The sequence below is a fragment of the Pseudalkalibacillus decolorationis genome (assembly GCF_024609785.1).
Classification (GTDB): domain Bacteria; phylum Bacillota; class Bacilli; order Bacillales; family Fictibacillaceae; genus Pseudalkalibacillus; species Pseudalkalibacillus decolorationis.
The window spans coordinates 115343-212290 of sequence record NZ_JANHJQ010000007.1 but is presented as its reverse complement, the minus strand read 5'-3'; the positions used below and the strand labels follow the sequence as shown (position 1 = coordinate 212290).

Below are 96948 nucleotides of genomic sequence, written 5' to 3'. Positions count from 1 at the left end.
TCCCGTATATAAGTTTTCGGGGCTCCATCCCTTCAGCCATTTGGTTTTCGGCCCACTGTCTTGCTGTCTACGCTTAAAGATAGGAGTTACCTCCAACCCTCCAAGACTCGCTACAGGTGAATGGCTAGTTCTTACCTGATGGGGTTCCCACCCATTATGGAATATCACCTATGCTCGGACGCTCTATACTTTCTTAACGTGTAAAAAAGTTACCTTCAATTGTTAGTCTTGGGAATACTACGAGTCTAAATTTGTTATTATTTTCAAGAAAGGAGATGGAGCATTTTATGAAAGTCGAGGTAAAAGAACATAATGAGAAATGGGAGCGAATGTTCAGAGAAGAAGCTCAACGTATCAAAGATATTTTTGGGAATGAATTAATTGATATTTACCATATTGGCAGCACTTCTGTCAGAGGTTTAAAAGCAAAACCCATTATTGATATTATGCCGGTCGTAAAACATATTGAAAAGATCGATTCGTTAAATAAGCAAATGACGGAAATTGGCTACGAGCCTTTGGGTGAGTTCGGCATAAAAGGAAGAAGGTATTTCAGAAAGGGTGGAGATAATAGAACCCATCAAGTACATATATTCCAGGTGGATAACAAGGAAGATATTAACCGTCATTTAGCAGTAAGAGACTATCTCAGAACCCATTCTAACGACGCTAAACGATATGGAGATTTAAAAGAGAACCTAGCTAAACAGTTCCCAAATAACATCGAATCTTATGTGAACGGTAAAGATGCATTTGTTAAGGAACTAGAGAAAAAGGCAATCCATTGGTATAAAGATTGATAAAATGATTAGGTATTACCTTTACTGGAATCCCACCTTCCCTGAAAACCAATTTAAGCATTTACTTTCCAATAGTAAAACTCCTTCAAGTTGTTATTCTTGACCTGAAGATAACCATGTCGTTACAATCGAATGATGCATGATATAAAGACAGGGGATGCTTAAGGATGCCAGATAACAACGATAAAATACAGTCCTCCTCAATTCGGACTCCGAACATATTATTAATAGTCGGTATTGTTATAATAGCGGCAAATCTACGTCCGGCTATCACATCTGTGGGACCTTTAATTGGAGAGATCCGCACAGATCTGAATCTATCGAATGGGCAAGCCGGTATCATTACAACACTCCCGCTCATCGGATTTGCTGTGCTGTCCATTCTTGCTCCTAGACTTGGCAGACGGTTTGGGAATACTTTCGTAATGTTTTCTGGACTAATTGTATTGACGATTGGAATCTTGATTCGTTCGATCCCATCGATAGCGATGTTATATATCGGGACAGCTGTTCTTGGACTGGCGATTGCCGTATGTAATGTGTTATTGCCAGGACTGATCAAGCAAAAGTTCCCAACAAGAGTCGGAATGATGACCGGAATATATTCGACGGCTATGGGGGTATTTGCAGCGATTGCCTCTGGAATTAGTGTCCCCCTTGCAAAAGGTTTTAACATGAGTTGGTCGGGTTCACTCGCAGTTTGGGCGGCATTGGCGGTAATTGCTGCCATCCTCTGGCTGCCGCAAATCCGTCAATATCGGAATAAAAATGGGGGGACAAAAATTGAGTTAGGTGGATTGTGGCGCTCTCCGCTTGCCTGGCAAGTAACCTTGTTTTTGGGGTTCACATCGCTCGCTTTCTATATTACTGTGGCTTGGCTTCCCGAAATTCTCATTGACCGAGGCTTGTCGGTTACAGCCGCTGGATGGATGCTATCGCTTGCACAGCTTGCGGGTCTCCCGGCATCTTTTACAATTCCGATGCTTGCAGATCGTTATTCGGACCAAAGGATGTTCATTGTGATCATCACGATTCTTTATATTTTCGGTTTAGCAGGTTTATTTCTGGAATCAACGACTTGGGTTGCATTGTCAGTAATATGTATCGGTCTCAGTCAAGGAGCCAGCTTCAGTTTAGCGCTAACCTTAATTGGCTTAAGGGCTAGAAATCCAGAACAAGTGTCAGAACTGTCGGGTATGGCTCAATCGTTTGGATATTCACTAGCAGCTGTTGGACCGATGTTATTCGGATACCTCCGCGACTTTACTCATTCTTGGACTCTTCCGCTCATCCTGCTGATCGGATCTGTCCTCTGTCTGTTCCTGGCCGGGCTCGGGGCTGGAAGAAATTTATACGTCACATCGGATGCAGAAAGAACAAGATCGACCACAAAATGAAGACTTCGTTTTATACATCAGTATTGTTGTGATGAATTCATAATGGGAGGTAAATAATTATGGAACAAATCCGTATTGGTTTAATTGGAATCGGGCGTCTAGGGACAGCATTGATGAAGCATTGGTGCGATCAACGCGTACCGGTTGGGATTTACCACCCAGACGCTTCAAAGGCTAAAAACTTCATTATCAGCTATCCGAACGGCTATCTCATAAAGAAAGAGGAAATACATGAAATGCATGCATTTGTCTTGGCGCTTCCAGCTAATCAGATTGTTCCTTTTCTTTCTGAGTGCATGGCGCAAAAGGTTCCGATTCAAAATACCTGCTTCATTAACATGGCAACGGCGCTAAATACACAAGACGTCTGTGCTCAATTTACGGACTTGAACATTGTTGGTCTGAAGTTCCTGGGCCATTCCACTGACTTGCTTGAACATGGAAATGGACTTTTCATAACTGAGCAGCCGATACGTGAGGAGATACGTAACTACATCCAAGTACTTGGTGAGGTTAAACAGGATCGTGAAGAGGTTGTGGGAAAAGTCAACGAGCTAGCAACTTATTTAGCTATCAATGCTGCGATCGATTTGGAAGATGAATTTGAAAACAATAACTTTCCTCTAGAATATAAAAAAAGAGCGATGACATCTCTGTTCCCAGAGGTCATACGGTCTTATAGCAAAGGCAATCTCGGTCATTTTGGGAAAGAAATCGAAAAAGAGTTGAAGAACAAGGGGACTACAAATCAAAATTAATACATGCTGTCCCCAGTAATTTCCTAATGATCTTCACAAAACGAATACATAAACTACCCTGGCATTTCTCAGATCTTACCTTTCGTTTTGTCGTATACCTGGTCATTTAGGACTCCTACAAACATACTTTTTTATAATCCTGTTGTTTCATCACATCAGCCATTACTCTTTTCTAATAAAAGAGATTGTATCACTCAGTCTAAAAGCTGTTCGATTGCTTTCGTCACTTCAAATGGTCCATTGTCTTTATTGGAAGGCACGACTAGCTTTACGTCCAGTTCTGGATAAACAGATGAATGAAAGCTTACACCTGGGTCATAGCCCATCACATGGTACTTGAAAATGTGACCGTCCTTTTTGTTGATCCATATCCCATAACCATAGTACACTTGACCTTTGACATTAATATGAGGTTCCAACAGGAGATTCGTATATGTTTCATTTAACAGCTTATGTTCAAGCAATCCTTCCCACAACTTCATCATTTCTGGTGCTGTAATGAATGCACCACCATCAGCCCCGCCCTTTATTGGGATTGAAAATGCGTTCGTTCTCCACGTTCCATCTTCTTTATTTTCTATATATCCTTGAGCCGTATTTTTCGGAAGTTGATCCAAAGAAAAGTACCCTGAATCACGCATACCGCATCGGTCAAATACTTCCGATTCAATATAATCTGTAAAACTCTTTCCCGTTTGTTGTTCAATAATTAATCCTAATACGATGAACCCCGCATTGTTGTAATGAAATCTTTCACCTGGTTTAAACTTCATGTGATTATTTTGGAACATCGGTAAGAAATCTTCTAAATTGTTTAATAGATACGTAGGTTGTTCCTTCCAAAGCTCCTCAAAATCATCCATTTCCTCCTCATCAAAATAATCGGGTATACCGGAGCTGTGTGTCAAAAGGTGATGGATGGTGATCGTTTCGTCAAAGTACGGAAACTCTATATCTAAACAGTCTTTTATACGAGTATGAAAAGAGAGAACCCCTTTTTCAACCAGCTGACAAATACCAATGGCGGTAAACAATTTACAACCAGATGCAATTCCAAACCTTGTATTTACGGTGTTTGGCAGCTCTTCAGCCCTGTTGGAATAACCATAAGCCGATTCAAAGAACACTTCATTCCCTTTTTTTATGTACACAACTCCTGATAACCCTACCTTGTCATCGATCTCGGATACAATCTTATTAATCTCACTATTATTTTCTAGCATGCAGCCACCCCTCTAGCTTCTCAATTAGATTATTTACTATCAATACTAGGTGATTACAAGTTCTTTATAAATAGAAAAAATGGTTGATAATCAAAATCACCATAAAGAAAACTTGGCTAGCGCCAAGCCTTAGCGCAGGCGATCGCCTTAGTTGCGCTTATACTATAGAAAGTATTTTTATACTTTCTTAACGTATAGGAAAACACTGATCACCTTAAGATGACCAGTGCTCTATGGTCTATATTTTAGAATAGACGATTTTTTTGATGGTTTCTGTTGAAAGAAAATAGACATCAGCTAATTGATCAATAGTTTTACCGTTGTTAAAGTTGTTCTTAATATGAGTATTCCTATCAACAATTTTCTGTCTTCCACCCGATCGTGTACCCCATTTTTGATAATTACTTTTGCTTTTAGGAACATATATCGTTTCACCTTGAACGTACTTTTGAAGTTCTATAAGCAGTTCTTCAGGCAATATAGTACTTGCTTTAACATAACTCATTTATGCCAGCCCCTTATTAAAATTTCCTAATAAAAATAAGGTGCAAAGCCAACATATCAGAAATGATTACTTAGGCGATATTATTTACCACCTCATACAAAGTATCGCCTCCAATACTAGGCTTTGCATGAGGTATTACAGATTTGGCAAATGTCATCTTTTCCAACCCCCATCTTTTTGAAAAGTCTAACTAATTATATTATAATTTAAGTAATAAAACCTTCTTTTCATATTCATTCAAGCACCATTTGTACTTTGAAAGTATTATTTCATCAATAATATCATTTTGTCGGTTAGTTTCTTTAAAACCACACTTTTTATAAAAATTTAGAAGTTCAGCAAAAGGGATACAATAAACATTAGGTTCCTTAAATTGCTTAGTTTCTTCGACTAAAAAATTTACTACATCATAAGCTAAATTTTTTCCTCGAAAAGCTGGTAAGACGTAAATACCACCTATTTCAATATTATTCTCATCAATCTTAACTATTCGTCCTACCCCAGCATATTCGCCCTCATATGTTACAATCGCTACTTTATCCCGCTCCAAATTACTTAGAACAAACCCTATTGTAGCATATTGTTCATTTACCCATTTGAGTTCATTTTTAGTTACTAATTTTATTCCCATTTCTTTTCCCTCCTACGCAGCGCAACAGCAAGCTTTTCTTTATCTAATTTAGGTCTACTATGGATCAGTTTAGTGATCTTGATTTGATTCTTGTTTATGATTCTATATACCAAGGGGTCGCAGGTCTTGTTGCTGGGTATCCATGTTGTTCCCTATACCTTTTTCTCTCGGATGTAAAGTCAAACCAGCTTTTATCACTATCCGGATGGTTAGCGTAATAAACAATACACCGGAATGAATCTTCTACACATGGATCTGTCCAGAATCCTTTTTGCTGTTCAAAGCGGTTAACTAAGTCAGCTTCTTCGTTTTTTATTTCATCAAGTGAATAAAAGCCTAAACCGACGACATGTTCAGCGATTTTTGGGCCGATTGAAGGCACCGACTGGAATTGAGCTAGACCGCGCAAGTATTTTGCCCGTTCATAAGTGGTTTTTAGAATTTCGGACAATTGTACTAGATCCATTTGAGCAATTTCCCTTAATTTTACTTTATTTTTTCGTAGATTCGTTCGTTCCTCTGTTGTTAAAGGAAGTTTTGGAGATATGTTTTTCATTCAACTCAACCTCGCAATCCTACATGTTCGAAATGACTTTCACAAATGTTCCCTTATTTGATTTTTGATAAGCAGCTTCACCCATCCTTTTTACCTTTTCTGATACCATCGATGTTTTGACCAACTCACTTTTATAAAGAATGGATGGATCGATTAAGCGTATTTTGTTTTTACGGTGTATATCAAATTGATCGTTGTCTTCTTTCACTTTCACGTTTGGATGGATTTTGTTTAACAGGTCTACAATCTCATTATCGCCAGAACCTTTAAGAATGGAAATTACTTGTTCATCATCGCCAAGTAAGTCAGTGAGATTAATGATTTGTTTATCTATCGCAAGCTTTAATGTTTTCGCCAGCATATCGTATCCATAAATGTTCAGTGGGGCTATGAAGAAATCGATGACCTCTTTATAGTACGTTTCGACGAACCACTCTGCTGTTTCAATACTTCCCATATACATCTTTCCATTAATAACGGTTAAATCCTCTAGGAAGTTTCCGACTTCCTCTTTTGTGATCTGGTCGTATGTATGCATGTCAGCGCAACGTATAATCAACTCGGTCTGCACATAACTCCGGTGCTGGTTGCTCCAGAAGTGTCCATTTTGATTCATTAAAAAGGATATCCTTATAGTCGTAGCCATGTTTTTTTAGAATACAGGGTATCTCTGAATCTATTATGACTTTTTGATAGATTTTCTCGTGATAGTCTTCCTCTTTATTTTCCAAAACAAAATCAATGACATGGGAGAACGCAGTGTGCGAAACGTCGTGAAGTAATCCTGCAATCTGTTCCTCAATTGACCCGCCAAGTTTCTTAATCAGCAGCATGACACCAACCGAATGTTCATACCTTGTCACGTTCCATTCCTCATTGACTAAATAGCTCGCTCCACCTTGGTGTATTCCTTTCAGCTTCTGTACAGGCTTACTCATGATCAGCTCTGCCAGAACGTGATCCACATTATAATCTCCATAAATAATATCTGAAACGATCAAGTCAGATCCTCCTTTTTAATGTCTATTATTTTGACATACGATTGATTGCATTTTACTTTTTTCTCGAGAGTTTTCATTAGTCCGAATCCCACTGCCCCCATTAATCCATAAATCAACCAAGGGAGATAGGATCCGCCATATTGACCCATTAGCCAGGTCCCAAGATAGTTCCCTAGCGTGCCGCCGATTGCAAACGAGATTCCAAAAACACCATAAAATGCTCCGACATCTTCGTAGGAACTGTATTCCGCAATGGCAAGGTCCGCCCCTGGCAAGCCTAGCGTTTCCCCTATTGTAAATACCAGTACACAGAAAATCACCCAAAAAACAGATGAATTGAAGGCGATCAAAATCAGCCCGCTCCCCATTATGAGCATTCCATATTTAACAAGCTGATTCGATTTCCCTTTGTTAAATAAGCGTCTCAGAAAGAACATGAGGACAAAGGCGAAAAGTCCGTTTGAAATGATGACGCCGCTGACGAGCTCAGAGCTTTCGCTAACCCGATACATCTCTAATGGCAAGGAAACTGTGAGCTGTGCGTACATTATCCAAAAGAAAATCATTGCAATGGAGAATAATCGGAATTCTTTATGTTTCAATACATTTCGATAGCTATCTCGGAAGCTTGATGAATGTTTTCCTTTCGGGAACTTTCTTATAAGAAACAGTAACACAATCGATACGACGGTAAAAAGTATGGTGCCGAACAGCATCGGCAATGAGGCGGAATATTGAACCGAAAGCCCACCTGCCAATGCACCAAGAACAGCTCCTGCATTCAGCGCTTGGTTAAAATATGTAAAGGCTTTTTTCCGAGATTCATCCTGGAGATTTCCAAATATCGATTTGATAGATGGCTCATAAAGTGCCGCTCCTCCCCCGATCAAAATGGCTGCACCAATCATTTCTTGGAACGAAGCAAAAGAATAAACACAGAAAAATCCTACTGAGCTAGATATACAGCCTAATACAAGCATTGTGCTATATCCAATCCGGTCTCCAACGACGCCTGAAATAAGCGGGAGGATTTGGTTTACGAGCAAAGCGATAGTCAGGATCGTACCTGTTTGCCAAGGCTCAAAATCCAAAGTATGTGTCAAATACACCGTTAAAAACGTAAACACCAAAAATCGGCCAAAATTAATGAAAAATGTAGCCGCAACAAGTAGCTTTGCAAAGAACGGAAATGGTATTGGATCGCGAACCAAAAGAATCACCCTTTCTGTGTAACCATCTATTTATTTTAATGGTTACTAATGTTGTGATATAATCTTAGCAGGATACATACCGATTAGCAAGCTACAAGGAGTGGTAGTTATGAGTACTGAAACGAATCCCCCAGCACCAGGGAATCTTGAGATTGTACGAGGCTTTCTGAACACCTGGCAAATTCCGAACTCCACACGAAAAGAAACCGATCATCTAACAGCAAAGTCTGATCTAATCGCCTTTACTCAAAAGTTTATGGCCGGATATAAAATTACAGAAATTGAAGACTTGGAACAGGTTACTCGTTTACGTTCTGATCTAAGGGAATCGATAACAACAAAGGATATGCATAAAATCAACAAGTGGCTCGATACGTATCCCTTTCGAATTGAACTCTCTACATCGGGAGAAAAAGGCACACCAAAAGTCAGCTATAAATCCAACAACTCATTCTGCAGCCTGATCTTGGTTATGGCTTTGGATTCTGTAGTGGAAGGAAGCTGGGAGAGGCTGAAGGCTTGCCCAGATTGTCAGTGGGTATTTTATGACCACTCCAGAAACAAGAGTAAAGTCTGGTGCGGTATGTACGCAAAGAGTAAGGATGGAAGAGCATGCGGGACGATCGCGAAGGTGAATCGTTGGCGGGAAAAGCAGAAAGGTAAAACGACTTGAAATATTCAAAAGAGACGGGCTCTTGCTTATATCATGTCTCTTTTAAAAGTTCTACTTCGAGTGACTATTTTTAATTTAACATCAAAGGTTGTATTTAAAAGTTGTGTATAGGGAATAATGCCATGTGGAACTACGGAGTTTAGGAGGAATATAATGACTGAACCACACATATTAGGAAAACCACTTGCGGAATGGACAACAAAATTTCCTCTCTTGAATCAATTAATGAATTTTGAACCTGTTTTCTGGGTTAATCCAGAACAAAAGCGATTTAATGATCTTCCGCCTTTATCAATTTCTTGGAAGGATATCCTGAATGCTGCTGACCGTTGGGAGCGATTTTCCCCATTTTTGGCAATCACCTTTCCGGAAACACAAGGAACGGACGGCATCATTGAGTCTCCCCTGAGAAAAATTCCGGATATGGCTTCTGCGATCGAAGGACATTACAGTAAAAACTTTAGCGGCGATCTTTATTTAAAATGCGATAATGATCTGCCCATAACCGGTTCTATCAAAGCGCGGGGCGGCATTTATGAAGTATTAAAATATGCGGAAACTTTGGCTATGAAGAAGGGTTTATTGACTGAAGACGATGATTACAAAAAATTTGCAGAACCTGGATTCAGAGAATTTTTCAGTCAATATTCCATCGGTGTTGGATCAACAGGAAACCTGGCATTAAGTATTGGTACGATCAGCGCCAAGCTCGGCTTTTCTGTAAGTGTGCACATGTCGGCTGACGCCAAGCAATGGAAAAAAGACCTGCTTAGAAGCAAAGGTGTCAATGTGTTTGAATATAAAGGTGATTTCAGCGAAGCCATTTCAGAGGGCCGTCAATTAACAATTGAAGATCCTAAAGGGTATTTTGTTGATGATGAAAGTTCTAAAGACTTGTTTTTAGGGTACAGCGTCGCGGCATTGAGATTGAAAAACCAATTGGACGAAGATGGGGTTGTCGTTGATAAGGATCATCCGTTGTTTGTATACCTGCCATGCGGTGTTGGTGGCTCACCTGGCGGCATTACATTTGGGCTCAAGCATATCTTCAATGATAACGTCCACTGCTTTTTTGTAGAACCAACCCACTCGCCATCCGTTTTAATTGGTTTGCTGACAGGCGAGCACGACAAGGTAGCTGTTCAGGACTTTGGAATTGACAACAAAACGGAAGCTGATGGTTTAGCCGTCGGGCGTCCCTCCAATTTTGCAACAAATATTTCCCAGCATTTGATTAGTGGGATCTACACCATTGAGGATGATGAATTATTTAAACTCCTCACTTTACTGACAAATTCAGAAAACATTCAAGTTGAACCCTCGGCCACTTCTGGATTATTAGGCCCTGTGAAGCTAAACCAATCAGATTATCTGAAGGAACAGAATTTAGTCGACAATATGGATCAATCCACCCATATTGTCTGGTCAACGGGAGGGTCACTGGTACCGCAAAGTGATATGAACCAATTTTACCAAAAAGGGCAGAACCTTTTAGATCAATAACCACGGCGGCCGAACAGGTTACTCATTGCATTTTAAAGGATGATGCTTCACAAATTCATCCATATTAACAAAACCTCCTTATTTGTAGGAGGTTTTTTAATGCCAGCCGCTATTCTCCCCACTTGTTGTTATATCTTAATTTCTTTAATGATTGCCTTTTTTCCCATTTTGCAGTTTCTAAAATTGGGGCTTTAGGATAAGTATCTGTGTATCCAATTGAAATTAGCGCAACTGGATCGATATGAAGAGGTATTTCTAAAATGTCCTGAACATCAGACTTTTTATAAAAACTAACCCACCCCATAGCTAATCCTTCAGCACATGATGCCAACCACATGTTCTGAATTGCACAAGCTGTTGACATGATATCTGTTTCTGGAATCGAGTTACGTCCCAGTACATGTGATCCCCCTCTTGATGGATCACATGTTACACAGATTGTTAAAGGAGCTTCTTTTATTCCTTCAACTTTAAGGTTCAAAAACTTTGTTGATCGATCGTCATCTTCATAATGTATAGCGAGTGCTCTTCGTTCCTTTTCAGCTGCCCAAGCTAATTGTTCCTTTATTTCATCAGATTCAACTAAAATAAAATTCCATGGTTGCATGAACCCGACTGATGGCGCATTATGAGCAGCTTCTAATACGCGATCTACTGCATCTTTTGGTACTGGGTCAGGTAAAAAGCTTCTTATGTCCCTTCTAGTTGAAATAACTTTATAAATTGCTTCTCTTTCTTCATTAGAAAACATAGGGAAACAACACCGCCGATCTATTTTTACTTATAGTTGTACATAAAGAAGAAATGTGTTGATTAAGATTTTTCTTTATTAAACTTACCTATCTAATTCATGATGTGCTATCCATTAAAATATTCACTTTACTCCATCATAGACTAGAACGAACATTATCTCTAGAAACAAGGTTAAAGTATTTCAGAATTATTATATAAAGAAAACTTGGCTAGCGCCAAGCCTTAGCGCTGGCGATCGCCTTAGTTGCACTTATACTATAGAAAGTATTTTTATACTTTCTTAACGTATTATAAAAAATATCAATTTAGACGTTTAGTAGACTGTAGCCCGGGTAATTCAAATAATATAGAAAAGATATGGTGGCCACGAACTAGCTTTTCTAAATATTCTTGGAGGTGAAGTAGGAATGGCAAACAAAACGTACAAAACAGGCGAGAAGGCACAAGAAAGTGGAACCTACAAGGTAGATAGTCTGGTTAACGAAAACTCTTCCAAACAAGAGAATACTGAAGTGAAAATGGAAGAAGGCGAACAATTTCCCCCTTCTCCATCAAGTAATGAAGCAGCTAATTGGGTAAAAGTATCTTAAAACTGTAGTATAGCCCTCTTGAAGTCTTTATCTTCAAGGGGGCTTTTTAACGTATTGGAAGCGAGTTCGTATAGCAAGTTTTTAAATCACTTATCGATATCACCTTTCTTTCATCTCAACCTCAGCCTTGAAAAACATAAGTCAATTAAAGTTTATCTTCTGCTAAATACAAAACGCTTCTCTAAGGAATCCAATTAGGATTTAATAGGTAACTCAAGAATATGTTGTTCTCCTATTTTCCCCATTTTAGTTTTGCCTTCATCCTTAAAACCCGCTTTTTTGTATAGCTGGTAGGCCGCTTGGTTCTTTTTATTTACCGCAAGAACGACCTTAGTTACGTTTGGAAAATTCCCCTTAACAAACATCGACAACAGCATTAAGCCTTTCTTATAGTTTCTTCATTATTAATTAACGTTCCGGTGTGCTCACCCATACAAATTTTCTTCATTACTCCTTGCTTGTCAAAATTAAATATATGGACGGGTAATTTATAATCACGAGCCAGCAGTAAAGCTGATTGATCCATCACTTTAATATTGTTCGTTACGACATCGTTGTAATTCAAGTTACTATACATTTTTGCTTCTTTATCAAGTTTGGGATCACTTGTGAAAACTCCATCTACGCCCTGTTTAGCAACTAGGATAGCATCACTGTTCGTTTCAATTGCACGTTGGACACTTGGATAATCAGTCGTTACAAATGGCTGCCCATTTCCGCCCCCGAAAATAACAATGTAGCCTTTTTCCAGATGATGCACAGCACGTAATTGAATATAAGGTTCTGCTACAGCTGACACTGGAATAGCTGACATAACGCGTACTTCTTTATCTGTTTTACTTTTCAAAACACCCCTTAACATGAGGCTATTGATAATTGTCCCCAACGTACCAATGTTGTCGGCTTCCACTCTGTCAATACCCCACGTAGCCGCAAGGTTCCCTCTAAAAATATTTCCACCACCTACTACCAGAGAGACCTCTATTCCCGAATCAACAATCGTTAAAATTTCATTCGCAATGTGCTCTAGATTATCGGTACCAAAATTACTTCCATCTATACCGCCTAGAGCACCTCCGCTAAGTTTAATCAAAACCCGTTTGTAATGAGTCATAATTATCTCCCCCTGTATAAAGTCATAAAAAAAGAACTAAAGATAAAATATCCTTAGTCCTTGTAAAAGAAATTGGGAAGAAATATGAGTGGTTCATGAAATGTTTTGACGTACGATTAACTAACCTCATATTTTTCCCCTCTCTTTCCTATTCAATATTAATAATCCTCAGAATAGTTTATATAAAAAATACAATCCGGTCAACAATTAAAATCCATTGTATTTTTTTACATAGAAAGTAGATGATAAACAAGATGACTATTTACAATAATAATGGGAGGTTATCGTTATGAAATTGGCTGCACATGAACTCCATGATTTAAATGAATTAGCGATGAGTTGCGTAAATTCGGTGACCAACATGGCGTATATGTTGGAGCACGTTCAGGATCCAGAATTTAAAAGTACACTCGAGCGACATTTTCCCTTTCATGTCCGTGATTATAATATGAAAGTTGAATTCCTTAACCAAGTAGAAGGAGCAAAGACCGAACTTCCTTTGTTCAAGGAAGATGGAAAGCTTAGTGATTTCACAAAATCCCCAGTCGCCCAATATCCTTCTACTCAACCTCGTACTATGGTTGACAATTTCAATGATCAAGAAATGGCAACATCTTATTTACTCACTTTAAAACGGGCTGGACGGGAATATGCATGGGCAGCTATGGAAATGGCAAATCCCGAAATTCGTTCCTTTTTGCAGACAGCTTTCATGATGAGCTGTTCGCATGCCTATGATATGTGGCAATATATGGTTCAGAAAGGCTATTACCCATTGGAACCAGCTGACTCCGCAATGGTCAGTAAAATTGGGGCAACCTATCAAGTAATACCAGAAAATCAAGATCAGATTCAGCAATACGTAACTAAGTATGACAATCCGATCAATGGGGAAAGTGACCAATTATATCAATAATGCGTTAAAGAGGTAGTTCAAAAAGCCCGGAGGCTAACAGGAGGTTAGTCAGTTCGACGTTACCACAGGACGTGGTGGGTTTAGTCGAATTTCCTATAATAGCTGTCGTATTTTTTCGTTCCTTGGAAAAGAAATATACTTTTCCTGCGTGCGAGGCGACACCAGGTGATTACTCTGGTACTCGGTCTCTCCGGACTTGCACAGGACGGGCTGACTTCGACGTTTTTCACAGGACGTGAAGTAATTAATCGAAGTTCCATATGTACCTGCGTCTACAAGTGTATTCTACGATGAAAGCTTCCTCGGTACAACTCGTAGTAAACATGCAAGTACCACTAGTCGTTCCGGTCCTCGAGACTGTCGTGCCTCGGGCTCACACGATGTGAGTCAGTTCAACGTTGTAACAGGACGTTACGAATTTAGTTGAACTTCATATAAGACGGCTCTTTTTATCCTCCTTTTTGTACACGCATTTTAAAGAATGTTTATGAGGGCATCTGAATAGACGCCCTCTTGTATTTATTATAGACCTCAATTTGAATCGGTTATTGATATTGAGTATGCTGTGGCTGCACGTTTTGCTGCATTTGTTGACCTTGACCACCCATTCCAGCTACAAGCGGAACAAATTGTTGAATCGTTTTTCCCGTACCTTGCCCTTTTGTCATGCTATAGTAAGCAGCAACACCAATTCCTGCAGACGCGACTAATGGTAACCACATTTGTTGTTTTTGTTGCATCACTCTCACCACCTTATTGAATTGAAGTCTTGTTTAATTTTTGATATTAAAGATGAATTCATGTTAGTGAATCGTTTCCACTTTTTAAAAGGGTATTCCCAGAAAAAAAAGCTCGAGAAATGGGAGTGATCGGTATGTTTTACCCCATTATTTTTTACCTTTATTAATTGATTTATTAAGAAATTGATTAAAAACTTTTAAAAGATATTGATTTTCTTCTTCCCATTTCTTTTTTTCTGTTCTTATCGTGATTCTGCTTGGAATCTTAATGTACAAGGCTTTGATCCAAAAGAAACTACCCCTTTCGATCATATAACTGGACAAACGGATGTTGAATTCCATGAGGAACAAGAGGTACGGGAGGGAGAGGACGATCAAGGTGATGATAAAGAAAAAAATCGCAAGAACAAAACAAACCCCTCATCCTAAAGACTGGTAGGGGTTCATTTTATTTTTATTGCTCTTTATTTTTAAACCAGTTTCGTGGATTGAGCTGTTTTCGATAACGGCGTACGACCTCTTTTCCAAGTAAAATGCCACCGATCCAGAACGCTATCTCTGCTATGACCGCAAGTCCTGATGAGATAATGATTTTGGTTTTCACCTCAACTGGCAGAAATGGTACAGCCAAGATCAATCCCCATGCTACCAAAGAAAAAATAAGAAGACCGATTCCTAGTTTCCTACTCTTTGGCTTCTCTGTTACTACCGTCTCTTCTGTTGTATTCTGTTCATCCATTAGCACCCGAACCTTTTTCTTCCTATTATAACAGGTGTGTCTTTATCCGGATATATAGTTTTAAATATGCCCTCCCCCACCATTCTAAAGAAAGCTGTCCAATCATAAAATGTACAAACTGTTCTATAGGAGGGGTAGGATGCTCTCGAAAGCTGCGGATCATGTGTCTAATGGTGTTCGTCGTTATCTCCCGGATGCGTTTGTAATTGCAGTCTTGATGACTATTTTTGTGTTAGTTGTAGCAATTCTAATGAACCTAGATGAGCCAGGTAAAATCGTGAAAGCCTATGGAGATGGGTTTTGGACGTACCTTGCTTTTACAATGCAAATGGTGCTTTTACTGATGACTGGTATGGTACTTGCGGCTGTTCCATTTATAAAAAATTTCTTGTTGAAAGTTGCATCATTTGGCAATTCCCCTACGAAAGCGTATGTATTAACTTTCTTCGTTTCATCCATTGCTTACTATATCAACTGGGGGCTTGCAGTGATTGTCGGTGCGATTGTTGCTCGGGAAATTGGTCGACGAAACAAAAATGTCCACTTTCCATTGCTCGTTGCTGCTGCCTATTCTCCAACTGTGTTATATACGGCAGGATTATCGAGCTCTATCGGTTTAACCATCGCGACAAAAGATCATTTTCTTGCTGACGTCATGGGTGTTATACCAACCTCTGATACGATTTTTCATCCTGCAACCATCACGATCTTTTTCGCACTATTACTGACGATACCTATCTTCTTGCTTTTAATGGCACCGAATAAGAACATTGTCAGTTATCAACATAACAGTGACGAACAGACTGACGAGGATTTTAAAAGGCCTTTACTAGATACTCCTGCGTTAAAATTAGAGTATTCTCATATAGTTGGAGTTCTAATTGGGACCATCGGACTTATTTATGTAGTCTATGAATTTGCACATGGACGCGATCTCGACCTGAATATTATCAACCTGCTATTTCTCTCTGCCGGTCTTTTCTTTCACCGTTCACTTGGACAGTTTGCTTCAGCTTTTAAAAAATCAGCAACATCCATTTCGCCGATTATCCTGCAATTCCCTTTTTATGCGGGAATCATTGCAGTCTTAGGAGCCTCTGGGATGGGGGCGTCGATTATCAACTGGATGTCCTCAGTTGCCACGACTGAAACATTCAATGTCTTTACTTATTGGTCAGCCGGCCTCGTCAACATTTTGGCACCATCTGGCGGAGGACAATGGGCTTTACAAGGACCGCTTCAAGTTCCTGCAGGTATGGAGTTAGGTGTCAACCCTGGTGAAATTGCAATGGCAGTTGGTTGGGGAGATGCTTGGACGAACCTGATTCAACCATTCTGGGCATTACCGATTCTTAGCGTGGTCGGTCTTCACATTCGGGACATTATGGGTTACTGCATTATCTTAAGCCTTTGGGTCGGTGCAATCACTAGCGTACTTATTTACTTCTTATATTAATGGTCTTTTCTTCACTAGTGTTGCATAAATAATATCGGAAGATTCAATCTATTTACTTTCATGGTTCAGAGCCAAAAAGGTAAACGCTCTAATAAAGGTGGCCCATCCATTTGGTTTTTATTTACAATTAGACATTTTGGGACAGAGACAGATTTTTTGTTAAGGTACGACTTTCCCTTTGATTTTTCGAATCCAGATGTGTGCCGGTTTCCAAAGTGCTGCTTTTAATAACCGGCTAATTTGTAGGGTTTTGCGTTTGCTTTTTGTTTCAAGTTGCGCGAGCACATGCAAACAATACACGATAAGTGCGATGAATACTTGATTATGAACGGCCCATTCGCTTTGACCATAGAACTTTTTGATATTCAAATGTTGCTTGATCCATTTGAAAAATAGTTCAATCGCCCAGCGTGATTTGTACATCTCTGAGATTTCTTCGGCACTCAAATCGAAACGGTTGGTGATGAGTTGGAGTTCATTCCCTTTTGAATCGATGACTTTTAGTAAGCGAAAGCTATTTTCAGCACGATTTTGCGTCGTGCCAATCAACACCATTTGGTCCGATAGTACATCGGAATCCTCTGGTAGTTTGAACGCTTCTATTTCGCGAATGACTGCGTTTTTACGCAGTCTTGATAGGAAAAAGTAGCCCTCATCTGTCATGCGATCGAAACGTTCATAATCCAGGTAGCCACGGTCAAAGACGTACATGCATTCTTTATCGTCTACCATGACTTCAAGCTGACTGCGATCATGTTCTTTCGCATTGGTAAGGACAGCTTTTTCAGGATACGATACGCCTTTTTCCATGAACACAAGGCGTAAATGTAACTTCACGCCAGCCTTGGTTTTACGGAATTTAGCCCATTTGTGATTCGTTAAATTAAGTGGTAATGTACTCGAATCAATGATCTTTAAAGGCATGGTGATTTTTGCATGGTTCGTTTTCCTCTGAATTTGAACGACTAAATCTAGAAATAACCGTTGAAAGATCTCTGGATTGATCGTATTGAGTCGTCGTGACAGCTGTGAAACACTAATTGAATCTAGGTTCGTACCGATTTGTAGCTGGTCATCGAAAAGACAATCGCTCAACGCGTGTAGACTTTCCGTTTCGTGCAGCTGTGCAAAAAGCAGTAACTTTAAAAATGAATCCGTCGTAAGTTTTTTCGTATAATGATCTAATTTCATCGTTTTCACGTTCTCTTCAAATAATTGAAGATTTATCGGTGAAAACCATTGTCCAAATGAAGTTTTTGGTGTAATCTTGTCCATGAGATTGGTCCTTTTTAGTGGATTTGGACGGGTTAGCACCTGACTTTTCCATTATAAAGGACTTTTTCTTTGCACAAAATTAAATAATTGAAGATTTTGAGTATTTTTATAATTAAGTTTTGTTTAATGCAACACTAGTGTCTTTTCTTATATAAAATCAGGTTAATTTAGTTGTTTGATTTTAATTATTTGGAAAAGGGGGCCACAAAAGGACTATTCAGATCCTATTTATCAGCCCCCTGAATATCGAATTGTTCTTCCTATGTTATAGGGTTAGATCTATTACGCCTATTCTTCGTCTTTATCAGCGCACTAACTTCCGTATCGTATACATAGCCTAGTTCTCTATGATTTATGACGTCTTCAGGTGTCGTCTCCCATGGAAACATGGAATCATCCAAATTATGGCCAATTGGTCCCCCACTAATAGGACGATATGTTTCTTCCGGATATATAAGTTGCCATATAGCCCAAAGACGATCTACATTCGCATGGTGTAAAAAGAATACAGGGTCGTTTGGTGCAGTAGGTATAAACTGCATATCTCCCCCAACCCATACATGGACCCGGTTGTGTAACTGCGGTCCGTCGATAAATCCTTCCAAGTAATTTCTAAAGCTGTCGGTGCTAGTCATATTCCATGGGGGACTATCATACGGAATAACTTCAATTGCATTGCGAACATCAGCTCTAGTTGGTAAAGTTGATGCCCGTTCGCTTGCTCCAAAGTTCCGTCTCAGTCCCCCGCCCGAATTTCCTTCTTCATCAACAACCGCCCATCTGCCTACTGAAAATGGACCGTCTTCAACAAGAAAGTTGTTTTCTGGGTTACCATTCCCTCCCATGAAGTCCGAGCCCCATACCGGTGATCGCGACGGATCGGATAATTCTGCATCTTCAGCCCAATCCCAATATGGAAGAACTACTCCTTCAACCTCTGACTGAAGGTCCCGTTCAAATCGATAAATAAACTCACGGTGCCATGGTAAAAATGAAGGCCCCATATGGGCGGCATTTCGGTCAGCTCCTTCTGGAGTACGAAAACTACCTGCTTCCGCGTGCCACCTCACATATCGATCATAGAGACCATTTTCTTTTATAGCCAAAACTGCATTAACAAAATCACGTTTTTCCTTATCAGTAAGATCACGTACATTTTTTCTAATGTTGTACGTTGTCGCCATTCTCTGCACACCCCATTTTTCAAAAAACACATCTCTGTATATTGAATGTAAAACACCTAGTAGATGATATAGGCTGATGTGGATTTTGAGAAAATGAGATAAGAAATAAGCGTTTTTAGGTAAAACAGTTATTTTACAAGTTATGCATGTTTTCCAAATCAGAACAAACAATAACAAGGAATTTCAACATGTATGGAGGGAATCATTATGCATAATCAAATGGCTCAAAATGGTGTGCAGCAACCAACAAACGTGCCTAGGATGAACCAATTTGGCACACAGCCAACGGGAACGATGAATCAGCAGCCTGGAAACCAGCAGCAACCAACGACTGTCCCACCCAATCTTAATCATGGCGGTCATGAAATGTTCGATAGTCATGAGGTTCTATCCTCGTTAATGAGTGTGTTGGATCAATATCTCATTTATGATCAGTTCATTAAGGATCAGGAATTACGTACGATTTTATACCGGCAACATACGTTTATCACAGATTTATACAACATTGCGGTAGAGACCTTTTCAACAGGCGAAAAGCCTTCCCACTCTTCATATACTTATAAAATGCAGCAAACGAACAATACCGTGTATGGCCTGTCACCTAGCCAACCAAGTAAACCAATCAGCTCTGCCAATCAGGTGAACGACAAAGGAGTATCGGGATATATGCTCGGGCTAGCTAAATCCACTGCTTCATTATTAGCAATGACCTCAATGGAAATGACCAACCCTGTATTGAGACGAGTCATTGCCGATAGCGTCCCGAACTTTATTGAAATGGCCTATGAACTGTTTCTTTACCAAAATAAACATCAATATTATCAAGTACCGCAGCTTTCGCAACAGGACATGACCCAAATGCTTCAAAGCTACGCGCCAGCACCAAATACTCAGCAAAATCAATTCCGACAGTAATGGAAACTAAACAGGGTAGATACAGTCAGTTCGAAGGCTGTTTCTACCCATTTTGATTTCAGTTATTAAATTAATAATGTAAAAGGTAGAGAAAGAATTGCTAAATCAGTTTTTGGCAGGGGTTTGCGGAGATCAAAATATGTGTGGTTCTGGGAGAAAATCATGAAAATCTCGACAAAGTCGACAGAAGTGATGTATATAAAAGTGAGTAAAATTCACTTGATTCCCATTAAATTCTTCATTCTGTATATATCTTTTTCGTTGTTCCATGTTTTAGAAGCAAGTAGTTCGATATTACTTTCAATTGTATCTAATTTCTCATTGGTCTCTTTTCTAAAATCATTAAATTCTTTTCTAAATCCTACGAACTCCCCCTTCATTTCCACCATAACATTTAGAAGTTTGTCCAATTTTTCCTCTGACATGTTTGACACCACCTTTCGAAATTTTAATGACATTATAATTATATCAAACCGTAACCGTTATACCAAAGAAATTTTAGTTTATTCGCAACTAGATGGTTCATATAAACAAGGTTAGGTGCTAGTCCAAACACCTAACCTCACTTACTATTCGTAATCAACCAGCAGATTGATCTTCCGCTACATCAACTGGAACAACCGCATCGACCAAATGTTGTTCAAGTTCCACTGTATAGCTTCGAATTTCCTCTTCTGTCCAATTCATTTGTGTCGCCATCAATTCAATAATTGGCTTTTTCCACTTCCGTACCCATTCGATATTAAAATAGAGTGCACCGGTACGACGAATAAAGAGGTCGGTCGGCTTAGTAGTCATTTCCTTTTCAATACTATAATGCACGGAAGCTAATACATCCATAGGTAAACTGTGCTCACCATCATCATTCTTATCAATGAACTTATAAACATGATCGATGTTAGAGCCATAGCGTTGAACGAGAGCTCGCGCTTCTGATTCATTCAGACCTAACTCTACCCCTGTCTTTACTTTTTCATCCATAAAAGCAGGGAAGTTATCCGATCCACCAACCTCACCACCTGAAATCGGCATATGCTTGGTTTGACAGCTTGGATAAGCACTGTCACCGTCTCCAGTCAATTCTTTCGCCAGGAGATTTACGATACTATCCGCCATTTTACGATAACCTGTCAGCTTTCCACCTGCAATGGTAATCAACCCTGAGTCAGAAATGAAGATCTCATCTTTCCGAGAAATCTCAGACGGATCTTTACCTTCTTCATGTATAAGTGGCCGAAGCCCTGCCCAACTCGACTCAATATCTTCCGCGTTAATCTCAAGATCCGGAAACATAAATTGTATCGCTTGGATCAGATAGTCACGATCATCAACAGTCATTTGAGGATGGGCGATATCTGTATCTACATTATAATTCGTATCTGTAGTGCCTACATACGTTTTTCCTCCTCGTGGGATTGCAAACACCATTCGGCCATCAGGCGTATCAAAATAGATCGCTTGTCGTAGCGGAAAACGCTGACTATCAAAAACAAGATGGACACCCTTCGTTAGATGCAATGTTTTACCCCGTTTTGATTGATCCTTTTCCCGGAGTGTATCAACCCAAGGTCCAGCCGCATTTACGATCTTTTTAGCACGAATTTGGTAGGTTTCGCCTTTCAATTGATCCTCTACAACGACACCCACTGCTTTTTCACCCTCGTATATGAACTGTTCTACTTTTGCGTAATTTACCGCCTTAACTCCATTTTCAACTGCCTTCTTCAACACTTCAATCGTCAGCCGTGCATCGTCCGTACGGTACTCTACGTAATACCCGCCGCCTTTAAGATCATCATTTTTCAGAGTCGGCTCTTTCTTCAATGTTTCATTAACATTCAGCATCTTACGCCGTTCACTTCGTTTTACACCAGCTAAGAAGTCATACACCCTTAACCCTATAGACGTACTGAATTTCCCGAATGTACCTCCTTTATAAATTGGCAACAGCATCCACTCTGGTGTTGTTACATGCGGTCCATTCTCATAAACAATCGCCCGCTCTTTACCGACTTCAGCTACCATTTTTATTTCGAATTGCTTTAAATAACGTAGGCCACCATGGACCAATTTCGTCGAACGACTTGACGTTCCCGCGGCAAAGTCCTGCATATCCACTAATGCGGTCTTCATTCCACGAGTTACAGCATCTAGCGCGATCCCAGCACCTGTAATTCCGCCGCCTATAACTAGTACATCATACTGTTCCTCATTCTGCATGGCGTTTAAATAGTTCGTACGCTCTTTCCCTGAAAATGATGTAGTCATCATGTTGTCTCCCTCCATATATGCGATCACCGTTGTTATTAGTTGTATTATAAATAGTATAGACACTTTTTTAATGTGTAAAAAAAAGAGACCACAACGAACGCTTATAAGCACGGTAACTTATAAGGGTGTTGTGGTCTCTCCGTATCTCCAACCAGATATTAACTTGATTTTATCTTATCATAATCTTATTCTATTTAAAAGCCATTGATGCTTGAACTGCCTTTTTCCAACCTCCATATAGAGAATCACGTTCTTCTTCATCCATGGAATCAGTAAATGTCTTATCAATCTTCCACTGTTTAGCAATTTCTGATTGATCTTTCCAGTAGCCAACGGCAAGTCCAGCTAAATAGGCTGCCCCAAGTGCCGTCGTCTCGTTAATAACCGGTCGCTCGACTGGAACTCCTAACATATCGCTTTGAAATTGCATAAGGAAGTTATTTTTCACAGCTCCCCCATCAACACGTAGCGTTTTCAGCGATATCCCCGAATCCGCTTCCATTGCTGTCAATACATCTTTCGTTTGGTATACCAATGACTCTAAAGTTGCCCGAACGAAGTGTTCCTTTGAAGTTCCTCGAGTTAGACCAAACACTGATCCTCGTACATCACTATCCCAGTATGGTGTTCCGAGTCCGACAAATGCTGGTACTACAAATACTCCATCGGTTGAATCTACACGCTTTGCATATTGCTCACTGTCAGCAGAATCCTTAAACATCCGCAAGCCATCTCTTAACCACTGAATCGCAGACCCAGCTACAAATATACTTCCTTCCAGTGCATATTCAACTTTTCCATTCAAACCCCAAGCGATCGTTGTTAACAATCCATTTTCTGATGAAACAGCCTTTTCTCCTGTATTCATAAGCATGAAGCATCCAGTACCATACGTATTTTTCGCCATACCTTGATCATAGCAAGCCTGACCGAATAACGCTGCCTGCTGGTCACCTGCAGCACCAGCAATCGGAACAGATTGACCAAAGAAATGGTGTTCAACAGTGTTCCCATACACTTCCGAGGAAGGCTTTACCTCTGGTAGCATTGATTTTGGCACATCGAGTATATCAAGTAGTTCATCATCCCATTGTAAATCATGTATATTGAACATCAATGTTCTGGAAGCATTCGAATAGTCTGTGACATGAGCTTTTCCGCCTGTCAATTTCCAAATCAACCATGTATCGATCGTACCAAATAAGAGCTCACCAGATTCCGCTTTCTCTCTGGCCCCGTCTACGTGATCAAGAATCCATTTTACCTTCGTTCCAGAAAAGTAAGCGTCGATCAAGAGACCTGTTTTATCCCGGAATCTATCATTATATCCAGCTGCCTTAAGCTCGTCACATATTTCAGCTGTTTGGCGAGATTGCCAGACAATCGCATTGTAAATTGGCTTCTCTGTTGTTTTGTCCCAAACGACTGTGGTTTCTCGTTGATTTGTAATACCAATACCTGCAACTTGTTCGGGTTTCGTATTTGATTCGGATAATACTTGTGCAATAACGGCTAGAATAGATCCCCAGATTTCGTTGGCATTATGTTCAACCCAACCCGATTTCGGAAAATACTGTGTGAACTCCCTTTGAGCACTATGAATGATTTCTCCTTCTCTATTAAATAAGATTGCCCGTGAACTAGTCGTTCCTTGATCCAGTGATAGAATATATGTCTCCATTTTCACACTCTCCCTAGTATTCTACTATTAGTAAATCGTTTAAGCTGCCGATCTTTCTTCCTTTTCTGTATCTTTTTCACTTGTAACAAACGCTGCTGATAAAATCACTAATATAAGAGCACCTACGATCCAGAACCCTACCGATTCAGCTCCTGTAAAAAACTTTTTATAAAATAGGGCACCGAAAATCCCACCCAGTATTGGACCTGCAATCGGTATCCAAGCATAACCCCAATCAGAAGATCCTTTACCTGCAATTGGCAATATAAAATGAGCAATTCGCGGGCCTAAATCACGTGCCGGATTAATCGCATATCCAGTTGTTCCTCCGAGAGAAAGGCCAATTGCAATAATCAGGAATCCGACGATTAGTGGATTTAAGCCTTCTGTAAATTCATTTGCACCAATCGCTAATAGACCCATCACTAAGACAAATGTTCCAATGATCTCACTTAATAAGTTCGAAAATGAGTGCCTGATTGCAGGATCCGTTGAAAACACTCCAAGTTTTGCAGCCTTATCCTTTGTAACTCTCCAATGGGGTAAATAATGTAAGTAAACAATAACAGCTCCCAAAAATGCACCAATCATTTGACCAGCAATATATTTTGGTACATCTGCCCAAGGAAACTCACCAATTACAGCAAACCCTAATGTAACGGCAGGATTAATATGAGCACCACTTATACCTCCAACTGCATAGACGGCCATTGCTACTGCCAGACCCCAACCCATTGTGATTACGATCCAGCCGGAATCTTGTGCCTTCGTTTTATTTAATACGACACCTCCAACCACGCCTCCTCCTAGAATAACTAAAATCATCGTCCCAATGATCTCTGCCATAAATGCGGACATTTTAATTCCTCCTGTCAATGTTATGAAAACCCTTTCATATAGAGGAATGAAAAAAATCCACACGAATCTCCTCATATAAAATGAGTGATTAGTGTGGATCTCCATTTCTCCGTCACATATATTAACTTGTCTTCTAAATTACATGATAATCAATGCATTGTCAATATGTTAGATTATTACAATTAGGTTACGTAGTAGTCCCATAATTCTGTCCTCGACGTTGTTACTGCCGTGGCTCCTGCTGTTAGTGCATTTTCGACATCCTCTATCGTTCGAATTAATCCTCCCGCAAATATCGGAATCCCTGTATGGTTATGTACCTCCGAGATGATATTTGGCATAACCCCAGGAAGAACTTCAATATAATCAGGCTTTGTCCTCTCCAGTAATACATAACTTTTATTAAGTGCACTAGAATCTAATAGGAACAGTCTTTGGATTGCTAAAATCCCTTTTTTCTTTGCGGTTAAAATCACATTAGCTCGGGTTGAAATTAATCCTGCAACTTTGATTTCTTGACAGAGAAATTCAGCAGCATATTCATCATTTTTTAACCCATGAATCAAATCTGCATGCACGAGCATTTTTTTGTTATGTCGATTTGCGAGTTGTACAATACTTTTCAACTGACTAATGTGACTGTCAAGTAAAACCAAATATTCATATGGACTTTCTAATAATTTTTCAAAATCTTTCATATTCCGGACTGCAGGCAGTATTTTGTGTTGTATCGCCATTAAGTACCATCCCTCTTTAGGTCTAGTTTGAAAATCTCCTTCGTCATCCTGTCTAGATTCTACCTCATTTTTATTTAAGATTCATTTTTCTTGTTAAGTGACAATAAAGTCGTTTAAATTAAAAATGAAAACTCTCCTCAATCTACTAGTAATCATAGAACGAAGAGAGTTATTTACTTTTTTATTAATATTCGTTTATGGATTTACAGTAAAGTTATTAAATTCCACTAATCCTTTTTTTCCCGAAACGACGTTGACTGCACTCATAAATAGACCTACGTCCTGAGCCGGAGCAGCATTGTTTATAGATGCTGTCCCAACCGTGGTCCAATTTGTCCCGTCTGAACTACAAGAACCTGTGAAGGAGGATCCATTTTTAGTTAATTTTAGGTATACAGGAGTTGTAAAGGATGCCTTTTGCGAAAATGTATCTAGCCGTCCATCATCATTTGAATCCCATGAGAGGACACAACCGTTCCCTGGAGTGATGGCTAAATTTAAATATCCTTTAGAACCATTTTGGGTCATGTCATTACGGGCCATTATTCCAGCACGAGCCCAAGACCATGTGTTATCCTGGCTTACTACACGTGTCGTTACCGTTGTTCCATCCTTCATTTCATCTTCACGATAAATAGAACCAAAACCATTTGTACCGCCCCAAAGATCAGTTCCCCCACCATAGATACCAAATGAACTTTCTAATTGTCCAAAAACGGAGTCATTAAAAGAAATGGTTTTGAATTCTGGGCCTACATTGTTTATTGTCATCAACTTAACGCTATTTGTAGACCTCTGGCTTTTGTCCCCAATGTGATAGGAGGTTTCTGTTGCAATTATTTCAACCAAATTAAAAACAGAAACTTCTTCAGATAGTGTAATTTTATATTTCAAAGACACTGACTCCCCTGGTAATAGGTCATTAAATGTTGTGTCACCAAGTGGCTTCACATTAAATCCTGGAGGTGAGTTTAATGTGAGGTTAATATCCTCTGCAGTTGAGAAGCTGTTGTCATTGGTTAATTTGACAGTGACTGTTACAGGCTCTCCAACTGAAATAACTCCACTTGAAACAGAAACTTCACTGGTTAATGGAAATCCAAAGTTTGATAATTCCTCAAGCACTTTTTCTGAAATTTTATGAATATCACCACCTGGCTTGTGTGGATATTTATTTTGACTATGGGCCCACTCATCCCCCATAGCATACCAATCAATTTGCTTAGGCTGTCTCTCTTCTTTTAGAGCACTACTCAGTTCATCAAAATACGTTTTCCATCTATCATAATAGAAGCTACCTACCAGGCCGCCCCACTCGCGATTGGCATAATCGTGAAGTCCCGATTTAGAAGGTTGACTATCTCCCCATACTGTAATAATTGAACGGGCGTCATACTCAAGTCGGGCTGCTTCTTCTTTATCCGATGCCCAAGATTTTGCTTGTTTTAGCCAAGGCCCAAGCATCGTTTGCTTATTCGTAGAAACTACTTCATCCAAAAGTTTCATCCACTCTAACCATTTATTAGTATAGTGTACAAATAGTTTTTCATCTTTTGCATCGTATGCTTCTTTTATTTTTGGTAATAGTACTCGGCTTTGATTCGAAAGCACCTGGCGTGTAACATCCATTAAATCATACTTGTATGCACTGCTTTTTCTGAGCTCTGGAGCAACTTTGAGCAGTTCAGATAAAGATTGGTTAAAGTGCTGAGTATTATAACGCTCACTTGAAGGTGACCAAGAAGCTGCAGATTTGGTGCTTAAACTCGGTTGTGCTCCAAACAAGCCATCCTGCGCCTCGCTCCACCCATCAGCAGGCATATTATAGGCTGTATTTTGTAAAATATTCCACGCAGCTTCAGCATGCTTATCAGCCTTGCCATAACGGCGCTCAGCCCACTTAGAAAACCACTCATCCATATCTACAGGTCCATCTTGCCAAGCCATTTCGGTGAGGAAATCAAAAGCTACCGGGTTATTGTCGCTTGCTTCAGGCATCATGGCTATACCTGAAAGGTTACTCCCCGATTTTTCTTTCCATTCCCAGTACCTTTCATTCCATACTGACATATTAGCCCCCATAGTTGTATGACCCCCAAAGTTCCAAATGGAACCGAAAGCATAAGGGGTGTCTGGCCAGGTGGATTCCCTGTTTAGGTTTGAGTATCGATCTGACAGACCATCAAGGATAAGAACCTTGTCTTTATCAAGAGGGGCAATCAATTCCTTACTGGGATTACTCTGCCAACCAAGAATTGCCCAAATGGCCCCTGGATGTGCTTTTTGAAGAGCAGCCTCAACTGCTCCAGCTGCATCATCTACTGGTACATCTCCTGGTCGTCCACCTTCATGCAAAAGATCCATCTTGTACATTGTTGTTTCTCCAAATCGCTTTTCTTGTTTTTTGTAAAATGTCTCAGCAACTTTTGTGAAAAGCTCATTTCGCGGATCGAGCCAATCTGGTCGCCTAAAGCCTGATATCCAATCACCTTGAGATATAACTCTTCCTTGCGGGTTTTTTTTAACAAAATCCAAAGGAACCGTACCGTAATAACCTGGGAATACCGGTGTCATTCCAAGCTCACGTAATCTGTTGGCAATTTTCTTCCCAAGCTCCGCTCTTTCCTCAATCAATTCTTCAGTTACGGATCCCCCGAAGCAACACATATTCTGCAGTAGCCACCAAGGTTGATGGCTTGGTTGGGGAATCCATTTAAGTAACTCTTCTGAACTGTAACCAAATTCTTTAAACGTATCGTAATAAACTGCTTCTTGACCAACAGTCACCAGAACCTCATTGACTCCCTGAAGGGCAAGCACATCAATGGTCCTCTCCCAATCTTTCCATTTCCGATAAGCTCCTGTATATCCATCATCTGTATCGTTTAATGCAAATCGATGAGGAACATTTGCCGTTTTTATGATTTCAGTTTCTGGTGCAGGCAAGGTTTTAGGTAAGTTTAATTGTTCTCCATTCCAAGTGATATTACCTTTTGCCGTATATTTTAAATACCAGTTGAACCCCGTCAGCAAAACAGCAGGGGAGGTTCCTTGAATCTGAATCTTCCCAGGCTTACCTGTTATTCGAAAATAATCATTTCCTTTTTCATCTTTTTGCACAGCAAGGAATTCAACTTGTTTATAATGACGGGGAAGAACCCTTTTTAGTGATTTTTCTGCCGGCTTAGTGTCGAAAATACCTTTCTCTGGTTTACCCTTCTTTAAAACAGTAGGTTCACTATTCGATTCCATGTTATCCCCATTACTCTTTGCTTTTGCTGATGGAATAAATTCTAATTGTGAAATAGGTTGAATAAAGGAAACTATCATAATGAGAACACATAGGACTGAAAATATTTTTTTCATTATAATCACCTCTTCAATTTTAAAGAAAACTTGGCTAGCGCCAAGCCTTTGGCGCCGGCTGCGCCTTAGTTGCGCTTATACTATAGAAAGTATTTTTATACTTTCTTAACGTGTAAAGAAAACTTGGCTAGCGCCAAGCCTTAGCGCTGGCGATCGCCTTAGTTGCGCTTATACTTAGGACTTAAACTTTTCCTCAACGTCGGTTTACTTCCAGCTGAAAAGTTATACTTTCTTAACGTGTAATCAAAAATTCTTAACCACCCTTCTTGAAAGTCTTCCCTCCTACAGTCGAAAATAAATATAAATCCGAGTTACTTTAATGCGCTACACAGGAACAGATAAAGGTGAATCACCTCCAAAATTCATCATTGCACTCCTCTATAAAATTTTTAATAATAATAAAGAAAACTTGGCTAGCACCAAGTCTTAGCGCTGGTGATCGCCATAGTTGCACTTATACTATAGAAAGTATTTTTATACTTTCTTAACGTGCAAAAAAAGCGCGCACAAACCAAAAACCAATAAATTGGTTTCTCAGCTTATGCCCACTTAAGGTTACATGCTTAATTTAATTAAAATACTATAATACGTCAATTGAATTGTCAATACAATTCTGAATTTTAACACAAAATTATTTCAGAACTAATGAAACTTCGCTAGATATAATATAAGACTAGCCTTAAAGTCTTATGATAGCTTCGTTATATCCTAATTTAATATCAATTTGTTTTCATAAGAATTTTTTTATGAATGAATTATGTTATAATCATTATAACAGTCATAATAAGGATGTGAATGTTATGGAACAAATTGAAAGAAAAGTAACAAAAATAGGGAACAGCGTTGGAATCACTTTACCCCTTGAGTTATTAAGGCAAGTAGGGCTCGCACAAGGTGATGACGTGCAAGTAGAAGTAAAAGACGGAAAAATTATTTTACGTAAGAAAGAGCACCTGCAACTTCCAGATGGAGTAGACGTAGAGTTTATGAATATACTTAATGATGTAATAAAAGAGCATGATAAGGCATTTAGAGGGCTAGTAGATAGATGAGTACAGAAGATACGGTATACTTATCAACCAATCAAATTATTGCCATAAATACAGTTCAGATACGCCTATACTCACCACAAGAACCTGTAGGAGTTAAAAACCCAAATTTATTAGACTCTGCTATTAACCGTCCGAAGCAATCTGTATTTGAGAATGATGCATATCCCTCTATTTATGAAAAAGCAGCCGCACTATTCGAATCAATAGCTAAAAATCATGCCTTTTACAACGCAAACAAACGAACAGCACTTGCATCTCTCATTGTTTTTTTGAAAATAAACCATTATAAATGGACAATGGGAATAGAGGAAGAACAAGATTTCACAGTAGATGTCGTAAATCATAAATATACATTCGAAAAGATCGTCTCAACGATAAAAGAAAATACGAGAAAACTCTGAATCCATTCTTTTTCATTACAATCTAAGAATGGATTATTTTTTCATCCTAAAGAAAACTTGGCTAGCGCCAAGCCTTAGCGCAGGCGATCGCCTTAGTTGCGCTTATACTATAGAAAGTATTTTTATACTTTCTTAACGTGCAAAAAGCACAAACATAAGGAAGAAGACTACCACAAGGGTAGCCCTTTCTTATTTGAATTCCGGTATTATTCAGCACTGAACTCGAATGTCTTTTCGAGGTCTCCTGACTGTAATGTGATGCTGACCGTCCCTTTTTTCAAGAACGTAATCTGTTGAGTTTCGGGATTGAATACTGCAGTCGCATCTATCCCAGTATTTAAGCCCTCTGCTGAAACCACTAGATTGTCTGATCCAACATAACGAATCGTCGCTGGATAGCTTAGTGGGAAATCCCATCCACCAGCCTGATGTCCTGTCCAATGAATACCACTAGTTTTACCGACCGTAAATGCCACGTCCTTAACAGTAATATCTTCTAAAATCGGTCTGATATCAGCACGGATCCACATGTTTTTCCCAATGCCTTGGTAAGATGGATCATGCAGCCTATCATCCGGCTTCCACTCAGGATCGACACCTAGGACAGCGTAATTATAAAATCCACCATCATCTGGTGCTCCGTATGTTCCTTTTCCAATCGGACCAGTGATCATATATGGCACTCCGTCTCTACGATCGAGGTGAACCAGCTGCGCATGTGCCGCCATGACCATTGCCCGTTTTCCAGTTTCCTCTCTGAATTCAGTGAGCCATTTCTCCAGTAGATCAGCTTCTTTACTGTCAGCAAGTGCATGAGCTGCATCAGGAAGAGGATCTTTCAATGGGTGATGCCCCATTACGAATACGTTATTAATCGAAGCATCCGTTTTTGCTTCCTCCAGCGCATTTTTAATCGTAAACCATTGCTCTGGATTACTGCTACGCAAACTTCCTAACGACGTATTCATAAGGATGAACCTGGTCCCTTTATGGTCGAACACTTGGTGATCCGGCCCAAAGTATTCTTTAAAATGATCGAGGTTTCCGGTACCATATGTTTCGTGGTTACCTGGGGTCACATAGTACGGCTTTTCAAGATTTTCCTCGATTAACTGCTTCGCAAATTGAAATTCCTCCTCTGTATCAAAATCGACGACATCCCCATTGAAGAGGACAAAATCAACATCTTGCTCGTTAATCGCCTGCAATACTTTTTTCGAATTGATGATTTCTTTACTGCCTTCGTTTGCACTGATCAACTGCAGGTCCGAAATAACCGCAAATTTCCAGTGATCGTCTGGCAACTCACCATACTCAAGAATCAGTGGGTCCTCCGTTTTTTCCTGTTCTGGAATCTCAAGCTTTTGCGCGACTTTCGTCTGAACATCATCAATCATGATGTAGCCGTTATCCTGTTTGTTCCGATCGGTTTCGACGAGATAAATGCGATCGAGAATAATCGGATACTCAACACCAGTTGGCACATTCGCTTCAACGTATTTCCAACCGTTCCAGTCGACGCTATACGTGAGGTCTAACACGTGGTGTACATTGTTACTGTCTTTAATCCGTGCCCTTAACCAGTGGCCGTTTCCTTCTGTTCCGTATACATTTACGCCGATTTTCTTTACATCGCCTTCTAAAGGCAAGTTGCGATCTGGCGGGAACATGTAGGCAGCTCGTGTTCGTGTAGTTGTTGTGAAATCATACGTTAGTTTCAGTGCATTTCCATCTGTTTCGTCCATTGAAATATATTCGAGACTACCACCGACTTCTGCAGGATATTTGAAAAATGTCCATGGGTCAGAAGTGTCCTCAAACGTTTCTGCCACCTCCGTTTTCAACCCTACGGTTACACCAAGGTTCGTTTCGAGGTCACCGACTTTTGCATTCACTAGACCTTCACCGCTTTCGACTAATGCTTTTACCGTAAAAGAACCATCTTCGTTCGGCTTAATCGAAAGCTGACTCTCATCATATTGGAGTTGTACATCGCGCGGTTCGATGTATGTGCTGTATCCTTCTTCATCTTTCCCAGTAACCATAAACGTTGTTGACTTCCCTTTTTCAAGACCGATTTGAGTTGGTTTAATCGAAAGCTCAACTGGCTCACCGAGTACGTGAATATCTGAATAGGTCATATCGCCACGGAATTTCGCTCGGATCCGGTCCTTACCAGCATGCTTCGCTTGAAACACATTCCCTTCAAAGCTTCCTGCATTTCCACCGTGCCACTTGACATCTGCCTTTTTCACTTCAATAGGGGCATACGCCGTATCATACGCATGTGCTTCGAATTCCCTGCTTAATCCTTTAAAAACCCGAGTCGAATTTGCTTCGATATCGAACCCTTCTAGGTTCCCAGTCTGTGCCGTACTGAAAATCCCGATTCCATTCGGTACAGACCTTTCTGATCCATCGGAAGGATTATTGAAAACGTTGATACTCCCTTTCCCTAGCTCACGTGCAACTAAGGTCGATGAACCGCCACCGTCAAGATTCAACGCATTCCAAGCACCATTTTCTTGCATAAGATGAGCAAGTTCGAGCATCGTCATCCCTCGGCTATCCTTTTGACGACCATCAACAGTTACTAGAATCATCTGTTTTCCGTCCTTGGAAAACCCGACTGCAGTACGAGGGTGGCGGTCGCCATTATCGGTCGTACTGATTTCTCCATCCTTTACGAGCTGAACACTGCCACCAACGGCAAACGTCATGTCTTTAAAAGCTGGAGTGGTTGTATACGAGATATCGATCGTGCTTCCGAGCTTTTGGTCTCGTAAAAACTGTGCCGCTTCTCCCTTTCCGCTTAAAAGAACTTCCCCATCTTGTAATGGTTGATTGTAGACTTCATTTTCTAAAACTTGAACGACGTTGTTGTCTCTTATAAGAACTTCGGTATATAGGGATGCACCGCTCATGAGGTGTGTTCGACTCGCTTCACCCCATGCAGACGTATACATGACAAGCTGATCATTGTCCACGGTCGGATGGTTGATTCCGTCGAGTTGATATGTACCATCCGGAGTGTCAACCTGACCTTCAAGAGCGGCACTGGCAATTTGTCCGATACGATCCTCCGTAACAGAAACACTCATTCGTCCAGCGTATCCGCTTTTGATCAGTTCACCATTTGCAACTTCTAGACCCATCGGAGCATTCGTGTTGCTTATATCAAAAAAGTCACCGTTCACTCCGGCGATGGCACCCGATTCTTTTACCTGTGTGCTGATCGGCGCTTTATCTGTGACGTGTCCTGGGGTTAATAAATTTGTTGAGAGCGTCTCTTCGGCAAGATTCACCTTCATTACGTCTCCTCGCAGCCAACCCTCGGTGTCAAACCGGTCAAACTGCATGAGAGTAACACCTTTCGCTATCGGTGTTTCATCGATTTCTTCATGTATGACTTTGTATAGGGAGCTATCTCCGGTGGACTGTGAGGATGGTGCAGCAACTGAAGTTTCTGGGACTGGTGTGTCAGATGAAGCCGGGTAATGATCTTTCGCAAGTACAGGTGAAACAGGAACAATGATCGAAACTGCCAACATGGCCGACAAGAATCGTTTTACATACTTCATAAAAAGCCTCCCTTTTTTTATTGCATTGATGTAAATCTACCTTATACGACAATGTTTAACATAAGATTAAGTAAATAATAGATTATGGTTAATTTTTCTAGGTACAATGGTCTGTTATAGTCGATCGTGTAATTAAATGACATATCTTTTAAAAATTCTCTATTATAAACGGAAGCACCTTGCGACTGTTTTCATATCTTTTGAAATGATATAAACACCTCTAAAGGACTAGTTTATAAGTGAATCTGCTTATCTGGTTCCTTTGAATCATAGTCCATATATCTTTAGTTTTAGAAGCTATAGGTTGTTAGAAGTACCCTTAATAGGCTGTATTCAGTATTTGTAACGAATCGTAAAGGTAATAAAGATTGTTTGAAGAAAAAGCTTGGTAATGCTTTTAAACCGGGGAGGATTAAAACTAAATGAGAACAAGAAATCTACTCACTGCCGCTTGTACAACCCTACTGGCGGGACAGCTCCTTATGACAACAGGGGCAAATGCCAACCAAGTATCTGGTCCGATAACAGAAACGGGAGTTCATGAACACAAGGAATCCTCACATTTTGATATTCGGGACGTTGCCGATCGGGTTGTTCCAACGGATAATCAGCTTAAGGCTGCTGATACACTAATCCAAAACACTGGTTCAGGTGTCAAAGTTGAATGGAATTCCCTTTTTGGAACGCCTTCAACAATCATTAAAGATCAAGGGTACCTCACAGATACATCGAGCGAAAATGCAGAAACCGTGGCCCGTAGTTGGTTAAAAGAAAATGCAGCCTTATTTGGTCTTACAGCTGCTGAAGTTGATACTTTAGTCGTTGTAAGAGATTACGCAATGCCAGATACAGGTCTCCATCCTGTAACGTTCCAACAAACATTTGATGGGATTGAATCAGTTTACGGGGGAAGAATCATTGTCTCCGTTAATAAAGATGGGCGAATTTTATCGGTAGCAGGAAATCTAAGTCGTTCAACGGAACTGACAGGAAACTTCCAGCTAACTTCTGCTGAAGCATTGAACAAAGCGATTTCCCTAGAAACTCCTAGTCTTAGTTACACTCCTAAATTAGTAGGAACTGAGAAAGGTTGGGACGTTTTTGATGGTGGAGAATTCTTACCGACAAAACAACGGGTGAAGAAAGCTACCTTTATAACGAAAGATGGCGTGCGCCCTGCCTATCGTGTTCTTTTTATCGAAGAACTTAACAAGGGTTATGAAATTGTCATCGATGCTGAAACGGGTGAACAATTATATAAACGCTCTCTAGTAGACTATCTACTTGAACCTGAGGGGCTGATTTTTGAAAACTATCCAGGCGCATCTCAGGGTGGTACACAAGTTGTGAAATCCTTCAAGGGAGATCCAAGTGCTTCACCAAACGGATGGCTGGTTCCGGGAACCAATTTAGGTGTGACCACTTTCGGGAACAACGCCAATACGTATGCGAACTGGAGCAATTTCCTAGTACCTGCAGACCAGGCTGTTCGCCCGGTTGCACCGGATGGAGAGTTCAGTTTTCTATTCAAAAACTCTTGGCAGGAAACTCAAGGACAAACAACTCCTCCTTCCTATGCAGAAGATGTAAATAGTGCCGCAACGAACCTGTTCTATCATCATAACCTTTTCCATGATTATTACTATAATTTAGGTTGGACAGAAGCAGCAGGTAACCTACAGCTTTCGAACTTTGGAAAAGGCGGACTTGGAGGAGATGCGATTCTAGGTCTTGTTCAAGCAGGAGCTGTTTCAGGTGGTGCCCCGACTTATACTGGACGAGACAATGCCTACATGCTGACATTACCAGATGGCATTCCTGCATGGAGTGGAATGTTCTTATGGGAACCGATTCCTGGGGCATTTGAAGGCCAATATGCGGATGGAGATTTTGATGCAGGGATTATTTATCATGAATACTCACATGCTTTAACAACTCGGATGGTAGCTGGGGGCGAAGCGCTTGGAAGCCACCAGTCTGGATCAATGGGTGAAGGTTGGGGCGATTTTTATGGTATGCATTACCTGATTAAAAATGGACTCCAAGAAAAACCAGTAGTCGGTGGTTATGTAACAGGGAACTTCGAAAGTGGTATTCGCAGCTATGCTTTAGACGAAGCCCCTTATAATTACGGTGATATTGGCTATGATGTTGGTGGTCCAGAAGTCCATTCAGACGGTGACATTTGGGCTGCGATTCTATGGCATATGAGAGAAGGATTAATCGAAAGGTATGGAAAGGAAAAAGGCGAATCCATTGCTGAACATCTCGTTATTGATGCAATGCCGATTTCAGTTCCTAATCCTTCTATGGAAGATATGAGAACAGCGATTATTGCAGCTGACTTTGAACGTTATGATGGAAAGCACTATGATGCCTTGTGGACTGCTTTTGCCCAACGCGGCTTAGGAGCTAATGCTCACTCTGACGGTGGTGACGATACAGATCCAATTCCAGCATTCAACCATCCAGATGGACAACGAAATGGGCAGATCGTCGGGCAAGTCATCAATACTGCAACCAACAAACCAATTTCAGATGCAAGAATCATAATCGGTGAATTCGAAGCGAGAACAAGCCCTGTTGTAGTATCAAGTGAGAAAGGGAAATTTGGAACGTATGTTGTGGAAGGCACATATGACATTACAATCCAAGCAAGGGGGTTCGGTTCGAGAACCATTAGAGATGTAACGATTGAACCAGGTGAAAAGAATACACTAGCATTTAAACTATCACCTAACGTTGCTTCTTCCTTCAATGGTGCATGGGTTTCCCATGTATCCGGGGAATCAGACAGTAATCCTGTAAAGTTTGCCATTGATGATACGGAAGCAAGTGTTTATGCATCTGACACTCAGGAAAATGGATTTAAAGGTGCTGACTTCGTTGTCGATTTAGCAGGAGAAAAAGCTGTTGAAATTTCACATATTCAGGTTAGTGCATTGAAAGATGTTTCTAAATCACGCTTTGCAACATTGAAAAATTTCAGTGTACAAACATCAATGGATGGAGAAAATTGGACAACCGTTGTTAGAGATGAATTTACCGCTCAAAAGCCTAGACCTACTATTGCAGACTTACATTATCAAGGATTTGACCTTGCTGAACCTGTTAAAGCAAAATATCTGAAGTTCATTGCGCATGATGCTCAAGACAATTCAAAAGGCTTTGTCCAAGTGGCAGAAGTTCAAGCCTTTTCTTCTGAAAAATCAAAGATTGAGCCGTTACCGATAGAACCTGAAGAGCCATTTGTAGCTGAAGGTGTGGTACAAGTAGGTAATGCCGGCACAGGAATTGGTAGTCTTGCAGGTGTACCCGCGACACTAGCGGTGACAGAAAATGAGTTTGTTACGACTCAAAATCCTGAACCTGCTTCTCAAGGTACGGATGGATATGTTGTCACTTTACCTAAGCAATACGGTGACGGTATTCACAATTTCACCTTAGAAGGATCGAGTAGCAGCTCCTATGATTATGATGTCTACTTTTATAATAAGAACTTTGAATTAATCGGAGGAGTCGCGACTGCAGGAGCAAATGAAACAGGTATTATTCCAGGTGGAACCCATTATGTGTATGTCGGACTTTATTCCGGAGCAAACGTACCATTTACATTTACCGCAACAAGTCCCTATTGATTGATCCAATAGAACATTAGGTAACTGGAGGGAAGGCACAAAACCGTGCCCCCTCCTTTTTTCACGTTTAAGGGGCTGGCTCAAAAGTGCGTAACAGAACTATTTTGAGTTAATCCCTTTTAGGTTAGACGGTTCAAGATTCCTACTAGGTTAGAAAAGGGACTCTTCACCATTCTGGGTGGTAATCTTTCGGGCAAAAACTATCCCCGCGGCATATAGCTGAATTTCGCGGCATAATCCACTTTATCGCGGCAAAACACCTCAGTTCCGCGGCATAATCTACTTTATCGCGGTTTAACACCTCGGTTCCGCGGCAAACTACCTTTTCATGGCTACTTTCTTTGGTGAAGAACAGGAAAAAATGATTTTATACAGTTTTAGGAACGTTTTATACATGTTTTGTAACACGTTAAGAAAGTATAAAAATACTTTCTCTCGTTCTAAAAGTCTTTTGAGCAAATTCAATTATTTTTAGTAAGTAACTCGAATATGCTATCATCACCATTAACTATTCCCTTTTCAATAATCGAGTATTGCTCACTACTTTTATGGGGATTATTGACTTTGAGACGTATAGAAAGGATTGGATTATAGATGAAAGCAATCGTTATTGAGCAATATGGTGGAAAGGATCAACTAAAGGAAAAAGAGGTCGCTGTTCCTACTCCGGAAGATAATCAAGTTCTTATCGAAATGCATGCAACTTCCATAAACCCTATTGATTGGAAGCTTAGGGAAGGCTATTTGAAAGATATGCTACCGTTCGAGTTTCCGATTATATTAGGCTGGGATGCTGCAGGTGTGATAAAAGAAGTCGGTTCAAAAGTTTCCAAATTTAAAGCAGGCGACAAAGTATTTTCACGACCTGCGACAACCAATAGAGGAACGTACGCAGAATATGTCGTTGCGGATGAATCTTTAGTGGCGAAAATGCTTCTGCTCTTCTCATTTTCCACTTAACTTTTCTTTCCGACCTGTACCTTTTTGCGATAAACGGATACTGCAATCATCAATAACGGCAATAGTAAGCCTAATATTACTTCATATGAGGTAATCGTTTCCGAATCGAATTTTTGTTGATAAATGACGTTTGGAAAAGCGAATGTTGAAAGGGAAATGACAATCATACCTAAAGGCAAAGTCAACGTACGATAATCTTCCAATTTTAATAACTGTGCTGTACCTAAGACCGTTGCATAAAAATAAAGAGTTACTTTGAAAAAGAGTGAGATAAACCACATTACCGCCAGAACTGCCTCAATTCGTTGAATAAAATTTCCAACGTTAATTTTTGTTGCGAACTCATAACTGGGAAACATTTGTCCCGCACTTTGATCAGCACCGAGTACCGGAATACTCAAAAAAGTAATGATGGAAATTACAAATCCTCCGATCAAATGTCCGATTAGAAATACCTTGCTAGCTTTTTGGAGACGTTTCACATAAGCAGGGAATACCATCAATAATACGATTGCAGCGAGAGATGATGCACTTATGAAATTTAAAACAGTATGTACTAAAGACTTCGGGTCTGTCTCCAATATCGGCTGTACATTTTCAAGTTTAATTAGAGGAGCAATGAAAACAACTAAAATAATTAACAGAAAAAATAACCATGGCAGCAATAGTTCTCCAGCGCGCGCTATAGGTTCAATCCCAAGTCGTACCCCCATAATCATAACAAGTGCAAAAAGAATATTTATCGCACTTATTGGTGTTTCAGAGATGACTTGTGTAGTAAGAAACTTTCCCATCGTATATAAAAGACTGGTAGAAGCAAGTAACGAGAATAGGATAAAGAACAATGATCCCATTTTACCAAGCCATTTCCCAATAATTTTTCATTTAATTGCACTAAAGTCATGCTTGGGAATTGTTGAAAAAGCTTGATATATAACCATATGTTCAGCAAACCTACACCTACACCGATTATTGCAGCGATCCATCCATCTTGCTTTGCTACGCTTGCTAATCCTGATGGCATCGTTAAGATTGATGTTCCAATCGTAAACAAAATGACTAACACCATAAATTGACGTTCCGATATCTTACCTTACTCAAGCACTTTACTGTCACTTCCCTTTTCACATCAACAGTTGGTCGAATAAGAGATGATTGAGCGGCTCAAAAATCATTATGAGCCAGCCCATAGGACTGTATTTCCAAATTCATACTGCTAACGATCGCTAATCCTATGCCAATGGAAAGGGAAACAGAAAATACTGACAACTCTTTTTTTGAACCTTTTTTACGCAAGGAAGGTAGCTCTATCATGACGATGATACCTGCAATCAAAAGTACTCCGACAAAAGCTAACATGAGCGACCCTCCCCTTTAACTCCGGCTATTAGATTGTAACTTTCGTTTTCTTGAACCTTTTTTCCTTAGGACAGCAAGTCCCAGCAACAATAAGGGCAGCAATAATCCGTAAGTTAATCCATACACTGGCCACGTTTTTGCATCGAATGTTTGTATGTAAACAACATTCGGATGCATCACTATCGTTGCTGTCACCATGATCATTCCGAATGGGAACGTAAGGAAACGATAGTTTTTTAACTTTAATATTTGTGCGAACCCAATAATTGAACCATAAAAATAGACGGTCATTTTAATATAGAGTGAAATAAACCACATTATTGCGATAATAACCTCAATTCGTTGAACGAAATTACCAACATTAATTTTTTTCGCCAAAACATAACTTGGGTATAATTGCCTTGCTGTCTGATCAGGACCCAACACCAAAATACTTAAAAAGACAATTATAAATAATATGATTCCTCCAATTAACGAACCAGTAATAAAAGCTTTACGGGCGTTCTTCAATTGGTTAATATGAGCAGGGAAGAACATGAGAAATGTAATTAACGGAAGAATAGTAAAACTTAAAAAATGAATAGTCGTGAGTATGATCGGTTTGACGCCTGATTCAAATACAGGCTGGACGTTTTTCCAATCAATTTGCGGCGAAATAAAGATTACAAGTACGACAAATAAAAGTAAAAACCAAAAGCATAAAATTTCCGCAGAACGTGCAATTACTTCAAGACCAAGTCGAGTCCCGATAATGACAATAGCTAAAAAAAGAATCATGATCGGTTGAATCGGTGTTTCCGGCATCATTTGCGTCGTCATAAAATCACCTATATAAAGGAGCAATGCCGAGGCATTATAAAAGAAAAAGAAAACGTACGTTAAAGAAACAACTGAACCAATCCATTTACCCAATAAACACTCAATTATCTCCACAAGGGACAAATCAGGAAAAAGAACGGCTAGAGCGTTGTATATTATAATAATGAACATTCCCGTTCCAATCGCGAGTAATACACCAATCCAGGCGTCCTGTTTCGAATCGGTTACCAGAATTGACGGAATTACCAAAATGGCTGAACCTACTGTAAATAAGATGGTTAGCACCCTAAATTGCCGTACCGATATTTTACCGTTGTCCAGCATCTCTTTTTCACCTACTTTATTACTACTTTATTTTATTAAGTGGAGAATTTCCGATTGTACCGATCCTGCGTATTTTCATGTCTACTTTTACTTCAACGGGCATGTCAACAAATTGCTGATTCCAATCTTTTTTGACCTTTTTCCAAAAGTCAGGATTAGAACGATGGATCGCTTCACCAAAGCCAAACATATCGACTTCAAACTCTTCCTGTGCTTTCGATATAGCTGCTTCTATCGTTCCTTTGATATCTTGTTCCACTTTCTTCTCTAACTGATCGATCGTTTTCGTTTTCGTTAAATCAAGTTTCTTGCACTGGACCTCAGCGACGTTTCCTTCTGCTCGTATTTGAACTGTTCCCTTTGGGCTTCCGTTCTGTACAGTTCCATTAAGGTTGGCTTTCGTTCGAATCAGCTCGATTCCTACTTTTTTTTCACTCCCTTCTGTACAGGGTACTTCAACGATCGTACTATTGACTTTCCCTTGCGTATAGTTGAATCCTTTACTTTCCTTTTCACTTAACCAGCCGATTAGTTTATCACCTTTAAAAACACTTATTCCCTTATATTGCAATAAGGAGTCGGGCTCAATTTGTTCAACATTCTTTTTCGACTCACCAGTTTTTTGATCTCCTTTGATTTGAACTCCGGTAATACTAGGCTGTATCCCTTTACTTACTAGGTCTGCAATCAGTTCATCCAAGGTGATCGTTTTCGTCGGTGCCCATGCTTTCTCCGATGTTTCAAGGGAAGCATATAGCTTGTTTGCCGGGATTGTTTCCAAAGTTGTCAAGACTTTCAGTATGTTTTCTGCTTTCGTTCCTTTAGCAACAACAATAAAATAATCCGTTCGAAGTTCTTGATCTCTTGACAGAAGATCCAATACTTTACCGATTCCTTCTTTTGCTAATTCTTCTCCTATTACTAATACACGAAGATGAGCCCCATACAGCTTCCTCGGAGCAATCGTTGTAACCCTTCTAATCGCCTCAAGTAAGGTACTTCCGGTTTCTTGATACGTTGATACGGGTGTTTTCCCTGCTCCTACAGATTTAGCAGCCACTTCACCTGGGTTAACGACTTGAGCGGTGACTACATATTGATCGTCGGATTTGTCGATACCCATTGCTACCATAATCGCCAGTTCATTTAACTCTATTCGGTTCCAACAACCAGATAAAAGGGTGAGTGATAAAACGGGAATAATCAACAATCCTAGTGATCGCCTCATTCGTGAGCCTCCTTTCGCTCTACAGTACTCCTAAACAAAATTGGAAGAACCAAAATTGAATAAGCTATTTCAATATATTCATCATTGCATCACTGAACGGTTTGTAAACCGCTATTATCCAATCAAGAGGGTTCGGAATATTGACAGCTAAACTCTTTGCAATGCTTAATCCGACTCCAAAAATGAGCAAGAGGAAAAACACCCATAGCTCTTTTTTCTGTTTGCTTTTCCAAAGTGACGGAACTTCGAAAATGATGATCAATAATGCGATTAAAAGTATTCCTGCAATGCCCCACATATCGAAGTTACTCCTTTATCACAATTGTGTTCCGATTCATTTTCGTATATCTTTTCAACCTCTATTTTTGTTCCTTAGGTCTTGGTTTTGGACTATCTTCACGCTCTACATTTTTTTGGCTAATTAATCGTGGACGTGATAATAATGCCCATCTCGGAAATCGGAAGAACGCATCCTTTTGATCTTCAGCAATAAAAGGTGCAAATGGAGACATATAAGGTACACCGAATGAACGTAAACTACACAGGTGAAGGACGAGAGCGATCAAGCCGATAATAATCCCAAATAAACCAAACGAAGCAGCCAATGCCATGAATATAAAGCGCAGCATTCTTACTGAAATGGCGATGTTGAAGGAGCTAATTATAAAGCTTGAAATTGCCGTAATCGCTACAACAATAACCATTGCTGCAGATACAATTCCGGCTTCAACCGCGGCTGTTCCGATAACGAGTGTTCCAACAATCGAAATCGCTTGGCCAATCGCCTTTGGCATTCGAACACCAGCTTCTCGCAAAATTTCAAAGGTCACTTCCATCATGAGTGCTTCAATGAATGCTGGGAAAGGAACCCCTTCACGTTGAGCCGCAAGGCTAATGAGCAGCCCAGTCGGTAGCATCTCCTGATGAAACGTAGTAATCGCGATGTATAATGACGGAGCGAGCAGTGCAATAAAGAAACCGAGAAAACGAAGTAGACGAAGAATCGTTGTAATATCTGCCCGTTGATAATAATCATCCGCTGTCTGAAAAAATTGAATAAACAGGGCTGGAACCAAAAGGGCATGTGGGGTTCCGTCAACAAAAATTGCAATGCGCCCCTCTAAAAGGGCTCCAGCTGTTACATCAGGACGCTCCGTATGGAAAATAGTAGGGAAAGGTGTATATGTCTCATCCTGGATCAATTCTTCGATATAGCCAGTTTCTAAGATACTGTCAATTTCGATACGGTCAAGACGCTCCCGGACTTCATCTACCACTTTGTCATTGGCGATTCCGTTCATGTATGCAATCGATATGTCCGTTTTTGTTACTGTCCCTATTTTTTTTGATTCCAACCAAAGGTTCTGATCCTTGATTTTACGTCGTAACAATGCTGTATTCGTACGTAAATTCTCCGTATAAGCTTCTTTAGGACCACGAACTGTATTTTCAATGGTTGCCTCCGGGACGCCGCGGTCTTTCCCGCCCTTCATACCAATCGCGTACCCTTGCGCGAATCCGTCTAATAAAAAAATGACCTTTCCCGATAAAAGAGATGCAAAAAGAACATCATAATCGGTTATATCTTTAATGTCTCCAACTGTAAGGACAGAATCTTTGAAGTATTGCAAAGGGTTTTGTTTATAGGAATCATTTGTATCTAAATCTGCTTTCCTGATATCCACCATAAGAGATTCCAAAATAAAATTTTGATTGGATACGTTATCAATCAATCCTTCTGTAAATAATACGCCCGCTTTCAAATTACCATCTTGTCCTATATGAATCTCTCTGACGATGATGTCATCACTATTTCCTGTTTTATCTTTTACATGTTGGATGTTTTCATTTAGGTTTCTATTTAAACCGTTATTCTCCGTGGAATCCGAATTGTTTTGTTTTTGTTTAGACAACGATTTCGTTCGCCTTCTTAACGATTTTTTTGTAAATCTCATACTTCCCCCTTGGACACTTTTCCTCTCATTATCTCCTATTTTTGTTGTATTAAACTCATCTCTTAGAAAAGCCCTCATATACAGAATAGTGTTTTTAAAACTAGTTTTTTTGCTTAGAGTCTAAAGTTATAACTAAATCAATTTACTAATTGAGAAGATGAGTACAAAAAAGTGAACACTAAAAAACCCTGCTCTACCGTATGGAGCGGGGTTTTATATTTTTTTAATTGGTAATAACTTATAATGGTGTGTCACATAAAGGGGGATCGTATGAACAAGGAAAAAATTAATATAGGCCAATTGTTTACATGGGTTGCAATGTATCAACTTGGTAGCGCTATTATCATTAACTTGGGGATGAACGCGAAGCAAGATGCCTGGCTGGTCATCCTTGTTGCCATGGTTATAGGGACCCTTGCCTTTTTTCTTATTTACGGTTCTCTCTTCCACCTGTATCCACATCTTCCCTTGACAGGTTACACACAGATCATTCTTGGTAAATATATTGGTTGGTCTTTAGGCTTTATGTATCTTCTTTATTTTATTTATGCTAGCTCAAGAAACTTACGCGATTTCGGAGCACTGATTCTTACTTCTGGGTATGATGAAACACCGCTATTTGTCGTCCATGTGATAATGATCATGACACTTGTTTATGGTATCCGTCTAGGTATTGAAGTGTATGCACGAGCAGCTCAGATGTTCTTTATGTTTTTTATTTCCCTTTATATTTTTGGGGTTATACTGTTGATATTTTCTGGCGTAATTGACTTCAAGAACTTAATGCCGGTTCTAGGAAATGGTTGGCAACCAGTTGTAACTACAGCGTTTCCGTTGACGTATACATTTCCTTTTGGCGAGATGATTGCCTTTACCATGCTGCTACCCTATTTAAATAAATCGCAATCAGCAGTTAAAGTCGGTGTTGCTGGAATGATTATCAGTGGAATAATTTTGAGTTTGACCGTTTCTCTCAATATATCGGTTCTAGGATTAGAAGCAGCCGAACGGTCCATATTCCCTTTAATAAAAACGGTTGGTGAAATAAATATAGGCCATCTTTTACAGCGTATGGATGCCATTGCTCTCCTGATTTTCGTGATAACTAGTTTTTTTAAGATCGGTACTTTTTTTTTCGTAGCAGTAATTGCAGCATCTGACTTATTTAAAGTGCAGAAATACGGGAAGCTTGCTCTGCCTATCGGAATAATAATCCTTTTTTCTTCTATGATCATGGCGAGTAACTTTAGCGAGCATTTAAAAGAAGGATTAGAAATCGTTCCGCCTTATATCCATATCCCTTTCCAACTAGGGATACCTTTGCTACTTCTAATGGTTGCCCTTTTTCGTAAACGTTTCAATCGCGGACACTAATGTATTGCTGTTCATAGTGCGTTGTAAGGATGAGTTAACAATTGTTCAATCTAATCCTTTTGCTTCGGCTTCTTAAAGGTAGAGAAAATGGTATTTTTCAATAAAAGTAAAAACAAAACGAGAATGATAAAATACTCTGGTGGCGTCATAAGAAAAAAAGGGTTCTTTATATTAGTTAATACCCCCCGGATGCCGGATCCCATAATCACATCTATAAGAAAATCAAAACCGATGCTTAATACAAATAATAAGAGGAAAATGCCGAGTAGTTTCATTTTTATAAATATAGCTCCTTTTGTATTAAGTTGTTAGGCGCATCATTCCTTGTATTTCTTCAAACGTTCGGATTTTTCTTTTAGCATTTGTAACATCAGCTTTTTTAATCCAGGGGCCTCGGCACATGCCCATAAATTAATTAATTTATAAGGAATACTGCTGTGCTATCGGTTGAGTAAAATCCCTCTTAAATCTATCTTCTTCATAAAGAACTCAAAAATCCTCTGTCCTATCTCCAGGTGATATTAAAGGTAAATAGCACAATAAATGCTGCCCACTAAAGGAACATTAAAAAAGCTCACCCAGTCGTTTGTAGGGTAAGCTAAAGTCTTGTTCGTCAAGTGTTCCAGTTATAATGTTGTTCGCTCTCATTTATGGTGAAAAGGGCATTTCCTTCTAATGGTTCCATGTCAACGCCAATAAAATATTGTTTCCATTCACGATGGTTGGGATCGCCATAGTGGCTGATGTTAAAGTGCTTTGGAAGCCGATCCCATTTCTCGACGGGTTCCCTTACTTTTTCACGAGACATTAACAATTCAAACAGTGACTTATAAACATTATTCGTATGTATCCTTAGATAATAATCCAGTTCTTTTGAGTCAGTTCCCTACAACATTTAACCAGTAAGAACATCTCCAGATGGATAACGAATCTTTTCTTTTTCTTGCTGCGCAACGGATAACATGATCGTTAATGGACCGATAAGGCCAAGATACATCATGAACATGATAACTATTTTTCCGATAAAGGTGAGACTCCCTGTTGCTCCCATTGACAAACCTACTGTCCCAAACGCAGAAACAACTTCGAACAATAGTGGCATTAAAGGAATATTTTCGGTAATCAATAAAGTAAATAACGCTAGAAATATAAACGTCAAACTGGTAATTACAATTGCCAGTGCACGATAAACGATCGAGACATCGATCCTTCTATTAAAGACATTAGGGTTTTGTTTCTTCTGCTTTAAAAAAGTACCTACAGCAAGCAAAATAATAATAAAAGTCGTCAGTTTAATACCACCACCAGTGGATACGCTCCCAGCTCCTATAAACATCAACAAAATTGTAAATATAAGCGATGACTCTTCCATATCCCCCGTTGGGATAGTGTTAAAACCTGCTGTTCTCGGTGAAATCCCTTGAAAATAGGATGCCCACCACTTTCCCGAGGCAGATAAATCCCCCAATGTGTTCGGGTTATCCATTTCAAGTAAAAAGATGATTAGAATTGATACGGAATTTATGATAATGGTTCCGACAATCATAATTTTGGAATGGAGTGTTAGTGACCTGAAGTTTTTGGAGTACCATAAATCGTGTAATACTGTAAAACCAAGCCCCCCTGTAATAATCATGAGTGTGATAATTAAATTCACGACTGGATCTCCAACATATTTCGTTAGGCTGTCAGGCCAAAGAGCAAAACCAGCATTATTAAACGCGGCAATAATATGAAACAAACTATAATATAAACCTTTCCAGAAACCCATTTCTGGGATCCAACGTATCGATAGTAAAATGACACCAATTCCTTCAATTGCTAGTGCGAAAAGAAGAACTCGTTTCACTAATTTAACGATACCGCCAATTGGTGTTTGCAGCTGCTCTTGAATGATTAACCGCTGTCTTAAACCAATTCGTTTACCCAAAACAATGATAATTAAAATAGCAAATGTCATAAAGCCAAGTCCACCGGTATGAATTAATCCTAGGATGACAAATTGTCCAAATAACGTATAAGCGGTGTTTGTATCAACAACCCACAAACCGGTTACAGTCGTAGCAGATGCAGATGTAAAAAACGCATCAATCCAGCTAACCGGCTCTTTTGTCGAGATGGGTAGCTTTAATAGTAGACCTCCTAATAGTATAAGGATCAGGAATCCAATTCCTAAAATTTGTGGTGGGTTAAGTTTTACGGATCTAATACGATGTCTTATAAGTTTTTCTAAGTCCATACATACACCTCTTTACCAATATCGTTTTGAAGACTTGAAGATAAGTAAATTTTATACAACACTCCTATAATCCTTTTTCTTCAAACCGATTTAAATCTTCGTTACTTCCGATGACGATTAAGATATCTCCTTCTTGGATAACCTCATCCGCAGAAGGAGATATCAGAATTTGTTCTTCTCTCTTAATGCCGACAATATTACACCCATATTTGGCACGTACATCTATGTCCATTAAGGTTTGATTATCAACCTTTTTAGTTGCAACCATTTCAAGAATACTGTGATCTTTTGAAAGCTCTATATAATCAAGAATTTTTTCTGAAACGACATGATGGGCTAAGCGCCTTGCGATGTCTCGTTCTGGATGAATCACTCGATCTGCACCAATTTTCTCCAAAACTTTTCGATGATATTTTGATTGCGCTTTTGTCCAAACCGTTTGAACCCCTATTTCTTTCAATACTAATGTCGTTAGGATACTGGATTGAATATCGTCACCAAGAGATACCACGACAAGGTCAAAATTGCGAACACCTAACGCCTTCAGTACTCCTTCATCTGTAGAATCGGCAAGAATGGTATGCGTTGCAATAGAGGAATATTCATCTACTTTATCAGGATTTGTATCTACTGCTAACACTTCTGTACCAAGTTCACTGAATTCCTTACATAAACTTCCTCCAAAGTTCCCAAGACCTATTAATGCAACTTGCTTTTGTTTTCTCTTCATCTACAAATACTCCTCTGTAACATGATTTAATGTATGAAAGATGATTATTCCATCGAAAATGTGTTGTCATGTATAATATGAGACTCCAAGACTGAAAATAAACATTTTGAACAACCTCTTTAAGATCAAATACAATTCAAAAAGAAATCACTGCATTAAAAAAAGCCCAAGAGAACAAGATCCTCTTATGGCTTAGAAAGCTCAAGAAAGAAACCGTGCATTGCACGTGCTTGTGTTCTCTTCAAACGCTTACGAGGTTAGCTGTCGGATTCGGACGTAAAGAGTCGCCCTACCTTATAAAAGGATTCACCCCAAAGCGGCGATTGCCACATAAAGATTGGTTCCCCCGTTCCCAATGGAATTTAGCGATTAAGATAAATTGGAAACTGCTTATTCATTTTAGATGAGATTTATACTACTCCGGTCTCTATCAACTGTAAAGGAGCAAATAACATCAAATTCTGGTAAATACGGTTATTTAGTCAATTAAAACACATATTCCCTCTATTTATTGAGATTTATCGGCTAATTCCTTCGTATTATCGATCCATTCAACAAATTCTTTTTAGATGTTCCCTGTTTTTCGTGAAATAATATCCATTATATCCCCTAATCTAAATTGTTTAAATACGTTACTGCTTCATTCAAGCTGGCAACTGGCACTACCCCGGCATTAGTTTAGACCATTAGTTAAGCTGAATCCAATAACGTCGCACTATATTCCCGTCCTCTTCCGAAAATTCATTTTCGAGAACTCCACCGTTTTTAAGAATAGTCCTTTCGGAGCCTTTGTTATCCTTATTGCAAGTGACAAGTACCTTTTCCAAACCGAGATCAGCAGTTTTTTGCAAAGACTCTTCTAGGATTTTCGTTGCATAACCTCGTCGTCTTTCAGATGGCCGCACCCCATAACCGATATGCCCGCCGATGTTTAATAACTTTTCAGTAAGGCTGTGTCGGATGTTCACCGCGCCAAGTATTCTTTTATTTTCGTCCACAAGCCAATAATTTGAATGTTGAACCCATCCTTCTGGAGTATTCTCTTCTTTCTCAGAATCAATGAGAAATTGGACAAGCTTTTCAAAGTCTGTGGGATCTTCCTTCACAACCCAAGGTACAATGCTTTCTCCGCTAGACATCCACTCTTGATAAAATAGTATGTACTCTTTCTTAAGCTCAACATTGGGTCTGATTAGTTGAATCTTTTCTGCCATCTGTATCCCCTACCCCATCTGTAAATTTCACCTATTTTAGCATACCACTAGCAAATATTTCTGGCACATGCTTCTTTATACTTATGTATTGTATGTTTTAATAGAATTGCGGATAAGCACTGTATTAAAACCATAAAAAAAAGCACTCAACAGCCAAATGGATTGGTGCTGCTAAATGCTTTCGTTATTGTAAATGTTTTTTCTTTCTGTTCGTGTGAACTATGGTAGTTTTATAGATAACTTCGCTTAATGATTTCACGATGATGGAGCTCATGACCAGCAATAACATATCCCAATGCACGTGCAGTAGTTGGTTGACTCATAACTGTTCCAGTGCGCATCAATGCATTGTCCGAAAGACAGGTGATCAAAGAAATGGTGCTTTGCCGGACTACAGACAATTCTGTAATGATATCTGAGAGTTCCAGACGATCATACTCCGCATTGCTAACGTATGAATCTTTATCAAATGATGGGTACGTCGTCGTATCCCCTCGAGCAACTACAAGTAAGTAATAGCTCATCACTCTTTCGATATCAGCAATGTGCCCCACTACTTCTTTCAGGCTCCATTTTCCCTTTTCATATCGATATTCTCCTTTTTCGATTGGTATACTTTTAAGAAAATCATTCATTTCAGTTTGTTGTCTCTTCAAAGTTTTAAGCAAATCATCATCAGGAACAAGTCCTATATACCTTTCAAGATACGGGTTGTATTCACTTGATTTCGGACGATTAAGCATTATAATTGCCTCCAAACATATACCTTCAGCTCAGCCCTTAATATTATTGATAAGAATATGACATTAAGAATGTGTTTCGGTTTTTGAACCGGAGTGTACACTACCATGTTGCAAAAATTGTAATGTTGCCGTCCCGAGCATGTTTGCTGCTACAAGCAGACTGCGTTCATCGATGTTAAACTTTGGATGATGATGTGGGTAGGTTACATCCCAGTTCGGATCTTGGGCTCCTGTGAAGAAGAATGTTCCTTTTACATGTTGCAGATAATACGCGTAATCTTCTCCACCCATTTCTGGTGCACATTCCGTTACATTGGTTACGCCAGGCACTGATTTAGCAACTTCTGCCACAAAAGCTGTTTCATCTGGATGGTTGACTACTGCCGGATAGCCACGGAAAAATTGATACGTATATTCTGCATCAGTCATGACACACGTTCCTTTGACGACCCTTTCAATCTCCTTTTCCAGGAAATTACGGACATCATCATTAAACGTTCGCACCGTTCCAGTGAGTTTAGCCGTATCCGCAATTACGTTAAATGCATTGACCGCTTCAAATGCACCGACTGAGATAACCGCTGACTCGAGTGGATCAACTCTTCGGCTTACGAGTTGCTGGAGATTCGTGACCAGTTGAGATCCGATTACAATGGCGTCTTTTGTCAGGTGAGGCTGTGCTCCATGGCCGCCCTTTCCTTGGATTGTAACTTCGAATCGGTCAGCAGCAGCCATGATCGGACCTGTACGATATCTGATTTCTCCTTGTGGACTCGTTACCCAGAGATGTGTTCCGAAAATGACATCCACACCTTCCAAGCAACCATCTTCGATCATTGCGATTGCACCGCCTGGTTGATATTCTTCGGCATGCTGGTGAATGAATACAACTGTTCCCTCCAACTCATCCTTCATGCTATTTAATACCTTGGCGAGGACAAGGAGAGTTGATGTGTGTCCATCATGTCCACATGCATGCATTTTACCGTCCACTTTTGACTTATAAGGGACATCGTTTTCCTCATGTATGGGGAGTGCATCGAAGTCAGCCCGAAGTGCAACCGTTTTTCCCGGTTTAGCGCCTTTCAGCTTCGCGACAACCCCGCGCCCGCCAACACCTGTACGAACCTCATGTCCTAATTTTTCATGATATGCAGCAATGTATTTCGGTGTTTCGACTTCTTCAAACGATAGCTCCGGATGTTGATGGAGATAGCGGCGGATTTCCACCATCTCTTCATAATGCTCTTGTAACTTTTCATATAGCTTTTCCATGCCATTTCATCCCCTTTTAAAGAAAACTTGGTAAGGCCAAGCCTTTGGCGTCGACTGAGCCTTAGTTGCACTGATACTATAGAAAGTATTATTTATACTTTCTTAATGTGTAAAAAAGAATTCGTATACAGCCGAACTTTTATGGTAATTCTTAATCTTTTAACAATTTCTATATATCAGTTGAAAATTCCTTCGAAAAGCGTAATATTGTTTTTAATAATAAATATCTACTAGGAGTGTGACATAGAATGACCACAGAATTGCATTTGGAAGATAGCTATGCAAAAACGTGTGAAGCGAATGTAATACAAATTGATGGAGACAAGGTGGCACTCGATCGGACGGTCTTCTATCCAACCGGTGGAGGTCAAGAGCATGACACTGGACACCTCATTCAGGACGGAAATGAATTCGAAGTGTATAAGGTGAAAAAAGAGGGCGGTATCCCCGTTCATTATTTAAAAAATCCAGAGGGACTGAGCGTTGGAGCAGTCGAAGCAACGATTGACTGGGAGCGGAGATTCGGGTTAATGAGACACCATTCACTTCTCCACGTTCTTGCGGCAGTATTGAATACAGAACGAGGGTCTCTGTGTACAGGAAATCAAATTTATCCAGATCGTGCACGGATTGATTTGACCGAAATCAGTGAGTTATCCAACGATAAGCTGGAAAGTGCAATTATGAAGGCAAACGAAGAAATCCAATACAATCACCCTATATCCGTGAGGGTCCTACCTCGGGATGAAGCGGAGCAAATATCGGGTGCGATCAAAACCGTAGTCAATCTGATTCCTCCTGCTGTAAAGGACATCCGTTTGGTTCGAATTGGTGATATTGATGAGCAGGCTTGTGGTGGGACACATGTCAAAGATACAGCCGAAATTGGTGTGTTTACGCTAGAGAAAGTGAAAAACAAAGGAAAAGGAATCACTCGATTGGAAGTAAGGGTAGCGAATTAAGCTGAAACATTACGGTTTGGATCAATATTATTAGTACCATTGAAATAAGTCCGTGTTTCAAATCATGCGAATACTAATAAATATAATAGGTCCAGTACTGTACGTAGTCATTTAACTATGAAACAACTAGCTTCATTGCTCATAAGTGGCTGGATTTCCGTACAAACGGAAATCCTTCATTTATTAGGAAGGCTTCTCTGTATAATTCATTCTTACAACCTCAAGAAACGTTTCGACCTCTTTTCTCGACCGCAAAATAATAACGTTCTTGTTAGCTTTATAGCTTGCTATTTTTTCGAGCAGCTGCGGTCTTCGGTTTTTCCGGAAGTTCCACACCCAGCGTATAAATTCCAGGTCCAGCTTTTCCTCACAGCCCTCGCCAATATCAGGACGCTCCTTTTTATGGTACATCCATCTTCTTTTTACAATTCGGTACATACAAGTAAGACGGGACATGTCGAGGAAAATGATTGTATCAGCTGAATTCAGACGTACATCCATGGTTGTTCCATAGTTCCCGTCGAAAATCCAGCTCTCCTTTTTTACTAGTTGTTCTTGAATGACACGGAGCTCTTCTCTTGGTGTTTCCACCCAACCAGGCTTCCAATTAATCTTGTCCAAATGAAAAACTTCAAGCTCGAGGACCTTGCCAAGCTGCCTTGAAAATGTTGATTTTCCTGCTCCCCCACATCCGATTATTGCAATCTTCCTCATAATTACCCCTCCCTACTTTTACTGATATAATAGTTTCCCAGTTTATAGAAGATTAACATTATTTCTCTATTAAGCATGGAATTTAATATTAATGTAGAAATATAAATACATCAAGGATTAGACCGTTTATTTCAAAAAAAGAACCAATGACAGTTTTCTTCTACTGGAAAAAAAGAAACCCTCATTTTGACGAATGAATGAAATCATTGGTTTTAACCCTGCACTTTCTAAAGGAAAAAAACGTACTCTATCGAATTGGAATGTATAAAACACAATGGACGGAGTTGATGCTAAATGAATATAATCATCAGTGTTATTGTTGGCACACTTGCATTGGCAGGTTTTATTGACTGGAGACGCAAGCGGAACAAAAATGAGGGAGAGCGTCCAATCAACCCTCATTCCAAACCAGGAGAAGATTCGAATTATACAATGGGTGATAACCGGCATACGAACGATAATTTTTAACGAAATTAGATACTTAATATTGCTGTTTCTATCCTAATTACGCCTGACTTTTTGCGTTACAAACTTGGTCAAAGGTCTGGACAAATAACCCGTCACCTTCCAACCATTCAGCAAGAAAGACATTTTTAACATTTTTTATCCCTTGTTCCTTTAGCTGGAGGTATAGCCAGTCCTCGCTTCGGCCAATATCTTCTAATTCATCCTTTAATAATTGTCCATCTCTAATCATTGTGATTGGAACATAGACAGATTTGTTCGCTAGTTTGAAATCTTCTTGGGTCGTTTTTTGATATTTTGATTTTTTGATTAAGCTGATTGATCCGTTTGCTTCTAAATAACAATAGGCGACCTCACGTATTGAGAAGGTTTCAGACTGTCGTAATAAACTCTGGAGCTGATTGATATTCATCCGGTTTTTCTTAAGCTGTTCCCGATTAATCACGCCATTTCTTATAAGTACAGAGGGTTTTCCTTCAAATAACAGTCGTAATTTTAAAACTTTCTGACTTGCAATCTCGACTAAGGATAACAGCAAAGCCCATAACGTCATTGAATAAATGATATATCCAACACCAATTTTATCGTCGTATAATGCATTACCCAACAACTCCCCTAGCACAATTGCTGCGATAAACGTAAAAGGTGTAATTTGTTTTATAATCTTTTTGCCAAGGAACTTAATTAGCATAAATAAGAGGAAAAATCCAACGATTAGTTCAACTGTTAAAAAAAATAAGTTCATGTTTAAACAAACTCCTATCGTGAGCAGATAGTACAGTTTTATCCATTTGTACAAATCTTAACCCTTTAGATCTACTCTGAAATCCCTATAATAGAAATCCAATAGGAATGATTTATACTTACTCATCAAAAAAAGTGTGTAACAAAATACCATGTTCGATCGTATATACATTATCCGTTTTTAATAGGAGGAAAACTGATGTTTACAATTCCAGAAGAACTACTATTGCTTGCCCTTGATGATGAAAAAGGAACTGTCGTCTTTTCAGCTCTAAGTTCTTTGAATTACGGTCTAGCAGGAGCAATTTTTGCCGAATTAACGATACTCGAACGCATTACACTTGAGGATAAAAAAATTGTAGTAACCAACGAGGCACCAACTGGCGATACAGTCCTTGACGATGTCTTGAGGAGAATTAAAGAATCACCAAAAGAAAGGACTGTAGACCACTGGATCCAAAACTCAACCAGCTGGATCCCCCAAGTCAAGAAAGACCTTTTGGGTAATTTGGTCAAAAAAGGCGTACTAGAAGAAAAGGAAGAGAAGGTATTGTGGATCTTTACTAGTCACAAATATCCTACTGATGAGGAAGCATCTGAACAGCAAATCCGAAAACATATTTATAAAAGTGTTTTTGAAAACGAAGAAACAGATGCAAGGAGTGGCATCCTGCTTAGCTTAGTTAAAGCCTGCAACCTTGTGGAGGAAGTTTTCACAAAGGATAAAAGAAAAGAAGCGAAGAAACGGATTGATGAGCTCAATCAAAAAAACGATTACGCTAAAGCCGTTCATTCCTCTATTGAAGCAATGCAGATGGCCGTCTTCTTAGCTTGTACCACGGCTATTACCATCTCGGCTTCGAGCTCAGGAAGCGGTGGATCGTAACTATTTTATTTTTTCTGCAAAAAGTAGCAGGATAAAGGTCTTGATACGCTCGATGAAGGACAAAATAGGAATTTAACTAGTGAAATGTCCTTCATACGAGCGATGAAGGACAAAACAAACAGAAAAACCAGTGTGTAGTCCTTCATACTGGAAATGAAGCAGTATGAAGGGTCTAGTCCTCCATACTGCTTTGTTTTTCTTCTATTTTCATGATGGTCTGTTTCACCTGCTCTCGTTTTCGTTTCGAGACCAATATATATAAAGTATCTTTAGGGTAAAGTATGGTATCCCCCATCGGAGTTATCAGTTCATCTTTACGGATGACTGCTGTTATCAGGGTATCATCAGGCAATGGTACGTCCACAATTTTTCGATGTGCAATGGCTGCCCCTTCGTCAATTTGGATTTCCATCATTTCATTTTTTGTTTTTCCGATTGAAACCAATTCAAGACTGTGCGGTACCTCCACCTTATCCCCTTTCGAAAAACCGAAATATTTTGCTAGTGGAGATATCGTGGCCCCTTGAATTAAGGCAGATGTAAAAACGACGAAAAATACGGCGTTGAAAATGAGGTCACTTTTTTCCAGATCAGCAACCATCGGGTACGTTGCTAAGACAATTGGAACAGCCCCTTTAAGACCTGCCCATGAGATGAATAGTTTCTCTTTCATATTGAAATTGCCCACAAGTAAACTCAGCAATACCCCGATTGGTCTAGCGACAAGCATTAATAGGAACGATAATAGTAGTCCTTCCCAAATAATATCAAGTAATTTGTTCGGAAATACGAGCAAACCTAATAGGATAAACATGACGATCTGCATCATCCATGCAAATCCTTCATTGAATTTTATTATTGAGTGACGGTATGTCATATCGTTGTTCCCGAGGAAAACGGCCATAATATAGACAGCGAGTAACCCACTTGCATTAAACAAGCTAGTGAGCCCGAATGTAAAGAGAGCCAAAGCGATCGACAATACCGGGTATAATCCTGAAGAGTCGAGATTAATATTATTAATAAACCACCCTGCCGTTTTTCCAAGAATAATACCAATTAGTAAACCGATTCCCATTTGCCAAAAGAAATCGAAAATAAGTTCACCTGGATTAATGTGTGGCAGCTGAATTAACTGCAAGAAGGATACGGTTAAAAAGATTGCCATCGGATCATTGGTACCCGATTCCGCCTCTAGCGTTGAGGTTAATTTTCGTTTAATATTCTTATTTCCTAGCGCCGCGAATACTGCAGCAGCATCTGTCGAACCAACAATCGCACCGAATAAAAGTCCTTCTAACCAGGTTAGATCAAGTATATATTTTGCCGCGACACCGATCACAAGTGTGGTTACAAGAACACCAATAGTGGCTAATGATAAGGATGGCTTGTAAACCTTCTTGATATTGCTCCATTTTGTTTGCAAACCACCCTCAAATAGGATAACAATTAAAGCAAAAGTCCCGATCAACTGGGTTAACAATGCATTATCGTAAAAAATATAATGACTTAAGACCATTCCGACAACAATAAACAAAACCAAGGAAGGTAATCCTAACTTTGAGGAGAATTTAGCACTAATAACTCCGATGATTAACAGTAACGAAATGAGTAAGACAGTACCATTGACTGTAAATTCCATTGTTCACTCCCCTTCACTTATAATTATATAAAAGTGAGTATCTGTTAACCAACTATTCGACCTATTATCATGAACTTTGTCTTTTAGAAAAATAATCTTGAAGCCCCCGTATCTTTTTCAATGTGTTATCCGTTTTAAAAGTAGAGAGGTGCTAAAGGAGTGAAGGAAAATGCATGCCAGGCCTGGCGTAAATGTTAAAAATGAAAAGATTGAACAAGGGCACTCAGTAGACAAACTTGTGGAGCTGTACCCGAAACTTGCTCGTTATTGTCAGTTTCTTTCCCAAAATAAGTGGGATGGTGAAGACTTAGCACAGGAAACGATGTATAAAGCGATGAAACATTATCAACATAAAACGGAAATAAACTCAGCCTTACTGAATAGGATTGCGCATAATCTATGGGTCGATACGGTTCGTAAGCATGGTAGAGAAACGATTGGCTCTGTACCAGAAGAGGAAACCGATGAAAAGCGTTCAGAAATTTCTCAAGACCTTGTTGATAAACTGATCCAACGTCTGACCCCAAAACAGTCAATTATCTTTATGTTAAAAGAAGGTTTCAAGTACCAGATCTCTGAGATTGCAGAAGCACTTGATATGAGTGAAACTGCGGTAAAGAGTATATTGAATCGAACTCGAAGTCGGCTTGAGAAAATAACGGATGAAGATGTACAGTCTGCACCTGCTCTAGTTTGGCCAATTCACGATCAAGAAACAATCCGCTCCCTTCTTTATGAAGCACTTCGAACGGAGGATCCAACGAGATTACTCCGAATTGCACCTGAAATTCTCACAAAACAAGCGGCTCATCCAAGAATGTTTTTACAAAAACAACCAATACGATCGGCTTCCTCTCCTTCTGGCCACCTCTCAATGGCAGCTTAATTTTAAAAGGATACAGGAGGAAACCGTATGAGTAATACAATTCCATATGTCATTGAACAGTCCAGTCATGGTGAGCGTTCCTATGACATTTACTCTCGATTATTAAAAGACCGAATTATTATGGTAAGTGATGAAATTAATGATCATATGGCAAACAGCATTGTCGCACAGTTGCTGTTTCTAGCCGCTGATGATTCCGATAAAGATATTTCGCTCTATATCAACAGTCCGGGTGGATCAACCTCTGCAGGATTTGCGATCTTGGACACCATGCAATATATTAAACCGAACATTAGCACCATTTGTACGGGAATGGCAGGTTCATTCGGGGCCATGCTTTTGCTCGCCGGTACAAAAGGAAAACGGTACGCGCTTCCAAACAGCGAGATCATGATTCACCAGCCGCTTGGAGGAGCTCGTGGGCAGGCAACCGATCTCGAAATTAGTGCAAAACGGATACTGAAGCTTCGTGAACACCTGAACAAAATTATTTCAGAACGTACTGGGCAACCTGTTGAAAAAGTAGCTATTGATACAGACCGCGATTACTTCCTAAGTGCCGAAGAAGCAAAGGAATACGGGATCATCGACGACATCATCAGCCGTCAAAAGTGATTAGGTTAGGAAAAACACTGAAAAACTGAAAGGGTGACTCAAAAGGAGAAATTACCTTTTGACGTCAGCCCTTTTTTCATTAGTTATAAACCTTTGTCAGCCGAAAGTTTTAAGCAAATTGCTACTTTTCTCCCACCTTTACAAACATGATAGAAGGTTGAAGATTTTTGAAAGAACGACCGTTGTTGATTGTGTTTTTCCTTGCAACCTTGATTCCCTTTCTAACTGTGATGATCACAAATTATTTATTTCCAATTTATGTAGCGAAAACGCTTGAAGCGGGTCCGTCCGTGTATGCGATGTATGAGGTCATTTACGTAATTGGAGCTGTCCTAGCTGGGATAACCATTCAACGATTAACGAGTTTGATCGGATATCTGCCTATGCTTTTAGGTATGATGGCACTATTCTGGCTGTCTATTGTTAGCATCTCATTGATTCAGACAGTGTTAATCTTTTTGGGTATGCAAATGGTTATGGGATGGGGAAATGCAGAAATTCGAATTAACCGCAACACCTTACTAATGGAAATTGTACCGAACCGACTTATTGGCAGAATCAACAGCTTTTATGCGGCTGTTGAGAAAGCATTTCGGGTTACTTTAATCGCACTGTTTTCGACCACAGTTCAACAAACTGGTGCCTCCCTCTCGTTCCAAAGCTTTCTCGCGTTGTTTGCTATCTTTGCGGTTTGGGGAGCCCGATCGATTATCCAGTTATCAAAAGATGCCGCCATACACGAACCTGTCGCAAAAAAGCTCGTAGTAAAATGAGTGATGTTCAAACAGCGTAATACCAAGCATAAAGACAACTTGGCTAGCGAGGCGATCGGCTTAGTTAATCATATACTTAGGACTTAAACTTTTTTTCTCAACGCCCATTTACTTCTAGCTGAAAAGTTAAACTTAACATGTAAATAAAACGAGGCTGCCCTAAGAAAAGGTCAACCTCTAATCAGTTCGTCACCTTGCTTTATTAAGGCATAAATACACGTATCAGTTAATTCATTATTTACTAAAGAAATGTCGTCGTTTCTTAAGACCCCTTCTAATATAAAACCAAGTCTTTCCGGTACTGCACAGCTCCGTTTGTTTTTTGGATCACAACGAATTTCCAATCGTCTAGCATTAAGTTCGGTAAAAGCAAAGTCTGTAATCCCTTGTACCGCTTCTGTCATATAGCCCTTTCCACTATACCGGGTATCCATCCAATATCCGATTTCAAACTTTGGGACCTCCCAATCCATCCGGTGCAAACCAGATGACGCCACAAATTCACCAGTATCCTTCAGGAAAACGAGTAATCGTAGATCTTCCCGTTTCAAAAATTTAATGTGGGAGTTTCTTATGTTTACTTCAACGTCTTCCATCGTTTGTTCTAAATGGGCAAACGGCATCCATGGCTTCAACTCATTTAGTGATGCCTGTATCGCATTGTACACCGCTTCACCATCACCTGAATGAGGCATTCGTATGTGTAATCTATCGGTATAAAACTCATGTGGAAAATCTAATAGTATTGGTTTCATTACCTCTCCCTCCCTAACGTTGATATCTGCATATTTGTTGCACCGATTGTGTTATTTGTTTACGACTTATGTTTTTACTGAAAACTTATAGGGATCGAAGCTGGACCTTTTGTATTCATAAGCTCTTAACACCTATATTATTCTACCTTTGGAGAAAATACTTTATCTTGTTATCGCTGTAGCAGCCTTTAAATCGCTCATTGTCAGTAATGAATGAAGAACTAGACCTGCCTCATCCAGGTTTTCTTTCCCAGACTGTTCACGATCGATTACACACAATACATATTTTATTTTTGCCCCATACTCCTTCAGATCCTTAGCACTTAATTTGATTTGCCCACCAGTTGTCACGACATCCTCTATGATACAAACATTTTTACCTTCTATATCGATACCTTCAGCAAGCTTACACGTTCCATATTCTTTGGCTTTTTTTCGGACGTACACGGCAGGTATTCCTGTTTTTAACGAGAGCGCCGTTGCAATCGGGATTCCTCCCATTTCTAATCCAGCTAAAATCTCCGTACCCTCAGGAATCAGTGTTGAAAGATAATTCGCAACTTCTTCAAGAATTTTCGGGTTTGATTCAAATAAGTATTTATCAAAATATTCATTAGATACCTTGCCTGATCGTAGTTTGAATTCTCCATCCAAGTGTGCAGTATTATAAATTTCCTTCGCTAATGTGTGTTTATCCAATCCGATCGCCTCCATGATCTCATCGATAGTTGCACCGGCATTTAAGCAGCCTTCCATGTGTAGCAAATACATTCATCGCAGCGGCTGACTATTGATTTTGCAAATCCCATAATGGTGTACTTACCCTAACTGGCGTTTAAATACCTTACTGGCAATAAAGTAAGCAATGACCATGATGCCGACGCACCAGGCAAGCGCGGTCCAGATACCGTTGCCAACAGACCCTTCATACAAGAGGGCACGAATCGAATTCACGATTGAAGTCACGGGCTGGTTCTCAGCGAACGCACGAACAATTTTAGGCATGGTTTCTGTGGGGACAAAAGCCGAACTAATAAACGGCAGGAAAATCAGCGGATACGAGTATGCTGTCGCCCCTTCCATAGACCCTGCTGTCAATCCGGGAATGACCGCCAGCCATGTCAGCGCCAGCGTAAACAGCCCGAGTATCCCAACTACCGCGAGCCAATCCAGGATATCAGCGTTGGAACGGAAGCCCATCAAGAGCGCGACGAGGATAACCACCACGACAGTAAGCGCATTGGAAACAAGCGAGGTCAACACGTGAGCCCATAATACCGACGAGCGCTTGATGGGCATGGTAATGAAACGCGCCATCATCCCGCTCTTTACATCCGTAAATAGCCGCAAGGAAGTGTAAGCGACGCCGGATGCGATAGTGATCAGCAAGATTCCCGGCAATAAATAATTGACGTAGTTGTCCGTGCCTGTCTCTATGGCGCCGCCAAATACGTAGACAAACAGCAGCAGCATCATAATCGGCGTAATCGCCACCGTGATAATCGTATCCGGGCTGCGCATGATATTGCGCATTAAACGCCCTAGTAATACCCCTGTTTTGCTTTTCATTTACATCTTCTCCTTTTTGCCGATGATCGCGAGGAAAATTTCCTCCAATGTCGGCTGCTTCTCGATGTATTCCACTTTCGCTGGCGGGAACATCTCCTTGAGTTCGGTAAGGGTACCGGTTGTGATGATTTTTCCGCCATGCAGGATGGCGATACGGTCTGCCAGTTGTTCGGCTTCCTCCAGGTACTGGGTCGTCAGCAAGATGGTCTTGCCACCGCCTGCAAGTTCCTTGATGGTATCCCAGACTTCAATCCGCGCCTCGGGGTCAAGTCCTGTGGTTGGTTCGTCGAGAAAAATGACTGCTGGCGCCCCGATCAGGCTCATGGCGATGTCAAGCCGACGCTTCATCCCGCCGGAATACTTGTCGGCCCGGCGGTTGGCCGCATCGGTCAGGCTGAATCTTGCAAGCAGATTGTCGGCGACTTGAGCGGGATTGGAAACTCCCCGCAACTTGGCGATCATCATCAGGTTTTCCCGCCCGGTTTGCATGCCGTCTAAAGCTGCGAACTGTCCTGTCAGGCTGATGCTCTGGCGAACATTATCCGGTTGGCGCTCAACGTCAAAGCCGCAAATACCTACTTCGCCGCCATCTGGCTTCATCAGCGTCGAGAGGATGTTGACCGTCGTCGTCTTGCCCGCTCCATTTGAGCCCAGCAGTGCGAAAATTTCGCCACGCCGCACCTCAAAATCCACCCCCTTTAATACTTCCTTGTCTTTAAAGGATTTTTTTAACCCTTTTACAGAAATCGCTGCATGGCTCATACTTTTTTCCTCCTTAAAAAAGCACCTTGCGGAGCTAGATTGCCTACACGCCTCTACTTAGTCTGACTGATAATCTGTATAACTTAGTACCGAATAAAAAATATAACTGAATAGTGCAGGTGGCAATTCACATTTGTAACAGCTATTCAGTCGGTATTATCTATTGAATTTACTTTTTTCCCAATCGCTTCATGATACTCTCATTCAAATCTTCACGATTACTTGGCGACAAAGGTTTTAGCGTTTGCCACTAGTAGGATTTCGCCGTTAGCCACGTCCAATCGTATCGTTCAACTTCGTGCGATACTTGTCTTTCCAAGTTTTCGCGTCCTTCACTAGTTCGTCGCAGAAAGCGGCCACGTCCTCACCCGTGAGATCAGTGACTTTCTTGCCTTCCGCTGCACCTTCCTCGAAGAGGTCGAGAATGCCGCCAAAGATACGGCTGATGTCCTTCCAGTCGGAGGGACCACCAGCGGTCCACATATATTTTTTGATAGCGTTGTAAGCATTGCGGTACTCACTTGGAAGTGCCTTCGCACGCGCCTCCATCGCCTTCCATTCCCGCTTGTCATCCAGACTTCCAATAATTTTTTCAATAATACTCATATAACTCCTCCTTTTGATTTTATTTTAGTTTTGAGTTCGTTAATTTTGCTTGCGATGAATTCCCATTTTTTCCAAAATATCTCAAGATGCTCTTGACCTGCTGCGTTGAGTGTGTAAAATTTTCTCGGCGGTCCCTTAGTGGATGGCTTTTTCTTAATGTCCACCAGATTGTTTTTCTCAAGCCGCATGGTAATCGTATAAACTGTGCCTTCGACCACATCAGTGAAGCCAAGTTCTCGCAGCTGTTGCGTGATTTCATAGCCGTAAGTTTCGCCACGGCTGATGATCTCAAGCACACAACCCTCAAGCACCCCTTTCAGCATTTCTGTGATATTTTCCAAATTTATCCTCCGTTTGTATTTCACTATATTTTTTTCAGTACTCTGTATCACAGGTATTTCGTGATACAGTATTAAGTATTACTGATTACCGGTATATAGTAACGCAGAATAGCATCACTTGTCAAGAATAAAATTTTTTCGGTAAAGAGCAAACCTGAGTGGAGAAAAGCGTCTCACTCAGGTCCCTTTTTTGGTCAGAGAACATCCGATAGCTTGTATCCTACACCTTGTATCCCTTTGTAGTACACTGGATACATTTCTCCTTCACATGTTCCTTATGAAACTTTGGTGAAACTGTTGGATCTCCTCCATCCATCCAATATTCACGTAATTTTGTGGCCAAGAGCTGTATTCTTGTGCACAAAAAAAGACGAATCCCACTTATTCGTTACCTTAAGCTGCATATTGTGCATGGAAAGGGAACGAATCGTATTTATTCGTGACCCCGAGCTGCAGCTTGTGCTCAAAAAGGGAACGAATCACACCTATTCGTGACCTTGAGCTGCTTCTTGTACTCAAAAAGGGAACGAACCGCACTTATTCGTGACCTCAAGCTGCATCTTATGTACAAAAAGGAAACGAATCACATCTATTCGTGACCTTGAGCTGCTTCTTGTGCATGAAAAGGGAACGAATCCTGCCTATTCGTTCCCTCAAGCTGCATCTTGTGCTCCTACGTTTATCAGTAATTACCGAACCTAACCTGAAAAAAGAAGCTAGACATTACATCGATGAGTCAATGATTTTATACGCTTATCTTTTAAGAAAAGCGCAAGCGCCCTGCTTAGCTACGAAGGTCACTGGAAGACCGACGGAGGAGGCTGTTGCCGCCGCAGGAGGACTGAAGTGATCCAAGTGGCTGGGCGCTGGAGCTAGACATCACTTCTATGCCTACAAAATTCACATTACTTCCTTTTTCAAAAATTATACTTTCCTAACGTACAAAAAAAGCTGACCCAACATCAACTATTAACGACGTTTTCGGTCAGCCTCTTCATATTCAACGAGCCTTGTTCTTTTTTCCTGTTCACTTAACGGCATTTGTTTAATTTTCTCCCGGTATTTAAATAAATCTTCGAGATAATCTTCATACGTTTCGTCATAGGTTTTTGAGAGGTCATCACGAATTTTCTTCGCAAGAATAGGGCTTGCTCCCCCAGTGGAAACGGCGATTGTCAGTTTCCCTCTTGTAAGTTTTGCGGGAACATGGAAGTTTCCGAGATTGGGTTGATCGACGATATTGACGAGCTGATGCGACCCTGCCTGCTCCGCTACTTCTTGGTTTGTTTCTTTTCTATTTGTAGCGGCAATGACAATAAAGGCATCCTGATAGTCAGTAGCTTCTACTTGTTTCTTATACCAAGAAACCCCATTTTTATCGATAAGGGTTTTAACCTCCACAATTACTGCTGGACTAACTACCGTGACCTCTGCTTTAGCCTCGAGGAGTGATAGTATTTTCCGATAAGCTACCTTTCCTCCCCCAATGACCACCGCTTTTTTTCCTTGTAGATTGATCATAATTGGATAATGACTCATATTCCAACTCCTACTGCTTCAGTCGTTCGTTCGAAAACTACTTCCTGCAAATTCGGGTGATAACCGAGATACTCACATAATATAAATTCCTGATTTGGTGCAGATAGTTTTCGAATGGTCTTTTCCATGCTTTTCATTAAAATACCTGTAAAAAGTAGATACGGTACAACAAACACCTGTTGATGACCATATTGTTTTACCTGGTCAATGCCTTCTTCAAAGCTTGGTTTTGCTGCAGCTAAATAACACGTTTCTACTCTTTTAAAAGGATATTTTGCATGTAGCTGATTAGCAATTTCCTGTAAATCCCGTTTCACATCAGGATCACTGCTGCCTCTCCCTACTAAAAGAACCATTGCATCATCATTAATCACTACATCCTGATCATAGATTCGCTCCATTAGTATATCAACAATTTTTGAATGAACACCAAATGGGCGACCGTAAGACATTGGTATGTTCGGATAACGTTTTTTTAATCGATCGAGTTCATAAGGAATATCCTCTTTCGCATGAACAGCTGTAAGTAACAGAACAGGAACAACGGCAATCCGAGTTGCTCCACGTTCTACACACCGCCTGACTCCTTCTTCAATGGTCGGATGTGACAGCTCCAAAAAGCTGATTTCCTGAATCGGTTCTGTGTTATTCCCCATGCTTTCTTCCATGAAACGTGCTGCCTGGTCCCTTGCTTCCTTTACTCTGCTTCCATGACCAACATATAGGACAGCTTGCATTTTCTTTCCCTCCATTATAACATCTCTTCAAAAGCCCCCTTTTTGGAAAACTAGAATGCGACTGTAGGTTGAAATTCATCTTCCTGATGCTTCATTTGTTCAAACCAACTAATTTTTTCTCGAAGACGGACAACTTCACCTACAATAATCATGCTTGGGTTCTTGATTTCATTTCTTTTAACAATGTCTACAATCGTTTCTAACGTTCCTGTAACCGTTTGCTGTTCGTCAACCGTACCCCAATGAATAAGAGCGACAGGTGTACTGGCATCACGTCCGTTCTTTAGAAGCTGACCACATATATAGGGAAGATTTCCGACTCCCATATATATGGCTAACGTGTCAATTCCTTTCGCTAAACTCTCCCAACGAAGATCATCCTCCTTACCTTCACGACGGTGTCCTGTGACAAAGGCGAAGGTAGAGCTGTACTCACGATGTGTAACTGGAATGCCTGCATATGCAGGAGCTGCAATGCCGGAAGTAATTCCCGGCACAACTTCAAAATCAATCCCATGCTTAGCTAATGCTAATGCTTCTTCACCACCCCTGCCATACACGAAAGGATCCCCGCCTTTTAATCTGGTAACAACCTTTCCTCTTTTCGCATGTTTCAACAGAAAGTGATTGATCGTTTCCTGTTTCATAAGGTGATAGTCTGGAAGCTTCCCACAATAAATAAGTTCTGCATCCTCCTTCGCATGGCTTAACAACTCTTTATTAATGAGTCGGTCATAAAGAATGACATCTGCTTCTTGAATACATTTCAATCCTTTTACCGTGATTAATCCAGGATCTCCTGGCCCAGCCCCTACAAGATATACTTTCCCCATCCCCATCATCTCCCATCATTTAACTACGTGTTCAAAAAGGAGGACAAAAAGAGCCGAGTAACGAAGAAATTTCAACAGCTCTAATATGAAGTTCGACTAAACCCATCACGTCCTGTGATAACGTCGAACTGACTAACATCCTGTTAGCCTCCGGACTTTTTGAACTACCAATTTAGCTGTTCAAAATTGTTTCTTGTTCATGTATAACAAAACCATTTCCGTTTCTAATTTTCTTCTTCTCATATAACGATATATCTTCAACATCAGGCAATTTCAAAAAGTATTTTTCCAATTCGACCTCTACAAGTCGAAAGGCTGATTCATCATTTTTGGCTGCTATAATGACATGGATGACATCCGTCTTGGTCGTTACCTCGAATCGATATAAATCCAATTGCCGTTCCCCCTTGTTCTACACAAACGTTTTATGAAACGTTTGCAGTTACATTTCCTAAAATCCGATCCAATTCGCCTTGAAGCGGTTCGATTCCTACACGTTCTACAAAGTCAAAAAATAATTCACTTGGATGCTTTTCTTCTCTAAAATAAGTGAGGAATTCTCTTAGGACCACTTGAAGGTAATCACCTTCGACTTTCCCTTTCAACTTTTCATTAAATTTCCCACCGTTATTCAGTGTGCCACCTACATAAATCTCAAACGCTTCGATCAGACCCTTCTCTTTCGATTTCATTTTGATTCCTTGAAGTCCGATATCCGCAATTTGCCGTTGGCCGCATGAATTCGGGCAACCGATCATGTGAAGTCTAACCGGTACATCTAATGCAATCTGCTCATCTAAATATTCCGCAACTCTTCGCATACGTTCTTTCGTTTCAACCAGGGCTAGGTTGCAAAATTCGATACCGGTGCAGGAGACAGAATAAGCCATAAATTTCCTTGGCTCTATCGTAATTCTTTCAAAAATCTTCTCTTCCAAAAGAGACTCAACCTTCTCATCAGGTATGTTTGGAATAATAATATTTTGGGAGTTACACGTTCGAATTTCTCCGTTCCCATAATCATTGGAAATAATGGCGATTTCGTGGACCTCATCCGCATGCAATCGCCCAACCGGTACGTTGAAACCGATGTAATTTAACCCTTTTTGCTTTTGCGGGTGCACCCCGTAAAAATAGCCTGCATTCCAATCCTTTTGTTGCTCCTCTCCTTTAGAATGGAGTAGGCCTGTATATTCGATTATTTTCTCTTTAAATTTCTCCGGACCCCAATCCGCTAGTAAAAATTTCAAACGAGCGAGGTGTCTCTTTTCACGGTAACCAAAGTCTCGAAAGATCTTCGTAATCGCAATCGCTACCTCTTTTACTTGATCAGGTCTTAGAAAAATATCCAATGTATCAGCAAGATAAGGTCTAGCAGAAAGACCTCCTCCCACTTTTACATGAAATCCTTTCACGTTCTCCCCATCAATTTCCTTGATTGCAGGTGTATAGGAAACACAATTGATTTCAGCATTAGCGGCATTGTGAACATTCGTACTGATCGACATCTTATACTTCCTGGGCAGATTCGAAAAGTCCTTATTATGTTGGAAATACTCATAAATCTCCCGGACAATTGGTTCTGTATCAAACAACTCATTTGGATCGATGCCAGCAAGTGGGTTCCCTACGATATTACGGGTTATGTCCCCACAAGCCCCTGCAGTAGAAAGTCCTACTCGTTCTAAACGGTTAAAAATGTCCGGAATGTTTTCGATTTGAAGCCAGTGGAATTGAATGGCTTGGCGTGTCGTAACATCAAAAACTCCACGGCCATAATCGTTACAAATGCTTGCTAGCGTTTCAGCTTGCTCAAAGGATAGAACACCAGATGGAACATTGATTCGCATCATAAAATAACCATCTTCTTTTGGCCGTTGTAAGTAGAGTCCTGCCCACTTAAAAGAATCCCACTCCTCTTTCGGTATCGATTCAAAACCATTTTCAGCATAATAGGGAATATCTTTAAATACCTCTAATCCATCTTTTTTTAGTTTTTTAACCTCCGTCTTGTTCAGTTTTTCATTATCAACCCATATTTTTTCATATGCCAACGTTACTTCCTCCCTTTTACAATAGATTCTTTTGTTTTAAGTAAGCAATTACTTGATTTGCACATTTATCGATTGAAAACTGATCGGTTTCAATTATGAGTTCTGGTGCTATCGGTTCCTCATACGGTGAACTGATCCCTGTAAACTCAAGGATCTCTCCACTCTTTGCTTTTACATATAAACCCTTTGGATCACGTATTATGCATTCACTTAACGGACATTTCACATAGACTTCGATGAATTCATCTTTCTCCAATATTTTTCTAACGCTATCTCGGTCCTCTTGATATGGTGAGATAAAGGCAGTTAAAGCGAATTGACCGCTATCGACAAACAGTTTTGCGACTTCACCAATACGTCGGATGTTTTCTTGCCGATCTTCGGCTGTAAAACCGAGTCCTTTATTCAAGCCGTGTCGGATATTATCACCATCTAATACGTAGCTTCTTATACCTTGCTCATATAACTTCCGATCCACTGCGTTGGCAAGCGTAGATTTTCCCGAACCGGAAAGGCCTGTAAACCAAATGACACTGCTGGTGTGCTTGTTAAGTCCGCGACGATTATGCTTAGAAATCACCGTTTCATGCCATGTGATATTTTGATTATTTGCCATTTGTCCACTCCTTCTCTTATTTAAGTTGTTACTGTTACCGATTCTCTTTGTAATCCTTTGATTAGGACCTCAGCTACTTCTGGTCTGCTGAAGGTACTTGGTGGTGTTTCACCATTTCGAAGTAATGCCCTAACCTTTGTTCCAGATAACACGACATGATGTTCCTGGTCATGAGGACAAGTTTTTGTAGATGCCATATTTTCGCATTTCGTACAATAAAAACTATGTTCGAAAAATAACGTTTCAATGCCGAGTTCCTCTTTAGTAAAATTACTGAAAATCTTTTGGGCATCGTATGTTCCGTAATAGCTTCCAACGCCAGCGTGATCTCTTCCGACAATAAAATGCGTGCATCCGAAGTTTTTGCGAACGATCGCATGAAACACAGCCTCTCTAGGACCGGCATAACGCATTGAGGCTGGAAATACAGCGAAATAGACACGATCTTCTGGATAATAATTGTTGAGAAGCACTTTATAGCTTTCCATCCTCACATCGGCTGGAATATCATCCGCCTTTGTTTCACCAACAAGAGGATTTAAGAATAAGCCATCGACTGTTTCCAACGCCGTTTTTTGAATATATTCATGGGCACGGTGGACAGGATTCCTTGTTTGAAAGCCAACAACCGTTTTCCAACCCAATTTTCCAAACTGTTCTCGTGTTTGTTTTGGATCCAAATAAAATTCCGTAAATCGTTCTTTCTTCGGTCGATGTAACAGGTAGATCGGGCCACCAATGTAGACATCTGGTCGCTCATATAACTTTTTCACGCCTGGATGAGCTTCTTCGGTTGTTTTATATACATGAAGAGCTTCCTTCTTTTTATCAGGTACATACTTTTCAGTAACCCCAATGACACCATATACGGTTCCATCTTTAACGAGCTTAACTTGTTCCCCGATTTGTAGTTGATCCGCCTTCTCTTGTGGAACAGGAAGTGTAATTGGAATACTCCATGGAAGCCCACCCGCAAGCCTTAGATTGTTTACAACACTGTCATAATCCTTTTTCCCGAGAAATCCTTCAAGGGGGCTATATGCTCCAACTGCAATTAATTCAAGATCACTAAGTGCTGTTGCATCGAGTTCAATTTCGTTTTTCAATGATTCAAATGTATAACTATGATTAATGCGATCGACTAACTTTCCTCCATGTGGTTGACTAGTGCTCATATTAAATTCCTCCTCCTTGTTCATGTACTGCACGTTTTTCTTTTTTGATTGTTTTGATTAAACTTAGCGAACCAATTGTTGCTAAAAACACACTTCCAATAACGATAAACGAGTAAAAATCACTATCCAAAAATACTTTGATCATGCTATACGAAATGACGAGTGAAAACACTGGGGAGACGAGCCAAACTTTGATCATTTGCACGATAATACCCTTTTGAAGGATGGAAAAACCATTTCGGACGGTCCCAATCCCAATGATGGCGGACGTCGTTACTTGCGTTAGTGGAACAGGGATTCCGAAGATCGATGCACTAATTACTAATGCTGCACCTGTTCCCGATATCGCACTTCCCTCAAGGAGCGTAAACTTTGTGATACGTTTACCATTCGTTTCAAGTACCCTGCCGCCAAATAGGATTGCACCAATTGCTACAAATGCTCCACCAACCAATGTTCCAGTTGACAAAGAAAGGATATCCGCGCCTACCAAGGGACCAATTGCATTGGCGACATTGTTCATTCCAGCTGAAACCGCCTCAAGAAATCCCATTGTAATAAGCAGAACGGTTAACCAGATTTTCCACTTCCCCTCAAGAACAAAAGGGTATCGATTCTGAATGAAATGAATCATCTGCCCCATTAGGAAAGCCAGGAAAAAGGCAGCGATTGGAATCGCAATCCAAAACAACATAACCTCTATTAAATTCGCAACATATAACGATTGATACGCGATCCCTACCCCAACGACCGCTCCAACTGTGATTTCACTTGTCGACAGGGGGATTCCAATCAAATTCGCAAAGGCTAATGAAATTGTGGCCGATGCAAGAATAATGACAGCGATCTTAACGGTGATAATGTTAGAAGGAACAATCCCTGATCCAATTGTTTTTACCACTTCCTCTCCACCAAATACTGCACCGAGAAAAACACCTACTCCACATATAATTTGGGCAATGAATTTCTTTTTGATTGCCCCCGCCCCGTAGGAAACACCCATTGAAGCCGCCGCTCCACTAGCACCTATATTGATGGCAAAAAGGACAGCAACTGTAAAAGCTATATAGGTTCCCAACATACATTCATTTCTCTCCCACTATGATTGATGCAATCCGCATTCTGTTTTAGTTAGATTCGTCCATCTCCCAGCTCGTAGATCCGATGCATCATCGGTCGGTAAGGTGCATTTTTCGCAACCAATACTTGGATAACCTTGATCATGAAGGACATTATAGGAAAGGCTGTGATCCGTGATATACCGCCACACATCTTTCCAAGTCCAATGAATCAACGGACAGATTTTAATTGATTGGAACTTGTCATCTTTATTAATAAATTCTGTATTCCGCCTCGTTGGTGATTGCTCTCTTCTAAGTCCTGAAATCCAAGCTTTTGCTCCTGATAATGCTTGCTCTAGAGGAATTATTTTTCGCATATGGCAGCAACTAGTTGGATTTCTTTCCCAAAGGGCCTCTCCGTATTTTTTTGCTTGTTGTTCGACCGTTAATTTGGGTCTTTTCATTTCAATTTGTAATGTAGGGTATCGGACTTTAATCTTTTCAATTAGCTCATACGTCTCCTTGAAATGAAGCTCCGTATCAAGAAAAACAATTTTCGCTTTGTCGTTCACTTTCGAAAGTAAGTCGATTAATACAATCCCTTCTGCTCCAAAACTACATGCATATACGAGTTCATCTCCGAACTGTTCGTAAGCCCATCGTAATACCTCCAGAGCTCCTTTCGACTCCTGATCCACTGGGATATCCAGTTTGTTTTCAGACCATGTTTGATAAGTTAAAATCTCTCCCAACTCTCTCTCCTCCTATTCGTATAAGAAAAGCGCAAGCGCCCTGTCTAGCCACGAAGGTCACTGGAAGACCGACGAGGAGGCTGTCGCCGCCGCAGGAGGTCTGAAGTGATCCAAGTGGCTGGGCGCTGGAGCTAGACATTACATCTATGCATCAAAAAGTTATACTTTCTTTACTTGTAAGAAAAGCGCAAACTCCCTGTACATCCATGCCAAAGCTTTCTTAACATAAAATAAAAGAGCCGACCTTAACCCGGTAGAAGTACCCAATGGTTAAAATCGCCTCTAGTTTATCTAGTCAGCAATTACTTATTTAATTCTTACTTTCTCATTCTTCTCCAACTGAATTACCTTGCCATCCTGCACAATTAACGTGATCGAGCCATATTTCATAGATGATAACATTTCTTTTATTTTTAACGTTATGCCTTCTAACCTACGATCTTCCTCCACCCCCAAAGCCTCCTTCTAATAACGTACTCAGATAAAGTCTACAAAAAAAGCCTCCCCATTTTGGAAGGCTTTTAGGTAAAATACCGTATTACCTTATCTGCCAAAATGGAATCCATTTTGCTGGAATTAGCACCTTGCATCATCATGCAGGTTGCCGGACATCATAGGGCCAGACCCCTCCGTCTCTCTGGATAAGATTTAATTGATTTTCATTGTACCGAGTTCAAATACGAAAGTCAACCCTAGTTTTTCGATCGGATATAACGGAAAAGAAAATTTGGCTAGCGCAGCCAACTCCATATTAGTATATTCATAATCTATTTAACTGTCTAATTCTAAAAAAAGGGTTGCACTTCCCTCCAATTTGATGTAAGTTTATTAAAATTGAAAATTTAATAATCTGTTACTTATCCAGAGAGGTTGAGGGAATGGCCCGAAGACACCTCAGCAACCATCAGCGTCCATCGTGACGTTGAAAAGGTGCTAATTCCAACAAGTTCAGTGAAACTTGTGAAGATAAGGAGAACGACACGTATATCTAAAAGTCTTCTTCTTATGGAAGGCTTTTTTCTTTTTATTAATGAGATTTTTGAAGCGATTTTGCAGCTCTCATCGATAAAAAGCATCCCTCCCTCCATAATGGCAACCTCACTCTGGATCATTCTAAGGAGGATCATACATGTATAAAATTGAAACGAAGCTTGCGCAAATTGGAAATCGAAGTGAAAACACGACTGGAACAGTAAATCCACCGGTATACTTTTCCACGGCCTATCGCCACGAAGGAATTGGCCAGTCCACTAACTATGACTATATCCGAACAGGAAATCCGACACGCCAATTACTTGAAGAAACCATTGCTGATCTTGAGTGTGGAGATCAAGGGTTTGCTTGCAGTTCAGGTATGGCTGCGATTCTCACCTTGCTTTCTTTGTTTCGTTCAGGCGACGAATTCATCGTATGTAAAGACCTATATGGCGGAACCTATCGACTGTTTGAAGAAGGTTTTCGAAAGTGGGGACTAAACTGCAAGTACGTGGATACCACACAGCCCTCAAATATAGACGATGCGATCTCGGAACAAACAAAAGCGATTTTTATTGAAACACCAACAAACCCTCTTATGGAACAAACAGACATCGAGGCCGTAGCTGCTATCGCCAAACAACATAAGCTATTGCTCATTGTTGATAATACCTTTTACACACCTCTTCTTCAAAGACCGATTGAATTTGGGGCCGATATCGTGATTCATAGTGCAACGAAATATTTAGGTGGTCATAATGATGTCTTGGCAGGGCTTATAGTTGCAAAAGGAAAAGAACTTTGTGAAGCACTTGGAGACCATCAAAATGCGGCAGGTGCTGTCTTAAGTCCTTTTGACTCCTGGCTGTTGATGAGAGGGATGAAAACATTATCGTTACGGATGAAGAAGCATGAAGAAAACGCACAACAAATCTCAGCATATTTGTCGCGTCATGAAGCGATTACCGATGTCCTTTATCCTGGTAAAGGTGGCATGCTTTCATTTCGGATCTTAGATGAATCATGGGTCGACCCCTTTTTACAAGAGCTGTCTTTAATTACATTTGCAGAGAGCTTAGGCGGTATAGAAAGCTTCATCACCTACCCAGCAACTCAAACCCATGCGGATGTCCCTGAGGAAATTCGAATAAAAACGGGTGTATGTAATCGGTTATTACGGTTTTCTGTTGGAATAGAAGATACGAGTGACCTGATTCAAGATTTAGAGCAATCACTTACGAAACTATGTAAGGGGGTTTTACTATGAGCCATTCTGATGAATATACCTTTGAAACTCGCTTACTTCACAACGACCATAAAATCGACCCTGCGACTGGCTCTGTCAGTGTTCCGATACAACACGCCTCAACTTATCACCAATTCGATCTTGATTGTTTTGGAAAGTATGATTACTGTCGTTCATCAAATCCGACACGTGAGGCATTAGAGGAAACAATCGCATCGTTAGAAGAAGGAACGAAAGGGTTCGCCTTTTCATCTGGAATGTCTGCCATTTCCACTGCTTTTCTACTTCTGTCACAGGGTGATCATGTACTCATCTCTGAAGACGTTTATGGTGGTACGTATCGAATGGTCACAGAGGTCCTTTCACGGTACGGAATTGAATACACATTTGTAGATATGACCGATTTAACGAAGCTTGAACAGTTAATTCGTACGAACACGAAGGTTATTTATATCGAAACACCTTCCAATCCTTTGTTAAAAGTCTCTGATATTGAAGCAATTTCGAAGCTAGCTAAACAAGTGGGAGCACTCACTTTTGTAGATAATACCTTTCTAACTCCTGCCCTACAAAAGCCGTTAACGCTTGGTGCAGATGTCGTCTTGCATAGCGCTACGAAATTTTTATCCGGGCATAGTGATGTTCTTGCTGGCCTTGCTGTCGTAAAAGACGAATCGATTGCCAAGAAATTAGCCTTTTTACAAAACGCTTTCGGTGCCGTTCTAGGTGTTCAAGATGCATGGTTGGTATTACGAGGATTAAAAACACTCCATGTCAGACTTGAACAATCGATGAAATCTGCAGAGAAGATCGCCACTTATTTGCAAAAGCATCCACTCGTAAAACGTGTGTATTACCCTGGTCTTCCTAATCACAATGGATACGAACTTCAGCACCGTCAAGCAAAAGGTTCGGGGGCTGTCCTCTCTTTTGAACTAGAAAGTGAAGCGGTTTTACGATCGTTTGTTTCAAATGTTCAGTTACCTGTATTTGCCGTAAGTCTAGGTGCTGTGGAATCCATCCTATCTTACCCTGCAAAAATGTCCCATGCTGCAATGCCTGAAGAGGAACGTGAAAAAAGAGGAATCTCTAATTCACTTTTGCGCTTATCAGTGGGACTCGAAAATTCAGAAGATCTCATTAAGGATTTTGTAGCAGCTTTAGATGAGTCGTTAGTGAGAACTCCAATTTTATCAGGAGATAGGGGGATATAGATGGGCATTTTAGATGATTTACAACAAGATAAAATTCTTATCGGTGATGGGGCGATGGGAACTTTGCTTTATTCGTATGGTTCGGACTGTTGTTTTGAAGAGTTGAACCTTTCAGAATCCGAGCAAATTTTCAATATTCATCGTGCCTATATTGAAGCTGGCTCTGATATTATCCAAACGAATACGTATGCAGCCAATTACCCGAAGTTAGAACGATATGGTCTGCAGGATCAGGTCAAAGAAATCAATAGTTCTGCTGTTCAATTGGCGCGAAAGGCTGCAAACAAGCATGCATATGTGGTCGGGACAATAGGAGGAATTCGCGGCATAACCCCCCACACGGTAACGATTGAAGAAATTAAACGAAGCTTTCGTGAGCAATTATACTGTCTGCTGATGGAAGATGTTGATGGGATTTTACTAGAAACCTTTTACGATGTAGAGGAACTAGAGACCGTCCTTTCGATTGCGAGGAAAGAGACCGCTTTACCGATTATTGCGCAAGTTTCATTACAGGAAACTGGTTTTCTACAAAACCGTACACACATCACAGAAGCTTTAACAAAACTTGAGACTTTTGGAGCAGATATCATTGGACTCAACTGTCGGCTCGGTCCTTATCATATGCTCTCAACTCTTCAAGAGGTTCCAATTCCGAAGCATGCTTATTTATCGGCGTATCCTAATGCTAGCCTTCCTTCTTATGTGGATGGAAATCTTCAATATGAAAGCGATGCAGATTATTTTAAGGAGTGCGCCCATTCTTTTCGCGAACAAGGGATTCGATTATTGGGTGGATGCTGCGGTACGACTCCCGCTCATATTCGTGCATTTTCAAAAGAGTTACAATCTTTAGCACCTGTAACGGAAAAAACCGTAAAGCAGAGACAGAAAACGCTAACGATACAATCTCAGGCGCAACCTAAACAAACACCACTTTATGAGGAAGTAAAAACCAAGCAATCGATTATTGTCGAATTGGATCCACCTAGGAAGTTAAATACTACTCGTTATATGGAGGGTGCCAAAGCGCTGAAAGAGGTAGGAATCGATGCAATCACACTTGCTGATAATTCTCTTGCATCGCCGCGAATTTGCAACTCTGCAGTGGGATCTATTGTGCAGGAACAAATCGGGCTCCGTCCACTCATTCATATTACATGTAGAGACCGAAACTTAATTGGACTACAGTCTCATATTATGGGGCTTCACACCCTTGGAATGCATGAAGTTCTTGCGATAACTGGGGATCCAACAAAGGTCGGGGACTTCCCAGGAGCTTCTTCGGTTTATGATGTAACGTCCTTTGAGCTCATTGAAATCATTAAGCAATTTAATCAAGGGATCTCATTATCAGGTAAAGAGCTCGGACAGAAAACATCATTCTCTGTTGGTGCGGCGTTTAATCCAAATGTTCGTTCCGTCGAAAAAGCGGTTACGCGCTTAGAAAAGAAAATCGAATGTGGGGCTGATTATTTTATTAGTCAACCGGTGTTTTCAGAAGAAAAGCTTGTTGAAATTCATGAGTCTGTCAAACACTTGAATACACCCATTTATGTCGGAATCATGCCGCTTACAAGTAGTCAGAATGCCGATTTCCTTCATCATGAAGTACCCGGCATTAAGTTATCTACCAATGTACGTGAAAGAATGGCGAAATTCAAGGACGATCCGTTACGGGCAAGTCAGGAAGGCGTTCAGATTGCTAAGTCCCTCCTTGATACAGCCCTTGAACTGTTTAACGGAATCTACTTGATCACGCCATTTATGCGTTATGAATTAACGGTCGAATTGGCCAAATATGCACGCAATCATCGTCTTCAACAATCATCTAGGAGGTTTCAAAATGTCTAATCAACTATTCGCAGAACAATTACGCAGCAAGATCTTAGTTATGGACGGTGCTATGGGGACGATGCTTCAGCGAGCCGAGTTAACTGCCGATGACTTTGGCGGTGAGGAATACGATGGGTGTAATGAATACTTGAATTTCACTGCACCTGATGTGATTGAATCCATCCATCTCGAGTATTTAAAAGCTGGTGCTGATATCATTGAAACCAATACATTTGGGGGAACGAGCCTTGTCTTAGATGAATATGACCTTGGATCAAGGGCTTATGAAATGAATAGAACTGGTGCAGAAATTGCGAAAAGGGCTGCTCAACAAGTGTCAACAAGTGGGTGGCCAAGGTTTGTAGCAGGCTCACTAGGACCGACTACGAAGACACTTAGTGTCACCGGTGGTACAACTTTTGACGTTCTAAAAGAATCCTATGCTGAACAAGCGAGGGGCCTTTTGGACGGAGAAGTAGATTTACTCCTGCTTGAAACGAGCCAAGATATGCTTAATGTTAAAGCAGGGTTTTTAGGCATTAAGAGCGCATTTGAATCAACTGGTAAAGAGGTACCATTAATCATTTCAGGTACAATCGAGCCGATGGGTACAACGCTTGCAGGTCAAACAATTGAATCTTTTTATATTTCGCTGAAACATATGAACCCGATCGCAGTTGGCTTGAATTGTGCAACGGGACCTGAATTCATGCAGGACCATGTCCGCTCATTAGCAGATTTATCAACGATAGCGGTTAGCTGCTATCCGAATGCTGGTTTACCAGATGAAGAAGGCCAGTATCATGAAACACCTGAATCACTTGCAATGAAACTAGCTGGATTTGCCGATAAAGGATGGCTCAATATTGTAGGCGGCTGCTGTGGTACGACCCCTGAACATATTCAGGCATTGTCAACAGTAATGAAGGACTACTCCCCTCGTGTTTTACCAGATAAAGCGCTGCATATGGTTTCCGGGATCGAACCATTTATTTACGACGATCCCGATCTTAGACCGATTATGGTTGGAGAAAGAACGAACGTCATTGGTTCTCGTAAATTTAAACGGCTTATTGCTGAGAAAAAATTAGAAGAAGCCGCCGAAGTTGCACGAGCTCAAGTAAAAAGAGGCGCTCATGTCATCGATATATGTTTAGCGGATCCCGACCGCGATGAACAAGAAGATATGGAACTGTTCATCCAGGAGGTTGTCAAAAAAGTGAAAGTCCCGCTTGTTATTGATTCAACGGATGAGGTGGTTCTCGAAACAGCATTAAAATATTCCCAAGGTAAAGCGATCATCAATTCGATAAACTTAGAGGATGGCGAAGAGCGTTTTGAAGCCGTCGTTCCCCTCATTCATAAGTACGGTGGTGCAGTGGTCGTTGGCACGATCGATGAGGAAGGAATGGGTGTTTCTGCAGAACGAAAACTTGAAATTGCTAAACGATCCTACGACCTTTTAGTCAATAAATATAAGCTTTCTCCTACTGATCTGATTTTCGATCCCCTCGTGTTCCCAGTTGGGACTGGGGATGCGCAATACATCGGTTCCGCAAATGAAACCGTTGAGGGAATTCGCATTATCAAGGAGAACTTTCCACAATGCTTGACGATCTTAGGAGTGAGTAATGTCTCATTTGGACTTCCCCCTGTAGGAAGAGAAGTTTTAAATGCTGTGTACCTTTATCACTGTACACAAGCTGGATTGGATTATGCGATCGTGAATACTGAAAAGCTAGAACGGTTTGCTTCGATTCCTGAAGAAGAAATTCAAATGGCCGAAAACTTGCTTTTCCATACAACCGATGAAGCTCTTGCACTCTTTACCGAATTTTATAGAGGGAAAAAGAAAGAAACAAAGTCACTGCTGCCAAAGATGACCCTTGAAGAACGGCTTTCGTATTATGTCGTCGAGGGAACGAAGGAAGGACTCCTTCCCGATTTAGAAACTGCGTTAAATAAGTACCCAGCACCTCTTGAAATTATTAATGGACCCTTAATGGACGGGATGAAGGAAGTTGGCCGTTTGTTTAATGATAACCAGCTCATCGTCGCAGAAGTGCTCCAAAGTGCTGAAGTTATGAAGGCATCGGTTGCCTATCTAGAGCCTTTTATGGAGAAAAAGGATTCGTCCTCTTCAAAAGGAAAGATCTTGCTTGCCACTGTAAAAGGTGATGTACATGATATCGGCAAAAACCTAGTCGATATAATTTTAAGCAACAATGGCTTTGACGTTGTAGATTTAGGGATTAAGGTCTCCCCTCTTGCATTGGTGGAGGCGGTAAAAAAAGAAAAACCTGATATAATTGGGCTTTCTGGACTTCTTGTAAAGTCCGCTCAACAAATGGTAATCACCGCACATGACATGCATCAGGCCGAAATCTCAACCCCGATTTTAGTGGGCGGTGCAGCGTTATCAAGGAAATTTACCGATTCAAAGATTTCGAATGCATACGAAGGGCTAGTCTTGTACGCAAAAGACGCCATGACAGGGCTATCCCTCGCGAATCAATTACGAACTCCAGCTGGTTTTGGTGAACTTGTCGCTGAACATGAGGAAAAGAGAAATAGGATTGCTACAGCTACCTCTATTCAAACTGGAACGGGAGGTGGCACGGGAGTTGCTGTCAAAGTCCGTTCGAAAGTTGCACGGGATGCACCTGTTTATATACCAAGAGACACAAAGAGGCATGTGTTGAAGAACTATTCACTATCCCATATCGAATCCTATATTAACTGGCAAATGCTCTTGGGACATCATCTCGGGGTAAAAGGAAAGATTTCAAGACTGCTCGAGGAAAAGGACGAAAAGACACTTCACGTTAAATCAGTCGTCGACAACCTGTTAGCCGAAGCAAAAGGAAGAAATTTAATCACACCGGTTGCTCTTTATCAATTCTTCCCAGCACAATCGGACGATGAAAAAGTATTAATCTATGATCCTAATGACCAAACCACTGTCATTGAACAATTTGAGTTTCCTAGACAATCAAAGGAACCATACCTATGCTTAGCTGACTTTTTGAAGTCTAAGGATAGCGGGGTCATGGACTATGTTGGATTTTTTTCCGTTACAGCTGGTCGTGGCATTCGGCAGCTGGCTACTCATTTGAAAGAGGAGGGCCGTTATTTAGAAAGCCATGCCCTTCAAGCATTAGCACTTGAAACAGCGGAAGGTTTTGCCGAACTTGTCCACCAGCAAATCCGCGACCGATGGGGGTTCCCAGATCCAGTCGATTTTACGATGAGGGAACGATTTTCAGCACGCTATCAAGGACAACGATTTTCGTTCGGCTACCCAGCTTGTCCCGAGCTTGAGGACCAGAAAAAGCTGTTTAAACTGATTGGACCTGAAGAAATCGGTATTGAATTAACCGATGGATGTATGATGGAGCCAGAAGCCTCTGTTTCAGCAATGGTCTTCGCACATCCTGAAGCCCGATATTTTAATGTGATGAATGGAGATTAAAATTCTTTATTTATAAATATCTCCTCTACTTCCTGCTGCTACAATAAAAATGATAAGGTCATTATCATGAATTTCATAAATTAATCTGAAATCTCCAATTCTCAAACGAAAAGCACTGTCTACACCTTCAAGTGAACTTATATCTAGAGATCCTCTATGATATGGAGCTTCAGCTAAGGTGAGCAGTGCTTTTTCAATTCGTTTTCTAGTTGGCTTATCTTGTTTTTTAATATACTTCATAGAAGAAAGCGGTGATCCTTATTAATAAATCACCGCTTGTTGTAGGGTGATTTTAAAAGCCAGCTGTTTCTGTTGTTGAGGAAGAGTAGAATCTGGACTTTGATGGTTGTAGGTTGAAAGCAAGCAGGATGACGGTGATCCCCATCATGATTAGTGTTCCGAATATAACAACAAACTGAATCGAAATAAGGTGTGCAGCGATGCCAAAGAACGTTGTTACGATAATGACTAAGGCGGCTTCGATCAGCCCATAGACACTCCCAATCCTCCCCATCACTTCAACTGGTATGTTGTTTTGATAAAAAGTATGGAAGCCCGTATTCGCAAAAGCGAGCGCGAAGGAAAGGATGCATACACCTGCAGATGCCAAGTAAAATCCATTTGAAAATGCATAAATGATATACCCGATGGACACGAATAAAGATCCCACACCAATTAGTAATGCAGTCGTCAATTTCTTCACAAGCAACGTGTTGACGATCGCTCCTACAACAAATCCTGCCCCTGCTATACTTACGAGAAACCCATACTTACTGTTCGATAAAGATAGTACTTCTTTAGAAAAAGCTGCCTCAAGTGAATCTACAGCCGCTGTCATGACCATTACACAACTAAACAGAAAGATTATGAGCATGATGTAACTATACTTTCGACTGAACCCCCAAACAACATTCCAGTCTTTTTTCAAGAGATCTAAAGATAACTTACTATCCTCCGCATCAACGATCGTTTCCTTCTCTAGGTTCGGCATGACCATTGTCACTAATCCGGATAAAAATAATGCTAGGGCATTAATGTAGATTGCCAAAGTCGGTGTACCTACGATAAATAAGACACCTGCAATCGCTGGACCAATTAGAAAGCCTCCAGAATCGATTAAACTGCGAAGTGAATTGAACCGTTTCCTTTGTTCAGGTGGTATTAATTTTGTGATATATGTCATGGATGTAGGCTCAAACATCGAAGTCGCCATATTGATTACAAAAACAATCGCATAGATCGACCAAATTGAAGAGAGTGAAGGTAATACAGCGATAAAAACAGCTCGAAAAATATCGAGAAATACCATGAGATTCCGTTTATTTAAGCGGTCGATCATGCTACCCGACCAAACATTTGTAAATAAGGTTGCCAACGGTTTGAGGATATAAAGAGCTGCAACTGCAAGAGGTGACCCTGTCATATCTAATAAGATTAAATTGAGTGCGATTAAATAAATCCATGCACCGATATTCGCAACTCCAATTCCGAATAATAAAATTGATGGATACTTCCAAGATTCTAATAACATTTTAAAATTCATAAAACTTCCTCCTTGTTTGGAGGCCATGGAGAACTGATCAGATGGCCCGTTTAATAACATCTACAACCTTTAGACAATAAAAAAATCCCACCCCCAAGACCCTAAGTCTTGGGGACGAGATATTGATATCGCGGTGCCACCCCAGTTTATTAATATGTCACCATATTAACCTTTTCAGGTACTGCAATAGAAAAATCACTTATACCCTAGCTCTATAACAGGAGCTCCTGTCACACCATCACCTAATCCGGATCCAATGTGCTGCTCGGAGGCTTGTTTCAACAAAATCATTCTTACTCCTTTTCAGCTACCGGAGTTCTCTGTAAAGAATAACCTTTATCTACTCTTCTCTTCATCGCATTTAATTCTTTACATAGTATCATTAGAAACCGATGGTGTAAATACTGAAGTTGCATTTTATTCAGATTACACACTCAAAAGGAATCGTTGCTTGGACGCTCCGTTCTACCCTTGTGAATTGATTTGAAGTAGGATGCAACCTAACTGCTTTGAACTTTGGAATAACCTAATCAAAACCACCAGTGTGAACTGGTGGTTTGCTCTGCGGCTGAAAGCCTCTGTTACCGGCCTTGGCCTCAAAGGCCCACCGAAAGGGTTTCCCACTTGCACCACATTCACTCACTAATTCTAAAGAATTCCTTTATTTCTTTCGATTTTTCTCTCCTGTAAATGGGTCATACTCTTCGAATAATGTTAGCTGATCAGCCATATAGTCTTCTTTCAGTTGATTTCTAATGTATTCTTGTATTTGTTTTTTATTTCTGCCCACTGTATCGACATAGAACCCCCGACACCAGAATTTACGATTCCCGTATCTATATTTCAAATTGGCATGCCGATCAAATATCATGAGGCTACTCTTCCCTTTTAAATAGCCCATAAATTGAGATACACTTAATTTTGGTGGGATGCTTACCAACGTATGAATATGATCTGGACAAGCATTTGCTTCGTGTATTGTCACACTTCTCCGTTCACATAAATCCCGGATAATTTGCCCTATACTCTTTTTATATTTCCCATAAATAATCTGTCTTCTATACTTTGGGGCAAATACAAGGTGATACTTACAATTCCATGTTGTGTGTGCTAAACTGTTCATGTCCTTCACAGGGCACTCCTCCTTCTATGGTGAGATGAAGTGGTCGGGAAACCAACTTTATCCTACCATGAAGTGAGGTTTTTTTATTACCACGCTATAAGCTCTCTGGAACCCCCGGCATAGCCAGGGGTTTTCTAAGCCATTAAGAAAAGCGCAAGCGCCCTGCTTAGCCACGAAGGTCACTGGAAGACCGACGAGGAGGCTGTTGCCGCCGCAGGAGGCCTGAAGTGATCCAAGTGGTTGGGCGCTGAAGCTGGACATTACATCCATGCCGCAAACTTTTATACTTTCTTTACTTGGTAAAAAGGGACAGGGGTTATGGACTTACCCCTCTCCCTTCTATTTAAAATTTCAACTTCTATAGAAACAAAAATGCAAGCGGTGTAACAATGATTAATGTAAGAATAGTTCGTTCCAGCCAGATGACTAAAAGCTTTGGTATGCTAATCGGAATTTCGGTTGAGAGAATACAAGGTATTGTTGCTGAGAAGAATAGAATCGACGATACTGATAGTACGGCAATGATGAATTTTGTAATTAATGGTGCATCTACTACAAGTAGTGCTGGTAGAAACATTTCTGCAATCTCTATAGCAGATGCCTTTGCTGCTAATAGTGGTTCTGGAATTTGCAGAACCCAAGTGAATGGGTAAAAGATATAGCCCAAAAGATCAAATACTGGTGTATACTCTGCAAGAACTAACCCGATTAATCCAACAGACATAATTGATGGAAGAATACTCATCGTCATGATAAAGCCGTCTCTAAGGTTTTCCCATATATTTTTGCGAAGACTTAACGACTTTTCTGACCCTTCCATTGCACTTTTCCACGCATTTTTAAGGTAATCTCCTTTAATTACTTCTTCAGGATCGCCAACCTCGGTGTAATAATCATCGCTCACTTTATTTAAGGGCCAAATACGGACCGTAATGGCGGTTACTAAAAATGTTACGACAAGAGTTATCCAAAAGTATAAGTTCCAAATATCCATTATTCCGAGTGTTTTTGCGACTACGATCATAAATGTTGCGGAAACGGTGGAAAAACCAGTTGCAATAATGGTCGCTTCTTTAATTGTGTATTTTCCTTCTTTAAATACGCGATTTGTGATGAGTAAGCCGATTGAATAACTACCAACAAAGGAGGCTACTGCATCAACTGCTGAACGTCCTGGTGTTTTCCAAATGGGTCGCATGATCGGCTGAACGAGAACACCGATAAACTCTAACAGACCATACCCAACTAGTAGGGCTAAAAACACGGAGCCTATCGGAACGACAAGCCCGACTGGAATGACTAGTTTTTCGAATAAAAAAGGTCCCATACTCGGATTCATTAACCATTCTGGACCGATATTCAAATAGATTATTAAAGCGGCAACGAACCCAAATACTTTTAAGAAAGAGAAAACGATATTAACTTTATCCTTTTTCCAAGTTTTTGTAACGAAAGGATAGATTGCACCTAGTAAAATTACAATTAATGCATAAATCGGAACGACTGAATGAAGATTTTGCTTTATCCAGGTCACAATATGATCAAGTGCAATTGATGATACACCATTAACGGTAATAGGAATAAAAAACATAAATATGCCGATTAAACTGAATACAAGAAACTTAGCAATATTCACTGGTGAATTTAATCCTAGCTTCTCCTGTTTCGTATTTGTACCTAAATCAGGTGCGCCCATTTTGAATCCCCCTTTATCATTTAGGAACTTTTCTTTTTTATACGTTAAGAAAGTATAAAAATACTTTCTTAACGTATAAAGGCAACTAAGGCTCAGCCTGCGCCAAAGGCTTGGCCTTGAGTTTTCTTTATTTATGATTTCTTTGTTTGAAACCTGTTAAAAGGGACGCATTAATTGCGGATAGGGAAACTGTTTCAAACTAAACGCCCCTTGTGAGCAACCACTGAACCTTCTTTTATAACCGTTTCAACATGATTGACTCCGTATCGATATTGAAGCCCCATGTAATTCGGCACATCAAAAATGGTTACGTCTGCTTTTTTCCCTTTTTCAAGACTTCCAATTTCTTTTCCCCTATTGATTGCATGGGCTGCATTAATCGTCGCAGCGGATAATACTTCTGCTGGAGTCATGCCCATTTTCAAACAGCCAAGATTCATAATTAATGGCATTGAAACCGTCGGTGATGAGCCAGGATTACAATCAGTAGAAAGAGCTACAGGAACACCAGCATCAATCATTTTGCGTCCGTTTGCTGATTCCGCCATTAGGAAGAATGCAGTACCAGGTAAGAGAACAGCAATGACTCCTTTTTCAGCAAGCATCTTTATTCCTTTGTCAGATGCTTTCAAAAGGTGTTCAGCAGAAACAGCTCCAACCGATGCAGCTAGCTCCGCCCCTTCATATGGTTCAATTTCATCCGCATGAATTTTGGCTGGTAGTCCGTGTTCAACACCTGCTTCTAAGATCCGTTTCGACTGTTCCGGTGTAAAAACACCCCGCTCACAAAATACATCATTAAATTCGGCAAGTTCCCGGCGTGCTACTTCTGGAATCATTTCATTGATCACATAGTCTACGAACGCTTCAGGATTTTCTTTATACTCAGCAGGAACTGCATGTGCTCCCATAAACGTTCTCACAATATCAATCTGGTGGTTTTCATGAAGCTGTCCTGCTACCTCCAGCTGTTTCATCTCATCTTCCAGCGTTAACCCGTATCCGCTCTTCGCTTCAACTGTCGTCACACCATGGGTCAGGAATTGATCAAGACGTTTTTTGCTTTCGTCAAAAAGTGTTTGATGATCGGCTTTTCTTGTGGCAGAGGTCGTTGAGTGGATCCCCCCACCATTATTCATAATTTCCATATAGCTTGCGCCTTGGAGCCTCATATTGAATTCGTTCTCACGGCTGCCTGCATGAACAAGGTGGGTATGTGGGTCTACAAGCCCTGGAGTTACTAGTTTGCCAGAAGCATCAATGATTTCTGCTTCATCGAGACGATTTTTATAAGCTTTTTCTACTTCTACATCTTTTCCTACGAATTGAATTACGCCGTCTTCAAGCCATACACTCCCACCTTCAATAATGTGAAGCTGTTCCATTTTTTCACCCGTAAGAGGGACTTCAGAACTACCTTCGAGTGTCACTAGTTGGCTTGCATTTCGGATAAATAATGGTTTCTGGTTCATTGTATCCTTCCCTTCGCTGTTATTTGATTGGAGCTACTCCTTAAGCATTGGAATATGGATTCCCTTTTCTGTAGCCGTTTTCTTTGCAAGGTCGTATCCTGCATCAGCATGACGGACAACACCCATTCCTGGATCTGATGTGAGAACACGTTCAAGACGCTGTTCCGCTTCTTTCGTTCCGTCTGCCACAATCACCATACCAGCATGAAGAGAATAACCCATGCCGACACCGCCACCATGATGGACCGACACCCAGCTAGCTCCCCCGATTCCATTAATAAGCGCATTAAGGATCGGCCAATCTGACACCGCGTCACTTCCGTCTTTCATTGATTCCGTCTCTCGGTTTGGAGAAGCAACAGAACCCGAATCTAAATGGTCACGACCAATTACGATTGGAGCTTTTAACTCTCCGCTTGCAACCATGTCGTTAATGATTTTTCCAAATCTAGCTCGTTCACCGTATCCTAACCAACAAATACGGGCCGGTAGTCCTTGGAATTGAATTTTTTCTTGGGCCATTTTGATCCAGTTACAAAGGTTCGTATTATAGCTGAATTCTCGTAAAATCACTTCATCTGTTTTGTAAATATCCTCAGGATCACCAGAAAGAGCAACCCAGCGGAATGGACCTTTTCCTTCACAAAATTGTGGACGAATGTAGGCAGGTACAAACCCAGGGAAATTAAACGCCTTTTCTACACCCTCGTCTTTGGCAACTTGACGAATGTTGTTGCCATAATCAAACGTAATCGCACCTTGCTCTTGCATTTTTAGCATCGCACGTACATGCTCGGCAATGCTCGCTTTTGACTTTTTCTCGTATGCTTTTGTATCATTTTTACGAAGCTCAGCCGCTTCTTCTAAATTCATTCCCACTGGAATATAGCCGTTAATCGGATCATGGGATGACGTTTGGTCTGTCAATACATCAGGAACGAACCCTTTTTCGAGCATTTGATTCAAAACTTCCGGTGCATTTCCTAAAAGACCAATTGAAACAGCTTTCTTGTTACTCTTTGCTTCAAGTGCCATGTTAATGGCCTCATCAAGACTCTCTGTCATCACATCAAGGTACTTTGTATCCAGACGGCGCTGAATACGGGTTTTGTCTACTTCAATGTTAATACTGACTCCGCCATTCAATGTGACCGCAAGTGGTTGAGCGCCTCCCATTCCACCAAGACCAGCAGTTAATGTTATCGTTCCTTGTAATGATCCATTAAAATGTTGACGTGCACATTCAGCAAATGTTTCGTAAGTTCCTTGGACAATGCCTTGACTACCAATATAGATCCAGCTTCCTGCTGTCATCTGACCGTACATCATGAGACCTTTTTTATCGAGTTCGTGGAAATGATCCCAATTTGCCCATGCCGGAACAAGATTAGAGTTTGCGATTAGCACTCTTGGAGCATCTGAATGTGTCTTAAAAACAGCAACCGGTTTCCCAGATTGAATTAGTAATGTCTCATCATTTTCTAGGTTCTTTAATGTCTCAACGATAGAGTCAAAGCACTCCCAATTTCGCGCTGCTTTTCCAATTCCGCCATATACTACTAAATCCTCTGGTCGCTCCGCCACATCTTCATTCAAGTTGTTGAACAGCATTCGTAACGCCGCCTCTTGGATCCAACCCTTTGTATGCAGTTCCGAACCTGTGTAATTTTCGATGACTCTTTTATCTGTTTGATTTACAGTCATATCCTCACCTGCTTTTCACTAATTTTCTTTCTAGTTAAAATTATAGGAGAGAAAAGGAGGAGATTATAGACCTCTATTTTTAGAATTTTTCTAATTTTCTTCGAATGGACTTATGTTTTTAAAGCGCTTACAATTTTAAATCTATAATTATTTACGATTTCTATCATTATTTACGATTTCTAAATGAACTTGGAGTAGCTCCTGTTTTTTCCTTGAAAATTCTGCTGAAATAGTTTGCATTTAAAAATCCTGCTTTTTCAGCAACCTCTTGTACTGATCGTTTTGTTTCCAGTAAAAGATGCTCAGCTTCCTTTATTCGAATTGATGTCAATAGCTGTTTAAAGGAGTTTCCATGCTTTGTTAGTAAAGAGCTAAAATACGCAGGGCTTCGCTCTACGAAACTTGCAACATCCTCAAGTCGAAGTTCAGGATTATGAAAATTTCTTTCCATGTATTGTATTGCCTGTTCTATAATATCTGTTCGGGCGTTTTCCCGATGTATTTTAGCCTTCACTAGAACTTCATATATAAATAAAAGAAAATCTTGAACGATACGGTAAAGAATTGGATTGTATAATATCGTTTCGAACACGCGATGGTAGTACTCCTCAAGCTGCCCTTCATCTAGGTAAAGAGATTTCATGAATCGACGTACTTGTGCCAATAAACTTGTCAACCTAGTACGCAATAGGCCTGGCTCAGGGTAAGGTTCACCCTTATTTAAAAACTCCTTATACATCCACTCTTTTATTTGTTCTCGATCAGCATAGTTCAGCATTTCAATCCATGTACGTTGTTCAGACGGCGTTAAAAAGGGGTCAATCGTAACCCAATCTACCTTTCCTTCAATGACCGAAACTTGTCTATAACCTTTAAAAAAGTGAATTTCCAGTGCCTGTTTCGCATGAAGATATTTCTGATTTAACGAAAGTAACGGATCGTCCGTATCATAGATCACGATTGACATTGGTTCCGAATGCTTTTCTTCCCAATTCATTAAAATTCGGTTACCTAGATGTTTAAGGTGTTGTAACGGTTGATGATTTTTAAATGCAAAAACACAAACAATCATGTCGCTCAAAGGCAGTAAGATCGGTGGAATATGAAAAGGATATTCGTTTAAAAATGTAAGAAGTACTGGATTTTTTGTTGGGTGTTCAAGTTGCATGAGCATCAATCGGAAATTCTCACTTGTTTCCCCTTGATTTAAAAATAAAGAACGGTAGGAGATCAAAGGTGTTGTACTAGGCTCAGGTGTTTGTCCTGTTTCATGATTGGTTTTAGAAATTGTTCTATAGCATTCATTCAAAACACGCTTTATATTGTCCGGTGATTGCGGTTTTACCCAAATATCATTGGCATGAAGTTGAATTCCTTGAAGCGCCCTTTCAAATGTTGCCTCCGCCGTCATTACAATTATTGTTGGCTCATATTGCTTCATTAGCTCTTTAAAGAGGTCCCAAGTATCTTTTGGAATCATATCAAGCTCAATGCAGACTACTTCAGGTACTTCATTTTCAATAAGTTGAAACACCTCTGAAATAGAATCCGTTAACATTACTTTTTGAAAAGGGATTGAATAAGAAGAAACGAGCCAGCTTATCCCCGTCCGTTCATTTTGATCCCGATCAGCAATTAATAGTTTAGTCATATGGATACTCCCTTGTTACAAATTTCCTCATATACATAGTTAAATATATTGTAAACTAGAATTGTCTGGATTCAACTTTTCCTTTAGCTGCTGATCATTTATTTTCATTTACCTCTTAATTAACCTTTCCATATGAAATAAAAATACTCTTCCTGCCCAAACATATGCAAAAAGAGTATTGTGGGTTATTTCCAACCTCAAAGAATCGTTGGGAATTCACCCGAATATTTGTTTTATATATATTTCTATTCTTTGTTTAACACCTTAAAAATCTTACTATCATTTCCCTTTTTAGGTGTACGACTTCAACCAGTCCACAATACTTTTATTTTCTTTCCTTCGAATGGTGTCCACGTCTTCAAATGCCAGGAGTTTCCCGTCCATTACTGCGATCACTTGATCAAGCAACGGTTCTACTTCTTCAACCTCATGGGTGGTCATGATTACTGTTTGCTTCTCCAAATCAATAAAGGAAATCAGCCCTTTGATAATTGATTCTCTAACCATCGGATCGAGGCCGGACAACGGTTCGTCAAGTAAAATCAGCGGCACCTGTCGAGAGAGAGCGAGCACCAATTTCAACCTGCCACGCTGGCCTTTTGATAGATGTTTGATCGGTTTATTATGATCCAGCTTCATAAATTCGAGCATTTCTTCCGCTTTTTCCGAATCGAAATCAGCATAAATTCCTGAGAAGAAATCAACCATTTCTTTTACCTTATAAAAGTCATAGAGTACATCTGCTTCGGATAAATAGGCAACCTGCCGATTAATAAGTCGGTCAGGTACTATACCGTTGATCACCACTTTCCCTTTCGTTGGTCGTACAAGGCCGGACATTAATTTCAAAATCGTTGACTTTCCGCTTCCATTCGAGCCAATTAAACCGACGACCTTGCCTTTCGGAATTGTAAATGTTATATCATCAAGCGCCTTTGTCATCCGATATCTTTTGGATACATGCTTGAATTCAACAATTGTAGACATGGCTAGTCCCTTCCCTTCTCATTATCGAATTCCAGTTTAATTCCATTGATAATTTCATCTAATGTAAACCCCATATCGTTCATTTCTTTCATGAACGATTGGATTTGTCTTTGCTTTAGTTCTTCCCTTAATTGGAGCAGTTTCTCCTCATCTTGGGTGACAAATGTCCCTTGTCCTCGTTTCACTTCTGCAATATCCATCCGCTCAAGCTCCGCATATACTCTTTGAATCGTGTTGGGATTCACACCTGAGTCGACAGCCATGTCCCTCACGGAAGGAAGCTTATCTCCAGGCTTTAGGTCCCCTCGAATCATTCGAAATGACATTTTGTCGACAAGCTGCAGATAGATCGGGCGTGAAGATTCATAGTCATTTCCCATTGACTACACCTCAACTTTCTTGTCAAACAGCCAACCAGAGATAAGAAACAAGCCTATATTTGTAATCCAATCAAAAACATACTCTCCTATATATCGTTCATTAAAATCTTCTGGGACTCGTGATTCAGGAATATCCAGTAACCCTGACATGGAGAAGCTTCCCCAACTAAATAATGCATATAAATCGGTTGTAACAAAGTAGATAAGCCCGATAAGAAGTCCGCAAAACATAAGAAAAGAAAGAAATCCTCTATTCTTTGGTAGATAATGATTAACAGACCCCAGCAAACCGGAAATGAACACTACCATCAGTCCCATTCCAATTCCTAATTCAAGCAAGATAAGACACCATATAAGCTTATGTGATAACAGAGCAATAGAAGCGTCAAAAAACATCATAATCCCAACACTAAAAATGACTGTAACAACGGTAAGGGCGAGCATCGAAAGTAATCCTGCCACAATTTTCGCAGCAATAAACCGATAGCCACTAGCCGGAAAAGTAAACCAAAGAGATGCAGCGTTTTTTCGTTCCTTTAATAAAGCTAGCGCAATATAAACAGGCATAAATAAGCCAAGTATGCCAAGAGAAAGGTGAACCTGGGTCTTAACAATTATTCTATTATCTACGACAAGTACAATTCCGAGAACCTCAAGAAATACGACGGCAGCAAGTGCGAACCAAAACTCCGCCTTCATTAGCCGAAAATCTTTTTTTAAATACACAAGCCAAGACCTCATTTTCAAACCCCCACTACGAAAAGAATCTAAACGTTCAATTTTTTATCCAGCAACCATGAAGAGAGGAAAAACAAAATACATATAATCATTCCGGAATACAAGAAATCCCCACTATAAATCACTTGTTTGTTCCCCATCTCTTGAAAGACAAATGAAGGTATAAATTCAGCATGGAACAATTTCGTATATACATCTGTATTGGTAAATCCAGTCATAAAATAAACTGTAATAAATGTAGAAAGGATGCCAAACCAATTGTAACCTTTTTTGAAATAACTTTGTGCAAAGCGTGTTGATAAGTTAGTGATTCCTCCCAAAAGGCCTCCATTTATTCCGTATATAAGTACAAAGGGGGAAAATTTCAGAATAAGAAACAGTTCACTAAGTGTTGTGATAGAAAAATCAGCATTAGGTAAATGGCTTCCTATTAGTAATCCTATTAATGCCAGGAATGCTAATGTCAAAAAAGAAATCATTTCAGCAACAAGTTTGGCTGCTAGTAATATTTTACCCGATTGAGGCATTTGCAATAACAACCTATATTTCCACTCTTTTGAAAAGTTCATCACCATATATAAAGGAGGAAAGTATAAAAATGTAACAAAACCCACCCCAATTACGATACTCACATTATCAAATAAGTAACCCGTAACGCCTGCACTAAATAGAATTAATCCTGCAATCCAAGTTACCCATTTCGTCAACCTCAAATCTTTTTGTACGAGTAGAATAAATTGTTTCATTGGTACTTTCCCTTAGTTTTTATTTTTAATCCAATGACCATTATTACCCCCAAGGTTATTAATTGTCGACCAAATAGTATTCATTAACACGTAAAGAAAACTTGGCAAGGCCAAGCCTATGGCGCAGGCTGAGCTTTAGTTGCCCTTATACTATAGAAAGTATTTTTATACTTTCTTAACGTGTTAACTATTGCTTATGACCTTATTTACCGCTTCCCTACTTCGAAAAACAGACGCTTCTACCATGGATTCAGGTATTTTAACTATCTGACTAATATCTTTTAATGACATTTTACGAGTGTATTTTAAAGTAATGACTGCCCTATCCTTGATGGAAAGTGACACCATTGCTTTTTGGAAAGGATCTTGGTTTTGTAATTTATTATGTTTATTATTCGTTATTGTATTGCTAGCAATTTGATCAGTATATACGTTTTCACAACCAGATGCCATTCTCGATGTATCTAAATCAAAACTAGCATTGATGCCTTTAAGATGATCGATTGAGAGATCTATTGCCGTATGATACAACAACAATGTAGTCTTTTTGTTTACATGGTAGCTGTTCATACTCGTGTGTAAAAAGCACCCCCACTTTATTGTTTGTTATAACATAAGTGAGGGCACTGAATCTATTCCTTATAGAGGTTGTTCAAAAAGTCCGGTAAAAATAGCTGTCGAATTTCTTCGTTACTCGATCTCTCCGGTCCTCACGTATTACAAGGAAGCGTTAATTTCATCGATGTACATTCATTGTGCACCTGCGTCTAACTAGTCAATGCTATCGATGAAAGTTTCCTCGGTGCAAGGCAGCAAAGATGCCTTCAAGTGAGTAGCCTTCCTCAAGATTTTTCGCGCCTCGGGCTCACAGGATGTGAGTCAGTTCAAGGTTGTAACAGGACGTTACGTATTTAGTTGAACTTCAGAAATTTCGGCTCTTTTTATCCTCCTTTTTGAACACGCACTTATAGACAAAATTCTTAATCTGAAAGCAAGACTAAATTTTCAGGATTACTGGTTGAACTGTTCCTCTTTTGGTTTACGAACCAATGCCATAATCCCAGCAATCAAATAAAGAATGGCTGGACCAAACCCTGAACCAATGGTAGCAATTCCGACAATAATGCCTCCTATGATCAGTAATATGCCCGCCTGTTTTGGTTTCTTGTTCCCTTTCAAACCAAAAGTTGCTATCAATCCAAGAATAAACCCAATTGCTAATGCAATAACTACTGCCCAACCGAACGTTCCGATGATGTCAAATATCATACTGGGGTCTACCTCATTCAATTGAGGGTCATTAGCGATTTCACGTTCTAGCTCTTGTTGAATCGATTCATTTTGGAAAATGACAATTGCAGCACCAACCCCCAGTGCCATGATTACATTGATTAACATTCCAATCACTGTTAGTACGATTTCACTTGTACGTTTCAAACTTTTTCACTCCAATACAGTAGTTAGTTCCTATATTCTTATGCTGCGATGTCCCTTTTCTTAAAGATATACCAAGTTAACACGACGATCACTACAAAATAAATCGCATCGACCGTTAAGGAAAACGGTAATGACATGCCTTCAAACGGTGGTGACCCTCCACCGATGTAGGTTGTCAGTTCAAGGTTCGGAAAGAGGACGAATTTTCCCCAATCATACTTTGCTAATAAGAGGTTAATCGCGTTCCCGGCAAATAAAGTCGCGATCCCAATACCAATTGCAAGTGAACTGCTTCTCAACACGGTTGAAATCATAAATGAAATCGCTACGATAACAATCAAACTTACAAATCCAAGACCTAACGTTTTCAGTACTGTTTCACCGACTGCCGTTTCGGTTAGACCACCCTCCAGCCCAAACGTATGATCAACAAAATTGAAGCCGCCAAATCCGAACAACAACCCGCCGACGAGCCAGGATGCCACAAATAACTCAATATATAAGACGAGTTGAAAAATTAATACCGATACAAACTTAGAGAACAGGATTTGTCCACGACTAAATGGCCTAACCATTAACATTTTGATCGTTCCCCATGTAAACTCACTTGCAACGATGTCACTTGCGACAACAACCACAAACAGTGAAACGATCGTGGTTAACAATAGGTTCTCATTAATAAAAGTCCAAGCATTTTTCTCATATGGATTAATATCATTTTCTAAATAGTACTGATTTTGGGCGATATCCTGCTTCATCATATTTTTGAAGTCTTCTGGTGTATCATCACCCTTCATTTCCTTCTTCGCTTCATCGATGTTCTGTTGAACCTGACCACGCCATTCCGATCCGCTATATTCAGGATCAAATTTCATACCTAAAATAGCACCACCAACGATAAGCAAAAGCAAAATCCCTGCGAAAATCCAAGTTCTCGGTCTACGGTAAATTTTCATGTTTTCATTTTGAATGAGTCCAAGGAGTCCGTTCATTGTGTTACACCTTCTTTCGTAAGTTCCAAGAATTTCTCTTCTAGTGTCTGTTGTTTACTAATGATTCCATAAACAGCAATCCCCGCATTAACAAGAATTTCATTGATTAAAGGGATGTCACTATGCTTTAAAGTTAGTTGCAATTCATTACTTTGTCTCGTAATTTCAAGTTCAGGATCCTTCATTTGTAAGATATCCTGAGCTTTAACGGTATTACTGACAATAAATCGAACGCTCGTTTGTTCCGATTCAGATTCTGACATTTCATGGACTGAACTGACATTAATGAGTTTTCCTTTTTGAATGATAGCTACTCTGTCGCACATTAATTGCATTTCTGACAACAAATGGCTTGAGACGATCACTGATGTACCTTCTTTTGTCAGTTTTCGTAAATACGCACGAAATTCATGAATGCCCTGTGGGTCTAGTCCATTTGTAGGTTCATCGAGAATTAACAATGACGGCCGATGCAAAATGGCCTGTGCTACCCCAAGACGTTGGCGCATCCCAAGTGAGTAGGTCTTAACTTTCTTGTGAATCGCGTCTTCTAAATCAACCAGTTTCACAACTTCATCTATACGTTCGTTCGTAATCTTTTCCTTTGCCATCCGTGCAAAATGAATTAAATTTTGATGCCCGGTCAGAAATTTGTACATTTCCGGATTCTCAACGATTGCACCAATCTGTGTCATCGCGTTTGAATATTCCTTGTCAGCATCTATTCCATTAACAAGGACCTGTCCGTTCGTTTTTGTTATTAGACCGACAATCATTCGAATGGTTGTCGTTTTCCCTGCTCCATTCGGTCCAAGAAACCCGTAAATTTCACCGCGTTGAACGGTTAATGATAGATCATCAACAACGTTCCTTCCCCCAAGTTTCTTTGTTAAATTTTTCACTTCCAATACTGCTTCTCCCAAACTCCTCACCACTCTCTTGAATATCTGTATTAGTGTACTAAACAAATAGTACACGAGTACACCAAAAAAAGTCAATAAAAAATACAGATAAAAACCGTTATCTGTACAAAATTTTTCCAACTTATAAAAGTGATTAAGGCTCCTATTTCTATAACTATGTCGTTTTACCTACAGTACTCAGTCCTTCTAAGTAAATGACCGGCATAGGAATCCCTTCCTTTCCTTTTTACAAAAATAAAGTCATGTACTCTTCATCATAATATTTATCGTTGACCTTGAGGGCTTTTTCCTCGATGCCGAATGACTTAAAACCTAGGCTTGTGTATAGTCCTTTTGCTGCAACATTTTCTGTGACCACGGTTAATTTAAGTTTTTCGATATAGTCGATGTTTTTTGCTTGATTGATCGCCTTTACTAGTAAAGCTTTTCCTACACCTTTGCCGCGTTTTGAAGGTGTACTGTACATGGCAAAAATGTTCGCTGTATGCCGTAATTTGGATGGCTCCTGTTCAAGTAAGGTTACCACACCAATCAACTGATTATTTTCAAAAGCCCCAAAGGTATAGTTTATTGTTGTGTTC

The 96948-nt window shown here is 40.2% G+C and carries 87 protein-coding genes, 4 pseudogenes, 3 riboswitches and 1 other annotated feature (1 of these 95 running past the window's edge); of the genes and pseudogenes, 24 read left to right on the top strand and 67 right to left on the bottom strand.

The features are described 5' to 3' along the window. Window positions 1–287: 287 nt before the first annotated feature. From NON16_RS09000 to NON16_RS08990, 3 genes are all read left to right on the top strand, one after another. Window positions 288–800: a GrpB family protein gene (locus NON16_RS09000; protein ID WP_257348544.1), complete on the top strand. Its 513-nt coding sequence runs from the start codon at window positions 288–290 to the stop codon at window positions 798–800. Window positions 801–967: 167 nt separating this feature from the next. After that, window positions 968–2197 (top strand): CynX/NimT family MFS transporter, encoded by a 1230-nt coding sequence (locus tag NON16_RS08995; protein ID WP_257348543.1) that lies wholly within the window; start codon window positions 968–970, stop codon window positions 2195–2197. A 59-nt stretch (window positions 2198–2256) separates the two neighbouring features. Further along, window positions 2257–2955: a Gfo/Idh/MocA family oxidoreductase gene (locus NON16_RS08990; protein WP_257348542.1), complete on the top strand. Its 699-nt coding sequence runs from the start codon at window positions 2257–2259 to the stop codon at window positions 2953–2955. Between the two features lie 194 nt (window positions 2956–3149). Here NON16_RS08990 and NON16_RS08985 read toward each other — a convergent pair whose 3' ends face one another. From NON16_RS08985 to NON16_RS08960, 6 genes and pseudogenes are all read right to left on the bottom strand, one after another. Next, the gene (locus NON16_RS08985) at window positions 3150–4178 is read right to left on the bottom strand and encodes a serine hydrolase domain-containing protein (protein ID WP_257348541.1); all 1029 of its coding nucleotides are present in this window, start codon (window positions 4176–4178) and stop codon (window positions 3150–3152) included. 238 nt (window positions 4179–4416) lie between these two features. Further along, on the bottom strand, window positions 4417–4683 hold the full coding sequence (locus tag NON16_RS08980; protein WP_257348540.1) for a CD3324 family protein: 267 nt from the start codon (window positions 4681–4683) through the stop codon (window positions 4417–4419). Window positions 4684–4882: 199 nt separating this feature from the next. Continuing rightward, window positions 4883–5314, bottom strand: coding sequence for a GNAT family N-acetyltransferase (locus NON16_RS08975; RefSeq protein WP_257348539.1), 432 nt, complete (start codon window positions 5312–5314; stop codon window positions 4883–4885). A 94-nt stretch (window positions 5315–5408) separates the two neighbouring features. Continuing rightward, window positions 5409–5870, bottom strand: a complete 462-nt coding sequence (locus NON16_RS08970; protein ID WP_257348538.1) for a helix-hairpin-helix domain-containing protein — start codon at window positions 5868–5870, stop codon at window positions 5409–5411. 19 nt (window positions 5871–5889) lie between these two features. After that, window positions 5890–6871 (bottom strand): annotated as a pseudogene (locus NON16_RS08965) (HD domain-containing protein). After that, window positions 6868–8082: an MDR family MFS transporter gene (locus tag NON16_RS08960; RefSeq protein ID WP_372508772.1), complete on the bottom strand. Its 1215-nt coding sequence runs from the start codon at window positions 8080–8082 to the stop codon at window positions 6868–6870. Before NON16_RS08960 ends, NON16_RS08965 begins: the two are co-directional and overlap by 4 nt. A 109-nt stretch (window positions 8083–8191) precedes the next feature. Between NON16_RS08960 and NON16_RS08955 the strand changes: the two genes are divergently transcribed. Next, window positions 8192–8755: a CGNR zinc finger domain-containing protein gene (locus tag NON16_RS08955; RefSeq protein WP_257348536.1), complete on the top strand. Its 564-nt coding sequence runs from the start codon at window positions 8192–8194 to the stop codon at window positions 8753–8755. A gap of 153 nt (window positions 8756–8908) precedes the next feature. Then, the gene (gene dsdA, locus NON16_RS08950) at window positions 8909–10258 is read left to right on the top strand and encodes a D-serine ammonia-lyase (protein WP_257348534.1); all 1350 of its coding nucleotides are present in this window, start codon (window positions 8909–8911) and stop codon (window positions 10256–10258) included. A 109-nt stretch (window positions 10259–10367) separates the two neighbouring features. On the opposite strand, the gene bluB is transcribed toward dsdA, so the two are convergent. Next, window positions 10368–11009: a 5,6-dimethylbenzimidazole synthase gene (gene bluB, locus NON16_RS08945; protein WP_257348533.1), complete on the bottom strand. Its 642-nt coding sequence runs from the start codon at window positions 11007–11009 to the stop codon at window positions 10368–10370. 409 nt (window positions 11010–11418) lie between these two features. Between bluB and NON16_RS08940 the strand changes: the two genes are divergently transcribed. Then, window positions 11419–11601 carry a YjzC family protein gene (locus NON16_RS08940; RefSeq protein WP_257348532.1) on the top strand — a complete coding sequence of 61 codons (183 nt, stop codon included), beginning with the start codon at window positions 11419–11421 and terminating at the stop codon, window positions 11599–11601. 376 nt (window positions 11602–11977) lie between these two features. On the opposite strand, the gene pyrH is transcribed toward NON16_RS08940, so the two are convergent. Beyond that, window positions 11978–12715: a UMP kinase gene (gene pyrH / locus NON16_RS08935; protein ID WP_257348530.1), complete on the bottom strand. Its 738-nt coding sequence runs from the start codon at window positions 12713–12715 to the stop codon at window positions 11978–11980. A 289-nt stretch (window positions 12716–13004) separates the two neighbouring features. Between pyrH and NON16_RS08930 the strand changes: the two genes are divergently transcribed. Continuing rightward, a complete protein-coding gene (locus NON16_RS08930) occupies window positions 13005–13631 on the top strand; it encodes a spore coat protein (protein WP_257348529.1) in 627 nt (208 codons plus the stop codon). 545 nt (window positions 13632–14176) lie between these two features. Here NON16_RS08930 and NON16_RS08925 read toward each other — a convergent pair. Both NON16_RS08925 and NON16_RS08915 read right to left on the bottom strand, forming a co-directional pair. Next, a complete protein-coding gene (locus tag NON16_RS08925; protein WP_257348528.1) occupies window positions 14177–14371 on the bottom strand; it encodes a hypothetical protein in 195 nt (64 codons plus the stop codon). A gap of 454 nt (window positions 14372–14825) precedes the next feature. After that, entirely contained in the window at window positions 14826–15110 is a 285-nt protein-coding gene (locus tag NON16_RS08915; protein WP_257348527.1) for a transporter suffix domain-containing protein, read from the bottom strand. A 139-nt stretch (window positions 15111–15249) separates the two neighbouring features. Here NON16_RS08915 and NON16_RS08910 point away from each other — a divergent pair, with 139 nt between their 5' ends. Continuing rightward, window positions 15250–16566 (top strand): short-chain fatty acid transporter, encoded by a 1317-nt coding sequence (locus NON16_RS08910; protein WP_257348526.1) that lies wholly within the window; start codon window positions 15250–15252, stop codon window positions 16564–16566. 159 nt (window positions 16567–16725) lie between these two features. On the opposite strand, the gene NON16_RS08905 is transcribed toward NON16_RS08910, so the two are convergent. Next, window positions 16726–17841, bottom strand: a complete 1116-nt coding sequence (locus NON16_RS08905) for an IS4 family transposase (RefSeq protein WP_257348525.1) — start codon at window positions 17839–17841, stop codon at window positions 16726–16728. Between the two features lie 260 nt (window positions 17842–18101). After that, window positions 18102–19025 carry a tyrosinase family protein gene (locus NON16_RS08900; RefSeq protein ID WP_257348524.1) on the bottom strand — a complete coding sequence of 308 codons (924 nt, stop codon included), beginning with the start codon at window positions 19023–19025 and terminating at the stop codon, window positions 18102–18104. A gap of 294 nt (window positions 19026–19319) precedes the next feature. Here NON16_RS08900 and NON16_RS08895 point away from each other — a divergent pair, with 294 nt between their 5' ends. Further along, entirely contained in the window at window positions 19320–19940 is a 621-nt protein-coding gene (locus NON16_RS08895) for a spore coat protein (protein ID WP_257348555.1), read from the top strand. A 215-nt stretch (window positions 19941–20155) separates the two neighbouring features. Here the strand turns inward: NON16_RS08895 and NON16_RS08890 are convergent, their stop codons facing one another. The 6 genes from NON16_RS08890 to NON16_RS08865 form a co-directional block, all read right to left on the bottom strand. Continuing rightward, window positions 20156–20365 (bottom strand): hypothetical protein, encoded by a 210-nt coding sequence (locus NON16_RS08890; protein ID WP_257348523.1) that lies wholly within the window; start codon window positions 20363–20365, stop codon window positions 20156–20158. Between the two features lie 154 nt (window positions 20366–20519). Continuing rightward, on the bottom strand, window positions 20520–22208 hold the full coding sequence (locus tag NON16_RS08885) for a glycerol-3-phosphate dehydrogenase/oxidase (protein WP_257348554.1): 1689 nt from the start codon (window positions 22206–22208) through the stop codon (window positions 20520–20522). A 193-nt stretch (window positions 22209–22401) separates the two neighbouring features. Beyond that, window positions 22402–23892, bottom strand: a complete 1491-nt coding sequence (gene glpK, locus NON16_RS08880) for a glycerol kinase GlpK (protein WP_257348522.1) — start codon at window positions 23890–23892, stop codon at window positions 22402–22404. A 39-nt stretch (window positions 23893–23931) separates the two neighbouring features. Then, window positions 23932–24750 carry an MIP/aquaporin family protein gene (locus NON16_RS08875; protein ID WP_257348521.1) on the bottom strand — a complete coding sequence of 273 codons (819 nt, stop codon included), beginning with the start codon at window positions 24748–24750 and terminating at the stop codon, window positions 23932–23934. A gap of 182 nt (window positions 24751–24932) precedes the next feature. Then, a complete protein-coding gene (locus NON16_RS08870; protein WP_257348519.1) occupies window positions 24933–25487 on the bottom strand; it encodes a glycerol-3-phosphate responsive antiterminator in 555 nt (184 codons plus the stop codon). A gap of 195 nt (window positions 25488–25682) precedes the next feature. After that, window positions 25683–28853 carry an alpha-N-acetylglucosaminidase gene (locus NON16_RS08865; RefSeq protein WP_257348518.1) on the bottom strand — a complete coding sequence of 1057 codons (3171 nt, stop codon included), beginning with the start codon at window positions 28851–28853 and terminating at the stop codon, window positions 25683–25685. An 800-nt stretch (window positions 28854–29653) separates the two neighbouring features. On the opposite strand from NON16_RS08865, the gene NON16_RS08860 reads away from it, so the two are divergent. Next, window positions 29654–29905, top strand: a complete 252-nt coding sequence (locus NON16_RS08860) for an AbrB/MazE/SpoVT family DNA-binding domain-containing protein (protein ID WP_257348517.1) — start codon at window positions 29654–29656, stop codon at window positions 29903–29905. Beyond that, window positions 29902–30306, top strand: a complete 405-nt coding sequence (locus NON16_RS08855; protein WP_257348516.1) for a type II toxin-antitoxin system death-on-curing family toxin — start codon at window positions 29902–29904, stop codon at window positions 30304–30306. The genes NON16_RS08860 and NON16_RS08855 overlap by 4 nt, the downstream gene beginning before the upstream one ends. A 206-nt stretch (window positions 30307–30512) precedes the next feature. Here the strand turns inward: NON16_RS08855 and NON16_RS08850 are convergent, their stop codons facing one another. Beyond that, entirely contained in the window at window positions 30513–33887 is a 3375-nt protein-coding gene (locus tag NON16_RS08850) for a phosphodiester glycosidase family protein (RefSeq protein WP_257348515.1), read from the bottom strand. 422 nt (window positions 33888–34309) lie between these two features. Between NON16_RS08850 and NON16_RS08845 the strand changes: the two genes are divergently transcribed. Continuing rightward, window positions 34310–37525 (top strand): M36 family metallopeptidase, encoded by a 3216-nt coding sequence (locus NON16_RS08845; RefSeq protein WP_257348514.1) that lies wholly within the window; start codon window positions 34310–34312, stop codon window positions 37523–37525. 594 nt (window positions 37526–38119) lie between these two features. Beyond that, window positions 38120–38458 (top strand): annotated as a pseudogene (locus NON16_RS08840) (alcohol dehydrogenase catalytic domain-containing protein); the annotation flags it as partial. A 23-nt stretch (window positions 38459–38481) separates the two neighbouring features. Here NON16_RS08840 and NON16_RS08835 read toward each other — a convergent pair. From NON16_RS08835 to NON16_RS08810, 6 genes and pseudogenes are all read right to left on the bottom strand, one after another. Further along, window positions 38482–39554: pseudogene (locus NON16_RS08835) on the bottom strand (GerAB/ArcD/ProY family transporter). A 95-nt stretch (window positions 39555–39649) separates the two neighbouring features. Continuing rightward, on the bottom strand, window positions 39650–39844 hold the full coding sequence (locus tag NON16_RS08830) for a hypothetical protein (protein ID WP_257348512.1): 195 nt from the start codon (window positions 39842–39844) through the stop codon (window positions 39650–39652). Between the two features lie 15 nt (window positions 39845–39859). Then, on the bottom strand, window positions 39860–40987 hold the full coding sequence (locus NON16_RS08825; protein ID WP_257348511.1) for a GerAB/ArcD/ProY family transporter: 1128 nt from the start codon (window positions 40985–40987) through the stop codon (window positions 39860–39862). Window positions 40988–41009: 22 nt separating this feature from the next. After that, window positions 41010–42215, bottom strand: coding sequence for a Ger(x)C family spore germination protein (locus tag NON16_RS08820; RefSeq protein ID WP_257348509.1), 1206 nt, complete (start codon window positions 42213–42215; stop codon window positions 41010–41012). A 64-nt stretch (window positions 42216–42279) separates the two neighbouring features. Further along, window positions 42280–42513: a hypothetical protein gene (locus NON16_RS08815; protein WP_257348508.1), complete on the bottom strand. Its 234-nt coding sequence runs from the start codon at window positions 42511–42513 to the stop codon at window positions 42280–42282. 61 nt (window positions 42514–42574) lie between these two features. Beyond that, window positions 42575–44170, bottom strand: coding sequence for a spore germination protein (locus NON16_RS08810; RefSeq protein ID WP_257348507.1), 1596 nt, complete (start codon window positions 44168–44170; stop codon window positions 42575–42577). 270 nt (window positions 44171–44440) lie between these two features. On the opposite strand from NON16_RS08810, the gene NON16_RS08805 reads away from it, so the two are divergent. Then, on the top strand, window positions 44441–45544 hold the full coding sequence (locus tag NON16_RS08805) for a GerAB/ArcD/ProY family transporter (protein ID WP_257348506.1): 1104 nt from the start codon (window positions 44441–44443) through the stop codon (window positions 45542–45544). Between the two features lie 50 nt (window positions 45545–45594). Here NON16_RS08805 and NON16_RS25890 read toward each other — a convergent pair whose 3' ends face one another. The 7 genes and pseudogenes from NON16_RS25890 to NON16_RS08775 all read right to left on the bottom strand — a co-directional run bounded on the left by NON16_RS25890 (window position 45595) and on the right by NON16_RS08775 (window position 51745). Next, the gene (locus NON16_RS25890) at window positions 45595–45819 is read right to left on the bottom strand and encodes a YczF family membrane protein (protein WP_486660015.1); all 225 of its coding nucleotides are present in this window, start codon (window positions 45817–45819) and stop codon (window positions 45595–45597) included. Window positions 45820–46188: 369 nt separating this feature from the next. Further along, a pseudogene (locus tag NON16_RS08800) lies at window positions 46189–46349 on the bottom strand (YqcI/YcgG family protein); the annotation flags it as partial. 90 nt (window positions 46350–46439) lie between these two features. Then, window positions 46440–47783, bottom strand: a complete 1344-nt coding sequence (locus tag NON16_RS08795) for a TrkH family potassium uptake protein (protein ID WP_257348505.1) — start codon at window positions 47781–47783, stop codon at window positions 46440–46442. A gap of 64 nt (window positions 47784–47847) precedes the next feature. Continuing rightward, complete coding sequence (locus tag NON16_RS08790) at window positions 47848–48513, bottom strand: potassium channel family protein (RefSeq protein WP_257348504.1); 666 nt, start codon at window positions 48511–48513, stop codon at window positions 47848–47850. 230 nt (window positions 48514–48743) lie between these two features. Then, window positions 48744–48891: riboswitch (cyclic di-AMP (ydaO/yuaA leader) on the bottom strand. A gap of 308 nt (window positions 48892–49199) precedes the next feature. Beyond that, window positions 49200–49727: a GNAT family N-acetyltransferase gene (locus tag NON16_RS08785; protein ID WP_257348503.1), complete on the bottom strand. Its 528-nt coding sequence runs from the start codon at window positions 49725–49727 to the stop codon at window positions 49200–49202. A gap of 230 nt (window positions 49728–49957) precedes the next feature. Beyond that, a complete protein-coding gene (locus NON16_RS08780; protein ID WP_257348502.1) occupies window positions 49958–50470 on the bottom strand; it encodes a DinB family protein in 513 nt (170 codons plus the stop codon). 63 nt (window positions 50471–50533) lie between these two features. Further along, window positions 50534–51745 (bottom strand): M20 metallopeptidase family protein, encoded by a 1212-nt coding sequence (locus NON16_RS08775; protein ID WP_257348501.1) that lies wholly within the window; start codon window positions 51743–51745, stop codon window positions 50534–50536. 248 nt (window positions 51746–51993) lie between these two features. Here NON16_RS08775 and NON16_RS08770 point away from each other — a divergent pair, with 248 nt between their 5' ends. Further along, the gene (locus tag NON16_RS08770) at window positions 51994–52707 is read left to right on the top strand and encodes an alanyl-tRNA editing protein (protein ID WP_257348499.1); all 714 of its coding nucleotides are present in this window, start codon (window positions 51994–51996) and stop codon (window positions 52705–52707) included. Window positions 52708–52890: 183 nt separating this feature from the next. Here the strand turns inward: NON16_RS08770 and NON16_RS08765 are convergent, their stop codons facing one another. Then, window positions 52891–53421 (bottom strand): DNA topology modulation protein, encoded by a 531-nt coding sequence (locus tag NON16_RS08765; RefSeq protein ID WP_257348498.1) that lies wholly within the window; start codon window positions 53419–53421, stop codon window positions 52891–52893. Window positions 53422–53715: 294 nt separating this feature from the next. On the opposite strand from NON16_RS08765, the gene NON16_RS08760 reads away from it, so the two are divergent. Continuing rightward, window positions 53716–53889 (top strand): hypothetical protein, encoded by a 174-nt coding sequence (locus NON16_RS08760; protein WP_257348496.1) that lies wholly within the window; start codon window positions 53716–53718, stop codon window positions 53887–53889. A 37-nt stretch (window positions 53890–53926) separates the two neighbouring features. On the opposite strand, the gene NON16_RS08755 is transcribed toward NON16_RS08760, so the two are convergent. Next, window positions 53927–54631, bottom strand: coding sequence for a DUF421 domain-containing protein (locus NON16_RS08755; RefSeq protein WP_257348495.1), 705 nt, complete (start codon window positions 54629–54631; stop codon window positions 53927–53929). Window positions 54632–54829: 198 nt separating this feature from the next. Between NON16_RS08755 and NON16_RS08750 the strand changes: the two genes are divergently transcribed. Beyond that, entirely contained in the window at window positions 54830–55516 is a 687-nt protein-coding gene (locus NON16_RS08750) for a GOLPH3/VPS74 family protein (RefSeq protein WP_257348493.1), read from the top strand. A gap of 172 nt (window positions 55517–55688) precedes the next feature. Here the strand turns inward: NON16_RS08750 and NON16_RS08745 are convergent, their stop codons facing one another. After that, window positions 55689–57158 (bottom strand): potassium/proton antiporter, encoded by a 1470-nt coding sequence (locus tag NON16_RS08745; RefSeq protein ID WP_257348492.1) that lies wholly within the window; start codon window positions 57156–57158, stop codon window positions 55689–55691. A gap of 169 nt (window positions 57159–57327) precedes the next feature. Here NON16_RS08745 and NON16_RS08740 point away from each other — a divergent pair, with 169 nt between their 5' ends. From NON16_RS08740 to NON16_RS08730, 3 genes are all read left to right on the top strand, one after another. Beyond that, a complete protein-coding gene (locus NON16_RS08740) occupies window positions 57328–58044 on the top strand; it encodes a sigma-70 family RNA polymerase sigma factor (protein ID WP_257348491.1) in 717 nt (238 codons plus the stop codon). 27 nt (window positions 58045–58071) lie between these two features. Further along, window positions 58072–58659 (top strand): ATP-dependent Clp endopeptidase proteolytic subunit ClpP, encoded by a 588-nt coding sequence (clpP, locus tag NON16_RS08735; protein WP_257348490.1) that lies wholly within the window; start codon window positions 58072–58074, stop codon window positions 58657–58659. A 167-nt stretch (window positions 58660–58826) separates the two neighbouring features. Continuing rightward, entirely contained in the window at window positions 58827–59432 is a 606-nt protein-coding gene (locus NON16_RS08730; protein ID WP_257348488.1) for an MFS transporter, read from the top strand. A gap of 170 nt (window positions 59433–59602) precedes the next feature. On the opposite strand, the gene NON16_RS08725 is transcribed toward NON16_RS08730, so the two are convergent. The 16 genes from NON16_RS08725 to NON16_RS08650 all read right to left on the bottom strand — a co-directional run bounded on the left by NON16_RS08725 (window position 59603) and on the right by NON16_RS08650 (window position 72682). After that, on the bottom strand, window positions 59603–60187 hold the full coding sequence (locus NON16_RS08725; RefSeq protein WP_257348486.1) for a GNAT family N-acetyltransferase: 585 nt from the start codon (window positions 60185–60187) through the stop codon (window positions 59603–59605). Window positions 60188–60349: 162 nt separating this feature from the next. After that, a complete protein-coding gene (pyrE, locus tag NON16_RS08720; protein ID WP_257348485.1) occupies window positions 60350–60886 on the bottom strand; it encodes an orotate phosphoribosyltransferase in 537 nt (178 codons plus the stop codon). Between the two features lie 120 nt (window positions 60887–61006). Continuing rightward, window positions 61007–61756: an ABC transporter permease gene (locus tag NON16_RS08715; protein ID WP_257348484.1), complete on the bottom strand. Its 750-nt coding sequence runs from the start codon at window positions 61754–61756 to the stop codon at window positions 61007–61009. Next, window positions 61757–62518, bottom strand: a complete 762-nt coding sequence (locus tag NON16_RS08710) for an ABC transporter ATP-binding protein (RefSeq protein ID WP_257348482.1) — start codon at window positions 62516–62518, stop codon at window positions 61757–61759. A 267-nt stretch (window positions 62519–62785) separates the two neighbouring features. Beyond that, window positions 62786–63124, bottom strand: a complete 339-nt coding sequence (locus tag NON16_RS08705) for a DUF1048 domain-containing protein (RefSeq protein WP_257348481.1) — start codon at window positions 63122–63124, stop codon at window positions 62786–62788. After that, window positions 63121–63465, bottom strand: a complete 345-nt coding sequence (locus NON16_RS08700; protein ID WP_257348480.1) for a PadR family transcriptional regulator — start codon at window positions 63463–63465, stop codon at window positions 63121–63123. Before NON16_RS08700 ends, NON16_RS08705 begins: the two co-directional genes overlap by 4 nt. A 969-nt stretch (window positions 63466–64434) precedes the next feature. Beyond that, window positions 64435–65004: an NAD(P)-binding protein gene (locus tag NON16_RS08695; RefSeq protein WP_257348479.1), complete on the bottom strand. Its 570-nt coding sequence runs from the start codon at window positions 65002–65004 to the stop codon at window positions 64435–64437. Further along, a complete protein-coding gene (locus NON16_RS08690; protein ID WP_257348478.1) occupies window positions 65001–65756 on the bottom strand; it encodes a sirohydrochlorin chelatase in 756 nt (251 codons plus the stop codon). The genes NON16_RS08695 and NON16_RS08690 overlap by 4 nt, the downstream gene beginning before the upstream one ends. 35 nt (window positions 65757–65791) lie before the next feature. Then, window positions 65792–66574 carry a uroporphyrinogen-III C-methyltransferase gene (cobA, locus tag NON16_RS08685; RefSeq protein ID WP_257348477.1) on the bottom strand — a complete coding sequence of 261 codons (783 nt, stop codon included), beginning with the start codon at window positions 66572–66574 and terminating at the stop codon, window positions 65792–65794. A 172-nt stretch (window positions 66575–66746) separates the two neighbouring features. Further along, on the bottom strand, window positions 66747–66968 hold the full coding sequence (locus NON16_RS08680) for a DUF3906 family protein (protein WP_257348476.1): 222 nt from the start codon (window positions 66966–66968) through the stop codon (window positions 66747–66749). Window positions 66969–66999: 31 nt separating this feature from the next. After that, on the bottom strand, window positions 67000–68628 hold the full coding sequence (locus tag NON16_RS08675; protein ID WP_257348475.1) for a nitrite/sulfite reductase: 1629 nt from the start codon (window positions 68626–68628) through the stop codon (window positions 67000–67002). A gap of 16 nt (window positions 68629–68644) precedes the next feature. Beyond that, a complete protein-coding gene (cysC, locus tag NON16_RS08670; protein WP_257348474.1) occupies window positions 68645–69244 on the bottom strand; it encodes an adenylyl-sulfate kinase in 600 nt (199 codons plus the stop codon). Between the two features lie 20 nt (window positions 69245–69264). Next, window positions 69265–70419 carry a sulfate adenylyltransferase gene (gene sat, locus NON16_RS08665; RefSeq protein ID WP_257348473.1) on the bottom strand — a complete coding sequence of 385 codons (1155 nt, stop codon included), beginning with the start codon at window positions 70417–70419 and terminating at the stop codon, window positions 69265–69267. 1 nt (window position 70420) lies between these two features. Next, a complete protein-coding gene (gene cysP, locus NON16_RS08660; RefSeq protein WP_257348472.1) occupies window positions 70421–71500 on the bottom strand; it encodes a sulfate permease in 1080 nt (359 codons plus the stop codon). An 18-nt stretch (window positions 71501–71518) separates the two neighbouring features. Beyond that, window positions 71519–72223: a phosphoadenylyl-sulfate reductase gene (locus NON16_RS08655; protein ID WP_257348553.1), complete on the bottom strand. Its 705-nt coding sequence runs from the start codon at window positions 72221–72223 to the stop codon at window positions 71519–71521. Between the two features lie 315 nt (window positions 72224–72538). After that, on the bottom strand, window positions 72539–72682 hold the full coding sequence (locus NON16_RS08650) for a YezD family protein (protein ID WP_257348471.1): 144 nt from the start codon (window positions 72680–72682) through the stop codon (window positions 72539–72541). A gap of 90 nt (window positions 72683–72772) precedes the next feature. Further along, a riboswitch (SAM riboswitch) is annotated at window positions 72773–72880 on the bottom strand. Window positions 72881–73086: 206 nt separating this feature from the next. Further along, window positions 73087–73205, top strand: a riboswitch (SAM riboswitch). Window positions 73206–73361: 156 nt separating this feature from the next. On the opposite strand from NON16_RS08650, the gene NON16_RS08645 reads away from it, so the two are divergent. From NON16_RS08645 to metH, 4 genes are read left to right on the top strand one after another with little or no spacing between them, the layout of a single operon-like run. Continuing rightward, window positions 73362–74474: a methionine biosynthesis PLP-dependent protein gene (locus NON16_RS08645; protein WP_257348469.1), complete on the top strand. Its 1113-nt coding sequence runs from the start codon at window positions 73362–73364 to the stop codon at window positions 74472–74474. After that, the gene (gene metC / locus NON16_RS08640; RefSeq protein WP_257348468.1) at window positions 74471–75667 is read left to right on the top strand and encodes a cystathionine beta-lyase; all 1197 of its coding nucleotides are present in this window, start codon (window positions 74471–74473) and stop codon (window positions 75665–75667) included. Before NON16_RS08645 ends, metC begins: the two co-directional genes overlap by 4 nt. Further along, complete coding sequence (locus NON16_RS08635) at window positions 75668–77521, top strand: bifunctional homocysteine S-methyltransferase/methylenetetrahydrofolate reductase (RefSeq protein ID WP_257348466.1); 1854 nt, start codon at window positions 75668–75670, stop codon at window positions 77519–77521. Then, the gene (gene metH / locus NON16_RS08630) at window positions 77514–80975 is read left to right on the top strand and encodes a methionine synthase (RefSeq protein ID WP_257348465.1); all 3462 of its coding nucleotides are present in this window, start codon (window positions 77514–77516) and stop codon (window positions 80973–80975) included. Before NON16_RS08635 ends, metH begins: the two co-directional genes overlap by 8 nt. 6 nt (window positions 80976–80981) lie before the next feature. Here the strand turns inward: metH and NON16_RS08625 are convergent, their stop codons facing one another. From NON16_RS08625 to NON16_RS08550, 16 genes are all read right to left on the bottom strand, one after another. Beyond that, window positions 80982–81215: a type II toxin-antitoxin system RelE family toxin gene (locus tag NON16_RS08625; RefSeq protein ID WP_257348464.1), complete on the bottom strand. Its 234-nt coding sequence runs from the start codon at window positions 81213–81215 to the stop codon at window positions 80982–80984. A 52-nt stretch (window positions 81216–81267) separates the two neighbouring features. After that, window positions 81268–82518 (bottom strand): MFS transporter, encoded by a 1251-nt coding sequence (locus NON16_RS08620; RefSeq protein WP_257348463.1) that lies wholly within the window; start codon window positions 82516–82518, stop codon window positions 81268–81270. Between the two features lie 107 nt (window positions 82519–82625). After that, window positions 82626–82883 (bottom strand) — a binding site (T-box leader). A 296-nt stretch (window positions 82884–83179) separates the two neighbouring features. Then, a complete protein-coding gene (tnpA, locus tag NON16_RS08615; RefSeq protein WP_257348552.1) occupies window positions 83180–83641 on the bottom strand; it encodes an IS200/IS605 family transposase in 462 nt (153 codons plus the stop codon). A gap of 358 nt (window positions 83642–83999) precedes the next feature. After that, a complete protein-coding gene (locus NON16_RS08610; RefSeq protein ID WP_257348461.1) occupies window positions 84000–85337 on the bottom strand; it encodes a YjiH family protein in 1338 nt (445 codons plus the stop codon). Between the two features lie 194 nt (window positions 85338–85531). Beyond that, window positions 85532–86809 carry an imidazolonepropionase gene (gene hutI / locus NON16_RS08605; protein ID WP_257348460.1) on the bottom strand — a complete coding sequence of 426 codons (1278 nt, stop codon included), beginning with the start codon at window positions 86807–86809 and terminating at the stop codon, window positions 85532–85534. A gap of 33 nt (window positions 86810–86842) precedes the next feature. Then, on the bottom strand, window positions 86843–88513 hold the full coding sequence (gene hutU / locus NON16_RS08600; protein ID WP_257348458.1) for a urocanate hydratase: 1671 nt from the start codon (window positions 88511–88513) through the stop codon (window positions 86843–86845). 166 nt (window positions 88514–88679) lie between these two features. Then, on the bottom strand, window positions 88680–90164 hold the full coding sequence (locus NON16_RS08595) for a helix-turn-helix domain-containing protein (protein ID WP_257348457.1): 1485 nt from the start codon (window positions 90162–90164) through the stop codon (window positions 88680–88682). A 291-nt stretch (window positions 90165–90455) separates the two neighbouring features. Next, window positions 90456–91151 carry an ABC transporter ATP-binding protein gene (locus NON16_RS08590; RefSeq protein ID WP_308216594.1) on the bottom strand — a complete coding sequence of 232 codons (696 nt, stop codon included), beginning with the start codon at window positions 91149–91151 and terminating at the stop codon, window positions 90456–90458. A gap of 2 nt (window positions 91152–91153) precedes the next feature. Beyond that, the gene (locus tag NON16_RS08585; protein ID WP_257348456.1) at window positions 91154–91531 is read right to left on the bottom strand and encodes a GntR family transcriptional regulator; all 378 of its coding nucleotides are present in this window, start codon (window positions 91529–91531) and stop codon (window positions 91154–91156) included. A 3-nt stretch (window positions 91532–91534) separates the two neighbouring features. Then, window positions 91535–92272: a hypothetical protein gene (locus tag NON16_RS08580; RefSeq protein ID WP_257348454.1), complete on the bottom strand. Its 738-nt coding sequence runs from the start codon at window positions 92270–92272 to the stop codon at window positions 91535–91537. Window positions 92273–92298: 26 nt separating this feature from the next. Then, complete coding sequence (locus NON16_RS08575) at window positions 92299–93015, bottom strand: hypothetical protein (protein WP_257348453.1); 717 nt, start codon at window positions 93013–93015, stop codon at window positions 92299–92301. Between the two features lie 183 nt (window positions 93016–93198). Continuing rightward, window positions 93199–93585, bottom strand: a complete 387-nt coding sequence (locus NON16_RS08570) for a sigma factor-like helix-turn-helix DNA-binding protein (RefSeq protein ID WP_257348452.1) — start codon at window positions 93583–93585, stop codon at window positions 93199–93201. Window positions 93586–94026: 441 nt separating this feature from the next. Next, window positions 94027–94452: a DUF4064 domain-containing protein gene (locus tag NON16_RS08565; RefSeq protein ID WP_257348451.1), complete on the bottom strand. Its 426-nt coding sequence runs from the start codon at window positions 94450–94452 to the stop codon at window positions 94027–94029. Window positions 94453–94490: 38 nt separating this feature from the next. Beyond that, on the bottom strand, window positions 94491–95444 hold the full coding sequence (locus NON16_RS08560) for an ABC transporter permease (protein ID WP_257348450.1): 954 nt from the start codon (window positions 95442–95444) through the stop codon (window positions 94491–94493). Then, window positions 95441–96352 carry an ABC transporter ATP-binding protein gene (locus tag NON16_RS08555; protein ID WP_257348448.1) on the bottom strand — a complete coding sequence of 304 codons (912 nt, stop codon included), beginning with the start codon at window positions 96350–96352 and terminating at the stop codon, window positions 95441–95443. The genes NON16_RS08560 and NON16_RS08555 overlap by 4 nt, the downstream gene beginning before the upstream one ends. 241 nt (window positions 96353–96593) lie before the next feature. Further along, window positions 96594–96948: the 3' portion of a GNAT family N-acetyltransferase gene (locus NON16_RS08550; protein WP_257348447.1), read on the bottom strand. 149 nt of this gene lie beyond the right edge of the window; the window shows 355 of its 504 coding nt (coding positions 150–504); its start codon lies beyond the right edge, outside the window — the gene reads right to left on this strand; the stop codon is at window positions 96594–96596.

Bases quoted from the DNA above. Each gene is read 5' to 3' on its own strand.
- NON16_RS08560 (WP_257348450.1), bottom strand. From the start codon at position 95,444: ATGAACGGACTCCTTGGACTCATTCAAAATGAAAACATGAAAATTTAC.
- NON16_RS08850 (WP_257348515.1), bottom strand. From the start codon at position 33,887: ATGAAGTATGTAAAACGATTCTTGTCGGCCATGTTGGCAGTTTCGATC.
- NON16_RS08870 (WP_257348519.1), bottom strand. From the start codon at position 25,487: ATGGCGATACAACACAAAATACTGCCTGCAGTCCGGAATATGAAAGAT.
- NON16_RS08625 (WP_257348464.1), bottom strand. From the start codon at position 81,215: ATGAAGTATATTAAAAAACAAGATAAGCCAACTAGAAAACGAATTGAA.
- NON16_RS08995 (WP_257348543.1), top strand. From the start codon at position 968: ATGCCAGATAACAACGATAAAATACAGTCCTCCTCAATTCGGACTCCG.
- hutI (WP_257348460.1), bottom strand. From the start codon at position 86,809: ATGAACCAGAAACCATTATTTATCCGAAATGCAAGCCAACTAGTGACA.
- metC (WP_257348468.1), top strand. From the start codon at position 74,471: ATGAGCCATTCTGATGAATATACCTTTGAAACTCGCTTACTTCACAAC.
- NON16_RS08915 (WP_257348527.1), bottom strand. From the start codon at position 15,110: ATGGATGAACAGAATACAACAGAAGAGACGGTAGTAACAGAGAAGCCA.
- NON16_RS08705 (WP_257348481.1), bottom strand. From the start codon at position 63,124: ATGAGTATTATTGAAAAAATTATTGGAAGTCTGGATGACAAGCGGGAA.
- NON16_RS08760 (WP_257348496.1), top strand. From the start codon at position 53,716: ATGAATATAATCATCAGTGTTATTGTTGGCACACTTGCATTGGCAGGT.
- NON16_RS08745 (WP_257348492.1), bottom strand. From the start codon at position 57,158: ATGGAATTTACAGTCAATGGTACTGTCTTACTCATTTCGTTACTGTTA.
- NON16_RS08590 (WP_308216594.1), bottom strand. From the start codon at position 91,151: ATGTCTACAATTGTTGAATTCAAGCATGTATCCAAAAGATATCGGATG.
- cobA (WP_257348477.1), bottom strand. From the start codon at position 66,574: ATGGGGAAAGTATATCTTGTAGGGGCTGGGCCAGGAGATCCTGGATTA.
- NON16_RS08980 (WP_257348540.1), bottom strand. From the start codon at position 4,683: ATGAGTTATGTTAAAGCAAGTACTATATTGCCTGAAGAACTGCTTATA.
- sat (WP_257348473.1), bottom strand. From the start codon at position 70,419: ATGAGCACTAGTCAACCACATGGAGGAAAGTTAGTCGATCGCATTAAT.
- NON16_RS08620 (WP_257348463.1), bottom strand. From the start codon at position 82,518: ATGAATTTTAAAATGTTATTAGAATCTTGGAAGTATCCATCAATTTTA.
- NON16_RS08710 (WP_257348482.1), bottom strand. From the start codon at position 62,518: ATGAGCCATGCAGCGATTTCTGTAAAAGGGTTAAAAAAATCCTTTAAA.
- NON16_RS08635 (WP_257348466.1), top strand. From the start codon at position 75,668: ATGGGCATTTTAGATGATTTACAACAAGATAAAATTCTTATCGGTGAT.
- NON16_RS08940 (WP_257348532.1), top strand. From the start codon at position 11,419: ATGGCAAACAAAACGTACAAAACAGGCGAGAAGGCACAAGAAAGTGGA.
- NON16_RS09000 (WP_257348544.1), top strand. From the start codon at position 288: ATGAAAGTCGAGGTAAAAGAACATAATGAGAAATGGGAGCGAATGTTC.
- NON16_RS08885 (WP_257348554.1), bottom strand. From the start codon at position 22,208: ATGACTACATCATTTTCAGGGAAAGAGCGTACGAACTATTTAAACGCC.
- NON16_RS08765 (WP_257348498.1), bottom strand. From the start codon at position 53,421: ATGAGGAAGATTGCAATAATCGGATGTGGGGGAGCAGGAAAATCAACA.
- NON16_RS08585 (WP_257348456.1), bottom strand. From the start codon at position 91,531: ATGGGAAATGACTATGAATCTTCACGCCCGATCTATCTGCAGCTTGTC.
- NON16_RS25890 (WP_486660015.1), bottom strand. From the start codon at position 45,819: ATGAAACTACTCGGCATTTTCCTCTTATTATTTGTATTAAGCATCGGT.
- NON16_RS08975 (WP_257348539.1), bottom strand. From the start codon at position 5,314: ATGGGAATAAAATTAGTAACTAAAAATGAACTCAAATGGGTAAATGAA.
- cysP (WP_257348472.1), bottom strand. From the start codon at position 71,500: ATGTTGGGAACCTATATAGCTTTTACAGTTGCTGTCCTTTTTGCCATC.
- NON16_RS08830 (WP_257348512.1), bottom strand. From the start codon at position 39,844: ATGTTAGCTTTTGTCGGAGTACTTTTGATTGCAGGTATCATCGTCATG.
- NON16_RS08955 (WP_257348536.1), top strand. From the start codon at position 8,192: ATGAGTACTGAAACGAATCCCCCAGCACCAGGGAATCTTGAGATTGTA.
- NON16_RS08970 (WP_257348538.1), bottom strand. From the start codon at position 5,870: ATGAAAAACATATCTCCAAAACTTCCTTTAACAACAGAGGAACGAACG.
- NON16_RS08900 (WP_257348524.1), bottom strand. From the start codon at position 19,025: ATGGCGACAACGTACAACATTAGAAAAAATGTACGTGATCTTACTGAT.
- bluB (WP_257348533.1), bottom strand. From the start codon at position 11,009: ATGTTTTCTAATGAAGAAAGAGAAGCAATTTATAAAGTTATTTCAACT.
- NON16_RS08715 (WP_257348484.1), bottom strand. From the start codon at position 61,756: ATGAAAAGCAAAACAGGGGTATTACTAGGGCGTTTAATGCGCAATATC.
- hutU (WP_257348458.1), bottom strand. From the start codon at position 88,513: ATGACTGTAAATCAAACAGATAAAAGAGTCATCGAAAATTACACAGGT.
- glpK (WP_257348522.1), bottom strand. From the start codon at position 23,892: ATGGAGACATATATTCTATCACTGGATCAAGGAACGACTAGTTCACGG.
- cysC (WP_257348474.1), bottom strand. From the start codon at position 69,244: ATGGCAAATAATCAAAATATCACATGGCATGAAACGGTGATTTCTAAG.
- NON16_RS08595 (WP_257348457.1), bottom strand. From the start codon at position 90,164: ATGACTAAACTATTAATTGCTGATCGGGATCAAAATGAACGGACGGGG.
- NON16_RS08780 (WP_257348502.1), bottom strand. From the start codon at position 50,470: ATGCTTAATCGTCCGAAATCAAGTGAATACAACCCGTATCTTGAAAGG.
- NON16_RS08910 (WP_257348526.1), top strand. From the start codon at position 15,250: ATGCTCTCGAAAGCTGCGGATCATGTGTCTAATGGTGTTCGTCGTTAT.
- NON16_RS08820 (WP_257348509.1), bottom strand. From the start codon at position 42,215: ATGAGGCGATCACTAGGATTGTTGATTATTCCCGTTTTATCACTCACC.
- tnpA (WP_257348552.1), bottom strand. From the start codon at position 83,641: ATGAACAGTTTAGCACACACAACATGGAATTGTAAGTATCACCTTGTA.
- NON16_RS08905 (WP_257348525.1), bottom strand. From the start codon at position 17,841: ATGGACAAGATTACACCAAAAACTTCATTTGGACAATGGTTTTCACCG.
- NON16_RS08860 (WP_257348517.1), top strand. From the start codon at position 29,654: ATGGAACAAATTGAAAGAAAAGTAACAAAAATAGGGAACAGCGTTGGA.
- NON16_RS08925 (WP_257348528.1), bottom strand. From the start codon at position 14,371: ATGCAACAAAAACAACAAATGTGGTTACCATTAGTCGCGTCTGCAGGA.
- NON16_RS08575 (WP_257348453.1), bottom strand. From the start codon at position 93,015: ATGAAACAATTTATTCTACTCGTACAAAAAGATTTGAGGTTGACGAAA.
- NON16_RS08875 (WP_257348521.1), bottom strand. From the start codon at position 24,750: ATGTCCGCATTTATGGCAGAGATCATTGGGACGATGATTTTAGTTATT.
- NON16_RS08845 (WP_257348514.1), top strand. From the start codon at position 34,310: ATGAGAACAAGAAATCTACTCACTGCCGCTTGTACAACCCTACTGGCG.
- NON16_RS08750 (WP_257348493.1), top strand. From the start codon at position 54,830: ATGTTTACAATTCCAGAAGAACTACTATTGCTTGCCCTTGATGATGAA.
- NON16_RS08815 (WP_257348508.1), bottom strand. From the start codon at position 42,513: ATGTGGGGCATTGCAGGAATACTTTTAATCGCATTATTGATCATCATT.
- pyrH (WP_257348530.1), bottom strand. From the start codon at position 12,715: ATGACTCATTACAAACGGGTTTTGATTAAACTTAGCGGAGGTGCTCTA.
- clpP (WP_257348490.1), top strand. From the start codon at position 58,072: ATGAGTAATACAATTCCATATGTCATTGAACAGTCCAGTCATGGTGAG.
- metH (WP_257348465.1), top strand. From the start codon at position 77,514: ATGTCTAATCAACTATTCGCAGAACAATTACGCAGCAAGATCTTAGTT.
- NON16_RS08645 (WP_257348469.1), top strand. From the start codon at position 73,362: ATGTATAAAATTGAAACGAAGCTTGCGCAAATTGGAAATCGAAGTGAA.
- NON16_RS08895 (WP_257348555.1), top strand. From the start codon at position 19,320: ATGAATCAGCAGCCTGGAAACCAGCAGCAACCAACGACTGTCCCACCC.
- NON16_RS08740 (WP_257348491.1), top strand. From the start codon at position 57,328: ATGCATGCCAGGCCTGGCGTAAATGTTAAAAATGAAAAGATTGAACAA.
- NON16_RS08725 (WP_257348486.1), bottom strand. From the start codon at position 60,187: ATGAAACCAATACTATTAGATTTTCCACATGAGTTTTATACCGATAGA.
- dsdA (WP_257348534.1), top strand. From the start codon at position 8,909: ATGACTGAACCACACATATTAGGAAAACCACTTGCGGAATGGACAACA.
- NON16_RS08580 (WP_257348454.1), bottom strand. From the start codon at position 92,272: ATGAGGTCTTGGCTTGTGTATTTAAAAAAAGATTTTCGGCTAATGAAG.
- NON16_RS08785 (WP_257348503.1), bottom strand. From the start codon at position 49,727: ATGGCAGAAAAGATTCAACTAATCAGACCCAATGTTGAGCTTAAGAAA.
- NON16_RS08825 (WP_257348511.1), bottom strand. From the start codon at position 40,987: ATGCTGGACAACGGTAAAATATCGGTACGGCAATTTAGGGTGCTAACC.
- NON16_RS08985 (WP_257348541.1), bottom strand. From the start codon at position 4,178: ATGCTAGAAAATAATAGTGAGATTAATAAGATTGTATCCGAGATCGAT.
- NON16_RS08810 (WP_257348507.1), bottom strand. From the start codon at position 44,170: ATGAGATTTACAAAAAAATCGTTAAGAAGGCGAACGAAATCGTTGTCT.
- NON16_RS08855 (WP_257348516.1), top strand. From the start codon at position 29,902: ATGAGTACAGAAGATACGGTATACTTATCAACCAATCAAATTATTGCC.
- NON16_RS08865 (WP_257348518.1), bottom strand. From the start codon at position 28,853: ATGAAAAAAATATTTTCAGTCCTATGTGTTCTCATTATGATAGTTTCC.
- NON16_RS08805 (WP_257348506.1), top strand. From the start codon at position 44,441: ATGAACAAGGAAAAAATTAATATAGGCCAATTGTTTACATGGGTTGCA.
- NON16_RS08610 (WP_257348461.1), bottom strand. From the start codon at position 85,337: ATGGGCGCACCTGATTTAGGTACAAATACGAAACAGGAGAAGCTAGGA.
- NON16_RS08695 (WP_257348479.1), bottom strand. From the start codon at position 65,004: ATGAGTCATTATCCAATTATGATCAATCTACAAGGAAAAAAAGCGGTG.
- NON16_RS08770 (WP_257348499.1), top strand. From the start codon at position 51,994: ATGACCACAGAATTGCATTTGGAAGATAGCTATGCAAAAACGTGTGAA.
- NON16_RS08690 (WP_257348478.1), bottom strand. From the start codon at position 65,756: ATGGAGGGAAAGAAAATGCAAGCTGTCCTATATGTTGGTCATGGAAGC.
- NON16_RS08890 (WP_257348523.1), bottom strand. From the start codon at position 20,365: ATGTCAGAGGAAAAATTGGACAAACTTCTAAATGTTATGGTGGAAATG.
- NON16_RS08570 (WP_257348452.1), bottom strand. From the start codon at position 93,585: ATGAACAGCTACCATGTAAACAAAAAGACTACATTGTTGTTGTATCAT.
- NON16_RS08790 (WP_257348504.1), bottom strand. From the start codon at position 48,513: ATGAAGAGAAAACAAAAGCAAGTTGCATTAATAGGTCTTGGGAACTTT.
- NON16_RS08990 (WP_257348542.1), top strand. From the start codon at position 2,257: ATGGAACAAATCCGTATTGGTTTAATTGGAATCGGGCGTCTAGGGACA.
- NON16_RS08775 (WP_257348501.1), bottom strand. From the start codon at position 51,745: ATGGAAAAGCTATATGAAAAGTTACAAGAGCATTATGAAGAGATGGTG.
- NON16_RS08795 (WP_257348505.1), bottom strand. From the start codon at position 47,783: ATGGACTTAGAAAAACTTATAAGACATCGTATTAGATCCGTAAAACTT.
- NON16_RS08755 (WP_257348495.1), bottom strand. From the start codon at position 54,631: ATGAACTTATTTTTTTTAACAGTTGAACTAATCGTTGGATTTTTCCTC.
- NON16_RS08930 (WP_257348529.1), top strand. From the start codon at position 13,005: ATGAAATTGGCTGCACATGAACTCCATGATTTAAATGAATTAGCGATG.